The sequence below is a fragment of the Methylocystis sp. B8 genome, assembly GCF_005771425.1.
Classification (GTDB): Bacteria; Pseudomonadota; Alphaproteobacteria; order Rhizobiales; family Beijerinckiaceae; genus Methylocystis.
In genome coordinates this window covers 56,468-170,047 of sequence record NZ_VBTZ01000004.1, presented here as the reverse complement: position 1 = coordinate 170,047, position 113,580 = coordinate 56,468, and the positions used below count along the sequence as shown (strand labels likewise).

The following is a 113,580-nucleotide window of genomic DNA, read 5'->3' as shown; positions in this document are numbered from 1 at the left end:
TTCGGAGTCGAGGTGGATCCGGCGCTACTGCGCCCGGAAAGCGACGTCGCCAGCGTCGCCTGCGACGCGACGAAGCTGACCGAAGCGACTGGCTGGCGCCCGCGCCACGATATCGACGGCATGCTGCAGGCGCTTCTCGACGACGCCCGAGCGACCGAAACGCACGCCGCAGAGGAATCTGCTTAGGCGAGCGGACGTGAGCAAGCGGCCATGAGCGAAGGATTATGAGCGAGCGGCAAAATCGAGAGCGCGAAGAGGACCGCGAACGTATCCGACTGCTCGAATTCCAGCTCGATCATTTGCGCGCCGAACTCCTGCATCTGACCAATGAACGCTATCGGCTGATCTACTCCGTCGCCGGCCATATCTACCGCTTTCTTCGCCCGATCGAGGCGTTCATCGCCGACGCCGCTAATGCCTTCGCCGCGCGCTTTCGCCAGCCGCCGCCCGCGCCACCGAAGCAAGTGGCCGCCGAGGGCGCCGCTCCAAGGATTCGAGGCGCGCCGCTGCCCGGTCGCCGGCTGCTGGTCGACGTGACGGGAACGATCAAGCGCGACGCCGGCACCGGCATACAGCGCGTCGTCAAGGAAGTGACGCGCGGCCTCTATAGCGGCGAAAGCTTCGATATGCCGGCCATGGCCGTTCGCTGCGAGAACGGCCGACTGTTGACAGCTAATGGCTTCGTCGCCGAGCTCGTCGGCGGCGACGCGACGCCGGATTCAGAGATCTCGATCGCTGGCGGCGACCGTTTTCTGATGCTTTCAGACAGCTGGAACGCTTTCGAAGAGCTCGCGCCGATTTTTGCAAAGATTCGTGACGAGGGCGGCGAAATCGTCACCTGCATCTTCGATCTCATTCCCGAACTGTATCCGCACGCCTGCCATGAAGTGACCGTGCCGCGCTATCGCGCCTGGCTGCGCAAGGCGCTACTCGAGAGCGACAGCTTTTTGGCGATTTCGCGAACAGTCGCCGACGAGCTCGCCGACTATGTCGCTGCGCAAGCGCTTCCGCATCGTCCCGGCCTCAAGATCGGCTGGTTTCATTGCGGCTCCGACCTTGCGCTACGCACCGGCGCCGCGCCGCGAGAAAAGGTGCGAGCGGCAGTCGCAGGCGATGCGCCGGCGTTCCTCGCCGTCGGCACGATCGAACCGCGCAAGGGGCAACGGGTCGCGATCCGCGCTTTTGAAGAACTCTGGGCGAAGGGGCGTGACGTCCGGCTGATTGTCGTCGGCCGGCGCGGCTGGTTTGAAGAAGCGGTGGTGAGCGAAATTCTCATGCACAGCGAATTCGGCCGGCGGCTCTTTTGGTTCGACGACGCCGACGACGACGAGCTTTCCTTCCTTTATGACCATGCGGCGGCTTTGATCTTCCCGTCCTATGCGGAGGGCTTCGGGCTTCCGATCGTTGAAGCTGCGCGGCGCGGCCGCCCAGCAATCTGCAGCGATATACCCGTCTTTCGCGAAGTTGGCGGCGCCGGCGCGCTCTATTTTCGGGTCAATGACGCAAAGGCGCTGGCGGAGACGATCGCCGATTTTCTCGACGGTCGCCGCTTCGCCGACCCGGCCCAGGTCTTGTGCATCGCCTGGCGCGACTCGGCGCGGCGCATCGTCGAAGTCATCGCGCGCGAAGACTGGAGCCGAAGTCTCCCATAATCGGCCGGGTTGCATCGCAACATCACGATCGCCGCATTCCGTGCTCCGCCAAAGCATGGTAGAGAGGCGCCGACTGGTCGTGCGGCCCGGCCCGCGCCTTTGCGGCGCGCTGAGCCGCACGGCTTTTCGCTTCTACTGCGGGCAGGGCTTTCGCCTTCTCCACGCGACAACGGAAACGCTCTCCATGCCGATCAATATTCCGCTTCTCAATGAGCAGACGCCGCAGACGGTGCTCAAGATGATCAAGCTTGAAGCGTCGCAACTGTCCCTGCCGGACTCACGCGAACTGATGTGGGGCGCCTTCGGCGCCTATGCTGTGCTGCAGGCGATTGCCCAGGCGTTCAATCATTCTGTGCTCGGCAGCCTGCTCTACGGAGCGCTGAGCGCTGGCATTCTTTACGGCGCGACTTACGGCCTGTTGCGCGTTTTGAAGGAGGACGCGAAGTTTCAGCGCACGGCGACGGCGCTCGCCATCATGGGGGCCCTTGCGGCCCTCGCCTATATCATTCTGCACCTCGTCTTCGGCATTGCGCTGCCGCCGCCGCTGCCGACCGAAAAGCTGCTGCGCTTTCTGCTCTTTCCTATTCTGATCTGGATGGTGTTTATGTACGCCTTCCTTTTCCGGCATGTCTCGCTGCGCCCGGTGCCGGCTTTCGTGGCGGCGTCGTTCTACGTCATCGTCATCGAAGTGATTCTGTCACCGATTTGCCGATAGAAGCGAATGCGTTCGTTTCGCTCGCTTATTCGCGAATGCCGATGCTTCGCGTGTGATCGACTGGCCCGCGCCGCAATGTTAAACACCACGCCGGCGCCGCAGAGGCGCACAATCTTTCCTCAACGGATTATCGACTCGCATGACCTCATCCATTGACGTGCTCGGCATCGGCAACGCCATCGTCGACACGATCGCGCGCGCCGAAGACAACGATCTGCTTCAGGCCGGCCTGCGCAAGGGATCGATGACGCTTGTCGATGCGGCGCGCGCCACCGAGCTATACGCCGGTATGGGCCCGACAATGGTGATCTCCGGCGGCTCGGCCGCCAACACCATGGCGGGCCTCGCGAGCCTTGGGCGCGCCGCCGGATTCGTCGGCAAGGTGAAGGAAGATGACGCAGGACGCGAGTTCGCGCATGACATTCGAAAAGCCGGCGTCGCCTTCGATACGCCCGCCGCCGTGGACGGCGCCGCGACCGCGCGCTGCCTGATTTTCGTGACGCCAGACGGCCAGCGCACGATGAACACTTATCTCGGCGCCTGTCAGGCGCTTGCGCCAAACGACATCGACGAGGAGACGGTCGCGCGCGCGAGGGTTCTCTATATGGAGGGCTATCTTTGGGATCCGCCGGGCGCCAAGGAGGCTTTTCTCAAGGCGGCGAAGATCTCACGCGCCAACGGCCGCAAAGTGGCGCTGACACTTTCCGATAGTTTCTGCGTCGATCGCTATCGCGGCGAATTCCTCTCGCTCATTCGCGATCGCGTCGTCGACATCGTTTTCGCCAATGAAAGCGAATTGCACGCGCTCTATGAAACTGGCGATTTCGACACGGCGCTGGCGGCGCTCCGCGCCGAAGACGGACTTCTCGGCGTCGTCACGCGATCGGAAAAGGGCTGTGTCGTGGCGAATGGCGCGAGCGCCGTCGCGGCGCCCGCCTTTCCTGTCGAAGAGGTGGTCGACACGACCGGCGCCGGCGATCTTTTCGCCGCTGGTTTTCTCGCGGGCTATACGCAGGACATGCCGCATGAACGTAGCGCCATGCTTGGCGCGCTCGCCGCCGCTGAGATCATCTCCCATGTCGGCGCCCGGCCGCAGAAGGATTTGCTGCAGCTCGCCCGCGACAATGGCGTGCTGAATTAACGCGGCCTTCCTCGACCCAAGAGGATCGGGCAGGGAACTTGAAAGCTGGAGGAAACAAAAGATGCGCCTTGTCTCCAAAACACTTCTTGCCGCCTTCGCCGCAGTCGCGAGCCTCGCGATCACTGTCAATGCGCGCGCCGAAGAGCAGATGACAAAGAGCCTGACGGGCCTTCAGTACAAGGACACGAAGGTCGGAACCGGCGCGCCCGCCAAAGTCGGTCAGACCGCCGTCGTGCATTACACCGGCTGGCTCTACAACAATGGCGAGAAGGGCAAGAAATTCGACTCGTCGCGCGATCGCGGCCAGCCGTTCGAATTCCCGCTCGGCCAGGGTCAGGTGATCAAGGGCTGGGACGAGGGCGTCGAAGGCATGAAGGTCGGCGGCAAGCGCACGCTGGTCATCCCGCCGGATCTCGGTTACGGCGCGCGCGGCGCGGGCGGAGTCATTCCGCCGAACGCCTGGCTGATCTTCGACGTGGAGCTGGTCGGGGTGAAGTAGGAGATAGCCGAAGCCTTAGCCCAAAGGCTCGAACGGAAAAATCGCGCGCGCCATGAACAATGAGGCGCGCGCGTCTTCAATCATTCATAGCCGCATAATTTATCGCCTCCCTATTTGAAGGAGGATTCTCACGTGAATTCCAAGGAAAACGCCTTCGAGCATCCGGATAAAGTCTGCGACATCGTCATGAAGGGCGGGATCACCAGCGGCGTCGTCTATCCGCTGGCGCTCGTCACGCTCGCGAAGCAATATAGATTCGCCAATATCGGCGGCACATCGGCCGGGGCGATGGCGGCTTCGGCGGCCGCCGCTGCAGAATATGGCCGCTTCAGCGAAACGGGCGGCTTCGCGCGGCTCGAAGAAGTGCCGAACGAGATCGGTCCGAATTTGCGGCGCTTGTTTCAGCCGACGCCCGCCTTGCGGCCGTTGTTTGATATTTTCGTCGCTGCGCTGGAGGCGAAATCCAAGCGCCAACGAATCACAGGTGCCATGCGCGCCGCCGTAACCGGCTATCCCAACGCGGTCGCGATCGGCGCGGTTCCGGGAATCGCCGCAATTGTCCTCATGTCGTCGAGCGGCTGCGGGCCATTGGCCGCGTTCCTCGCCGGCGGCGTCATCGGCCTCGTCGGCGTCGCCGTCGCGATCCTGTGGCGGATATATCGCGCGCTCGCCATCGAGCTTCCCGCCAATGATTACGGCCTTTGCCCCGGCATAACCCAGCCGGGTGGCGAGGGCGAAGGCTTCACGGATTGGCTCGCGCGCCTTATCGAAGAGACGGCGGGCCGCAAGGAAAACGCGCCGCTCACTTTCGGCGATCTCGAAAAGCCCGACGGCCGCCGTCATGAAATCAGGCTTCTGATGATGACGACGAGCCTGATGGAAATGCGTCCCTATACGCTGCCGCTCGACAGCGACTCGGGCTCAGGCGACGGCGAAACCTATGGATTCGTCTTCGAACTCGGCGAATGGCGAAAGCTCTTTCCAGCGCCCGTTATCGACTATCTTGCGCGCGTCTGCCGACCGTTCGAGACGACGCAGGGGGAAAAGGGCGAATTCTTCCGCTTCCCCGACAGGGACAAATTGCCGGTTGTCGTCGCCGCGCGCATGAGCTTGAGCTTTCCCGGCCTCATCAGCGCCGTGCCGCTCTGGCGGCGGGATTTTCTCTACCGAGAAAAAGGCGACCAGCAGCGGCTGCGGCGCTGCCTGTTCAGCGACGGCGGGCTCTCCAGCAATTTCCCGATCCATTTCTTCGATCGGCTCTTGCCCAATCATCCGACCTTCGCCATATCGCTCGACGTCTACGACGAGAAGCGCAGCAGCGGCGGCCCCGACGACCGCGTCTGGCTGAATAAAAAAGCGCGGGAAGGAATCAATCGTCCCGTCATCGCATTCGAAGGCCTCGTCCCATTCTTTCTGCGGCTCGTCGATTCGGCGAAGGATTGGCAGGATAATCTGCAGAGCGTTCTGCCCGGCTATCGCGAGCGCATCGCGCATATCGGCCTTAAAGGCGAGGAAGGCGGCCTCAATATCGCGATGGACGCGACGACGATTGGCCGCCTTGCCGATCTCGGCCGGCAAGCCGGCGAACGCCTCGAAGAATTCAATCTCGACGAGCATCGCTGGCGGCGTTTTCTCGTCGCCATGGCGCGCGTCGAGCAAACGCTCGATGAAGTGGCCCAGTCTTATGACGGTGTGAAAGGCGCCGAGCCGTTTCGCGATTTTCTCGCCCGCTATCCAGATCTGGCGTCCGAATATAAGCAAACGCCCCAGGAAATCGCCGAAATGCTGAAGCGCGGCGAGGAACTCGCAAAGCTCGGGAAAGAGTGGCGCAACGAACCGCGAATTCGCGACGGCAAGATTCCCCGGCCTCGAACAGCGCTGCGCATCACGCCGATCCCTTAGAGCGCGGCTCGCGAAAAAGTGGAATCCGGTTTTTCGCGCAGAGCGCGCTCTAACTTTTGTGATCTAAGGCGGAAGGAAGTTCAGCCGCGCAGCAGCCAAACGGCGAGAAGGAATAGCGCGACGAGCGCGAGCAGGAACCAGCGGTCCGAGCGTCGGCGGGCCTCAGCGAGCGCCTCAATCGAATGCGGCGAAAGATCGACGCCGCGCTCAGACATTTCGCTCACGCGCTGAATCGCGGTTTCGGCTTCTTGCAATGTCTGCGGAAGGCGCGTCGCGAGCTTCGCGAGCTCCGTGACGCTTCTGCTCGCGTCTTCGATCTTCGCCTTGACGCCGAGGTTCTCTTCGATCCAGGAGCGCACGACGGGATCGCACGTCTTCCAGATGTCGAGCGTCGGATCATAGGTGCGGGCGACGCCTTCGGCGACGACCATGGTTTTTTGCAAGAGCACCAGTTCGGTGCGTGTGCGCATGTCGAAGAGCGCTGTCACTTCGAAGAGCAAGGTCAACAGCCGCGCCATCGAAATATCGGCGGCGCTGATCGTATGCATCGGCTCGCCGATCGCGCGCAGCGCCTGCGCGAACTCTTCGGTCGAATGGCTCGCGGGGACATAGCCCGCCTCGAAGTGAACCTCAGCGACGCGCTTATAGTCGCGAACGATGAAGCCGTAGAGGATCTCGGCGAGGAAACGGCGCTCCTTCAAACCGAGGCGGCCCATAATGCCGAAGTCGATGGCGACGAGCCTTCCCTTCTTGTCGACGAAGAGATTGCCCTGATGCATGTCGGCATGGAAGAAACCGTCGCGCATGGCGTGGCGCAGAAAGGACTGCAGCACGTTGCGGCCGATCGCCTTCAGGTCATGGCCCTCGGCTGCGACACGCTCGATGTCCGACAAAGGGATGCCATCGATCCATTCGAGCGTCAGCACTTCACGATCGGTGCGGCTCCAGTCGACGCGGGGAACATGAATCTCGGGATCGCCGGCGACATTGTCGGCGAATTCGGATGCCGCCGCCGCCTCGAGACGGAAGTCGGTTTCGAGCCTCACCGTGCGCGCCAGCGTATCAACGACCTCGATCATGCGCAGTCGTCGCGCTTCCGAGGAATAGCGCTCGGCAAGCCGCGCGATCCGATACATGTCGCGCAGATCCACTGCGAATTGATGTTCTATTCCCGGCCGCAGCACTTTCACTGCGACCTTACGCACGCCCTCCCTAGACTGCGCCTCTGCGACATGCACCTGCGCGACGGACGCCGCGGCGACAGGCTCGCCAAAGGAGACAAAGAGCTCGTCTATGCTTCGGCCAAGCGCTTTTTCGACGATGGCGACGGCCTTGTCGTAACCGAAGGGCTCCATCCGATCTTGCAGCGCGGTGAGCGCGTCGGCGATCTCGCCGCCGACGATGTCTGGACGCGTCGCCAGGAACTGCCCGAGCTTCACATAGGAGGGGCCGATCTGCGCCAAAGCACGCACGAGCGCCTTGCCCGCGCCGTCGCGCTTGCCGCCGGCGAAGAGATTGGCGAAGCGCACGAGCGGCGCCGCCGCCGGCGGCAGGAGCGCGGGATCAAGAAGCGCAAAGACGCCTTCGCGCGCCATGATGTAGCCGGCGCGCGCCAGACGATAGAAGTGACCGACGCCTAAAATCACGAATGCCGCCGCTCTTTAGATCACGCTGCATTTGAGCAGAAGCGCCCAAATGCAGACGTGATCAATTCCAAAAAATTAGAGCGCGCTTTGCGCGAAAAACCGGGTTCCACTTTTCGCGAGCCGCGCTCTTTAAAGATCAGCTCTTCCAGCCGGAATGAATCGCCACCACGCCGCCGGTCAGCCGCTCATAGCCCGTGCGGCGAAAGCCCGCCCTGCGGATCATGCGTTCGAATTCTTCCGCGCTCGGGAATTTGCGGATCGATTCGACAAGATAGCGGTAAGGCTCCGAGTCTCCAGCGACGAATTTGCCGATCGTCGGAATGACATTGAACGAATAGGCTTCATAAAGCTTGTCCAATCCCGGGACGGCGACTTGCGAAAACTCAAGGCAGAGGAAGCGGCCGCCGGGTTTCAGAACGCGATAGGCTTCCGCAAGCGCGACGTCGATGCGCGGCACGTTGCGAATGCCGAAAGCGACCGTGTAGCTGTCGAAATGCGCATCAGGAAATGGCAGCGATTCGGCGTTGGCCTGCACGAACTCGACGCCGGAAAGCCCGCGCTCGCGCGCGCGGTCGCGGCCGACTTCGAGCATGTCGCCATTGATGTCGAGCACGACGATTTCCGCGTCATGCGCCGCGCTGGCCGCGATCCGGAAGGCGACGTCGCCCGTGCCGCCGGCAACGTCGAGATGACGAAAACCACTGCGCCCGCGCGCATTGACCTTGGCGGCGAAAGTGTCCTTCCACAGCCGGTGCATGCCGCCCGACATGAGGTCGTTCATGATGTCATAGCGCCGCGCGACCTTATGAAAGACGTCGTCGACGAGGCCCTGCTTCTCGCTTAAGGGAACCTCGGAATAGCCGAAATGGGTCGAGCCCTCTCGGTCGGAACTTCGATCAATCATCAGGCGCTCGGGTGACGAGGAAGGAAGGGGACGGTATAGCCTGTCGCCGAGCCGGTGGCTACGCCCGCGCCGCCGTGGGGCGCGCAGGCTCCTGACGGGATTAACCTAGATTTATGCCTGAACTGCCCGAAGTCGAAACGGTGCGGCGGGGATTGGCCCCGGCGCTCGTCGGCGCGACGATCGAGCGCGTCGAGCTCCGCCGCCATAATCTGCGCTTTCCTTTTCCCGAGCGCTTCGCATCTCGTCTTCAGGGCAGACGCGTTCTCGATCTTCGCCGTCGCGCAAAATATCTCATGGCCGATCTTGATGACAGCGATTCGCTCATCATGCATCTCGGCATGAGCGGCTCATTCCGCATCGATGAAGAGACGCCAGGCGCAACCCACCACAAGCGCGACAAGAACGCCGCGCATGATCACGTCATCTTCCATCTCTCTCACGGGAAGCGCGTCATCTACAACGATCCGCGCCGCTTCGGTTACATGCTGCTCATTCCCACGCATGGGATCGATGGGGACAAGCTTTTTCGCGACCTCGGCGTCGAACCTTTAAGCGATGCGCTCGACGGAGCGTTCCTTGCGCGCGCCTTTCGCGGGCGCGCTGCGCCGGTCAAGGCGCTTCTGCTCGACCAGCGTCTCATCGCCGGCCTCGGCAATATCTATGTCTGCGAGGCGCTTTATCGCGCGCGCATATCGCCGCTGCGCGCCGCAAGGTCCCTTGTTACGGAAAGCGGCAAGCCTTCCGCCGCTTTGGCGCGGCTGCCTCGGGCGATCAAGGATGTTTTGAAGGATGCGCTGAAAGCGGGCGGCTCGTCGCTGCGCGATCATCGCCAGATTGACGGCTCGCTCGGCTATTTCCAGCATAGTTTCCGCGTCTATGATCGCGAAGGCGCAGCCTGCCCGACTCCCGGCTGCAAGGGAACAATTACCCGAGTCGTCCAATCCGGCCGATCCACCTTTTATTGTCCGCGCTGCCAGAAGTGACGCCCTTGCGAGGCCGGCCGCGGGGGGCTTAATAACGCCCATGTCCCAAACCGCAGTCGCGCCAGCGCCGACGCTTTCCGTCTCCGGCCTTTCGAAAAGTTACGATAATCGCAGAGTGGTCGGCCCGCTCGATTTCTCGCTCGACCCCGGCTCCGTCACGGGCCTCCTCGGCGGCAATGGCGCCGGCAAGACGACCACCATCGGCATGGTGATGGGGCTGATCGAGCCGACGGAAGGTTTGATCCGCGCCTTCGGCTACGACATGTCGCGCGAGCGCTACGGCGCGCTCGGCCGCATGAATTTCGAAAGCCCCTATGTCGACATGCCGCATCGCCTCACCGTGCGGCAGAACCTGCGCGTCTTCGGGATGCTTTACGACGTCAAAGATCTTGACGAAAAGATCAAGCGGCTTTCGAAAGATCTCGCGCTTGACGACTTCCTCGACCGGCAGACGGGCCGTTTGTCCGCAGGCCAGAAGACTCGCGTCGCCATCGCCAAATCGCTGATCAACGACCCGCAGCTGTTGCTGCTCGACGAACCTACGGCCTCGCTCGATCCGGACACGGCGGACTGGGTGCGCGCGCGACTGGAAACGCATCGGCGCACGCATAATTGCGCCATCCTGCTTGCCTCGCACAATATGGGCGAGGTCGAGCGTCTGTGCGACCGCGTGTTGATGCTGAAAGACGGAACGCTCGTCGACGACGATTCGCCCGTAAATCTCCTCTCGCGCTACGGCCGGGACACGCTCGAAGAAGTGTTTCTCGACGTCGCCCGCGGCCGCCTCAACGGAACGGCCGCATGAATTTCTCCTTCAAGCGCGTCGGCGCGATGGTGCTACGTTACGCCTATCTTCTGCGCGCCTCTCGCACGCGCGTGCTCGACATCATCTATTGGCCCGCAATCCAGCTGCTCACCTGGGGATTCTTGCAGACCTATCTCGTGCGCGCCGGCGCGCTCGCTGCGCCGGGCGGCGCGGCGCAGGCCGCCGGCACGCTCATCGGCGCCATTCTTCTGTGGGACATTCTGCTGCGCGGCCAACAAGGCTTCTGCTTCTCCTTCATCGAGGAAATGTGGTCGCGCAATCTGCCGAATATTTTGATGAGTCCGCTTCGGCCTGTTGAATTCGTCGGCGCGCTTGTCACGATGAGCCTTATTCGGCTCGCCGTCGGCGTTCTTCCCGTGACGATCATGGCGATTCTGTTCTTCGGCTTCAATCTCTGGGCGCTCGGGATCGCTTTCGCCGCCTTCTTCGTCGTGCTGATGTTTTTCGCCTGGAGCGTTGGCCTATTCGTCTCCGGCATTCTGCTCCGTTTTGGACTTGGCGCGGAAAATCTCGTCTGGTCGCTGATGTTCTTCGTGCAGCCGCTCGGCGCCGTCTATTATCCGGTGACGACGCTGCCGAATTGGCTGCAGCCGTTCTCCTGGATGCTGCCGCCGACCTATGTGTTCGAAGGTTTGCGCGGCGTATTGATCGACCACGTCATCCGCTGGGATTTGCTCGCGCAAGGCCTCGCCATCGACGTGTTTCTGTTCGCCGCCGCATCGGGCGCGTTCGGCTTGTTGCTGCAAAGCGCGCGGCGCGCCGGCACTTTGCTGCAGACGGGAGAATGACGATGGCGGCGACCCGCGCCGATACGACGCTGCACGCACGAGGGCTTTTCGAGAGCCGCGCCAAGGCGCGCGAGGCGATCGAAGCCGGCCTTGTGAGCGTCGACGGCCGCATCGTTAGAAAGCCCTCGGAGCCGATCGATGCCGACGCAAATATCGTCGCACGCGCGGCATATCTTTGGGTCTCGCGCGGCGGCGTGAAGCTTGCGCATGCGCTCGATCGTTTCGGCGTCGCTCCTGAAGGACGCTACTGCCTGGACGTTGGCGCCTCGACAGGCGGCTTCACCGATGTTCTGCTGACACGCGGTGTGCGCCATGTCGTCGCCGTCGACGTCGGTCACGGACAATTGCATGAAAGACTGCTGGCAGATCGACGCGTGACATTGCTTGAAGGGCAGGATGCGCGCGCGCTCACTGCCGCGCATCTTACTGAGCCGCCGAGCCTGATCGTGATCGATGCGAGCTTCATTTCGCTTAGCGTCCTGCTGCCGCGGGTGCTTTCGCTCGCCGGGCCGCGCGCCGATCTCATCGCGCTGATCAAGCCGCAGTTCGAAGCCGGCCGCCGGGCGGTGAAGAAAGGCATCGTGCGCGACGAGAAGATTCACGCGCAGGTCTGCGCCCGCGTAAGAGAGGAAGTCGAAGCTCTCGGCTGGCGCGTTCGCGGCGTCATACCCTCGCCGATCGAAGGCGGCGACGGCAATCGCGAATTCCTGATTCACGCCGCGCGATCATGAGCGTTGAGCGCTTGCATATCGAACGGCTCGGCAATCGCGGCGAAGGTGTCGCGGTGCTTGGCGGGAAGCGCCTCTTCATTCCATACGCGCTTCCCGGCGAAACCGTCATCGCGCAGATCGATGGCGACCATGCGCAAGTCGTCGATATCGTCGAAGCGTCGCCGCAGCGCATTGCGCCAATTTGTCCGCACTTTGAGGACTGCGGCGGCTGCGCCGTGCAGGCGCTTCGCACCGACGCCTATGCGGCATGCAAGCGCGGCCTCGTCGAAACGGCCCTCTTGAATGCGGGACTTCAGTGTGACGTGGCGCCGCTTGTCGACGCGCATGGCGGCGGCCGGCGCCGTGTCACCTTCCACGCGCGATTTGAGTCGGGAAAGACGCGCGTCGGCTTCATGGCAGCGCGCTCGCATCGAATTGTTGAGATTGACGCCTGTCCCTTGCTGGCGCCGGAACTTGCCCGCGCGCTCCCCGCTGCGCGCGCCATTGCCGCCGCTCTCGCAACGCGCGGCAAGCCGCTCGATATCGCCGTCACGGCGACGCTCAGCGGCCTGGACGTAGAGCTGGGCGGCGCCGGGCCGCTCGATGAACCCGAAATCGCCGCGCTGATCGCCGCGGCTGACGCGCATGATCTCGCGCGCTTGACCAATCATGGCAGGCTCGTCGCGCTGCGCCGCGCCACGCAGATCAAAATCGGCGAGGCGACGGTCACGCTTCCGCCCGGCGCCTTTCTGCAGGCGACGCAGGCCGGCGAAGATGAAATCGCGGCGCGCGTCCTGAAAGCGACCGAGAAGGCGCAAAGCGTCGCCGATCTTTTCTGCGGCGTTGGGGCCTTCGCCCTTCGGCTGGCGCAGCGCGCCAAGATCAAGGCCTATGATTCGGACGCCGCCGCCGTCGAGGCGCTGAGCGCCGCCACGCAGGCGACTCAAGGTCTGCGCACGCTCGAAGGGAGCGAACGCGATCTCTTCGCACGACCCTTGAGCGCCAGCGAACTCAACAGCTTCGACGCAGTCGTCTTCGATCCGCCGCGCGCCGGCGCCGCCGCTCAGACGGGTGAAATCACGCGGTCAGAGGTCCCGATCGTCGTCGCCGTTTCCTGCCATGCACAAAGTTTCGCCCGCGACGCCGCAATTTTGCTCAAAGGCGGGTACGTCATCCGCGAGATTACGCCTCTCGACCAATTCCGCTACGCGGCCCACGTCGAGATCGTGGCGGTTTTTGAGAAGGAGAGCGGACGCAAATCCGCAAAACGGCGTCTGCTCGGATGAAATTATTGGCGCCTGCGTAATGATTCTGTGCCGAGAATGTCACAGGAGGGTCAAGAAACGACGGCTCCCCGCTCAATGGAGTTGCCGGATCGCCCAAATCAGGCATAGGATTTGCGAGTGGTCCAGCGTAGCCGGAAGTCGAATGATTTCCGTGATCTGGAAGGAGAACGTCATGATGAATGCGCTTATCGCCGCAACATTGTGCAGTGTCGTCCTCGCGAGCGCGCCAGTCGCCATGCGCGCTCATGTCTACGCCCGCTGCAAAGATAATCGCCGCCGTCGTTATCGCTGAGGACAGCGCGATAAAAAGGGCGCATCTTACTGACTGTGACAGCCAATCGGTCTGACGCGCCTCTTCTGCTTTCTCGTCTCGCGGCCATTGTCGGCGAGACGGCCGTCGTAACCGATGCGACGGCGATGTCCCCCTATCTGGGGGAGCCCCGCGACCTCTACCATGGCCGCGCGCTCTGCGTTCTAAAGCCAAGAAGCGCGCGCGACGTCGCAGAAGTTCTCGCCATTTGCAATGAAACCGGGACGCCCGTCATCCCTCAAGGCGGCAACACCGGACTTGTCGGCGGGCAGACCCCCGATCCCAGCGGTTCGTCGATCATCCTTTCGCTGGAAAGGCTCAATCAAATTCGCGCCGTCGACGCGACCGCCGACGCGATGACCGTCGAGGCCGGCGTGACGCTGGCGCAGGCGCAGGAAGCGGCGCTGAGCGCTGACCGCTATTTCCCGCTTTCGCTGGCGTCGGAAGGGACCTGCACCATCGGGGGCAATCTCGCGACGAACGCCGGCGGCGTCCATGTCCTCGCCTATGGGTCGATGCGCGACCTTGTGCTGGGCGTCGAAGTCGCGCTCGCCGATGGGCGGCTGCTCTCGGCGCTCGGCGCGCTGCGCAAGGACAATACCGGCTACGATCTGACGCGGCTCTTCGTTGGCTCCGAGGGGACGCTCGGCGTCATCACCGCCGCGACGCTGAAGCTTTTTCCGCGCCCGAGGTCGCACGCTGTCGCTTTTCTCGGCCTGCGCGATCCGGCCCAGGCGCTGAGACTGCTCAACTTCGTCAAGGGACGCGCGGGCCCGATGCTCAACGCCTTCGAGGTCGCGTCTCGAGTGGGGCTGGAGCTCGTCCTGCGTCACATTTCCGGAACGCGCGACCCTTTGGCGCAGCCCCACGACTGGTATGCGCTTATCGAACTGGCTGGCTTCGCGGATGGCGAAGCCGAGCGCGTGGCGGCCGAAACTCTGGCCGTCGCTCTCGACGCCGGCCTGGCGCAAGACGCGACGCTCGCCCAATCGCTGGACCAGGCGCAGGCGTTGTGGAAGCTGCGCGAGAGCATGTCGGAGGCGCAAAAGCGCGAGGGCGGCTCGATCAAACACGACGTCGCCGTGCCGGTGAACGAAATTCCGCATTTCATCGAGGAAGCGGGACGACGGCTCGCCGCCGCTTTCCCTCAGGCGCGGCCTGTCCCCTTCGGCCATATGGGCGACGGCAACATCCATTATAACGTCTCGCAGCCCATTGGCGCAGATAAGGCGGAGTTCCTCGCGCATTGGGCCGAGGTCAACGCCATCGTGCATGGCGTCGTGCGCGAATTGGACGGCTCGATTTCCGCGGAACATGGAATCGGCCGGTTGAAACGTGACCTCTTGCGCCAGACGAAAGATCCCGTCGCGCTCGACGCCATGCGGGCCATCAAGTCGGCGCTCGACCCGAACGGCATCCTCAACCCGGGCGTGTTGCTTTAGTTTCGTCCTCGCGGACAGACGACCTTCACCGTCATGCCTTCTCGATAGAGGAAATATTCGTTGCAGGATTGGCCGTTGACGTCGACCGGCCGCTTGCCGACGTCGACGGAGCGCAGGAAATCCGTAAGAGACGTATAGCCCTTGTCGTCCCAATCCATTTCCGCCCAGGCGTAGCCCTGCCGCCAAGCCGTGATCGCGCGCATGGCGATAAAGAACGCCGGAACGGCAAGGATCACAGCGATCGTCGTTACGACGAGTCGTCTGCCGAAGGGCGCTGACATCTCACCCCTTCTTTATCGGCTTCACGTCGGTGAGCGCCCATTCGGCGGTTTTTTCGCGGCAGGCTGCGCCCTGAAGACTTTCCTGAGTTTCGTTCACGGCGATGTCGGCATGGAAGGCGCGGCAGATTCTGCCCTCCAGCGGATAGGGCGCGCCGACCGGCGTGAAGGACCCCTTGGCCCCCGTCTGCGGATTGTCCCAATTGACGCTCGCGCCGCTGCCTTGCGGATCAAGCGCGGTGCTCATGGCGGCGATCGCGCGGCGAATGTCTTCCGCATCGAGCGCGCGCGACAGTTTCGGCGGAGATTTCGGAATCGCCCCCGTAACATCGGACGCTGTGCGCTCGCTATTCCACATCCGGGACGGCTCAGACGCCATGGGGACGGCGATCGAACATCCGGCAAGGCAGCCGGCGGCCGCCATCGAGACGATTAAGTTCACGCCGCGCGGAATTTGAGCAAAGACGCAAGCGGCGTTATGTCTGACGCACTGGGATCGCAACAGGCCACCTTTGAGGCGCCGACCTTTGACTCGGCTTGAGAAAGGATATTCGCTTGAACGCGTTAACGCCGAGTGACTTTGTCGAAGCCGCGGAGCCTTTCGCGCTGTTCGGGCAATGGTTCGAGGAAGCGAAACTCAAGGAGCCGAACGACCCCGAGGCGATGGTCCTGGCGACGGCCGACGCCAATTGCCTGCCTGACGCGCGTATGGTGCTCCTGAAAGGTTGGACGCCCGAGGGCTTCGTCTTTTACACCAACGCCGAGAGCGCCAAGGGACGTCAACTCGAGGCCAATATGCAGGCGGCGGGACTCTTTCACTGGAAGTCGCTTCGTCGTCAAGTGCGTCTGCGCGGGCCCGTGGCCGCAGTCAGCGACGTCGAAGCCGATGAGTATTTCGCCAGCCGGCCGCGTGATTCCCGCATCGGCGCCTGGGCGAGCCAGCAATCTCGTCCGCTGGAGAGCCGCTTCGCGCTCGAAAAATCGGTCGCCGTCTTTGCAGCCAAATATGCCGTGGGCGCCATTCCCCGGCCGCCCTATTGGCGCGGCTTTCGAATTGAGCCGATCGCAATGGAATTCTGGTCGGATCGTCCGTTCCGGCTTCACGACCGCGTCCGCTTTTACCGGGGGAGGCCCGGCGAAGATTGGCGAAAGGAGCGGCTCTACCCATGATGGCGCAATCAAAGCGCGCGACAGCGGCGCTCGCAGCGGCTACAGCCTTGGCGCTCTTTTCGGCCGACGCCGCCGCGCAGGACCCCTTCGATTTTCTCTTCGGCGGCGGAGGATACTACCCGCACCGTGCGCGGCGCGCGCCCGAGTGGCAGCGTGCGCCGGCTCGAAAAAAGCAGAGCGCTCAGCCGGAAAAGCCGGCGAATCAGGCTTCGCCCGGCTCTGGGGGTCCTTCCGCGCCCGGCGCGCCCGAAGGGCCGCCGCCCCCCTACGAGCCGCAAATCACGCGGCTTTCGGAGGTTCTGGGGGCGCTCTCCTTTTTGCGCGACCTCTGCGGCGCGGGGGATGGCGACGAATGGCGCGGCAAAATGGCCGCGCTGCTCGACGCCGACGCGCCTCGCGGCTCGCGTCGCGAAAAGCTCATGGCCTCATTCAACCGGGGTTTTCGCGGCTATGAGCTGACCTATCGCTCCTGTACGCCGAACGCACAGACCGCGATCACCCGCTATCTGGCGGAGGCCTCAAGGCTGACCCGCGACATCACCTATCGTTACGGAAATCCTTAAAAGACGAGGTTCGAATTAACCTTCCGGCGAGCGTCGCCTCGCGCAGCGCGGGCGGCTTCTTTAAAGTGGCCCCATGAACCAATTTGACGTCGCCGCGCTTTGCGACTCGGGCGCAGAACAACAGCGTGCCGCCCTCGCCTATGTCACCGAGGCCTTCGCTGAGGCCATTCTCGCCGGGATCGAAGGCGATTCCTTTGCGCATGCCGCGCTTTCGGCGGCCTTGCGCGAATTGGTGGCGACCTATGGCGAGGAGGCCGTCGCCGCCTTCGCGGAAGGCTTGCCTGCGAGACTGCGGAGCGGCGAGTTCACCACCGGCCTAAGACATTAGCGCGGCGCCCGCGGTTATTCGCCGCGGGGCCACGAAAGCAGGACTGACTTTTGCACGTCGACGCCTTAGAACGCCCGGCGCCGCTCACGTAGGCGAGAGGCGGTTTGCACAGCGGCCCCTGCGCCTTAAATCCGAAACGATATGTCCCGCACGCTTCTGTGTCTCGTACGCCATGGCGAAACCAACTGGAATATCGAAAGGCGCTTTCAGGGCCAATTCGACATTGCGCTGAATGCGCGCGGCCGCGCCCAGGCGGCCGCCTTAGCAAAAGAGCTCGCCGGCGCGCATTTCGACCGGGTCTATTCAAGCGATCTCCGCCGTGCGCTCGCCACTGCGACGCCGATCGCCAGCGCGCGGGCGATCGATGTCGCCAAGACGCCGGCCTTGCGCGAGAAGGACGACGGCGTCTGGCAAGGACACACGCACGCCGAAGTGCAGGCGACCCATGCCGACATTTATCCGAATTATCTGACGCGCAAACCGGATTTCGCCGCGCCGCAAGGCGAGACGCTCGAACATTTCGCCGAGCGGGTGCGCAAGGCCTTGACCCAGATCGCCAAGGAGAGCGTGGGCAAGACCGTGCTCGTCGTCGCGCATGCCGGCGTGCTCGATATCGCCTGGCGCCTCGCGGCCGGCAAGAAGCTCGACGAAAGGCGCGAACATCCGGTCATGAACGCCACGCCGAATTGGATCGCCTATGAGGACGGGAAATGGTCGCTCGTCGATTGGGCGACGCCGGAAGGGCGCGCCGAAGTCGCCGCGCCATGGGACGGCCGCACGCTCCCTCGGCGCGAAGCCGCCCGCGCGCTGATCGTCGATCAGGACAATGACGTCCTGCTGATGCGCTACGCCGGCGGTCTGACGCCGCACTTTCTTGCGCTCGGACATCATCACTTTTGGGCCACGCCCGGCGGCGCGGTCATGGAAGGCGAAAGCTTCGAATCGGCGCTGCGCCGAGAGGTTTATGAGGAGACGGGGCTTACCGTTCTCGATCCAGGTCCGGTCGTCGCGACGCGCGAATTTCCGATGGAAATGGGCGACGACTGGCATCAGGCCGTCGAGCGCTACTATCTCATTCGAACCGAACGCTTCGCGCCCGAGCCTCGCGACCTGACTCGGGAGGAAAAGATTCACGTGCTCGGCTGGCGCTGGTGGAGCGCCGACGAGATCGCCTTCTCCCACGATCTCATTTTCCCCGAAGGGCTCGAGGCGCTGCTGCGCAAAGTCAGCGTGTAGAGAGGCTCGCCGGCGAGCCTCTCTCGCTACTTCGTCATGAAGACGTCACTGCGCGGGAATTTCTCGAACACCGACGGGTCCTGGCCGAAATTCGTCGCGAGAATGTCGGTCGGATTGCCGGCGATCCATTGCGAGAGATCGATCGTCTGATAATGCGCGTTGTTGAAGACGATAAGCACGCGCACGGTGTCGGTTCCCACATTTTCGAGCGAATGGCCGAAGCCCTGCGGAATATAGCCGACGTCGCCCTTCGACAGAGTCTCCTGGCGCCAGCGCCCCTTTGACCCAAAGAGCGTGACGCTCAGCTGGCCGCTCAATACATACTGCCATTCCGAAGCGTTCGGATGCCAATGCAGCTCGCGAAGCGCGCCCGGCTCCATTTCGAGAACGACGCCCGTCATCGTTGTCGAAATCGGGAACTGAGACCCATCGACCCGCCATTCGATTCCGCCGGGGAATGTCTCGAAGGGTTTCTGCGACAGAAGGCTGTATTTATGAGTGAGCGGCGGCGGCTTCCAACCCTGCAACGGGCGCGCCGGAACTTCGGGCGGAATATTGCCTCTCGCGAAATAGACCTCCTGCTTGGGGAAACTATCGAAGGTCGACGCCGGCACGCCGAAATTCTTCGCGAGCAGCTCTTTGGGCGCGTGGCCGATCCAGTCGCTGATGCTGAACGTGCCGAATTCGGAGAAGTAGCCATTATCGAAGACGAGAACGAAATGGCACATGTCCGTTCCCAACGTCTCGATGACATGGCCGTGGCCGCGCGGGAAATACCAAAGATCGCCAGGCTCGAAATCATTGGTCTCCGAGCGCCCCGCAGGGTCGATGACGGTCGTGCGCACGCGGCCTTCGGTGACGAAGCCCCATTCCGCCGCCGTCGCATGCCAATGAAGCTCGCGCATGACGCCCTGCTCCATGCGCATCGAGACGCCCGCGATATCCTTCGAGATTGGGAGCTGCGCGACGGTCGCTTCCTTGCCATAGCTCGCGCCGTCGACGCGTCCTTGAGATTTTTCGAGTTCGAATTTGAACGTCGGGAGTTCTTTGCCCGAGGTCACAGGATCTGGAACGTTATTGAAGAAGCTCGGATGTCCGCCTTCCGAGCTGATCGGGATCGTCAATTGGAACATCGCAAGCTCCGTTGTTTAACTTTGGATCAAAAAAAGATCGCGCGCCTATGCGACAAAGCAATTGGCGCGATTGCATAGCGACGGCCGAGCTTGGACAATATTGCCGCGTGCGGCAAGCTGTCTTGGGCGCCATCCATCTCTGGCCGCGCATGAAATTTTAACTGCGCGATTTACATGCGTGACAAAGGAACGCCGTAAGGCGAAAACTTCTTCTCGAGCAATCCATGTCCGGCCGTCGCCGGCGACGCCATGGAGACAAATGTGACGCCAGCGACGACCGCCGAAACTCCTGTTCCGCAGCGCGGCGACATGCGCCGATCGGTGCATGTTCCTGAAGGCGGCGCGTTTCTTCGGCGTCTTTTCGTTTTTCTGGGTCCCGGCTATCTCGTCGCCACCGGCTATATGGACCCCGGCAATTGGGCGACGGCACTCGCTGGAGGCTCTAAGTTCGGCACGGCCCTGCTGTTCGTCGCCGTGCTGTCGAGCCTGATGGCGATCGTGCTGCAATCGCTTGCGGCGCGGCTCGGCGTCGGCGCGGAACTGGACCTCGCTCAGGCCTGCCGGAAGCACTATTCCTTTCCGGCCGCCGTCGGGCTCTGGCTCCTTGCAGAAGTCGGCATCTTCGCGACAGACCTCGCCGAAGTGATCGGCACCGCCATCGGCCTGCAATTGCTGTTTGGCCTGCCGCTCGCGATCGGCATTCTCATTACGGTGCTCGACACTTTTCTGGTGCTCGCGCTGGAGCGCGTCGGCTTCCGTAAGATCGAGCTCTTCGTCATCGCGATGCTCGGGCTCATCACCTTCTCCTTCACTGCGCAACTCATCATGGCGCGCCCCGATTTCGCTGAGGTCGCGGCAGGACTCATTCCAACGCGCCGTTTTTTCACCGATCCCGAGATGCTTTACATCGGTCTGGGCATTCTCGGCGCGACGGTGATGCCGCATAATCTTTTTCTGCACTCTTTCGTCGTCCAGACGCGCGCCGTCGCCGAACCTCTCGAAAAGAAGCGCGAGGCGATTCGCTTCGCAGTGATCGACAGCACGCTGGCGCTGCTTCTCGCTCTGCTCGTCAACGGCGCCATACTCGTTCTCGCGGCGGCGGTCTTTCACGCAACCGGCCATACGGAAGTCGCGGAGCTTGGCGAGGCCTACAGGCTGATCGCGCCGCTGCTCGGACAGCCCATAGCCGCGACGCTTTTCGCCGTGGCGCTGATCGCCTGCGGCCTCAATTCCACGGTGACCGCCACCCTCACCGGCCAGATCGTGATGGAAGGGTTCGTGCGGCTGCGGATGAAGCCCGCGACGCGACGCCTCATTACCCGTTGCATCGCCATCGCGCCGGCGATCGGCGTAACGCTTTACGCCGGCGAATCCGCGACGGCGCAGCTGCTTGTTCTGAGCCAGGTGGCGCTGAGCGTGACTCTGCCTTTCGCCGTTGTGCCGCTCGTCGCCTTCACGGCGCAGCGCAGCGTCATGGGCGAGCTTGTCGCGCCCCGCCGAACGACCGCGCTCGCCGCGATCATCGCGACCGCGATCATCGTGCTCAACGTGAAGCTTCTCTGGGACGCGGTCGCCGGCTGAACGCCTCTAGGCCGTGACAGATCGCGCCATTGCCAAGCCAACGCATCTGGCTTAACTCGACGCAGCTTTCGCCGGAGTTGCGACCGAATGAAACTTCCCAATCAATTCTACCGTCCGCTCGCCATCGGCGCTCCCACGCCTCTGCGCGAACCGCCCGTCAAGGTCGAGCGGATGATTCATTTCGTGCCGCCGCATCTCGAAAAATTTCGCGCCAAGGTTCCTGAGATCGTCAAACAACTCGACGTCGTACTCGGCAATCTCGAAGACGCGATTCCGGCCGACGCCAAGGAAGCGGCCCGCGCCGGCTTCATCGAAATGGCTAAATCGACTGACTTCGGCTCGACGGGCCTGTGGACGCGCATGAATGCGCTCAACAGCCCCTGGGCGCTCGACGATATGATCGAAATCGTCGGCGCGGTCGGAAACAAGCTCGACGTCGTCATGCTGCCCAAGGTCGAGGGTCCCTGGGACATCGCCTATCTCGACCAACTCCTGGCGCAGCTCGAAGCGCGGCACGGCGTCAAGAAGCCGATCCTCATTCACGCAATTCTGGAGACGGCGGAAGGCGTGAAGAATGTCGACGCCATCGCTTCCGCTTCGCCGCGCATGCATGGCATTTCGCTCGGGCCGGCCGATCTCGCCGCCTCTCGCGCGATGAAGACCACAAGAGTCGGCGGCGGCCATCCGGACTATAAAGTGATCGCCGACGCCGAGCCCGGCCAGGGCCTGCGCGCCTCCTATCAGCAAGACCTCTGGCATTATACGATCGCCAAGATGGTCGACGCTTGCGCCTCCGCCGGCATCAAGGCCTTCTACGGTCCCTTCGGCGACTTCTCCGACGCGCCCGCTTGCGAGGCGCAGTTTCGCAACGCCTTTCTGCTCGGCTGCGCTGGCGCTTGGTCGCTGCACCCTTCTCAGATCGCCATCGCGAAGAAAGTCTTCTCGCCCGATCCGCAGGAAGTGGCCTTCGCCAAGCGGGTGCTCGAAGCGATGCCGGACGGCACCGGCGCCGTCATGATCGACGGCCGGATGCAGGACGACGCCACATGGAAACAATGTAAGGTCGTCGTCGACCTCGCCAAACAGGTCGCCGCCAAAGACGCCGACTTTGCCAGAATCTACGGCTTCTAAGCCTGCTTGCGGCGGCGCGCCGCAATTGACGGCCGCGCGGCGCCTGCGCTAGTAAAAGACAAGTAAACAGCGTGTTAGGGGCGCTTTCGAATGGCGCGGGAGAACATCGCCAAATTCGCTATCGGCCAAGTGGTCAAGCATCGCCGCTATCCGTTTCGCGGCGTGATCTACGACGTTGATCCCGTCTTCGCCAACACCGAGGAATGGTGGCTTTCGATTCCGGAAGAACTGCGTCCGCGTAAGGACCAGCCTTTCTATCATCTCTTCGCCGAGAACGCCGAAACCGAATATGTCGCCTATGTGTCGGAGCAAAACCTGCTGCCCGACGACAGCAACAGGCCGGTTCGTCATCCGCAGGTCGACGAGACCTTCGAGCGAGATGACGACGGCGTCTATCGCATGCGGGCGCCTAAGCGCCATTGAGCGCGCGTTGCAAACGGACTAAGCGCTACAGGCCAGTTGCGAGAAAAACGCGCAACCCTTGGGATTGACGATTGCGCGAATCGCCCACATTTTGATGGCAGGTCGAACTTCATCGCGGGAGAGACCGGCGCTTGCGCCGGCGCCGAAGGCGAAACCGCCCCGGAAACGCTCAGGCCAAAGGACCGCGACGAGGCACTAACTCTGGAAAGCGGCGAAGCGCGTAAGCGTTTCGCCCACCGAAGGGCGTAACCTGACGCTTCGGCGCAGGGAAATCTCTCAGGTCACCGGACAGAGGGGGCGCGCTGCAAAGTTCGGCTTTGCTGCGCCTTCCATGTCTACCGGAGTTGATAGTTGACCCAACTCGACGTCGCAACCGCTGCGCCTCACGCGCTCGCCAAACTTCCGCTCGATGCTCTGCATCGACGGCTTGGCGCGCGCATGGCGTCTTTCGCCGGCTACGACATGCCGCTGCAATACGAGGCGGGCATTGTCGCCGAGACGCTGCATACGCGGCGTTGTGCAAGCCTGTTCGACGTTTCGCATATGGGTCAGGCGATCCTCGCCGGCGCCGGCGTGGCGCGGGCGCTCGAAAGCCTCGCGCCGGCGGACTTGATCTCGCTCCCACGGGAACGCACGCGATATACGCAGCTCCTCAACGAGAACGGCGGCATTCTCGACGATCTTCTCGTGACGCGACTGCCGGGCGTTGAAGAGCGGCTGCTGCTCGTCGTCAACGCCGCGCGCAAGCAAACCGATTTCGCGCTCATCCGGGAGACTTTGCGGCCATTCGATTTCAATCCTTTAGACCGCGCGCTGCTCGCCCTCCAGGGCCCTCGCGCGGCTGCGGTCCTCGGCGCCCTCCTCCCCGGCGCCGAGGACCTTGCTTTCATGAGCTGGCGCGCCTTCGACTTTGGCGGCGCGCCGCTTTTCGTGTCCCGCAGCGGCTATACTGGCGAAGACGGGTTCGAGCTGTCGCTGCGCGCCGAACATGCGGAAGACCTTGCGCGCCTCCTGCTGTCGCATGAGGACGTCGCCCCGGCGGGCCTTGGCGCGCGCGACGCCCTGCGTCTCGAGGCGGGCCTGCCGCTCTATGGCCACGACCTCGATGAAACGATCGATCCTGTCGAAGCGGGACTCGGCTGGTCGATCGGCAAGCGCCGCCGACTCGAAGGCGGATTTCCCGGCTTCGAGCGCATTCGGCTGGCATTCGAACAGGGTCCTTCGCGCATGCGTGTTGGGCTTCTTCCGCAGACGAAGGCGCCGCTGCGCGAAGGCGCGCAGCTCTATGCACCCGACAATGAAACTGTGGGTCATGTGACGTCAGGCGGCTTTTCCCCGACACTGCAGCGTCCGATCGCAATGGGCTATGTCGCCAGCAATCACGCCAACGTCGGCGCGACTCTATCGGCGACGCTACGCGACAAACCCATCGAGGTCGACGTCGCGGCCCTGCCCTTCGTCACGCATCGCTACTTCAAAACGCCGGTTGGAAAGGACGCGAGATGAGCGATCTCCGCTACTCCAAGGATCATGAATATGTCGCCCTCGATGGCGACGTCGCGACGCTGGGCATATCGGATTTTGCGCAGTCGCAGCTCGGCGACATCGTCTTCATCGAATTGCCCGAAGTTGGCAAGCAAGTCGCGAAGGGCAAGGAAATCGCCGTGATCGAAAGCGTGAAGGCCGCGAGCGAAGTCTATTCGCCGGTCAGCGGCGAAGTCGTCGAAGTCAATCCGGAGCTCGGCGAAACGCCGGCGCTCGTCAACGACGATCCGCTCGGACGCGGTTGGCTGGTCAAACTGCGGGTCAGCGATCCTGGCGAATGCGCTTCGCTGATGGACGACGCCGCCTATTCAAGCTTCCTGAAGACGCTTTAAGCGCAAGGAAAAGAATGATGCGCTATCATCCGCTGTCAGAGGCCGACCGAAGCGCGATGCTCGCGACGATCGGCGTTCCCTCGGTCGAAGCGCTCTACGCCGACGCGCCGGCCGAGACGCTGTTAAAGGCGCCGCTCGATCTGCCGAAAGGCAAGTCTGAGCTCGACGTCGAGCGTTTCTTCGCGAAGCTTGCCGAACGTAATGTTCCCGCGTCGCGCGCGCCCTTCTTCGTCGGCGCCGGCGCCTATAAGCACCACATTCCCGCAAGCGTCGATCATCTCATTCAACGCTCGGAGTTCTTGACGAGCTACACGCCCTATCAGCCTGAAATCTCGCAAGGCACGCTGCAATATCTCTTCGAGTTCCAGACCCAGGTCGCTCTGCTGACAGGCATGGAAGTCGCCAACGCCTCCATGTATGACGGGTCGACCGCGACTGCCGAAGCCGTGCTCATGGCGCATCGGATCACGAAGCGACGCAAGGCGCTGCTCTCGGGCGGGCTGCATCCGCATTACGCCGAAATCATCCGAACCATCTCGCGCCTCGCCGAAGACGAAGTCGAGACGATGGCGCCTGACATTCGCGCCGTCGAAGATCTCATCGCGCGAATTGACGACACCCTCTCTTGCGTCGTCGTGCAGACGCCAGACGTCTTCGGCAATTTGCGCGATCTAACGAAGATTGCTGAAACCTGCCACAGGAACGGCGCGCTTCTTGTCGCCGTCTTCACTGAAGCCGTGTCGCTCGGTCTCCTCAAATCGCCGGGCGCGATGGGCGCCGACATCGTCGTCGGCGAAGGCCAGTCGATCGGCAATGCGCTCAATTTCGGCGGGCCTTATGTGGGGCTCTTCGCTACGCGGCATGAATTCCTGCGGCAGACGCCAGGCCGACTCGCCGGCGAAAGCGTCGACGCCGATGGCAGACGCTCTTATGTGCTGACGCTTTCGACGCGCGAACAGCATATAAGGCGCGACAAGGCGACTTCGAATATCTGCACCAATTCCGGCCTATGCGCGCTCGCCTTCACCATTCACCTGACCTTGCTTGGCGAAGCAGGATTGACGCGGCTCGCGCGCGTCAATCATGCCAATGCGGTTTTGCTCGCGCAGATGCTTGCTGACGTTCCAAAAGTCGAGGTTCTCAACGAGACCTTCTTCAACGAGTTTACGCTTCGCTTCGCGGGCGACGCCGCCGTGCTCGTCGAAAAAATGGCGGCGCGCGGGGTTCTTGCCGGCGTTCCCGTCTCCCGGCTTTTGCCGCGCGCCGGCCTCGACGATCTCCTCATCGTCGCCAGCACCGAAGTCAACACGGATGAAGATCGCGACGCGTTTGTCTCGGTGCTGAAGGAGTCGCTTTGATGCTCGACAGACCCGCAGCCGTCGAACCGCTCGACGCCGACAGAACGCCCGCGACCTTCACCGGCAATCGCGGACTCGATCAGGAAGAACCGCTGATCTTCGAGATCGGCCGGACTGACGCGACCGGCGTCGACATCGAAGATCCGGCGCCGTTCGCGACGCGGCTCGGCGCGCTCGAGCGCACTGCCTCGATCGGTCTTCCAGGACTCACCGAACCGGAGACGATGCGCCATTATGTGCGGCTGTCGCGCAAGAATTATTCGATCGACGCCGGGCTCTATCCGCTCGGCTCCTGCACGATGAAGCATAATCCGCGCAGCAATGAGAAGATCGCGCGCTATGAAGGCTTCGCCGATCTTCATCCGCTGCAGCCGCAATCGACCGCTCATGGCGCGCTGGAGCTGATGCAGGCTCTCGCCGACTGGCTGATGACGCTCACCAATATGCAGGCGGTGGCGCTGTCGCCAAAGGCGGGAGCGCATGGCGAGCTCTGCGGCATGATGGCGATCAAATCCGCGATCGCGGCCAAGGGCGAAAGCGCAACGCGCAATGTCGTGCTCATTCCGCAGTCCGCGCATGGCACCAATCCAGCGACGGCGGCGCTGCTTGGATTTTCGGTGCGCGTCGTACCCGCGGCGCCCGATGGAACGGTGCGCGCGCAGGCCGTGAGGGACGCGCTCGGCCCCGACGTCGCGGCGATCATGCTGACGAACCCCAACACCTGCGGGCTGTTCGAACGCGAGATCGTCGACATCGCCGACGCGATCCACGAGGCGGGCGGCTATTTCTATTGCGACGGCGCCAATTTCAACGCCATCGCCGGCGTCGCGCGGCCGGGCGATTTCGGCATCGACGCCATGCACATAAATTTGCACAAGACGTTCTCGACGCCGCATGGCGGCGGCGGTCCAGGCGCCGGACCGGTCGTCCTGTCAGAACGCCTCGCGCCCTTCGCGCCCGTGCCGTTCATTCGACGTAATGGCGACTCGTTGGAGCTTGTTGAGAACGCTGAGGGGACGGAGAGCTTCGGCCGACTGACCGCCTTCCATGGTCAGATGGGCATGTTCGTAAGGGCGCTCGCCTATATGCTCGCGCATGGCGCCGACGGGCTTGCGCAGGCCTCGAAAGACGCTGTGCTCGCGGCGAATTATGTCCGCGCGTCTTTGCGCGATGTGATGACTCAGCCTTTCAGCGACCGCATCTGCATGCATGAAGTGCTGTTCGACGACGCCTGGCTGCGCGGAACCGGCGTGACGACGCTCGACTTCGCCAAGGCGATGATCGACGAGGGCTATCACCCGATGACGATTTATTTCCCGCTGGTCGCGCATGGCGCCATGCTCATTGAGCCGACGGAATCGGAATCGAAGGCTTCCCTCGATCTCTTCATCGCGACGCTGCGCGATCTTGCGCAAAGCGCCAAAGCCGGCGAAGTCGCGCGCTTTACCCCGGCGCCGCGTCTTGCGCCGCGCAGACGCGTCGATGAAGCGCTCGCGGCGAGAAAGCCGGTGCTGCGTTGGACCGCGAGCGCCGCCGCCTGACCGTCAACGCGCGTTCGCTTAAGGAGCGGTGCGCGGCGGCAGAATCGGCAGGACCACTTGCGGCTGGCGCCCGGTCAGCGAATCCAGGAAGGCGACGATCTTTTCGGTCTCGTCCGCGCTGAGTTCGGCGCCGAGTTGGCTTTCGCCCATCACCGCCACGGCCTTCTTCAGATCGAAGGTCGCGCCGGTGTGGAAATAGGGCGCCGTCAGTTCGACGTTGCGAAGCGAGGGAACCTTGAAGGCGTATTTGTCGGCGATCGCCTTGGTGACCGCGAACCGGCCCAAATCGTCCGGCGGCAGATAGTCGGGCGCTGGCTGTTTGACGACGCCGAAACGCGCATACATGCCGCCGCCGACATTGACGCCGTTGTGGCAGGTCGCGCAGCCCTTATCGATGAAGAGTTTCAGCCCCTCCTTCTGCGATTCCGACAGCGCCTTCTCGTCCCCTTTGAGCCAGCGATCGAAAGGCGCGTCGGGCGTGATCAGCGTCGCCTCGAAGAGCGCGATGGCGCGGCCGATATTGTCATAAGCGACGGGATCGCTCTGCTCGGGAAAGGCCTGCTTAAAGGCTGCGACGTAATCGGGGATTCTCTTAAATTGCTCCACGGCGCGTTGCTTTGCAGCGGCGTGTTCCGTCGGATTGATCGGCATGGGGCCGCCGCGCGTTTTCAACATCGCCTTTGGATTGGCCATCACCGAATTGACCACCTGGTCGGCAAGATCGGCGGCGCGGCCATCCCAATATTGGGATTTGTTGAAAATGGCGTTCATCACCGTGAGCACCTCACGGCCGGCGAGCTGCGCGTTGTGGCCGCCCGAGAGCTTGCCGCCGTCGACGCCGCCCATGCTCAGATTGTGACAGTCCGCGCAGCTGACATCATGCGTTTCGGAAAGACGCGGCTCGAAGTAGAGCATTTTGCCGAGCGCGAGTTTTTCCGGCGTCGCCGTCTCGCCAGGAATCGCCGGCGGCGCTGTAGGAATCGGCTGGAACAGCTCTTTCGCCTTATCCCTGAGGCTGGCGTCGGCGAACGCCGGGCCGCCAATAAGCAACGCGACAAGAGAAGCGATCAAAGAAAGACGCATGGCGGCATTCACCTGGATGGAAGCGGGCGTAAGAGGTTGGGCGTTATAGCACGGCTGCATCCACGCGAGGGTAAATGGATCGGAAGCGACTAAGCGTCACACGTTACTGGCTCGCCCAGAGGATGCGGGCCATCCAACTGATCTCGTCGCGAGGAATCGTGCGGTCGGGATAGGCTGGATTGACTGAACGCAGCTCGATGGTTCGCGCCGTCTCACGCTTCAGCTCCTTGGCCATGATCTCGCCCGAGGTGGTTTTCACGACCACGCGGTCGCCGCGACGCACCGGCGCTGAGGGCGAAACGATCACCACATCGCCATCGCGATAGAGCGGCGCCATGGAGTCGCCGGATATCTCCAGCGCGTAGGAATGTTCGTCGGCTTCGGCCAGCACGTCGATCTCGTCCCAGCCGGCGCCGGTGGCGAAGCCCGCATCGTCGAAAAAGCCGCCGACGCCGGCCTGCGCCAGGCCGATCAGCGGCCGCGTATGACGCAGCCGGCCCGCGGCGCTGTTCGCCGTCACCAGCGACATGAATTCATCGAGTCCGGCGCCCGTCGCCTGCAGCACCTTGGCGATCGATTCGGTCGAGGGCCAGCGCTGGCGCCCGCTCGACGTTTCGCGCTTCGAGCGATTGAAGGTCGTCGGATCGAGGCCGGCCTTTCGCGCCAGGCCCGACGGCGTCATGCCATAACGCTCGCCAAGCGCGTCGATCGCCGCCCAGATCTGGGCGTGGGTGAGAATGTCGGACATGGGCTGGCCGCGACTCGGAAGAATTTCCTATTGGATAGGAATATATCTATTAACCACGCCGCACAATGGAAATCGGCGCGTGGGCTTGGCGGGAGGGGGCCGCGCGCGATAAGCGGCTGTGATTACGCTGCTTCCTCAGACAGCGGCGGCTTATGCCGCGCACATCCGTCTGGCTATCTTAGGAGCACTTTGCTCCCGCATTGCTACGCCTCCTCCTCGCTTTCTTCCGCGGCGCGGCCGGATATGCGTTGGCGCGCATGTTCGCGTCTGATCTTTCGGTTGCGCTCCGCCTGCCGCACACGCGCCGCCTCATTTGAAGGCTGCAGCAGCTTGCGAAACTCGTCCCGCTTCTCGTGGATCGAGGCGATCACATAGCCCATCGGCACGCCGATATCGACGAGCACGGTTTCGGCGAGCTGCAGGCTCGCCTCGATCGTTTCGGGAATCGCGTCGGTTGCGCCGAGCTTATAGAGCTCGGTGGCGTGACGGGCGTCGCGGGCCCGCGCGACGATTGTGAGATCGCCGCGAATGTCATGCGCGAGACGGACGATCTCTTCGGTCGCGGCGACGTTTTCGACCGTGACGACGAGCGCGCGCGCCTGCGCCAAGCCGCAACGCATCAGGAATTCGCGGCGCGTCGCGTTGCCCCAATAGATTTCGACGCCTTCTTCGCGCGCGTCAGTCACGATCGACACGACGCTTTCAACCGCGATGAACGGAATGTCGTGGCGCTTCAGCATTTCGCCGACGAGCCCGCCAATCCTTCCGAAGCCGACGATGACGACGCGGCCCTCTGCGACCTCCGCCGGCGCGAGATCGGCGTAACGCTCTTCTTCCTCCGCCTCGGTCGCGGGCGGCGCGAGCGCCGCGCCGAGGCGGCCGAGCAAGGGAATGACGAAGATGGTGATCGTCACGATGATCATGGCGTCGGCGCCATTGTGGCCCGGCAGCACGCCGACCGCCATCGCCGAGGTCAGCAGCGCGAAGGCGAATTCGCCGCCCGGCGCAAGCAGCAGCGCCGCCTCCGTCGCGGGCCGCCATCCGATATCGAAGAGACGCGCCAGTCCGTAAATGATCACGCCCTTAACGGCGATCAGTCCTGCAGCGTAAACGAAGATGGGCAATGGATCGGCGGCGACGGCGCCAATGTCGAGACCGGCGCCGACCGAAACGAAGAAGAGCCCGAGCAGCAGCCCTTTGAACGGCTCGATCGTCACCTCGACCTCGCGGCGAAATTCCGTTTCCGCGAGCAGCAGTCCCGCGATGAAGGCGCCGAGGCCCATGGAGAATCCGGCGGCGGCCGAAAGCGCCGCCTCGCCGATGACGACGAGAAGGCAGGCGGCCATGAAGAGTTCGGTGAGTTGCACCGCGGCGACGAGCCGAAACAGCGGACGCAGCAGCAGCCTTCCGATGAAGATCAGCGCGCCCATGGCGAGAAAGGCGCGTGCAAACGCCCATGCCGCCTGTTCGGCGGTGAAGCCGCCGTTCTTGGCCTCGGCGAGCGCTGAAACGAGAAACAGCGCCGGCGCCACGGCGAGGTCCTGAAGCAGCAGCACCGAGAAGGCGACGCGCCCGGAGGTCTTGTTCAAACGCCGCGCCTCGGCGAGCACCGGCAGGACCACAGCCGTCGATGACATGGCGAGCGCGAGGCCCATGAGCAACGACGGCCCCAGTTGGACGCGAAAATAATAATAGCCCACAGCCGCGAGCACGCTTGCGCAGACGACAACCTGCGCGAGCCCTAGTCCGAAGACGAGCCGTCGCATGCGCGCAAGACGCTCCCAGGACAATTCGAGGCCGATCATGAACAACAGGAACACGAGCCCGAATTCGGCGAGATTGGAGACGCCCTCGACATTTGTGATGCTGAAATTGGCCGCCCATTCATGGTCGCGGGCGAATCGGCCGAGACCAAACGGGCCTAGCGCCGCGCCGGCGACGAGAAAGCCCAGCACGGGCGAAACTTTGATTCGATGAAAAAGCGGGACGATGACGCCCGCGGTGGCGAGAAAGACCAGCGCCTCGCGATATGATTCAAGATGAAAGGAACTCGTCATGCCGCCTCGTCGCCGCGCCTGTTACTGCGGAGGATAAATGGGTCAGGCGGCGATTGGCGACGAAGACAGCAAGAGTCGCGCCGCCGGACGCGCTTAGGGGCAGCCCGACTGGCGCGACGATGGCGCTGCGCGCGAAATCAGTCCGATTGACGGTCGAACTCTAGCCGATTCGACGGCTGTGTCGCTTGATAATAGTTATTGGCCTATGACATCTTCCTCAGAGGAGGGTCTGTCATGGCCATCAGCGCAGACTTGGGAAGCCAGCTTGAGGCCTTTGTCGCCAAGCTGGTGGCGTCGGGTCGCTACAACTCAAAGAGCGAAGTGTTGCGCGAGGGGGTTCGGCTCATTCAGGAGCGCGAGGCCCGTCTTGCGGCCCTGGACGCCTCGATCGCGAGGGGCATTGCCGACGCTGACGCCGGACGCGCCAAGCCCGCGAAGGCGGTCTTCGATCGCCTTGAGGCTAAATTCAAGGCCAAGGCGCAAGCCAGGCGCCGATGATTGTTGTCATTGCCCACGAGGCCGAAGCCGATCTTGAATCGATCGGAGATCATATTGCGCAAGAAAGCCCCGAGAGGGCTGTGACGTTCGTGCGAGAGCTCCGGGAGGCGTGCGAGGGACTGGGCGACATGTCAAAACGATTTCCGCTCGTCGCGCGCTATGAGCACGCTGGCATCCGCCGCCGCGTCCATGGCAACTATCTCATTTTCTATCGGGTCGGGATTGCAACGGTTGATGTGATCCATGTGCTGCACGGAGCCATGAACTACGAACCGTTGCTGTTCCCCGAGGGATGATTGCGGCGCCTTATTCGTCGGCGCCCGAATCTTGCGCCTTGTCCGGCGCTCTGGCTCCCGTCGCCGAAGCCGTCGCCCGACGCCAGGTCTCGCCCTTGCAGAGCACGCCCCAAAGACAGCCCTTCAGAGTCAGCTCATTGGCGGACTTGAGCGTGATGACTCCGTCATAAACATTGCCGTCTTTGGCGTTGTAGAGTTTCCCCCGCCATTCCTTCGCGCCGCTCTTCGTCGCGCCGCGCAGGATGACCGTGCCAATCTCGCGCTGTTCCTCGGCGTTCTTGACGGAAACAAGTTTCGCGCAAAGCAGTCCGCCGCAGTCGTAAAAGCTGAACTGCTGGCCCGCCTCTGGCCGCAGCCAGACTCCATAAGGCTCGTTTCCAGCCTGCGCGGCGGGCGCGACGAAGAGCGCAAGAAGCGCTGCGGCCGCGAAACGTCCAAGCCAGGAAGGGTTACATACTCGGCTACTCTTCATTCGATCGCTCCCTTGTTGAGGCGACGATGCTTGAGGCTGGCGCGGCTTATTGGCGATAGTTCGGCTTCTCGCGGGCGCCAAGGCGTCAGCATGAACGGGGCTGAGCCGCGCTAAAGCCCCAACAGACGCTCATAGACTTGCAGCGTCGCGCGCTGCATCTCCTCGACCGAGAAGCGCTCCTGAACATATGCGCGCGCCCGCAGCGCGAGTTCGTCTCGCGCAGAAGCCTTCATGCTCAGCGCCTCGGCGATGGCGTCCGCCAATGCGACGGGATCGCCGGGCGGCGTGCGCCATCCCGTCGCCAGATGGCGCGGCGTCTGGGGCGGCGCCTGAACGATTTCCGGCGCTGCGCCGATGTCGGAGATGATGACCGGCGCGCCCATCGCCTGCGCTTCAACGGCGATCCGGCCGAAAGCCTCCGGCTCCGTCGCCGGCGCGACGATCACGGCCGCGGCAAGATAGGCCGCAGGCATATCTTCGCAGTAGCCGGCGTTGCGAACGACCTCCCGAAGTCCGGCGCGCTCGATCTGCGTTTCGATGGCGCGGCGAAACGACTCGCTATGCGGATCGCCGACGAAAACGACCCTGAGGTCCGAGAAGCCTTCTTTGACCAGTCGCTTGGCCGCCTCGATCAGGACCGAATGGCCCTTTCGCGCCGAAAGCCGCGACGGCAGCAGCACCACCCGGTCATGCGGCGCGACGCCCCATTGCGCGCGTAAACGCTCGACGCGTCGCTGCTCGACGGCGGCGGGGGAGAAGGCGCGCAGATCGGCGCCGCGCGGAATGACCACGACGCGCGACGCGCTTTCCGGATGCAGTTCTCGAATGCGCTGCGCGGCATATTCCGAGATGGCGATCACCGTGTCGCCCGCGGCCATGATGGCGTTGTAGCGCTGCTTGATTGGAGAGACCCCGCCATAGGCGCTGTGATAGGTCGTCACAAGCTTCGCGCCGGCCTGCCGCGCGGCGTAATACGCGACCCAAGCTGGCGCGCGCGAACGGGCGTGCACGATGTCGACGCCTTCGTCGCGAATGATGCGCGCAAGCTGCACCGAATTCAGCGCCATCGCGAAGGGGTTTTTGGTGGCCGCAGGAAACGGCGCCCAAACGCCGCCTTTGGATTGCAGCTCGCTGACCATGCGTCCGCCGCGTGAGGCGACAAGGCAACGCGCGCCGACCCGACTTAAAGCTTCTGCGACGTCCACCGTCGCGCGCTCCGCCCCGCCCGACTGAAGATCCGGCACAATTTGCAAAATCGTTCGTCCGGCCAGTCGCTGGTCGGCGGCGACGATCGGTGCGAGCTGTTGCGACATCGCTAGGCTAATGCGAGCCCCCGATAGATTCGTCCGGCGGCCGCATTCTGTTACGAGATCCTTTACCAACTATGAGCAGACCGCTTATTTTCAATAAGAACGCCCCTTTAGAGCTTAGCTGATACGCTTGTCGGATACTCTCGATTTTCTCGACGTTCCCGGTCCTCAGGGGGAAGTCTGGCGCATCGCGCGGCGATTGCGCGTGGCCACGGCCGAGGCTGAAAAAGCGCCCGGACTCGTCTGGCTTGGCGGCTTCGGCTCCGATATGGACGGAACCAAGGCGAGCTTTCTCGACGAATGGGCAAAAGCGCGCGGACGCGCCTTTTTGCGCTTCGACTATTCAGGCCATGGCCGCTCGGACGGGCGCTTCGAAGACGGCTGTATCGGCGACTGGCTGGAGCAAAGTCTCGCTGTTTTCGAGCGCTCGACGAACGGGCCGCAAATCGTCATCGGCAGTTCGATGGGCGCCTGGATTGCGCTGCTTCTCACGCGGCGGCTCGCCGCCAAGGGCGAGAGCGCGCGGCTCGCCGGGCTCATTCTCCTTGCGCCCGCGGTCGACTTCACCGAGGCGCTGATGTGGGAATCCTTCAAAAAGAAAACGCGCAGCGAGATCATGAAAACAGGCGTCTTGCGCCGGCAGGATCAGCCGCCGGTCACATGGCGGCTGATTGAAGAGGGGCGCAATCATTTGCTGCTCGGCGGCCTCATTCGCGCGCATGCGCGCGTGCACATTCTGCAGGGCATGCGCGACGCGGACGTGCCCTGGCGGCATGCGCTGACGATCGTCGAACATCTAAACGCCGACCCCGTCACGCTGACCTTCATCGCCGACGGCGATCATCGGCTTTCGCGCCCAGAAGACCTCGCGCAGCTCGCGGCCGCGGTCGAGATGATGAGCGCGCCGCCTCCGGGCGAACCGCCGCCTACTCTTTTTGATTTCGGCGGACCCGGATAATCTTAGGTCCTGGCGCACCGAGGGCTAAGCCGCGCGGCGCTTGACACCTCAGCCCACCCCACCGATGTTGCCGAACGAATTGTTCGGCATATCGAACGCTAGGAAGATCGCTTGTCCATAGTATCAGAAGCGCGGCCGGCCTGCGGCGAGGGCCTCGCGCCGAAAACCGTCGTTTTCGAGTCCGACCGGCCGCTCTTGACTGACGGCGGCGGCCGCATCGCGCCGCTCGCCATCGCCTATGAGACCTATGGCGCGCTCAACGCCGCGCGGACGAACGCCATCCTGCTCTGTCATGCGCTGACCGGCGACCAATATGCCGCTGGCGTTCATCCCGTCACCGGCAAACCCGGCTGGTGGGAGGCCATGGTTGGGCCGGGCAAGCCTTTCGACACCGACCGTTATTTCCTCATCTGTTCGAATGTCGTCGGCGGCTGCATGGGCACGACAGGCCCGTCGTCGATCAATCCGGCGACCGGCAAGGCCTATGGGCTTGATTTCCCCGTCGTCACCATCCGCGACATGGTGCGCGCGCAGGCGATGCTCATCGATCACTTCGGAATCGAAACGCTGTTTTGTGTCGCCGGCGGCTCGATGGGCGGCATGCAGGTGCTGCAATGGGCGGCAAGCTATCCCGAGCGTGTCTTCTCCGCCATGCCGATCGCGACCGCCGCCAAACATACCGCGCAGAACATCGCCTTTCACGAAGTCGGCCGACAGGCGGTGATGGCCGATCCCGATTGGCGCTCGGGTCGCTACCAGGAACAGGGCGTGCGGCCCGAAAAGGGCCTCGCGGTCGCGCGCATGTCCGCGCATATCACCTATCTCTCGGAAGCGGCGCTGCAGCGCAAATTCGGCCGCAAGCTGCAGGACCGCAGCGCGCCGACTTTTTCCTTCGACGCGGATTTTCAGGTCGAGAATTATCTGCGCTACCAGGGCCTCGCCTTCGTCGAGCGCTTCGACGCCAATTCCTATCTCTTCGTCACCCGCGCCTGCGATTATTTCGATCTCGCCGCCGACTATGGCGGTTCGCTGGCTATGGCCTTCAAAGACACGAAGACGCGCTTCTGCGTCGTCTCCTTCACTTCCGACTGGCTCTATCCGACGTCGGATTCGCGCGCCATCGTTCATGCGCTCAACGCCGGCGGCGCGTCTGTGTCTTTCGTCGAAATCGAATCCGACAAGGGCCACGACGCTTTCCTGCTGCACGAACCGATGTTCATTGCAACGACGCGCGGCTTTCTCGACTCGGCCGCAGCGGCGCGCGGCCTCGCGCCCAACGGAAATTCAAAATGAACTTTACGCCTGCGCGCGAGGCGCCTGAACAGTCAGCGCAGCCGCTCGATCAGCCGCGTCTCGATCTCGCGGTCATCGCCGACATGGTCGCGCCCGGGGCCCGCGTCCTCGATGTCGGCTGCGGCGACGGCGCCTTGCTGCAGCTCCTCGCGCAGAAGAAAGGCGTGGACGGCCGCGGCGTCGAACTCTCGCAGCGCGGCGTCAATGAATGCGTCGCCAAGGGGCTTTCCGTCATCCAGGGAGACGCCGACACCGACCTCGCCGATTACCCGGACGACGGTTTCGATTATGTGATTCTCTCTCAGACGCTGCAGGCGACGCGGCGCCCGCGCGCGGCGCTCGCCAATATGTTGCGCATCGGCCGGCGCGCCATCGTCTCATTTCCGAATTTCGGCTATTGGCGCGTGCGTGCGCAACTCGCCTTTACCGGCCGCATGCCGGTGACCGGCCATCTTGTCTACCACTGGCACGATACGCCGAACATTCATCTTTGCACCATTCGCGATTTCGTCGAACTCGTCGACCAACTCGGCGCGCGCATCGAGCGCGGCGTTGCGTTAGATCGCTCCGGCGCGCCGATCCGCTTCAACGCGCCCTGGTGGGTCTGGAATCTCTTCGGCGAACAGGCCGTATTTCTGCTGGAGCGCGGCGGCGGACAACGCTGACCCATGCGACGGTTTGTCCCGCATCCCTTGCCTTTCGCCGCGTGACAGATCGCGATAGCCTTTCCAGTTGGCGGTATTAAGCGAACCATGCGCGGGAGGAAGCGGCGGCGCCTCCGCTTCATGTGTCACGTCATTCGTTTAATGACGCGCACGGTCTGCTGCGCTTCAAAAGGATGCGCGCGCTTGACGATCGAGACCGGCCATGCTGCGCATAGCTGTGGCGCTGTCCAGCGAAAGGGACGGGCCAGTCGGCGCGCGCCTCAGCCGGCGGGTCCGGCAGAGCTGCGTAAGATCCTGTTGTTCTCGAATGTTGACGAGTCGACCTTGTCGCGCCTTTCGGCCGACGCCAAGATCGAGTCGTTCCACGACGGCGATCAGCTTTTTCGTCAAGGCTCTCCCGTCACAGACCTCCCATTCGTTGTGAGCGGCTATGTAAAGCTGCTGCGCATCGCGCCTTCGGGACGCCAAACGCTCATCGCCATTCGCTCGGGCGGCGAAATGATCGGCGAGGCGCCTACAGGACCTGATGAAATCCACACAGTCTCCGCCGAAGCGGTAGGCGCGACAAAAGTGCTCAAGCTCCCGGCGACGCGCTTCATCCGGCTGCTTAAGGAGTCGCCCTCGCTTTGCGCCGCAGTGATGCGGGAGTCCAAAGACAGCATTGGGCGGCTCATGGGCGAGGTCGAATCTCTCAAGAGCCAGAACGCCGATCAGCGCCTCGCTCGCTTCATACTTTTGCTTTGCCCGCCGGGCGAGGATCGGTGCCGCTTCCGTTTGCCTTACGACAAACGCCTGATCGCCGCGCGTCTTGGCGTGAAGCAGGAAACGCTGTCGCGCGCCTTCGCTAAACTGCGGGCCCATGGCGTGCGCACGGAGACACGCAACGTCCATGTCGAAAGCGTCTCGCATCTTGCGGACCAATGCGACCGGCTCGGTCAACGCGCCCGTTCAGCCTTTGGGCGTCGCAACGCCGAGAAGCGGCACGACGCCGCTTAGCGGGCACCGCGAAAAAGTTGACCCCGGCTTTTCTTGCGTGAGGCGCGCTCTAAACCGTAAGGGAACCCTCGCCATCGGACGCGAAGAAGGCGTCGGAAAGTGTGGCGTTCGGCGAAATATTGGCGGCGCGCAATGGCTTCTCACGGCATCGAGAATGAAAGGATAGTGCGGCTGCAAAAGATCGGCTTGCTCCTCGCGGGGTTCGAGTTGCTTTTCTCTGCCATCGCCGCTCGTGGTCAGGCGATTTCGCCCGACGCGCTCATCCGCGCCTATCCCGACCAAATCGCCGGTCGCGACGACACCGGGATCATATTCCGCGACGGAACGAGACAAATTCTCTCTGACGGCAAGACCGATAAGAGCTTCGACGAGAAACTGAAAAACGCCTCTCTCATCGATCAGTTGAGCCTTCCCTATCCCAAGGGCGCGCTGACGAAGCCTCCTGGACCGCAGGACGATCCGGGGCGCTTCCGCAACATCGCCTTCTTCGACAAAGTGTATGGGGATTGCGACAAGGGCGAAACGCAGAAGCGGTTGACCGATATTCCCTGGTTCACTGGCAAGGTGCGGGTCACCACGGTCAATGGCGTCGCCGAAAGGTTGCGCGCGGTAGCCATGGAAATCGATCGTCTGCCGCAGGATATTAAGCGTCACGCTTATCCAAGCGCCGGCGCTTTCAATTGCCGCGTTGTGAAGGACACTGGCAAACGCAGCATGCACGCCTACGGCGCGGCGATTGATCTTAACACCGCCTTCTCTGATTATTGGCTCTGGCGTAAAGCCGGTTACCGCAACCGGATTCCGTACGAGATCGTGGAGATTTTCGAACGCCATGGGTTCATCTGGGGCGGCAAATGGGGGCATTTCGACACGATGCATTTCGAATACCGGCCCGAATTTTTCGACCCAGGCAGCGACGAGAAAGAACAACACAGCGATTGAAAAGAATGGCGCGGATCGTACCTAACGCTAATTACGGGAGGGAATTCCGATGAAAACGCAGAAGATTTTCTCGGCGCTTAGCCTTATCGGCGCGATAGGCGCGGGATTGACCGTCGCTACGCCGACCCCGGCGGCGGCGCAGGATCCGGCTTACATGTCTTGCGAGGATCTCTGGTACGCACGCAACCGGATTTACGCGCGTAACGGCTATTGCTTCAATACCGACCGCGCGCGGGCCGTGTTCGGAGCCGGCTGTTTTCCGCCTTACGGGCGGCTGAGCGGTTGGGAGAAAAGCCGCGTCAATCAGCTTCAAATGTGGGAGCGCCGTAAGGGGTGCTGACCCGCCGCGCGGACCATAATTTCGCGGTTCAACAAGTGCTGCCCGATGCAATCGAGCGGTTTTAGGCGGTCCGCCCTCGCCTCTTATTTTCGGACGCGCATTCACTGTCGCACAAAGGGCGGATATGTTCATCGCCGTCGACTAAACGCGCCTGCGCCGCAAATTCGGCGAAAGGCGCATGGTCAATTGCGCAGATGCATTTATCGGGGATTCGCCATGATCGCTTACAAAACAGTTGGCTTGCTCTTCTTATCAGCTCTCGCGCCCGCCGCCGCTCAGGCGGGAGCGAGCAACGGCTCAAACGCGTTGGCGCTTTCGGCGATCGTCGGCGAATTGGCGCCTCAGACGAGCGCCCCCAACAAAAAACTTCTCGCCGCCTTCTTGAGCGGCAATGCGGAAGCGCCGCACGCCAAGGGTTTGCGCGTCGCGGTCAAGGCTGACGCGATCGACTGCCGCGCCGGCAATGTCGACATCACCTCGCGCGCCTGTGAGCTGACGTTCGGCGCAAAGAAGATTGAATTGCACGGACGCAAGGCGCATGAGCTCTACGCGACCTTGATCGAGAATGGCGTCGTGCTGGAAGGCGCGGCCGGCACAACCCATGCGTCGATCACGGCGCTCGACTGCATCGTCGACGCCGACGAGGTCGCCGAAAAGGCCGGCGGCGGCGCGCGCTGCGCATATAATCCCTAAAGGCCGCCGGTCTTGTCTTTAGCGCGACTTTGGTCGAGAAGGCGCGTTCAGGGACAGGAGCGAAGATGGCTGCGAGAAGCGTCACGGTTTTTGTTTGCGTCTCATGCCGCGACGACGGCGACGCCGACGCGCGTCCGGGCGCGCTGCTGTTGGATGCGCTGCGCGCCCGCCTTGACGAGCGCAACATCGATATGGCCGTTGAACCTGTCGAATGTCTGGCAGTCTGCAAGCGTCCGGCGACGGTCGCTTTCGCCGGCGCCGGCAAATGGACCTATGTGATCGGCGATCTCGACCGCGGCGCTCATATCGATGAGTTGATCGACTCTGCGCAAAGCTTCGCTGCGACCGACAATGGCATTGTCGCGTGGAAGGACAGGCCTGAATGTTTCAAGAAGGGCGTGGTGTCGCGCACCCCGCCGCTGCCATAAGCGCTACTTCGCCGTGCGCGCCCGTTCGATGGCCTCGGCGATGAGCGCACGCGCGTCGGCGGCGTCGCCCCAGCCCGCGACCTTGGCCCATTTGCCGGGCTCGAGATCCTTGTAGTGGATGAAGAAATGTTCAATCCGGCGCCAGGTCATCTCCTGGAGGTCGGTGTAATTTTTCACGTCGACATAGCGCTGCGTGAGCCGCGTGGACGGCACCGCAATGATCTTTTCGTCGCCGCCAGCCTCATCCGTCATGCGCAGCACGCCGATGGGCCGGACCGAAATGACGGCGCCAGGCGCGACGGGTCGCGTATTGGCGACGAGCACGTCACAGGGATCGCCATCGTCTGAAAGCGTATGCGGAATGAAGCCGTAATTGCCGGGATAGCGCATCGCCGTATAGAGGAATCGATCGACGAAGAGCGTGCCTGAAGCTTTGTCGAGCTCATATTTGATCGGCTCGCCGCCGAGCGGCACTTCAACGACGACATTGACTTCATGAGGCGGATTGGCGCCGATCGGTATGGCGTCGAGACGCATTCAAGGCTCCGATGAGTTGTGTCGTCCGGCGACGACGGATCGCCGGCCTATCCGTTCGATTGTTGTTAAGACGGAAGCGCTGTGTACGGGAAGCGCGTCGGGGTTCTTACCGCAAAATCAGCTCGCGCGCTTATTTCGCCAGAGCGCTTACCGCACCGGCGCGGAGACGAAGCCGAAGGCGACGCGCGTCAGCATGTCCGAGCCGAACCGCTCCTCGGCGCGACGAACCGTCTGCCCGCCGAGGCTGCGATAGAAGGCGAGGGCCTTCTCATTGTCGGCAAGCGCCCAAACGATGGTGGAGAGATAGCCATGCTCGGCGAGTTCGCGCCGTGTAGCGCTGAACAGGCGTCGTCCGAAGCCCAAGCCTTGCTGCTCGGGCGCCAAATAGATCTCGAAGATCTCGCCCGAATAAGGCATCGAAGGCACGCGGTTCCGGCCATAGGTCGAATAGCCGACGATATCGTCGTCAAAGTCGAGCACAAGAAGACCGGTGCCGCGCACAATCGCCGAATGCCACCAATTGGGGCCGCGGCGGGCGATCATCCGTTCGAGCTCCGCGCCGGGGATGATGCCCCGATAGGAGGAGCGCCACGACGCGTCATGAACGCGTGTGATCTGCTCCGCGTCTCCGGGACGCGCGTGACGGATGGAAACTGCGGTTTTGACCATAGTTTGAATGTTAGGTCCCATACATTCGTTTCGGCAAGAGCCATAAGCGTTTCCGGCGCAAAAATTATCGGCGCGCCGGAGAAGCTCATGCGTTTGGCTGAGCCGCCGTTTTTTACGGCGACGCGGCGCTTGCGGTTCGGGTCGCTCTTGCGTTATCCTTCCAAGCGATTGCGGCCAACCGCCGCCGGATGGGGAAAGAGATCGTTGCCTTACGCAACCGCCTCTGCGAATGACGCCGCGACGCCTTCGCGCGCGCGCGGATTCGCTTGCCCGCATTCTCTGCCGCTTTTCGGCCTGCTGCTTCTTAGTCGCCCCTGAGCGCCCGATGGGCTCGCGCCCAGGCTTTCAGGGGATGTCATTGCAGTCACGACAAGAGCCCCCGAGCGGGGCGCGGCACAGCAGGATTTCACACCGATGAGCAATATGTCACAGCCCGGCGCCGTCGCAGATAATGACGGACGCGTCCTGATTTTCGACACCACCTTGCGTGACGGCGAGCAATCGCCCGGCGCCTCCATGACGCTCGAGGAAAAGCTCGAGGTCGCAGATCTCTTGGACCAATTAGGCGTCGACATCATCGAGGCCGGCTTCCCGATCGCCAGTCCCGGCGATTTCGAGAGCGTCAGCGAAGTGGCGCGGCGCGTGAAGAACGCCTGCGTCGCCGGACTTGCGCGCGCTTCTGAAAAGGACATCGACCGCTGCGCCGAAGCGCTGCGGGAGGCGAAGCGTCCGCGCATCCACACCTTCATCTCCACCTCGCCCGTGCATATGAAATACAAGCTCCAGATGGAGCCTGAGCGCGTGTTGGAGATGGTCTCCGCCTCGGTGACGCGCGCGCGCAATCACGTCGCTGACGTCGAGTGGTCGGCGGAAGACGGCACGCGCACCGAACTCGATTTTCTCTGCCGCTGCGTCGAAGTCGCGATCAAGGCCGGCGCGACGACGATCAACATTCCCGACACCGTCGGTTACATCACGCCGGCCGAATATGAAGAACTGTTCCGCACGGTGCGCGAGCGCGTGCCGAATTCCGACAAGGCGATCTTCTCGGTGCATTGTCACGACGATTTGGGACTGGCCGTCGCCAATTCGCTCGCGGGCGTGCGCGGCGGCGCGCGGCAGGTGGAATGCACCATCAACGGCATTGGCGAGCGCGCGGGCAACGCCTCGCTCGAAGAAGTCGTGATGGCGATGAAGACGCGCGCCGATGCGTTGCCCTTCTACACCAACATCGACGCGAAGCTCTTGACGCGCGCGTCGAAGCTGGTGTCGGCGGTGACGTCTTTTCCGGTGCAATACAACAAGGCGATCGTCGGGCGGAACGCTTTCGCGCATGAAAGCGGCATCCATCAGGACGGCATGCTCAAGAATGCGCACACTTATGAGATCATGACGCCGGAGAGCGTCGGCGTCTCCAAGACGTCGCTCGTCATGGGCAAGCATTCGGGCCGCCACGCCTTCCGCGAGAAGCTGAAAGAGCTCGGCTATGATCTCGGCGAGAACGCGTTGCAGGACGCCTTCAATCGCTTCAAGGATTTGGCCGACCGCAAGAAATTCGTCTACGACGAAGATCTGGCCGCGCTCGTCGACGACGAGATCGTCAACGCTCATGATCACATCAAGGTCGAAGCCTTGATGGTGATGGCCGGCACGCACGGTCCGCAGTCGGCGGCCTTGACGCTCGACATCGACGGACAGAAGCTGACGCATCAGGCGACCGGCAACGGCCCTGTCGACGCGATCTTTAACGCCATCAAAGCGCTCGCGCCGCATGAGGCGACGCTGGAACTGTTTCAGGTCCACGCCGTCACCGAAGGCACAGACGCGCAGGCGGAAGTCTCCGTGCGCTTGAGCGAGAACGGCAAGTCAGTGACCGGCCGCGGCGCCGATCCCGACACGCTCGTCGCTTCGGCGCGCGCCTATGTCTCCGCGCTCAATCGGCTGATCGCGAAGCGCGCGCGGGGCAAGCCCGAAGCGATACAGGCGATGTAGAGCCGAACGACTGCCCGCCGGTTTTCGACCCGGCGGGCGGCTTTTGGCTCCGTGCGCCGAGTTCTAAGAGAGCTTGAATTTCGGAGAAGGAATGATGGGGGACGCCGACACTCGCGCCGCTGCGTCGCCCCTCTTCGTGGACGAGCGCACTGACGGACCGGGAGTCGTCCGCTTCTCTGAAAGCGATCCGGCCGCGCCCTTCTATCGCGTGCTGACGAAGCTGCGCGCGCCGGTCGCGATGCGAGACATGATGATCGCGCCCGTGCGCGCCTGCTACCGGGGCGAGGGCGTAATGATCGATCCGGCCGAACTTCCGCCGAGCGCCGCGGCGCTTTACCCGCAAGTCTCGGTTTCGGCGCTCGCGGTTCCCTCAGACGCGGGGCCGATCCGCTGCGAATGTTTCACGCCGCCGGGCAAAGCGCCGAAGCCGATGATGCTTTATGCGCATGGCGGCGGCTTCATCGTCGGGCGATCCGAGGATACGGCATACGTCACCAGCCGGATCGCCGCCGAAAACGACGTGATCGTCGTCAGCGTCAATTATCGCTGGGCGCCTGAATGGCCCTTTCCCGCCGGCCTTGACGATTGCATGGCGGTTCTGCGCTGGATGCGCGACAAGGGCGGCGACATCGGCGGCGACCCATCGCGCATAATGGTCAGCGGAGATTCCGCAGGCGGCAATCTCGCAGCCGCCTTGCCGCTAAGAGTTCGCCAGGAGCGAATTTCGATTCTCGCCGCCGTGCTTTTCTGTCCGCTGACCGATTTTCACTTCGAGAAATTTCAATCGTTCGAACGACTGGCGCCGACGGGCGTCGTGATCGACGCAGCCTTCATGGGATTTGTTCGCGCCGCCTATCTCACGAAGTTTGAAAACTGGCGACATCCCTGGGCAAGTCCGGCGCTCGCTGATTTGAACGGCTATCCGCGCACCTTGATCGTCAGCGGAACGGGCGATCCGCTTATCGACGAGAATCGCGCTTTTGCGGTGAAATTGAAGGCGGCGGGCGTCAGCGTCGAGCATTTTATCGGGGACGCCATGCCGCACGGCTTCTGCTTCTTTCCGGGCCTGTTGAACGAGACGGACGCCGCTTTCGCTGCCGTCGCGGGAGTTGTCGCCAATGCATTACAAAGCTAGAACTTTTCCGATTGTTCAGTAAAGTTCAAGCTTAGCCCTTGAATTTCCATGGCCTCGCATTAGCCACTTATTATGGTTTGAATAAGAAATGAGCCTTAAACTGAAGGCGCACAACCGCAGTTTGGAGCGGGCCATGAAATTGCAACGGCGCTCTCGCGCCAAAATTTTTTCATCGGCGCTAGCAGCCTCCGCCGCTCTAGCGGCCTTTGCCCTGGGGCCAGCGCCGGCCTCAGCGCAGGGTTTCTCTTTCTGGGAATTATTCAGCGCGCCTCGTCGCGAGCCAGCGCGCGACTGGAGACGCCATTCTGAACCTCACCATCCAGCGGCGCGAATAAAATCCCGTGGCGAAGGCGCGGAAACGGTCGGCGCAAAATCTCCGCTCGAAGCCAAGCCTGAAGCGGCTACGCTTGATCGGCCGCTCTTCATGGTTGCGTCGATCGCCGACCAGCACGTATCCGTTTACAACCACCGCGGCCTCGTCGCGCGTTCGGCGATTTCCACGGGCATTGCCGGACATCCGACGCCCAAGGGCATTTTCACCATCATCGGCCGCGAACGGTACCATCGATCGAACATTTATTCTGGCGCGCCGATGCCCTTCATGCAGCGCGTTACATGGTCGGGCATCGCGATGCATCTTGGAGTCGTGCCCGGACATCCGGCCTCGCACGGCTGCATACGGCTGCCCGCGGCATTCGCCGCAAAGCTGTGGGGCATGACCAGGATCGGCGAGCGCGTCGTCATCTCGCCGCATGAAGTGAGTCCGGTTGAATTCGAGCACCCACAGCTGCCCAAGCCAATAATGCACGCTTCGGCCGAGTCGGAGAAAACCGATCCGCCAGCCGCAAACCAGATTCCCGTCGCCCCGCAACAGCAACAGCAAGCGAAGGCCGAAACCGGCGGCGAAGCATCTAACGCCGCCAAAGCGGCGCCGGCTGCAGATTCTGTTCCGACGTCCGACATTGCGGCTGACGAGCGCGCCGCGGATCCCAAAGAACAAGCGTCCAAAGCCGGCGCTGGCGACGAGGCGCCCGACACTAATAAAGCTGTATCCGATGACGATCCGTTGCGGATCGCAACGGCCGACGCCACCGCCGTCAGTCCGCAAGAACAAGCGGAGCGGCCAAAAGCTGAAACCATCGTCGAAGCGGCCGGGGTCGCCAAACAAGAGACCGAGCAGCCGAAAGTTGACGCCGCTGGAGCCAAAGTCGATACAGCGGCCGTCGACTCGAAGACCATCGCCCCAAATCGACCAGGCGTAAATCCGCTCCAATACGCTCAGCAACTCAGGGCTAGAGCTGCGGCCGAGGCGGCTGCGACGAGCAAGGCGGTTAAGACTTTGACCGCCGAAGTCGCGATCAAGCAACAAGAAGCCAAGCGCTCCGTGGCGGAGCTTAGCGCCGCCGAAGCCGCCCAAACGTCCGCGTGGCGGAAGGCATATACGGCCGATGAGTCATACGAGGCTGCGGCGGCGTCAGCCGCCAGGCAACGTGAACCCGCCGAGGTTGCGGAGCGCGAAGCGCCGGCAGGCGCTGGGCAGGCCAAAGCCAAAGCCGACCGCCTGACGATAGCCTATGGAAAAGCGCTTCTCGCCGAGGACGCAGCCCTGTTGGCGAAGACGAACGCTCACTCGGCGTTCGACGAGGCCACAGCGAGGCTCAAAGAAGCAAGAACCGTTTTTGCTCCCAAGAGCGCCGAGCTGAAGGACGCCGAGCAGCGTTTGGATGAGGCGAGAGCCGCCTCCGCGCTCGCCACAACCGCGCAGAGAGAAGCCGAGCGGCGCGTGATGCCGATCTCAATTCTCATCAGCAAGAAGGAGCGGCGAATCTATGTTCGCCAGGGACTGTCGCCGCTTTTTGACGCGCCGATTGAAATCCGCGATCCGGACACGCCGCTTGGATCGCATCTTTTCATTGCGACGGCGCCGAAGGAGGATGGATCCTCTCTCAAATGGTCGGTCATTTCGATGCCGGTTCGTTTCGGCGACGAACCGAGCGAACGCAGAAAGACCGCCTCGGCGGAGACCGGCGCGTCGTGGGACTTGCGGAATTCTGGCGCGAGCGCCACTGAGGCTTTGGAGCGCGTCAATATTCCCAAGGACGTCCGAGACAAGATCGCAGAGCGGCTATGGACCGGCGGTTCGCTCATCATCTCGGACCAGCCAGTGAGCGGCGAGACCGGAAACGTCGGCACGGATCTGACGATAAAAGTGCATTAGCCGTCATTCGCCTCATTGCCGTGACGAGAGGCAAGCCGCCCTCGCAGCGCTTAGGGCGCTGGAGGCCGCTCGATCGTGGCTTCGCCGCCTTGCGGCGCCTGGTCGATCACCAGCAGTTTAACCACAGCGTCGCCGACCGTCGCGCCGTAATGCCAATGTTCGACGCTTTCGATGATGAATTCGCCGGCGCGGTAGATGCGTGACGAGGAATCCGCCTGCTGGACCCTCAGCGCGCCCTCAAGAACATAGGCGTATCGCTGAAACGGATGCTTGTGTTCGGGTAGTCTCGCCCCAGGCGTGAGAGTGTAAATCGACGCCACAACCTCCAAAGGCCCTTGTGGAAGGTTGATCGGCTGTCCCGCGGCGGTTTTCGTCGCTCGCGCGATTTCCGCCACGACTTCGGCAGGCGCGCGTTCCTCCGCAACGGCCGCGCTGCTTGCGATGAACATCAGACAAATGATTGCGGCAACCGCCAAGCGAGTCATGTTTTGCTCCAGTGAAAAGCCAAACGCGCGCTTCAGACGGCCATGCCGAAAATCTTGCCGACGCCTGCCGTCAGCGCGAGCGCCAACGCGCCCCAAAATGTCACGCGGACCGTCGCGCGCAAAACAGCGGCGCCGCCGGTTCTCGCGCCGATTGCGCCAAGCAGCGCGAGGCACCCTAAGGACGCGACCGAAACGAGAGGGATGATGGCGTCGCGCGGCGCGATCCATACGATAAGGAGCGGCAACGCGGCGCCCGCCGCGAAAGTGACGGCCGACGTCACCGCCGCCTGCACTGGCCTTGCAGCGACAATCTCGGACATTCCCAATTCGTCGCGCGCATGCGCGGTCAGCGCGTCTTTCTCCATCAACTGCTGAGCGACTTGCCGCGCGAGTTCAAGGTCGACGCCGCGCTCGACGTAAATCTGCGCAAGCTCCTCCCGTTCGAGTTCGATCTGCTCGCTCAACTCCTTACGTTCGCGCGCGAGGTCAGCCTTTTCGGTATCGGATTGGGAGCTCACCGAAACATATTCGCCCGCAGCCATCGACATGGCGCCGGCGACCAAACCGGCCGCGCCGGCGAGAAGCACGTCATTGCGCGTCGCCTGCGCGGCGGCGACGCCGACGATCAGGCTTGCGGTCGAGACGATGCCGTCATTGGCGCCGAGCACCGCAGCGCGCAGCCAGCCGATGCGTTGAACGAGGTGGCTCTCTCGGTGCAAACGAAGCCGGGTCATGTTGCCTCATGGACAGTGCGTTCGTGACCCCGCGCCTGGCAAACGAAGGGCGTGGCGCGCACGCTAGGGCAGAGGCTTATATTGATATGAGAAATTTGTCTCTCTACGAGCACAACCTCGCAACCTTGTGGAGACGTTGGATGCCGCTGACTCCGCAGCAGATGGACCAGAAAATGGACGAGCACTTCGCCTTCGAAAGTTCCGACGACGTCGAAGGCGTGCTGGCGACGCTCACAGACGACGTCGAGCATGACATCGTCGGTTGGCCGCTCGGGCCATCACGTGGCCGCGACGAAGCGCGCAAATTCTACGAGGCCACGTTCCGCGATCTCGCCGACGGCAGCGTTCGGCGCGTAAGGCGGCTCTACGGCCAGAACTTCATGGTCGACGAGTCGATCTGGGCCGGCAGGGCGCCCGGCAGGCCGTTCGGACTGGAGGGCCGCAACCGTACCCTTGAATTCCGATTGCTTCACGTCGTTGAGTTCACTGACGCTGAGAATATCAGCCGAGAGAACGTGTGGATCGATCTCGCTTCGATCATGCGCCAACTCCCGCCGGACTGATGTGTCGGGCGCCCCCGATCAGCAGCCGGCTACTCCGCCGCCTGTCGCGGCTCCTCGACGGACGTTTGTTGCGCGGCTTCTGCGCCCACCGTTTCGAGACTGAGGCCGGCCGTCTCAATGCGGAACAGCCAGGTGACGAGGGCGCCCAGGAGCGACGTCCCGACCAGGATGTAGAGAAGCCTCGACGCGCCAAGATCAGCGAGCAGGATGGGGAACAGGAACGCTGTCAAACAGGCGCCGATCTTCGCGAAGGACGCGGCGAAGCCCGCGCCCTTGCCGCGAATGGCGGTCGGAAATACCTCGCCGGCAATCAAATAGGTCTGCGCGTTGGGACCGAGATTGATCATGAAATTGAACAGCATGAAGCCGACGAAGATGAGCGTCATGCGCGCGGCGCCGTCAAAGTTGACGGATTGAGCCGCAATGAACAGGCCGATCGCGCAGCCAATGAAGCCCGTGATCTGCAGCCGAATGCGGCCGAGACGGTCGGCGAGCAGCACGGCCGCCAGGACGCCGACGAGCAACAGGATGTCGATGAACGCCGCGCCCTTGGCGGCGATGAGATCGTTGGAAACGAGATCGGCCACGCTTTGCGCATGTTCGCGCTTGTGGCCGACGGCGGCGGCGAGAATGGTCGGCGTGAAAATGCCGATGCCATAGGTTCCAAGGTCCTGCAGGAACCAGGGAACGGAGGCGAGCACGGTCGCGCGCAGATTTTTGCCGCGAAAGAGATCGGCGTAGCCGCCGCTCGAACGCTTGGCCTTAGTGATGTCGGCGGCGGCGGAGAGCCGCACGTCGTTCGGATAGCGCGGCTTGCGCTGCAACAGCCGGCCGAGCGTCGTTTCGGCGTCGCGCAGACGTCCGCGAACGGCGAGCCAATGCGGGCTTTCGGTGATGAACAACCGTCCCAGGATGACCAGCGCCGCCGGGACGATGGCGGTGGCGTACATCCAACGCCAGGATTCCAGATCAGGATCAGCGGACAGGATGAGGTAGCCAACGGCGGTGCCGATCAGCGCGCCTGCCGCCTGGAATCCGAACGCCGCAAGCACCAAAGCGCCGCGGCTGTGCGTCGGCGTGCTTTCGGAGATAACGAGGTGGGCGGTCGGATAGTCGCATCCGAGCGCCAGTCCCATGCCGAACAAGCACATGATCAGCCATGGGAAGTTGGGCGTGAAGACAATCAACGCCAGAAAAACGGCGAACAATATCATTTCGAAAATGAAGAGCGGCTTGCGGCCGAAATGATCGGACAGTCCCCCTAAGGCGCTTGCGCCGATCAGAATGCCGAACAATGTCGCCGCGCCGACCATGCCGTGTTCTGCGGCGCCGAGGCCGAACTCCTTGACGATCAGAGGCAGGGCGACGCCGGTCATGAACACGACCAGCCCTTCGAAAAACTTGCCGGCGACCGACAACCACCAGATGCGCAGCTGCATCCCCGTCAAAGGCGAAGGGGGAGCGCCGGTCCCGTCGGCCCACAGCGGCTGCTCGTCGATATAACCCTGGACTGTTGTTTTACGCGCGAGTCTTTCAGCGCCGGAATTCGAGACGCTCTGTTCCACGTGCGTCGCTCCTCATGGCTGCGCGGCACTATGGACGTTAGCACATCTCGCTATTGTGACTGCGCGGCGCGCTCGCGCTATTCGCCCGTTGGCGTGTCGATCGCTAAGTCAAGAGCCGCTACGCGTCGCGCCGAAGCCGACCAGTTCGCTATGCTGAGGGCGTTGTCGGCGAGCCAATTGAGGGAAAGCTGCACCTGCAAAAAGGCGGCCGCGGCCTGCATCAGATCGCCGAGCGTTAAATCACCTGCAAGATATTTCGGGGCGCCCAGCAATAGGGGGACCGCAGGAGCCAAAAGATTGTTCGCATGCGTTAAAAAAACAATTTTTGTCTGCCCCTGGATAACGAGTCCCCAAGTCTTTGCGAGCAAAAGAAGAAATCTATCGAAGGGATTCCCGCCCTTGGCGTCGATCTCGGGGAGTCGATTTGGAATTATCGAAACCTGCTTAACGACAGGGTGACGCAGGTAATCGCCGACATCCCGATCTGTGTCTTCGTCGACTTCCCCTGTCGCTTTGGATTCGAACTCGTGACGCGCGCGGGTTAGCGCATAGCGGAAGTTCCCCTCCGCCGCAGCCTTTTCTTCGACGCTTGCCACGAGTGGCCGTCCCAGCGCCCACATGCCGAGCGAGGTGATAACAGAATAGATAAAGACCGCGAGCACCAGATAACCGGGTATGACGACGCCCATAAGCTTATATGATCCCCCGACTTGCCACAGAACGATGATGAAGGCGGCCGATACCAAAAAGATATTGATGACGCCTCCCGCAAGATCGACAAAAAGCTCGATGGCCAGCCGACCGTCGTCGGCAATGCGCGCTTCAGGATTATCTATCGCTGGGGATATGGCGCATGCTTGGCGAGACTCGTTCGCCAGCCATTTCTCGATGAGGGATGCTGCAAGCCATAGTCGCCACCCGACCTGAAGTCTCATCCGAAACTGAGTTGTAGCTATTGAAGCAAGACCGACGCCGACGGCCAAGATTGCGAGTCGTAGAATCCCCTGAATCACTTCATCGACTTCATGAGTTTGAAGCGCGTCGAAAAAGCCCTTGCTCCAACGGGTCACTGCCAGAGCCATGTAAGTGTTGACGACGAGGCATATTAGAAATCCAACCGACAGAAACCACGCGGTGCGTCGCGTTTGGCCTTTCCAATAGCCAACAGCAAGCCATATGAACCGCTGAATCACGCCATTCCCTTTGAACTAGATTTTGGAGATCGACCTAACTGGCGATTATTCGCGGGCCGCATTCGCGCGACAAAAGACGCCTTCATGCTTCACTTTGTAGCCACTCTCGGCGCAGTAGGAAATGTGCGCGGCGGGCCGCGCCCGGCGCTGTGGTCTCAGACGAGCTAACCAGATTGGCGCGAGGTCGAAGCAGTCGGTCCCGCGGCTGGCGAACAAACGTTGTTTCGCCCATCCGGCGAATCGGCGATTACGTCGCAGAATAGCGCGGAATCGGCGGCCCTGGCGGAGGGGGCGGGATTCGAACCCGCGATACGGTTTCCCGTATACACACTTTCCAGGCGTGCGCCTTCAACCACTCGGCCACCCCTCCGGCGAAGCGCGCAATATATTCACGCGCGCCTCAAACGCAACGCCGCGCATGGACAGGCGCGTCTGCGGCGCCTATTCTCCTCACGTTTTCCGACGATCGCCACCTTCGACCATCCGACGAAGAGACCATGCTGCGACTCCTCACAAGACTGATCGGCCTTCTCTTGCTCGCGGGCGGCTTCATCGCCCTCATCGTCGACGGCACGCGCTCAATCGCCGCCGGACGCGTGATGGTGACGAGCCTCAACAGGGGAACGGCGTCGGTCTTTCCTAACCTCTACCAGTCGATGCAGTCGAGCGTCGAACATGTCTCGGGCTTTCTGTGGGACCCCGTCCTGACCACCCTGATGCTGGCCCCGGTCAGCGTCGCTTTTGGGGCCGTCGGCGCTCTCTTGATCCTGCTCAGCCACCGGCGCCAGGCGCCGCTCTATTACGCCCGCCGCTAGTTTCCTTTCACGCCGAGCACTATATCGGCGCCATGACGATCTTCGACGAACTCGGTCTCTCCAAGCTGCTCGGGCCCATTCCCGACCACGCCACGCCTGTCGCGCATGGTAAGCGCCATTTCGTCAACGGCCATCCGCTTGACCCGCCGTTCCCGCTGGGGTCGGAACAGGTCCTCTTCGGCATGGGCTGTTTCTGGGGCGCAGAGCGCAAATTCTGGCAGGCCGGCGAAGGCGTCTATGTGACGGCGGTCGGCTATGCCGGCGGCGTGACGAAAAATCCGACCTATGACGACGTCTGCAGCGGCCGCACCGGCCATGCGGAGGTCGTCCTCGTCGTCTACCAGCCGCCGGCCATCGCCTTCGACGACCTCTTGCGCATCTTCTGGGAGGGCCATGATCCGACCCAGGGCATGCGCCAGGGCAATGACTTCGGCACGCAATATCGCTCGGCGATTTATGTTTCGACGCCCGAGCAGCTCGCCGCCGCGAATGAGTCGCGCGCCATGTATCAACGCGTATTGACCGGCGCTCATCTGGGCGACATCACCACCGAGATCACCGAGGGCCGGCCGTTCTATTACGCCGAGGAATATCACCAGCAATATCTCGCCAAGAACCCCGGCGGCTACTGCGGCCTCGGCGGAACGGGCATCGCTTGCCCGCTCGGCTCTTGCGACTAGAGCGCTTCCCGATCACATGGAATCAGGTTTGGCGCAGGTTCTCATCGAGAAAGTCTGTCAACTTTTTCGAAAACCTGCTCTGAAGGCCTACTCCGCGCGCAAAACCTCGCGGCAGGCGGCCGGCAGGCCCGCCATGGTCATCGGCGGCCAGCTCTTGCCGCCCGGCGTTCTCGGGCGAAGCGCCTCTTGCGAAAACCACCAGGCAAGCGAGGCGTCGCAGCCATCGCCAGCCGGCGTCGGGTCCTGGTCGCGGCAATTCGAGCCGTCGGGACAGTAGAGCCGGACATGGAAGTGGTAATTATGCCCCCACATCGGCCGCACCTTGCGCATCCAGCTTTCGCCCTGCGCCACGCGGCATAGGGCGCGTTTGATCGCGGCGTTCACGAAGATGCGCTGCACGGCGGGGTCCATCGCCGCCGTGCGGATCAGAGCGATGTGGCCCTGGCTCCAGACGTCGGAACGAACGTCGAGACCATCGTCGCGCACGACGTCCGTCGCCATGAGGTCTTCGCGCTCTTCTCGCGTCAGTTCGCGATTGGGCATCGGCGTAAGCCATATGTCGGCGTCGAGGCCGATCTGATGCGACGCGTGACCGGTCAGCATCGGCCCGCCGCGCGGCTGCGACAGATCGCCGATGAGCAGGCCCGGCCAGCCTGACTCGCGCGACGCTTTCGACGAGAACTGCTTCAAAAAGGCGATCAGATTGGGATGGCCCCAATTGCGGTTGCGCGACAGGCGCATCACCTGCCAATTGGGACCGTTGATCGGCAGCGGCTCGCCGCCAGCGAGACAGCCGCGCGAATAGAACCCGATCGGATTTGGACGCAGCGGCGCCGCCTCCTGCGCCCTGCCGAACAATTCCCGCGCCGGCGTCGCAGGACTGGAAGGATTTGCGAGCGGCGGCAAGGGCTTTGGATCGAGCGTGCCCTTGTCCTGAGCCAGCGCGCCGTTAACCATCGCCGGCGCGGCGAAGGCGAATAGCGCTGCGCGAAGCATACGCGATATCGAATCTCTCGTCATGGGCGTCTCGCCACCGGTCTCCAAGCGCGTTTGCGCAAAGTGTCGCGATTGAGCCTTGCCGGCAAAGCTTACCGCTTCATTTAGTTTGAAGCAGCGCCAAGCCAGCGCATGAACGCCGGCCAAGTCGCTAGCGCGTCGAGTGAGGAGTCCGTCATGCGTTTTCCGGTCATCGCTCCAGCAATCCTTGTTCTTGCCTCTGTGGGCGCGGCGAACGCCACCACCCACATTCACATCAACCTTTCTACGCAGACCATGCATGTCCAGTCTTCGTCGGGCAGCTATTCATGGCCGGTGTCGACGGCCCGTTCTGGCTATTCCACGCCACGCGGCTCCTTCGCGCCGACAGGCATGCAGGCCATGCATTATTCGCGAAAATATCATATGTCGCCAATGCCCCACTCGATTTTCTTCCGTGGCGGCTATGCGATCCACGGGTCCTATGAGACGGGAATGCTGGGCCGGCCAGCGTCGCACGGCTGCGTGCGCCTGTCGCCCGGCCATGCCGCGATGCTCTATCAGATGGTGCAGAGCGAAGGCGGCAGCATTTCCATCACCGGCGCGCCGCCACGCGGCCATTACTACGCCAGCGCTCGGCATGAAGGCGGCGGCGCCTATGCGGCGTCGCGCGGGCGCTCGACTTATGGCCGCGGCTACGCAGTAGCTAATCCCTTCGCGCTCCTCTTTGGCGGAGGCCCGTTCTAAAGGCTACAGCAGAGGCTTGGCTTAGCGCGCCGAGCCGGCCTTCCTTGTTTTCGCCTTTTGCGGTCCGTCCAATCACGCGACGCTTGCCGCGCGTGCGCTGTGCGGGATAGGACCTCAAAAGCAACAAGGAATCTTCCGCTTGACGACGCCATTTGATCGCCGCCGCTTTCTCCTCGGAGCAGGGGGCTTGGCCTTCGCCAGCTCAGGCTTGGCGCAGCCTTCCGAGGCGCCCGACGAGCTGCAAGTGCGCGTCGAGAACAATTCGGCGCCGGAGCTCTGCGCCGAGAAGGACAATATCGAGCTCGACTTCATCTCCCCGCGCGTGCGCAGCCTGCAAATCCAGGCGGTGCATCCCTCTTACATCAACACGATCGCCTCCGACCGCTGGGCGCCGGACTGGTCGAGCTGCGATCTCACCGTGGACCCCAAGGCCTTTTCGCAGGCGCGCCGCAAGACCTTTTGGGAGACGCCGGAATTCTGGCTGACAGGCTACACCTTCCCCTCCTTCTGGCGGCCAAACGACGTGCCGATCCGAGTCGGCGATTCGGTGGAGAGGGGCTTCCATCTCATCCAGCTCTGGATGTGGTATCGCGAGCGGGCCGAAGAGATCATGGTGCTTTACCCGCCAGACGGCTATTGGCGGGCGCGGCCGCTGCCCTTCGAAGACATGCGTTGGACGGCTTACGGTTCGTCCTTTCTTGTTGGGCCGGTCGAAAAACAGGAGCGGCCCATCGTCGATCTCGAGGAAATCGTCTTCGAACCGGAAACTCGCGCCTTCGTCCTCAAATTCCAGCGCGGCGGCGAAGGCCGCGTCACGCTCAAAAACGTCGACCAGGATCGCCTGACGCTCGACGTGTCTTTCAGCCAGGCCATGCCGAACGGACTGCCCTTCGCGGCGCTGCGGTCGATGTACGCGATGGAGACGATGAGCGACGCCGCCATCGTCGCCTGGCGCAACAAGCGCGGCAAAGGCTGGGAGGAAGCGCCGGTCATTCGCTTTCCTGGCGCCAGCGCGACGGAAGTATGGGTCGGCCGCCATCTGCCGTCGCGCCATAATCTCTCGGCGCCGGACATGGCGTTCAGCAAGTTTCAGGGCGCTCCCGCCGCCGCGCGCCGATGACGCAAAACCGTTGGCTGGCGCTCGACGCCGCGCGCGGCGTCGCCGTTCTGGCGATGATCGTCTTCCATTCGATCTGGGATCTTTCCCATTTCGGCTACGCGCCGGCGAATCTTCCCTGGTCGGCGCCTGTGAAAATATTCGGGCACTCGATCGCTTTCGCCTTCCTCTTCATCGCCGGCGTCGCTCTGGTGCTCGCGCATCGAAGCGCTATCCGCTGGCCGGCGTTTTGGCGCCGTTTCGCGATCATCGTCGCGGCGGCCGCGCTGGTGACGGCGGGCACCTATGTCCTCTTTCCCAGCGCCTATGTGTTCTTCGGCATTCTGCATTGCATCGCCGTCGCAAGCCTCATCGCAATCCCGTTTCTGCTTGCGCCCTGGCCCATCGCGCTCGTTGGCGGCGTCTTCTTTCTCGCCGGCGCGGAGTTTCTCGCGTCTCCTTCCTTCAACGCCGATTGGCTGCAATGGCTCGGCCTTTCGACGAGCGAGCCCTTGACCCAGGACTGGCGGCCGCTCTTTCCATGGGCGGGCCCGCTGCTGCTTGGGGTGGCCGTGGGGCGCGGAACCCTTTCCCAGAAAGAGAAAGTGGATGTGAAGCGTCCGGTTGAGGGGCGCGCCCTTCCTTTTGGGAAGAACCTTGGCTTTCTCGGCCGCCACAGCCTTCTCATCTATCTTGCGCATCAGCCGGCGCTTTTCGCGCTGCTGCTCGGACTCGCCTATCTCGCGCCGCCAGCCGTCGACACGACGGAATTCGTCGCCTCATGTGAAGCGCGCTGTTTTGAAGAGGGCGGAGAAGGCAAGATCTGCCACGACGCCTGCCAGTGCACGGCGCAAGAGGCGGTGAGCAGCAAGGCGCTCGTCGGCGTCACCGACGAAGCTGAACGCGGCCGTCGGCTCAACGAGATCGCGCAAAGATGCGTGGGGAAGGGCAAACTTTAGCGATTTCGCTGCTGTACGCAGCGACGGGAGACGCCATTTTCCTCATCCCGAGGAGCGATCGAAACTCGCGTCTCGAAGGGCAAGGAAAATGGGCACGCGCCCTCTTCCTTCGAGACGGCGGCTCTGCCGCCTCCTCAGGATGAGGGCGCTTGAGTCACATTCCGCCGAGATGCTCGGCGACCGTGAAAATGTCCTTGTCGCCGCGGCCGCACATATTCATCACCATCAGATGATCGCGCGGCTTCTGCGCCGCGAGTTCGAACACTTTGGCGAGCGCATGCGAGGGCTCGAGCGCCGGGATAATGCCTTCGAGCTTCGAGCAGAGTTGAAAGGCGTTGAGCGCTTCCTTGTCGGTCGCGTTCAGATATTTTACGCGGCCGATCTCATGCAGCCACGAATGTTCAGGCCCGATGCCAGGGTAATCCAATCCCGCCGAAATCGAATGGCCCTCGAGAATCTGGCCGTCGTCGTCCATCAAAAGATAAGTGCGGTTGCCGTGAAGAACGCCCGGACGCCCGCCGGTGAGCGAGGCGGCATGGCCGTTCGGCACGTCGATCCCATGGCCGCCCGCCTCCACTCCGTAAATCTCGACGCTGGCGTCGTCGAGGAAAGGATGAAACAGGCCCATGGCGTTGGAGCCGCCGCCGATGCAGGCGACGAGTGAATCCGGCAGGCGCCCTTCCGCTTCCTGTATCTGGACGCGCGTCTCGTTGCCGATGATCGACTGAAAGTCGCGCACCATCGCCGGATAGGGATGCGGTCCCGCTACCGTGCCGATGCAATAGAAAGTGTTGGCGACATTGGTCACCCAGTCGCGCAGCGCTTCGTTCATCGCGTCCTTCAGCGTGCGCGCGCCCGACTGAACGGGAATGACTTCAGCGCCGAGCATCTTCATGCGGAAGACATTCGGCTTCTGCCGCTCGACGTCGACCGCGCCCATGTAGACGACGCAGTCGAGTCCGAAACGCGCGCAGGCGGTGGCGGTCGCGACGCCATGCTGGCCGGCGCCCGTCTCGGCGATGATGCGCTTCTTGCCCATGCGCCGCGCGAGCAGAATCTGCCCAAGCACATTGTTGATCTTATGCGCGCCGGTGTGATTGAGCTCGTCGCGCTTGAAATAGACCTTGGCGCCTTTGCCCTCTTCCGCCTTCTCGCGAACATGTTCGGTGATGCGCTCGGCGAAATAGAGCGGCGACGGGCGCCCGACATAATGTTTATGGAGCCCTTGCAGCTCTTCATGAAAGGCCGGATCGTTCTTGGCCTTCTCGTAGGCCGTTTCGAGGTCGAGCACGAGCGGCATGAGCGTCTCGGCGACGAAACGCCCGCCGAAAATGCCGAAGCGGCCGTTTTCATCGGGACCGGCGCGGAAGGAATTGGGAAGCGGCTTGTTCACGGGTGTCCTCGGTCTGCGTCGGCGCAGTCTTAAACCGTCATGCGCCCCTATGAAAGCCGAGCGGCCTTCACAAAAGCCCTGATCTTCCCCGCGTCCTTCACGCCACGTTCGCGCTCGACGCCGGAGGAGACGTCGACGGCGCGCGCGCCGCTGATGCGCATCGCCTCAGCGATATTGTCGGGATCGAGCCCGCCCGACAGCATCCAGCGCTTCGCCGTAACGTCGCTCAGCAGGTCCCAGTCGAAAGCGACGCCGGCGCCGCCGGGCACGGCTGCATTCGGCGCAGGCTTGGCGTCGAATAGGATGACGTCCGCGACGCCTTCGTAGGCGCGCGCCGCCTCGACGTCAGGGGCCGTCGCCACGCCTGCCGCCTTGATCACAGGCAGACCAAAATGCGCCTTCACCTCAGCGACGCGCGCTGGCGTTTCCTTGCCATGAAGCTGCAGATAGTCGGGCGCGAGCGCGTTGATGATTTCTTGAAGCGCCGCGTCGTCGGCATCGACGGTCAGCGCCACTTTGCCGATGCGCCCTTGCGCGAGAAGACCGAGCGTGCGGGCGGTCTCAAGATCGATGTGGCGCGGGCTTTTCTCGAAAAAAACGAAGCCGGCCATATCGGCCCCAGCGTCGATCGACGCGAGAAGCGTCTCCGGCGAGGAAAGACCACAGATTTTTACGATCGTTTGCCGCGTCATGGCCGCGCTTGTCGCGGCCACCCACGCCGAGCCGCTGCTGCAATTTGCAGAATTAGCGCACCCCAAACGTGGATGGCCGGCTCAAAGCCGGCCATGACGCGGCTAAACTGCAAAAAACTTAACCCCGATTATAGGCGTCCTCGAAGCGGACGATGTCGTCTTCGCCAAGATAGGAGCCAGTCTGCACTTCGATAAGCTCCAAATCGATCTTGCCGGGGTTGATCAGACGATGCCGGCAACCGATCGGCAGATAGATCGACTCATTCTCGTGAACGAGATGGGTCTCCTCGTCGCGGCCCACTTCCGCCGTGCCGCGCACCACGATCCAATGTTCGGCGCGGTGGAAATGCTTTTGCAGCGACAGGCGCTGGCCCGGCTTCACCACGATGCGCTTCACCTGATAGCGCTGGCCTTCGTCAATGCCTTGATAATAGCCCCAGGGCCGGAAGATGCGCTTATGTTCGCCGGCCTCGCGCCGGTTCTTGCTGCGCAGCTCGTCGACAAGCTGTTTGACCTGATCGCCGTGCTCATGGCTGAGCACCAGCACCGCGTCCTGCGTCGTCACGACGATGATGTCATCGACGCCGACGACCGTGGTCAGCGTGTCCTCCGAGCGCACATGGACGTTGCGCGCATCCATGACGACGCCGTGCCCGCGCACCGAATTGCCGAATTCATCGCGCTCCGACAATTCCCATACCGCGCGCCAGGTGCCGACGTCGGACCAGCCGATGTCGGCGGGAATAAGCGCCGCCTTTTCGGTCTTCTCCATCACGGCGTAATCGATGGATTTCTTCGGCGCATGCGCGAAGGCTTCGGCGTTCAGAATCATGAAGCCGAGGTCCTGGCGCGCCGTTTCGATCGCGGCTTCGGCGGCGGCGAAAATGCCCGGCTCGAATTGCGCGATTTCCGACTGCATCACGTCGGCGCGGAAGATGAAGTTGCCGCTGTTCCAGTAATAGCCGGCGTCGATATAGTCCTGCGCGGTTTCGCGATCCGGCTTTTCGACAAAGGCGTCGAGCTTGTAGACGTCGCAACAAGACTCGAGCGGCGCGCCGGGGCGCAGATAGCCATATCCCGTCGCCGGGCCGTCAGGCTTGACGCCAAGCGTCACGATATAGCCCTCGGCCGCCGCGGCGCTTGCGCGTTTGCAGAGATCGACGAGGCCCTCGGGATCGCGCACCACATGATCTGCGGCGAGCACGACGACCACGGTGTCGGGCGACCGGCGTGCGGCAAGGCCCGCCGCCACAGCCACTGCGGGCCCCGAGTCCCGGCGCGACGGCTCGAGCACGACGTCGGCTTGCGCGCCAATCTCGCGCAGCTGGTCGGCGACAAGAAAGCGATAGTCGAAGTTGGAGATGACGACCGGTCGTTCGAAGGCAGGGTCGTCGAGCATGGCGAGAGTCGTCTGGAAGGTCGAGCGTTCGCCCACGAGTGGGATGAATTGCTTCGGCAGGGTCTCGCGCGACTCGGGCCAAACCCGCGTCCCAGATCCTCCGCACATGATCACGGGCAAAATTTTTGTCATAAGCCCCTCTAACAACTTGGCCTTGGCCACGCCCGCCCCCGGGCTGCGATAGTTGTCCACGCGACTATTGGCAATACAATGGCGAAGCTGGCGCCACATGCGTAGGCGCCGCTATTTGCCCTTTTTTTCAAGCTCGGCCTTGAGCGCGGCAAGCTTGGCGAAAGGCGAATCCGGATCTGGCTGACGCTCGCGCCGCTCCGACGGGCCGAAGCCTCCAGGTCTCCGGGCTCGAGCATCCTCGCGCGGCGGACGGCCCTCGGGGCGCGGCTTTCCGGCGGGGCGCGCCTCTTTGCTCGGCGCTTCAGTCCGCGGACGATAGTCGCGGCGCGGCGGACGTTTCTCATCGGCGCCCTGGCCTCGCGTGTGAGGCGCGCCGGCTTCGCGACTCCGGGGGCCGGAATGGGCGTGGCGCTGAGGACGCCAGACCTCAATCATTTCGGGCGCGGTCGGCGCGGTCTCTCCCTGCGCTTCAGCCGGCGCGGCGGATTCCTGTGGGTCGTCTGCCGCAACCGCTGCTTCTTCAAGGAAGAGCGACGTTGGCGCTTCCGTTATTGGCGCTTCGGCGGTCGCAGACGTCTCAACCGGGGCTTCTTCAGTTGACGCCGCCGGCTCCTCCTCGACCTCGGGCTCCGCTTCAGCGGGCGCAGGCGCCTGCGCCGCGCTTTCCGCCTGGATTTGCTCGCTTGGCGCTTCCTGCTCGCAAGTTCCAGTTTTTGGCGTCACCGGCTCCATCGGAGCCGCCGGCACAAGAGCCACGGTGATCGCGGGTCCGGGACGTTGCATCGACGCATAGCCCAGAGATTTGAGGATCGAGGAGAAAGCCTCGCCGGAGCAGCCGGTCAGCGAGGTCATCGCGACGGTGACGACGAAGCCGTCGGCGTCGGCCGCGCCGGGCGGCGGCGCCCCCGCCGTGAGCCCAGGACGGTAGGCGACCGCCGGCCGAATGAGATCGGCGAGGCGCTCCAGAATATCGACTCGCACGACGCGCTCGCCGCACGCCCGAAAGCCAGCCGCGCGATAGAATCCTTTGGGGATAGACGCGTCGGCGGCGAAAGACGTGCGTCCGGAGGCGGCAAGATGCGGCACCTCTTCAAGACCCTTCACATTTTCGAGCCCGCCGTGATGCAACGCCCACAGCAACGCAGAAAGCGCTCGCGGCGCCGGCTTAAGAAGCGCTGGCAGGTAAATGTGATAGGCCCCGAAACGCACGCCGAGCTTGCGCAACGCGCCGCGGTCCTCCTGTGAGAAGCCCTTCACTTCCTTTGCGACGCGTGCGCGGTCCAGCACGCCCAGTTCTTCCGCAAGCTGAAAGGCGACGCCGCGCGTCACCCCTTCCAGACCCCCGCCTTTTTCGAGCTGTTCGAGAGGGCCGAGCAGTTTCTTGACGTGTTGCGCGAGCCAGAGATCGAGGCGCTGCTTGACCTTCTCCAGAGCCGGCCCGGTGACCTGTTCGTCGGCGAGAATGCGCGTCGTCGGCGACAGCGCGCCGGCGCCGGCGGCGATCTTCGCCACGGGCTCCCCGAGCCAGCGAATGAGCCCGTCATTGCCGAGCGCAAATGCGTCGTCGACCGCGTCGAACACGCGCGTCGCTCGAGCCTCGAATTCTCCAGCGAGCGCCTTCTGCGCCGCGGCGTTCAGCGTCTTCGCCGCTTCGCCGACCGCGCCAGGATCGGGCGTGAAGCGAAATCCCTGAAGGCTTCCGACGTGCTGGCCTTCGACCATGACGTCGCCGGCGGCGTTGATTTCGGCTTCAAGCATCGCGTTCTCTCTTAAGCGGCGCACCAGCACGCTGGTGCGGCGATCGACGAAACGCTGCGTCAGTCGATCGTGCAACGCGTCGGATATGCTGTCCTCTACCCGACGCGCGACGCTCTGCCAATGCTCGGAGTCGTCAAGCCAGCCAGAACGGTTGGCGATGAAACTTGTGGTGCGCACTTGCGCGAGGCGGTTTGAAAGAGTCGCAATGTCGCCGTCGATGCGGTCGACCGCCTCGATCTGCCGCGCCATCCAGTCTTCCGGAATCTTTCCACGCCGCGCGATGAAAGCGAAGACGGCAAGCGCCAGCTCGGCGTGAGCGGCGGGCGAAGTCTTTCGGTAGTCGGGGATCTGGCAGGCCTCCCAAAGCCGCGCGACATCAGCTGCCGTCTTTGCGTTGCGGCGTGCGATCTCATCGCGGCTCACAGCTTCCAGCGCCCTTTGATCGTCCGCGACGCGCGCGCGAATGAGATCGGGATGCGATGGCGCCTTGTCGAGCGAATGGACCAGCGCGTCAATTGACGAAAAATCGAGAACGCTGTTGCGCCATTGCAATGTCTTTACCGGATCGAAGCGGTGATCCTCCAAAGCCTCGACCAAATCCTCTTCGAAAGGCGGGCAGCGGCCCGTCGCGCCGAAAAAGCCGTCGCTCATATGGCGACCCGCTCTGCCGGCAATCTGTCCGAATTCCGCCGGCGTCAGCCGCCTGTGGCGAAGTCCGTCGAATTTGCGATCGGACGCGAAGGCGACATGATCGACATCGAGGTTGAGGCCCATGCCGATGGCGTCGGTCGCGACAATATAGTCGATGTCGCCGCTTTGATAGAGCTCGACCTGCGCATTGCGCGTGCGCGGCGACAGCGCGCCGAGCACGACCGCCGCCCCGCCGCGCTGACGCTTGATCAGCTCCGCGACCGCATAGACCTCTTCAGCCGAAAAGGCGACGATGGCCGTGCGCGGCGGCAGTCTTGAGATTTTCTTGACGCCGGCGAAGGAAAGCTCCGAAAGCCTGGGGCGCGTGAAGATCGGCGCGCCAGGAAAGAGGTCTGTAATAAGCGGGGCCATCGTGGCGGCGCCAATGAGGAGAGTTTCCTGGCGTCCACGCCAGTTCAGCAGCCGGTCGGTGAAAATGTGGCCGCGATCGAGATCTGCGGCGAGCTGAATTTCGTCGATGGCGAGGAAATCCGGCTCGACGTCGCGCGGCATCGCTTCGACGGTCGCCACCCAATAGGCTGGCGCGCGCGGTTTGATTTTTTCCTCGCCAGTGACGAGCGCGACATTGTCGGCGCCAATGCGCTCGGCCACACGATTATAAACTTCGCGCGCCAGCAGGCGGAGAGGCAGGCCGATCACGCCGGAAGAAAAGGACAGCATCCGCTCGATGGCGTGATGCGTCTTTCCCGTGTTGGTTGGGCCGAGAACCGCTGCGACGCCCCTGTCGAACGGCCTCGCGCGAGGGGCGGCGCGGGTCGCCGGGTAAGACGGCGCGACGGTCATATTCTTCTTTGCTGCCTGCCGCGCGCTGCGGCGCGCCCTCGTTTCATATCGAAACTCAGAGCAAGGCGCGACTTTACCTTCTGAACAGCCTGCGAACGAATCGCGCCCGAATCGCTGACTCTCGGCGAGTCACGCTCTGTTCCAACAATATATGGACGCTGGGCAAAACCGAAACACCACAAATTGCAGATTGGCCTCGCCATGGTCGCGGCGGAAGCGCGTCTCGGGAAGGTCGCCCTCGGACTCTTTTCGCCGGTTCTGTCAACGGCGAAGATTGGCCCTTTTGCGGGTGCTGCTGTTAAGCTTTGGGATCAACCGGGAACGCAGCAGGCACGAATCAGCTATTCATTCGAGTTGATATTGCGTTCCGGCGCGGTTTCCGCGCTGTGGAAGATTTGCGCCTTGGCGTTGACGTGACCCGTGCGGTGCGAAACCCGCCCTTCAGATTAACGCGCCGTCCTTCTCTGGGACGATTACGGGATCGCGCCGCAAGGACGCAGACGCGACCGGCTGCCGTATCGATTAGTCGTCCCCCTGCCGAAGCGCGTAAGACTGGTTAACGGCGAGCGCCGATTCGCTAGCGTGCGGCGGAAGTATTTGGGGACTTCGTCCAGAACCGTCGCGGTAGGCGGCCACCCGCCGCCATTCGACAGACTGATCTCGCTGGTCGAAGAAACGCTCAGAAACAGGCTGGAGCGGGTGAAGGGAATCGAACCCTCGTATTCAGCTTGGAAGGCTGCTGCTCTACCATTGAGCTACACCCGCATAGGCTCGATTCTATGCCAATCCGCGCCCCGATTGGCAATGGGCGCGAAGACATTGCATTTCCCATTTGACAGCGACGCAGGACGCCACTAACCGGAGCGCCCACACAGTCTCTCACTGTAGGCGGGGCGTTCCCACGCTGTTTCTCGAGGACCAATCGACCGTGGCAAAACCGGAACTCGGCGCCAAACGCCAATGTCAGTCCTGCGGGACGAAATTTTACGACTTGAACAAGGACCCGATCGCCTGTCCCAAATGCGGCGCGATCTACCAAGTCGCAGCGCTGACGCGCTCGACGGCGCGCGTCGTGGAAGAAGAAGAAGGCGAAGTCGAAAAAGAGAACGCTGAAACCGTGTCGCTTGAAGAAGTCGAGGAAACGGAGACCGCAGCGGAAACGATCGATGTCGAGGACGATGTCGAGATTGAGGCCGGCGAGTCCGAAGACGACACTTTCCTCGAAGAGGAAGAAGGCGACGACGACGTTTCCGGATTGATCGACGGCGACATCGAGAGCGACGAGGAGAGCTGATCTCGCTTCTCGCGTGCAGCACGCCGCCGTCGGGCGAACGGCGCCGATTTTAGGTCAATTAGAAAAAAGGCGGCCAATTGGCCGCCTTTTTTACTTCCCGCGCCGCCGGCGCTGCTGGCCGAGTCCCATTTGCTTGGCGAGGTTAGACCGCGCTTTTGCGTAATTGGGCGCAACCATCGGATAGTCCGCGGGAAGGCCCCACTTTTCACGATAGTCTTCAGGCGAGAGACTATATTGCGTGCGCAGATGGCGCTTGAGCGACTTGAACTTCTTTCCGTCCTCAAGGCAGATGATGTAATCGTTGCTCACCGACCGCTTGACGGGAACGGCGGGCTTTGGCGGCTCGGTCGGCGTAACCGCGGAGCCGACGCCAACGCGCAGCAATGCGTTGTAAACCTCGTTGATAAGTCCGGGCAAATCTCCGGCGGGGACTGAGTTGTTGCTCACATAGGCGGAGACGATGTCGGCTGCGAGCTCAATGTTGTTGGTCTGATTCATCGGATTGCTCACCACTTCCTTTTGAGATGGGCGCTGCCCCCAACGCCCACGATCAATGCTTCGCTGCATAGAATCGCGCCCCCACCGTTACTTGCGATGTGCCTAACAGACTGGCACCATTTCATCAAGGAATATTGTGCACTATTGAGTCAGCATTATTCTGCATAGTTGATCCGAGGCCATTTTCGCCTTTACGGCCGTGACCGCGCAATGTTTTCTTTTTTTAACTTTATTCGATGGAGGCGCTGTTTGGCGCTTCTCGAGGAGGCGGCAAACGACGTGACCGAATTCCGGGCCATTCGCATCGACAAGAACAATGACGGCCAACACGCCGAATACGTCGTCATGCATCAGCGCGACCTGATGGATGGCGACGTCGACGTGGATGTCGCTTTCTCGGCGATCAACTATAAGGACGGTCTCGCCGTGACCGGCAATGGACCGGTCGTGCGCCGCTTCCCCATGATCCCCGGCGTCGACTTTGCTGGCCGCGTGTCGCGCTCCGCCCATCCTGAATTTGCGAGGGGAGACATCGTGGTTGCGACGGGATGCGGCCTCGGCGAAGCCCATTACGGAGGCTTTGCTCAGAAGGCGCGCCTTTCGGGAGATTGGCTTGCGAAACTTCCCCCGCCGCTGACGCCCGCGCGCGCGATGGCGGTCGGCACCGCGGGATTGACAGCGATGTTCTGCGCGCTTGCTCTAGAGCGTCATGGGGCCCGCCCGCAGGACGGACTTGCCGTTGTAACGGGCGCGGCGGGCGGCGTCGGCTCTTTCGCCGTCGCCCTGCTCGCCAAGGCCGGCTGGCGCGTCGCCGCGGTCACCGGACGCGCCAGCGAAGGCGATTATTTGAAACGCCTCGGGGCAGCCGAAATCATCGCCCGCGAAGAACTTGCCGCGCCGGGAAAACCGCTGCAGACGCAGCGCTTCGCGGTTGGAATTGACACCGTTGGCGGCGTCACGCTCGCCAATCTTCTGGCGCAGACGCGCTTCGACGGCGCAATCGCCGCCTGCGGCAACGTCGGCGGCATGGAGCTGCCAGCGAATCTCGCGCCTTTCATTCTGCGCGGCGTTTCGCTGCTCGGCGTCGAGAGCGTTCGCCCGCGCATTGCCTTGCGACGAGCGGCCTGGGCGCGAATCGCGGAGGATCTCGATCCAGCCGTGATCGACGCCATGAGCGAGACCATCCCTTTCGACGAGGCGTTGGCGCGCGCCCGCTCGATCGTGAATGGCAAGATTCGCGGCCGCGTCGTGATCGACATGGGCCTGAACCTTCAGGCGCAGAACGCAGGTTGATAGGATTTCGTCCCAAGGAGGACCACTCCCATGTCGCGACCGCCGCTGCCGATTATCCGGGTCTTTCCGAGCTTGGCCTGTGAGGGGACGAAGCTAAGCTCCTTCAAAAGAGCGCAAATCGTCGCATCGTGACGTCGATTTCTCGACAAGCGCGCCCGTCTCGGCTCTAATGCCGGCGAACGGCCCACTTGGGCCGATTTATTTTTGTTGAGGATGCTCGCCCGCGTCGGCGCGGCGAACCAAGGGTTAGATACGCATGAGTTCGGCTTTCACCAAGGAACAGGACGACGACAATCCGCGCGAGGATCTGCCAGACCGGCCGATCAGCCCGCATCGCAACCTTGTGACGCCCGAGGGCCTTGAACAGATTGAAGGCGAACTTGCGCGCCTGCAAAAGGAGATCGAACGCGCGACCGCGAGCGAAGACAATCATGCGCTGGCGCTCGCGCAGCGCGATCTGCGCTATTGGACGGCGCGCCGGGCGAGCGCCGAGGTCATCCGCCCGATCGCCGATCATTCGGCGGTCCGATTCGGCCACCACGTCATCGTCGAACTCGAGGGCGGCGAGCGCCGCAGCTTCCGCCTCGTCGGCGAAGATGAAGCCGATCCGACAAAAGGACTGATTCCCTACGTCGCGCCACTCGCCAAGGCGCTGATGGGCAAGTCCGTCGGCGATAAGGCGGAGGTGATCCACCACAGCGCGCGGATCGTCGAGATCAGCTAGCCTGCATTAGCGGCTGCGCCTCAGCGTTGCCGGGATGGTCGTCGACTCCTAAATCTTTTCCAACCGTCACGGCCGGGCTTGACCCGGCCATCCACCGCGCGCATTTGGCGCCGTTGGCGGCGCGCCATAAGACGTCATAACCGCGACAAGCGCGGGCATGACCTGGAAAAGAATCCGCTACGCCGATTAAGAATTCGGTTGCCGCGCGAGATCGCGCTTTTCCGAGATTCTCACAAGCGAGCCGCGTCGCTATGTTAATCAGTGGCGATGTCTGACCTGTTCCAAGCCGCAAAGCTCGAAGACGACGCGCCGCGTCCGCTTGCGGATCGATTGCGGCCGACGCGTCTCGAGGAGGTCGCAGGCCAGGATCACCTGCTTGGACCCGATGGCGCGCTGACGCGGCTCATTCGCTCGGGCTCACTTGGTTCGCTCATTTTCTGGGGGCCGCCAGGCACCGGCAAGACCACGGTCGCGCGGCTGCTCGCGCACGACACCAAACTCGCCTTCGTGCAGATTTCGGCGATCTTCTCCGGCGTCGCGGATTTGAAAAAAACCTTTGAGACGGCGCGCGCCCGACGCGCCGCCGGCCAGGGGACTCTGCTCTTCGTCGACGAGATTCACCGTTTCAATCGCGCGCAACAGGATTCCTTTCTGCCGGTGATGGAGGACGGCACGATCACGCTCGTCGGCGCGACGACGGAAAACCCCTCCTTCGAACTCAACGCGGCGCTGCTTTCCCGCGCGCGCGTGATGACCTTCAAGGCGCTTGACGAGGCTGCGATCGAACAACTTCTCAAACGCGCGGAACACGCCGAAGGCAAACCCTTGCCGCTCGACTCCGACGCGCGCGCAGCGCTCGTCGGCATGGCGGATGGCGACGGCCGCGCTGCGTTGACGCTCGCCGAGGAGATCTGGCGCGCGGCGAAGCCCAGCGAAATCTTCGATCGAACGGGACTCGTCGAAATCGTCCAGCGCCGCGCGCCAATCTACGACAAGGCGCAGGAAGGCCACTACAATCTTATCAGCGCGCTGCATAAATGCGTCCGCGGCTCGGACCCAGACGCCGCGCTGTACTATCTCGCGCGCATGCTCGCCGCCGGCGAAGATCCGCTGTTTCTCGCAAGGCGCGTCGTGCGCATGGCCGTCGAAGACATTGGTCTTGCCGATCCGCAAGCGCTCGTCGTCGCCAACGCCGCCAAGGAGGCTTACGATTTTCTCGGCAGTCCCGAGGGCGAACTCGCGCTGGCGCAGGCGGTCATCTATGTGGCGACCGCTCCCAAATCCAACGCCACCTATGTCGCCTTCAAGCGCGCGCAACGCGTCGCGGAGGAAAAGGGCTCGCTCATGCCACCCAAAATCATCCTCAACGCGCCGACGAACCTGATGCGCGAAGAGGGCTATGGCGCGGGCTACGAATATGATCACGATTCGCCCGACGCCTTCTCGGGACAAAACTACTGGCCCGATGCGCTTTCGCCACAAAAGTTCTACAGGCCGGTCGAGCGCGGATTCGAGCGTGAGATCGCCAAGCGCCTCGAATATTGGGAGCGACTGCGCAAAGAGCGCGGCGATTCATGATCTCGATCGCTCATCCGTCGCCGCAAAATTCAACTGATGCGGAATTGCCACGCTGACCACAAAATCCTCTCGAGCATGATGGAACGAGCGCGTTTTCGTTGCAAACCACTGTTTGCAGATTTTATCACCGCACAAGCGGCGGCGACTGTCAGGAAACTGTTTTGAAAGAGTCACCATGATCAAATTGCCTCTCGGCATAGGCCTCTCCTTGGCGATCGCAGGATCATGCTTCGGCGCCGACCTCCCAAGCTATAAGGCGCCTGCGCCGACGCCTCCGCTGGCTTTCACCTGGACAGGTTTTTATGGGGGCGTGAACATCGGCTATGGCTTTGGCGCCGGCGGCGCCGAGACGGGCGCACTTTTGGACCCATTCATCGGCGATCCCCCGAGCGCCGCGTTTTGGAGTTTCGGTCAAAATCTGAACGGCGTCCTTGGCGGCGGCCAAATCGGCTTTAACTGGCAAGTTTCGCCTTGGCTTGTGCTCGGCGGAGAGGCCGACATACAAGGGACGGACCTCCATGCGCAGCGCAATGTTCCGGTCAAAGGACTGTTCCTGGGAGACTTTTCCTCCATCAACTCCGTGAACGCCGTCGACTGGTTCGGCTCTATTCGCGGCCGCGCCGGTTTGGTTTTGCCGTCATGGCCGAACGTGCTGGTCTATGGCGCCGGCGGCTTCGCCTATGGCGGAGTCAACAACGCCGTCAGCGTCGCCAATTCGCCTCTTCCTCCTGGCGGCGTGCAGTTTGGCCGCTCGCTGTTAAACGAGGTCAGGACCGGCTGGACGGCCGGCGGCGGCGTCGAGTGGTCCCCACTCTCCTTTCCGTCATGGTCGCTTAAAGTCGAATACCTCTACACTGACCTTGGCTCCGCCACGCAGAACTTAGCGAGCTTCACGCCCTCCTTAGCCGACACTGTCTTCGTCGCGAGCCATGTCTCGCCGGTTCGCTGGCAAACAGTGCGCGCCGGCGTGAACTGGCGTTTCAATCCCTTCTCTGTTGGGCCAGTGCTCGCCAAATACTGAGTCCTGACGCTCAGAAAGGCGCTCGCGAACGAAGCTCGGTCCCTCGGCCGGGCTTTCCTTTTTTTAAACCAAAGCATATGCGAAAAAGGGCCGCGTCGGCGCGCATGGACCGGCGCGACCAACTCCTTTAAGGGAAAAAGAGAATCACGCCGACGTTCGATATCCCCACTTTCACGGCGGCGGACAATGGCTCGAGCGGCGCGCCAATGCTACGCCTTCCAGACCGCTCGTGACGGAGCCGACTTAGCAACCATGATCCGGAAAAGGTCCGTTCTCGTTCTCGCTCTCCTCGCGAGCGTTGCGATCGGCGCCGCGCTGCCGTCGCTCTTAAGCGCCGTGCGTAACCGCGTCGCGCCCGACCGCCAAAGCGAAGCGACCGCGCCCGAACGCCCCGACGGCGAAATCCGGCTTTCGGCCGCTCAGATCGAGACATCGAAAATCTCTCTAAAAGCGGTTGGTCCTGGCGTTATCGCGCGTCAGCTCACCGCCCCCGGCGCCGTCAAGCCCGATCCTGACCGAGTCGCGCGGGTCGCCGCCAAAGTCGCAGGCGTCGTCGAAGAACTTCGTAAGCGCCTCGGCGACAGCGTCGCGCGCGGCGAAACCATCGCGATCATCGATTCGCGGGAAGTCGCCGAGGCGAAAAGCGAATATCTCGCGGCGATGGCGAACTTCGATCTGCAGAATATCCTTTATCAGCGCGAGAAGGGCCTCTTTGAAAAGAAGATCACCGCAGAGCAACTCTTTCTGAAGGCTAAGGCGGCCTTTACGGAATCCAAAGTGAAGCTCGATCTGGCGCGGCAAAAGCTCGCGGCGCTGGACATGAGCGAGCAGGAAATCGCCGCTCTGCCGACTCAGCCGATCGCCGATCTTCGCCGCAAGGAGATTCGTTCGCCAATCGCGGGCCGCGTTATCGAGCGTCTGGTCAGCGTCGGACAGCCGGTCGGCGGCGAAGGCCAGGCGAAGGAACTCTACGTCGTCTCCGACCTCTCCGTCGTCGAAGTTGAACTGGCGGTCCCGGCCGCAGATCTCGGGCTGTTGCGCGAGGGGCAGGACGTTCGCGTCCAAAACGCCGAAGGAAAAACCTTCGAGGGCAAAATTACCTACGTGAACGCGATGATCACGCGCGAGACGCGCTCCGGAAATGTTCTCGCGCGCTTTCCCAATCCAGACTTCTCGCTGCGCCCTGGCAGCCTGCTTGAAGCCGAGGTCTCCCTTAAGGAAGTGCGGGTGAAGCTGAAAATTCCACGCGCGGCGCTGATGATGATTGACGGGAATCCCAATGTCTTCGTGCGCACGCCTGATGGATTTATAAAGCGCGAAGTTGAACTTGGACGGGGCGACGATGATTCGGTTGAGGTCGTCTCCGGCCTGAAGCAAGGCGAGGAGATCGCCGTCTCCAATGTCTTTCTGTTAAAGGCGGAGCTCGGCAAGCAGAACATTCCGGCGGAATGATGCGGATCGAAAGCCATCCTTCCTCGACTCTCTGGACGGCGCTTCAACAGGCCGCCAGGAACAGTCTTGTCGCTGGCGGCGGCTGATGCTCAAGAATCTCATCGCCTTCTCGGTCCGAAGCCGTTGGCTTATCGTTTTGTTGACGGCGCTCGCCGCACCGCTTGGCGTATGGTCGCTTATGCGATTGCCGATCGACGCCGTGCCGGACATCACCAACAATCAGGTGCAGATCAACGCCTTTGCGCCGGCGCTTTCCGCCTTTGAGATCGAAAAGCAAGTCACCTATCCGATCGAGAACGCGATCGCGGGGATACCCGGGCTCGAATACACCCGCTCGCTTTCGCGCAACGGCTTCGGTCAGGTCACTGCGGTGTTCGCCGACGGCGTGGACATCTATTTCGCGCGCCAACAGGTCGGCGAACGCCTCGCAGTTGCCAAGGAGAATTTCCCTCCCGGCGTCGAGTCGCGTATGGGTCCGGTCGCGACTGGCCTTTCTGAAATTTACATGTGGTCGGTTGACTATGCGCCGCACGCCAACGAGAAGCCGGCGCGCGACGGGGAGCCGGGCTGGCAGCGCAATGGCGATTATCTGACGCCGGAAGGGCAAAGGCTGCGGACCCTGCTTGAAAGGACTGCCTATCTGCGAACCGTGCAGGATTGGATCATCAGGCCGCAACTGCGCACTGTTCCGGGAGTCGCCGGCGTCGACTCGCTTGGCGGCTATATCAAGGAATATCACGTTCAGCCCGACCCCGCGAAAATCTTCGCTCTCGGACTCTCTTTCGCCGATCTCGCCGGCATTATCGAGCGCAACAACATCAGCCGCGGCGCCGGCTATGTCGAACGCAATGGCGAGGGTCTCGTCGTGCGCAGCCCTGGTCGCCTCGAGTCGATGGATGACATCGCTAAAGTCGTCGTCTCGACGCGCGGCGGCACGCCAGTCCGAGTCGAGGACATCGCACAGGTGGGCGTCGGACGCGAATTGCGCATGGGCAGCGCCAGCATGAATGGCGAAGAGGTCGTGATCGGCACTGCGCTGATGCTGATCGGCGCCAACAGCCGCGAAGTGTCGAGCGCGGTCGACGCCAAAATGAACGAGATTCGGCGATTGCTGCCGCCCGGCATTGAAGTGCGCACGATTCTGAACCGCACGCTTCTCGTCAACGCCACGATCAAGACGGTCGCTTTGAATCTCGTCGAGGGCGCGGCGCTCGTCATCCTCGTGCTCTTCGTGATGCTCGACAATTTCCGAGCGGCGCTCGTGACGGCGATGGTCATTCCGCTGACGATGCTGCTGCTTGGCGTTGGCATGTACGCCGGAAAGATCAGCGCCAATCTGATGAGCCTTGGCGCGCTCGATTTCGGATTGATCGCGGACGGCGCGATTATCGTCACCGAGAACTGCTTGCGTCGTCTGACGCAGCGCCAGAACGCCTTAGGCCGCGCCCTCACGCTCGAGGAACGGCTGACGACGGTCATCGACTCGGCGGTCGAGATGCGGCGTCCAACCGTCTACGGACAGGCGATCATCATTCTCGTTTATGTGCCGATCCTGACCTTTTCGGGCGTCGAAGGAAAGATGTTCCATCCGATGGCGATGACCGTCATCATGGCGCTCGCTTCCGAATTCATTCTGTCGCTGACGTTCTTTCCGGCGATGATCGCCATTGCGCTTTCAGGACGCGTGCGCGAATCTGAAAATTTCGTCGTCAGCGCGCTCAAACGCGCCTATGAGCCGATCTTGCAATGGGCAATGGCGGCGCCTTTCAAGCCCATCGCTATCGGCGCCGGCGCCTTCGTTCTCGCGGCGCTTCTCTATCTGACGCTGGGTGAAGAGTTCGTTCCAACGCTCGACGAAAAGAATCTCGCCATGCAGGCGAATCGAATCCCGAGCGCGTCGCTCACTCAGGCGCAGACGATGCAGTTCGAGATTGAACGCGCGTTGCGCAGTTTCCCTGAGGTCGACTATGTCTTCTCGAAGACCGGCACGGCGGAGATCGCAACCGATCCGATGCCGCCGAACCTGACCGACACTTTCATTATGCTGAAGCCGCATGAGAAGTGGCCTGACCCCAGCCTCGATAAAACGGCGCTTATTGAGAAGATGCAGAAGCGGCTCGCGCAACTGCCAGGCAATGCTTATGAGTTCACGCAGCCCATTCAACTGCGCTTCAATGAATTGCTCGCCGGCGTGCGCGGCGACATCGCCGTGAAAGTGTTCGGCGATAATTTCGACGTCATGCTGAAAGCCGCCAATCAGATCGCCGGCATTCTCAATACAGTCAAGGGCGCGACCGACGTGAAAGTCGAACAGGTGGTCGGATTGCCGATCCTCGACGTCGCAGTCGACAAGGCCGCGATCGCGCGCCTCGGCCTCAGCGTCGCTGCGGTGCAGGACGTGATCGGCGCAGCGATTGGCGGACAGAGAGCAGGCGTAGTGTTCGAAGGCGACCGCCGCTTTCCCATTGTTGTTCGTCTGCAGGATAATTTGCGCGAAGACGCGCAGGCGCTAGAATCCATTCCCGTCGCGCTTCCTTCGGCGGCCGGCGCCGCGCCTGTCGTGCTGCTCAAGCAAGTGGCGAAATTTTCGATCGTCGACGGACAGAACCAGATTTCGCGCGAGAACGGCCATCGCCGGGTTGTGGTCACCGCCAATGTGCGCGGACGCGACATCGCCTCAGTCGTCGACGAGGCGCGAGCGAAAATCGAATCGAAGGTGACTCTGCCGCCTGGTTATTGGATCGCCTGGGGCGGCCAGTTCGAAAATCTCGCCGCTGCGCGCGCACGCTTGATGATCGTCGTGCCGATCTGTTTTTTCCTGATTTTCATATTGCTCTATTCGGCCCTCGGCTCAGTGCGCGACGCGCTGCTGGTGTTCACCGCGGTGCCGCTGGCGCTTTCCGGCGGCGTCGCCGCATTATTCCTGCGCGGCATGCCGATGTCCGTCTCGGCGGCCGTGGGCTTCATTGCGCTATCAGGCGTCGCGGTGCTGAATGGCCTTGTCATGCGCACCTATATTTCGCAATTGATCGCCGGCGGCATGCCCGAGCGCCCAGCGATCTTCAAAGGCGCAATGACGCGACTGCGTCCCGTCGCCATGACGGCGCTGGTCGCGTCGCTCGGCTTTCTGCCAATGGCGCTCGCGACCGGCACGGGCGCCGAAGTGCAAAAACCCATTGCGACAGTTGTTATCGGCGGCCTGATCAGCGCGACGCTCCTCACGCTGGTTGTGTTGCCGGCCCTATACGCGTTCTTTTGTCGTTCGCCGGAGTCGACTTCCTCGCAATCCAGCGGGGGCTGACCGGTGAGCATGCGCGGCGTCGCCTCGATCGTGATCTGCCTCTTGGCGACCGGCGGCGCGGCGCAGGCCGAAACCCTGACGGGCGCGATGTGCCGCGCCTATAACGCCAATCCGCAGCTCAACGCCAGCAGAGCGGAGTTGCGCGCGATCGACGAAAGAGTGCCGCAGGCGCAGGCGGGCATGAGGCCACGCGTTACGGGCGACGCCTATCTCGGCGTGCAACGCAATCGCCTGGTCACGAAGCAGCGCGACGTCGACGTAAACGATCCAACCAATACTTCGATCACGAAGAACATTCAGAACGGCGCCAGCGTTCCCCGGTCCGCGCATTTGACCGTCGAACAACCGATATTCGACGGCTTCAAGGCGCAAAACGAAACGCGCGCGGCGGAATCTGGCGTCTTCGCCGGGCGCGAGCGTCTGCGGTTGACCGAGCAGCGCGTTTTATTCGACGCCGTCACCGCCTATATGAACGTTTTGCGCGACACGGCGGCGCTCAAACTTCAGGAAAGCAATGTCGCGGTCCTGAAGGAACAATTGCGCCAGACGCGCGAACGCTATGAATATGGGCAGATCACGCCGACCGACGTCGCCCAGGCCGAAGCGCGGCTCGCGGCGGGAAAATCCCTGGCAAGCGCGGCGCGCGCGACGCTGGACGCCAGCATAGGCGTCTATCGCAAGACCGTCGGAGTCGAACCGACGAAGCTTGCGCCGGGCGCGCCGATCGACCGATTGCTGCCGAAGTCTCGCGAAGAAGCCGAGCACATCGCGCAGACCGAACATCCCTTCATACTCGCAGCTCTTCACGACGCCGATGTCGCCGAGCTCGACATTAAGGCGCTCGAATCGGAATTCATGCCGAAATTTTCGATTGTCGGCGATGTCTTTTCGCAGACAGACCTCAGCGGTATCGGCAATCGTAACGTGGGCGCCAAAATCCTCGGACATCTCAACGTGCCGATTTACGAGGGCGGCCTGACGTCCTCTCGCGTGCGGCAGGCCAAGGAGACCGCCGGCCAGCGCCGCTTCGACGTCGACGTTGCGCGCGCTGAAGTAGTCTCGCTGGTGCGCGCCTATTGGGGCGCGCTGCAGGCCGCCAAGACGCAAATCGCCGCGGCGCAAACGCAGATTGCCGCCGCCGAGCGCGCGCTCTATGGCGTTAGAGAAGAAGCCAAGGCCGGTCAGCGCACGACGCTGGAAATCTTGAACGCGCAGCAGGAATTGCTCTATGCGCGCATTGCCCTTGTCGCGGCGCAACGCGACCGCGTCGTCGCGTCCTACGCCGTGCTCTCCTCCTTGGGGCGCCTCTCTTCGGCATGGCTCGGCCTGACGCCCGATGGCTACGATCCTGCAATTCACTTCGATCAGGTGAAGGATCTCTGGGGCGATCCGACGACGCCCAACCGTTAAGTGAAGACGCGCAGCGGCGACGCGATAAGATGCTATAAGCTTAAGAACGACGCGGCGCATTCACGCGACGAACAATAAAACGAAGGGGAAGGAAAATCATGCGAGGCGCTTTAATCACGCTCATTGTCGCGGTGGCGCTAACGTCGCTATCCGTAAATTCCGCCAACGCTTTCTGCATGTTCGGCAACTGCGATCCGACCGAGGCGCATGCGCGGCAGATCTTCGAAAACCTGCTTAAGGAGCGATTCGACAAGCCGGGCAAGATCATCGAATTCAAGCAGACGATGAGCGAGGCTCTCGAAATGCATGCGACGGGCGAAAAGGGCTTTGAGATTTTCTTCAATGCGCGGGTCGAATTTCCCGAAGGCGCCAATCTCGAATGCAAGCCCAATGACGCGGGAGAGTATTCGGAAGGCTGCTCGGCCGGAAAACATTATGTGACGGCGCCGCGCAGCGTCGATCCCAAGGGGAAGCAATATGTGCCGCCGGGCGCGACGGTGAGCTTTGACGAGGAATATCGCTTCTACGCGGACCCTAAAGGGTGGAAGGGTCCGGACGGCAACGTCTACTCGCAGTAAGACGCGTCCTTAAAAAATTGTGGGCGCGCAATGAATGCGCGCCCAATGGTTTATATCGTTTTCCAGTCCGAAAACTTCGGCTCAGAGACCCTTGGAGTTCTGCGGGCAGCCGCACTTCTCGTCGCAAGCCTTCTTATTGGCGGCGACCTCAGCTTGATTGGCGCCATAATTCATCTTGCGCGAGATGAACTCATCGTCGCACTTCTGCGCGCATTTGGCCTGCTTGTCCTCGTCCGCGTTGCGGACGTCGCAATCCGCGAAAGCCGGGCTGATCATGCCGACGACGAGAGCCGCCGCCGTCACAATGGCGTATTTGTTCATTTGGTCGGTTCCTTCACTTGCCCTTTGGGCGTCCAGCCTGCGCTTGCGCTTGACCCCTCCCGCCTGAACAGCAACGGCCTCACCTCACGCAATAAGCGGCGGGACGATGTCGTATGTGGCCGTTCATGTCAATTGCGCGTCACTTCCACGACGGTTCGCGCCGCCGCATGTTACAGTGGACGCTGGGTAACGAAATAACATTATGATTCTAACGACTTGATTGGCGCATCACAAAAAAGGGCGCGCGAATGTTCGCGCGCCCGCTTGGGCTCAAACTGAAGAGACTTTTAGAGGTTCTTCGAGTTCTGCGGGCAGCCGCACTTATCGTCGCAAGCCTTTTTAGCCGACTTGATCTTGCTCATGTCCGCCGTCCAGCCCTGCTGGTCCTTAAGGTAGGCGTCCTCGCACTTGCTGGCGCAAACCGCCTGGTCGTCTTCGCCATGCGTATCGCAGCTGATGCGGGTCGCCTGGCTCGGCGCGCGCTGACCGACGGCGGCGTCGAAAGCGAACGACGGCGCAGTCATCGTCAGAAACAAGGCGGCGGCCGCCGCCAAGGCGTATTTGGTCATATGTTGATTTCCTCTTCTTCGCGTCGTGACTTTTTCTTTTTTTAGAGCGTTGCGTTGAACGCATTCCAACCGCAACGGCCCGAATTCAACGCAAAGCGCGTCAACGCTGTCGGATGACCTTAAGCGAGTCAATCGTTTTTTGCGAGTTTTAAGGGGCGAGTTGTCGCAACACGTATGGAAGAATGCCGCCGTTCTTGAAGTATTCTAATTCGTCGAGCGTATCGATGCGCGCGAGTAGCGGCGCGGTTTTGGTGGACCCATCCGGGAAGGAGATCGAAGCGACCAATGTCTTGCGTGGCGTAAGTCCCTCGCGCAAGCCATGAATCGTGACGGTCTCATCGCCCTTTAAGGCGAGCGTGTCCCAGCCTGTCCCTTCGGCAAAGGTGAGCGGCAACACGCCCATGCCTACAAGATTGGAGCGGTGGATGCGCTCGAAACTCTTCGCGATCACGGCGCGAACGCCAAGCAGCATGGCGCCCTTCGCCGCCCAGTCGCGAGACGAGCCATTGCCATATTCGGCGCCGGCGAAAACGACGAGCGGCGCGCCCTCGGCTCCGTAACGCATGGCGGCGTCATAGATCGACATGATCTCGCCGCCCGGATAATGGCGGGTCAATCCGCCTTCCGGCGTGAGGCCATTCTCGTCGCGCATGATGTGGTTCTTGATGCGGATGTTGGCGAACGTGCCCCGCATCATCACTTCGTGATTGCCGCGGCGCGTGCCGTACTGATTGAAGTCGGCGGGCGCGACGCCATGCTCGATGAGCCATTTGCCGGCGGGAGAAGCCGCCTTTATCGAACCTGCGGGCGAGATGTGATCGGTGGTGATCTTATCGCCAAAGAGCGCGAGGATACGCGCGCCGACAATGTCTTCGATGGGCTTGGGTTCGCGCTTCAAGCCAACGAAATAAGGCGGGTTGCGCACATAGGTGGACTGATCGTCCCACCCATAAGTCTCGCTGCTTGGCGCTTCGACCCCGCGCCAATGCTCATCGCCCGAAAAGACATTCGCGTAAGTTTCGCGAAACAGATTGCGCGTCACCTGATCGCGGACAAAGGTCGCGATCTCCGTATTCGCCGGCCAGATGTCGCTCAGATAGACGGGCGCGCCGGCGCTGTCATGTCCGAGCGGCTCTTTCGTCAAATCGATGGCGATGGTTCCGGCGAGCGCATAAGCGACGACGAGCGGCGGCGAGGCGAGGTAATTCGCCTGGACGTCAGGATTGACGCGACCTTCAAAATTGCGATTGCCCGATAGCACCGACGCCGCGACGAGGTCATGCGCATTGATGGTTTTTGAGATCGCCGGCGGCAGCGGTCCTGAATTGCCGATACAGGTCGTGCAGCCGAAGCCGACGAGATTGAAGCCGAGATCGTCGAGATATTTCTGCAGTCCTGACTTGGCGAGATATTGCGCCACGACCTGACTGCCCGGCGCGAGCGACGTCTTCACCCAAGGCTTCGTCTTTAATCCGCGCGCGATCGCGTTGCGCGCCAGCAGTCCGGCGCCGATGAGCACGCTCGGGTTGGAAGTGTTGGTGCAGGAGGTGATGGCGGCGATGACCACGTCGCCATGGCCGAGGTCGAAGCTTTCATCTTCGACGCCGTAGCGCTGCCCGAGCCCATCCTCCTTTTTATATTCAGTTGCAAGGGCGCTGACGAACGCCGACCCGACTTCAGCGAGCGATGCGCGGCTCTCAGGACGTTTCGGACCGGCGAGCGAGGGAGTCACTTCCGCAAGGTCCAGGGTCAGCGTATCGGTGAATACCGGATCCTCCGCGCCGGCTTCGCGCATCATTCCTTGCGCGCGCGCATAGGCTTCGATCAATGCGATCCGATCGTCAGCCCGACCCGACATGCGCAAGTAAGCAAGCGTCTCCTGATCGATCGGAAAGAAGCCGCAGGTCGCGCCATATTCAGGCGCCATATTGGCGATCGTCGCGCGATCGGCGAGGCTCATATGATCGAGGCCGTCGCCGAAGAACTCCACGAATTTTCCAACCACGCCTTTTTTGCGCAGCATCTGCGTGACGGTCAGAACGAGGTCCGTCGCCGTCACCCCTTCCTTGGGCGCGCCGGTCAGCTTAAAGCCGATCACTTCCGGCGCGAGCATTGACAGCGGTTGGCCGAGCATGGCGGCTTCCGCTTCGATGCCGCCGACGCCCCAGCCGAGAACGGCAAGGCCGTTGATCATGGTGGTGTGCGAATCGGTGCCGACCAGCGTGTCGGGATAAGCGAGTTCGACCGTCTTGCCGTCGATCCGCTCGGTGCGCGTCCAAACGGTCTGCCCGAGATATTCAAGATTGACCTGATGGCAGATGCCGGTGCCGGGCGGCACGACGCGGAAATTGTCGAAAGCCGACTGGCCCCATTTTAGAAAGCGGTAGCGCTCGCCATTGCGCTCATATTCGAGCTCGACGTTACGGGCGAAAGCCTGCGGCGTTCCGAAGCTGTCGACGATCACCGAATGATCGATGACGAGATCGACCGGCACGAGGGGATTGATCTTCTGCGCGGTCCCGCCGAGCGCGACGACCGCGTCGCGCATCGCCGCGAGGTCGACGACCGCCGGCACGCCGGTGAAATCCTGCATCAGCACGCGCGCAGGCCGAAAGGCGATTTCGCGTTCAGTCTTGCCCTTTTCCTCAAGCCATTTGGCGAGGGTTTCGATCGACTCCTTGGTGACCGAACGGCCGTCTTCGTTGCGCAGCAAATTTTCGAGGACGACCTTGAGCGAATAGGGCAGGCGGGAGACGCCTCGAAGCCCGTCTTCCTCCGCCGCTTTCAACGAGAAATATTGATAGGACCGGTCTCCGACGACGAGCGTCTGGCATGCCTTGAAACTATTGAGAGAAGCCATGGAAGGGTCCTTACGGCGTGGAAAGGCGCGACCTTTCTAGAAAATTCCATGCCGTGGGGGCAAATAGAAAAGCCGCGCCGAAAATCGAGCTAAGCGCGTCGTTCGCCGCGCAACGGCCGTTCCTCCATTCGCGCCAGGAAGATAAAGGAAAGACCGAGGCAAACGGCAAGCGCGAGGAAAACGAGACGGAAGCTCGAAAACAAAGCGGCGCCGTCGGCATCCGTCTTCAGCTGTTCGAGCAGTTGCGCTCGGCCGCCGCCAATCGCCAGCGCAGCGAAAAGCGCGACGATCGCGCCGGCCGCAAGCTGCCGGAAGAATTGCATCGACGCGGTCGCCGTGCCGAGATCGCGCGTATCGACCACGTTCTGCACCGAGACTGTCGCAACCGGCAGCATCGCCCCAATCCCGAAAGTCGTGACGGTGAGCAAAGCGTTGAGCAAAAGAAGCGAGCGACCCGTACCCATCATCGCCGCCGCGCCGAGCGCGGCGAGGAAGCCCGCGCCAAGCCCCAGGAGCGGCGGCGCCTTATAATGCGTCACATGCGCCATCAACCATCCGGACAGTGTGGCGCCGGCGACTGTGCCGACCATTAGCGGGATAAGCGTCAGCCCCGAATCGCTCGCATTCATGCCGCTGCAGATTTCGAAATAGATCGGCATCACGACTGAAAGTCCGACGAAGGCGCCAATCCCAAACGCGCTCGAGAAAATGGCGTCGCGCACAATTGCAAGTCCGAGAATGCGCAAGGGAATGAGCGGCTCCTCGGCGCGCGCGGTGCGCCAGGCGAAGAGGGCCCAGGCCAGGGTCGAGACGGCGAGCAGGCCGACAATCGGCGCCGAGCGCCAAGGATAGCGAACGCCGCCCCAGCCAAGCGCCAGGACAAGAACGCCGGAGGCCGCGATCAGCAAAATTGCGCCGAGATAGTCGACGCTGTGCGGATGGCGCTGCTCGGGCAGGCGCTTCAAGCGCGCATTGACGATGATGAAGGCCGCGAGTCCAAGCGGCAGATTGATCCAGAAGATCAGCGACCAATGCCAATATTGCGCAAAAAAACCGCCGAGCGCCGGGCCGGCGATGCTCGAGGTGATAAACACGGCGGCGAAATAGGATTGGTAGCGGCCGCGCTCTCGGGGCGAGACAAGATCGGCGACGATCGTCTGGCCGAGCGAGATCAGGCCGCCGCCGCCAAGCCCCTGAATGACCCTCGCGCCCGCGAGCGCCGCCATGCTCGGCGCCAAAGCGCAGGCGACTGACCCGATCATGAAGGTGGCGACGCCGACAAGGATGACGATGCGCCGCCCATAGACGTCGGCGAATTTTCCGTAGAGCGGCGTCACCACCGTCGCGGCGATGAGGTAGGCCGTCACGATCCAAGGCAGGTCCTGGGGGTCGCCGAGATCCACTGCGATGGTCGGCATGGCGGTGACCACAATCGTCTGGTCGAGGGCCGAGAGCAGCATGGCGAGGCCGAGCCCGAACATGACTTGTCGCAGTTCGGCGGCATTTGGCGGCGGATGAGCGGACATGACCTCGGGCGGGAACAAGACGCCGAGCCTATACAATGTTGCGGCGCGAAACGATACCCTGGCCGAGCTCAGCGCGCTTGGTCGATCACGCGCAGCAGCGCCGCCGCATCGGCGATCTCGTGCAGCAGCGGATCGCCGGCGCTTTTGGGCCTCTCGCGCGCGATGGCGCGCAGCGCTTGTTCGGAAGCGACGGCGCGTGGCGCCACGCCGCGCCTTTTTGCAATGGCGAGGCGCTCGGCTTCGAGCGCGCGCAGGAGGCGCGCCTCGTCAACGGTGAGCGGGGGTTCCTCTCGTCGTTCTATCGGTGCCTCAGCCGGCACGGGCACAACTTGGGGAATATCTTGCTCGACTTCCGGAATGTCGCCTCGCGTCGCGACGCCGCTCGTGAGCGCCGAGCGCCAGCCGAGCGCCAATGATGAAAGCCGGCGCGGCCAGGCGAGCGGTCCGCCACGGCAGTGGTCGCATTTACCGCAAGGTCCGCTCTCTTCGCCGAATTCGGCGAGGAGCCGCATGAAGCGACAACCGGGCGTGGCCGCGAGGCGCGCCATCGCGTGGCGTCTAAAGTAATCGCCGGCGGCCGCTTCATTTTCCTGCGCCTCTTCTGGGGTTCGCCAGCGCAATGCCAAGTCCGCAGGCGAGAACAGCGTCAGCGCGCGGGCGGGGGCGCCATCGCGGCCGGCGCGGCCGATCTCCTGATAATAGCCCTCGACCGAGGTCGGCAGATCGGCGTGAAGGATGAAGCGCACATCCGGCTTGTCGACGCCCATGCCGAAGGCGATGGTCGCGACCATCACCGCGCTTTTGCGCGTGAAGAAGGCGTCCTGACTTTCTGATCGCGTATGGGCGTCGAGCCCCGCGTGATAGGGGAGCGCGTCGAAACCGAGCCGCGAAAGCTCGCGCGCGAGCGCGTCGGTCTTGTTGCGCGAGTTGCAATAGATGATTCCGCTTTCCTTCTCGCAGCCCTTACGCGGAAAATCGGTGATCTGCCGCAGGCCGGCGCGCTTCCGGGCAAAATCGAGCGACAAGTTCGGCCGCGCGAAGGAGCGCTGAAAGATCTCGGGCGGGCGCGAAAACAGCGTGCTGGCGATATCGTCGCGCGTGCGCGGGCTGGCCGTCGCGGTGACCGCGAGCATCGGCGGCGCGCCGAGCTTTCGCGCAATCTCGCCGAGCGCGCGATAGTCGGGGCGAAATTCATGGCCCCAATGCGAGACGCAGTGGGCCTCATCGACGGCGAACAGTTTGATGCGAATGCTGCGCAATAAATGCTGCGTTCCCTCCTGGGCGAGACGCTCCGGCGCCGCATAGAGGAGCTTTGCCCGGCCCGACGCGACCGCGTCGATCGACGCCGCCGCTTCCTCATCCGCCTGCATCGAATGCAGCGCCACGGCGCTGAGGCCCTTATCGGCGAGGGTTCGAAGCTGGTCGCGCATCAGCGCGATGAGCGGCGAGCAGACGAGGACGAGCCCGGGCCCCGGGGCGGCGGCCGGCAATTGGTAGAGGAGGGATTTGCCGGAGCCCGTCGGCATGATGGCGATGGCGTCTCGGCCGGCGAGCACGGCCTCGACGACCTCCGCCTGCCCCGGCAGAAAGTCCGCAAAGCCGAAATTGCTGCGCAGCAACTCCCGCGCTTCGGCCAGGGACGACGAGGTCACTCCACCCAGCCCGCCATCCAGAACGCCTGACGGGCGGTGAGGTCCATCATGCACCACGCCTGCATCGGGCCGGCCATTGTTCCTTTGAACACGACTTCCGGCTGCCGGCAGGTGGCGTCGCGCCAGGCGATCCAGGCGCGCTGAGTCTTGCGCAGATTATCGGCCGCGTCCTTGTCCATTTTGGCGAGCGCCGCGCGGTAGGAGGCGTTGAGACGGAAGTCCCAGACTACTGCCTCGCGGCTGTAGCACTCGTTCAGCGCGGCGTTGGACGTATTGCCTTCCTTCTGGATGCAGGTCTTGGCGAGCGCGCCTATGCAGCTCGACCGATCATGCCCCGCTTTTTCCACGGCAGCCGCGAGACGGGCTTCGGCGCCGGGCGCTTCTTCCAGTTCGTCTTTTGGCGGCGGCGCCTTCTTGGCTTTGTCAGCGGCGAGCGCGAGACAGGCGTCGATCTCGGCGCGGTCCTCCTTGGAGGGCTCCTCCGCGAACGCCGGGACGGCGACGAGACAGGCGAGAACCAGAAGCGCGGCGCGGATCATCTTCTCTCCTTACGGCGTTCCAAGCAGCGCTTCGACGATCTCGCGCCATTCTTCCTCGAGCGCGCCTTTGTGGGGCTCTCGCTGGGCACGGCCATACCAATAGCCCGCATTCGAAAGATCGCCTTCCTTGCGATGAAGGTAGGCGTGGACCCACATGCTGTCTGGATCGGATTTGTCGTCGACGCATTTATGCGCCGCGTTCCAATCGCCCTTGGCGTCGAACCAGAGCGCGCGCAGCGGCGGCGATAGCGTTGGACAGTCGGGTGCGGAAAGCGATTGGAGAAAAGCGTCGAGGATCATAACGTTCAGCCGACGAGTCTAGAGCAGCCATGTTAGCGCCAAAGCGGCCGGACGTTGACTCCGGCGCCCGCCGCGCATAAAAACCCCGCACATCTCGAAAGAGAACCCTAAATCCGCCGAGCCGCCCGAGAGGCGGCAGGCCAACGCCCGGCAGCGCGATGCGCCCCCGGGCGCGTTTTGCTTTGGAGCGCCGTCCGCTCCCTCAGGAGAAAACCATGTTCGAGAGCCTTTCCGACAAGCTCTCCGGCATTTTCGACAAGCTCACAAAGCGCGGCGCGCTCTCCGAAGCCGACGTCAACGAGGCGCTGCGGGAAATCCGCCGCGCGCTGCTCGAGGCCGATGTCGCGCTCGATGTCGTGCGCTCCTTCACCGACAAGGTCCGCGATAGGGCTATCGGCGCCGGCGTCATCAAATCGGTCACGCCCGGCCAGATGGTCGTCAAGATCGTCAATGACGTGCTGATCGAGACGCTGGGCCAGGAGGCGCAGCCGATCGATCTCGCCGCCGCGCCGCCGGTCGCGATCATGATGGTCGGCCTGCAAGGCGCGGGCAAAACCACGACCACCGCCAAGATCGCCAAGCGCTTGAAGGAGCGTCACGGCAAGCGCACGCTGATGGCCTCGCTCGACGTCAAGCGCCCAGCGGCCCAAGAGCAACTCGCCGTGCTTGGCCGGCAGGTCGAGGTCGACACGCTGCCGATCGTCGCCGGCCAGACGCCGGTGCAGATCGCCAAGCGGGCGATGGAGGCCGCGCGGCTGCAAGGCTTCGACGTTGTGCTGCTCGACACCGCCGGCCGCACGCATATCGACGAGCCGCTGATGGCCGAGATGGCGGAGATCAAGACCTCCGCCAAGCCGCATGAAATCCTGCTCGTCGCCGATGCGCTGACCGGACAGGACGCGGTCAATCTCGCCAGCAATTTCGACGAGCAGGTCGGGCTGACCGGCATTGTATTGACGCGTATGGACGGCGATGGCCGCGGCGGCGCGGCGCTCTCCATGCGCTATGTCACCGGCAAGCCGATCAAGCTTATCGGCGTCGGCGAAAAGATGGACGCGCTCGACGAATTCTCGCCGACGCGCATCGCCAATCGCATTCTCGGCATGGGCGACATCGTCGCGCTGGTCGAAAAGGCCGCCGCGGCGATCGACGCCGAACAGGCCCGCAAGGCCGCCGAGCGGATGGCCAAGGGCAAGTTCGATCTGCAGGACCTCTGCGATCAGCTCGCCCAGGTCGAGAAGATCGGCGGCTTAGGCGGCATCATGGGCCTGCTGCCCGGCGTCGGCAAAATGAAGGATCAGATCGCCGCGTCCGGTTTCGACGACAGGATGGTGAAGCGCCAGCGCGCCATTATTCTCTCGATGACGCCCAAGGAACGGCGCAATCCCGACCTGCTGAAAGCCTCGCGCAAGAAGCGCATCGCCGCGGGCTCCGGCGCCAAGGTCGAAGAGGTCAATAAGCTTTTGAAGCAGCATCGGCAGATGGCCGATCTGATGAAATCCTTCGGCACGGGAAAACGCGGCGGGATGATGGGCAAGGCCGCCCAGATGATGGGCCTCGGCCCCGGCATGCAGATGCCGTCGCAAGAAGAGCTGCAGAAGCTTCAGGAAAAGCTCGGCGTGCAACAGCCCAAGGGGCCTCCCGGCATTCCGGCGGCGCCGCCGCCGGATCTCTTAAGCAAACCGAGTCTGCCAGGGCTCGGTGGGGGACTGCTGAGCGGATTGAACCCCTTCGGAAAGAAAAAATAGCCCGTCGGCTATCGCCGGCTCTCACTCACCTTAACAAAGCAGGAAAGAAAACATGTCGCTTAAAATTCGTCTCGCCCGCGGCGGCGCCAAGAAGCGTCCCTTCTATCGCGTCGTCATCGCCGACTCCCGGTCGCCGCGCGATGGCCGCTACATCGAGAAGATCGGCTATTTCGATCCCTTGAAGGAAAAGGACGCCGCGGACCGACTGGTGCTCGACGTCGAAAAAGCGAAAGCCTGGCTCTCGAAGGGCGCTCAGCCGACCGATCGCGTCTCGCGTCTGCTCGACGGCCTCGGCCTGATGAAGCGCGAAGCGCGCAACAATCCGCAGAAGGCGCGGCCGAAGAAGAAGGCGCAGGAGCGCGCCGCCGCGGCGGCGGAAGCCGCTGGAGCGGGCGCTGCGGAAGCGCCGGCGGCGTAAGTCTTCTGTGCGCGACGTTTCATTCGCCCTCATGCTGAGGTGGCTCCGCAGGAGCCGTCTCGAAGCGCGAGGGCGGACAGCGTGCGCGGCGATTTCCTCGTCCTTCGAGACGCGAGCTCCTCAGGATGAGGAAATCGAATGATGGACTACGCTAAGGAGAAGAGCCTCGTCCTGCTCGGCCGCTTCGGCGCGCCGCATGGGGTGCGCGGCGACATCCGTCTGCAGAGCTTCACGAGCGATCCTCTGGCGATCGCAACCTACGACGGCCTTGTCGACAAGAGCGGCGCGCGCAATTTCAAGCTGCGCTCCGTACGCCACCAGGGCAAGGACATGCTCGTCGCTAAGATCGAGGGCGTGGACGACCGCAACGACGCCGAGGCCTTAAACGGCGTCGAGCTCTACCTGCCCCGCGAACTGCTCCCGGCGACGGAAGAGGACGAGTTCTATATCGCCGATCTCGTCGGGCTCCGCGCTGAAACGTCGGATGGCGAGACAATCGGAGTCATCGTCGCCGTGCGCAATTTCGGCGCAGGCGACATGCTGGAGATTGCGCCAGCCGGCAATGGCGAAACGCTGCTTGTCCCTTTCACCAAGGCGGCGACGCCGCTCGTCGATGTCAAAGCGTCGCGGGTTGTCGTCGTTCCGCCTGCGGAGGTTGAAGGGGAGCAGGAATAGAGGCTCCCTTAACGCCGATCCCGCACTTCGATGAGCGCCATCATTCCTCGATCCTCGTGTTCGAGTATATGGCAGTGGTAGGGGAAAGTTCCGATCTGTTGATGCCGATTGAAGCGGACGCGCACCGTCACGCGGCCGGGCATGCAACCCTCTTTCTTGTCTTTCGTGGCGTTCTCGATTTCCTGCTTCGTCCAAACATGCCCGTCGCAGGCCGTCGTTCCTCGCGGCACCGGCACGCTGTCATGTGCGGCGTCGCGCGCGCCGGGCGCATCATAGCCGGTGGAGAGGTGGCCTTTGTAGAATTGAGAAATAAGCTCGTCGCCGAAATTAACTTGGGGCGCGGTATCCTTCGCATCCAACAAACAGGGCTTGTCCCGACTGTAGTCGTCTTTTCTCGCTGGGTCAGCGACATATGCAGCCTTGCGACAAGGAAAGTCGAAATAGCGACTATCGCTTTTCTCTATTGGCGCGACGGTGAAGCGCGTCTGGTGCATGTGAAAGTTATGTATTTCGTTCGTCCAGTTTTCGAGCACCCAATCCTCGTAATGCCCGTTGTTCGGGTCAAAGTTGACGCAAACGTCGGCGAGAACAGGATTGCCGCTAAATGCGGGAACGAAATTGTCGCTTGCGTTTTTGTCATATTTCTTGCGAGAGAGCGCTCTCATATCATCAAAGCTAATGGTATCCATCGCGTCGATCGGCTTGCTGCGATCTCCGCGTTTGAAATAGTGCGCGAGTTTAGCGTCAGTCTCGCCAGGAGCTCGAATAGCGGCAATCAATCCAAGCAGATCGCCCCGCCCCCATTCGTGGCTATCCGTATAAGATGGATTTTTTACAAAAAGGATGAGCCTCTCGCGACCTGCAAGCCTGTCGCATGGACGTGCGCTTTCGAGGGGAGCCGCCGCTTCCATTTTGGAGGTCATAGAACTCGGAGCCGCCTGCGTGAGCGCGTTGATATCCGGCCCACTCGAAGCATAGGGCGCGGCGCCGATTTCCTCACCGGCCACGCTCGACTCAGCGCCGGCGCCCTTACCGCGGATCGTGGCGAGGATCACGCGCGGCCAAGCGTCTCCGCCAGTTTCTAATCCTTCTGAGACGAACGCAAATTCCTGGCCTGCGGGCAACGGCGGAATCAGAATCTCAAAACGCGCGCCGGGCATCAGCAGCACTTCCTTCTCCAACGCGCCCGCATCCTTCACGCCTGCGCCATCCTTGGCCAGAACGTAGAATTTGCGACGATGCAGCGGCGTGGCGGCCGGCCCCGAGGCCTGCGCTTCGCTCAGCGGAATGATCGACAGATGGTAACTTACGGTCGGCGAGGCGTTGGCCATGCGCCAAAGCTCCCAGTCGCCTGCTTTCAGATCATCGTCGATTCGTGGGTTCTGGACGCCGTTGATCGTAAAAGCCCAAACGGTGCTTCCGTCTGCGTTCTTGCATTCGCCTCCGGCCCAAAAGCTCTTGCCGTCAGCGGGCGTCTTCTCACACAGACCCGCGTCGGGAGAGGCGACGAAGATCTCGCCGCCGTCGGCGCTCTTTTTGATCTGCGCGTCCTTGATCATCAGAAAGCGCATGTTGGGACCTGCGGCCCCGCGATAAGCGCCAAGTCCTCGGACATAGTCACCGATCGATCCGACCGTGATGAGCCTCGTTGTGCCGCCCGTAAGCTGACTTGCGCTGTATCCATGGATATGCGGGTGAAGCCAGAAGAGGCCTGAAGGATGTTTTCCGTCCTCCAGCGCGTCGTGTTGGTCGGGCGCGGGTTTGGACGGAATCTTTATGTCGTATTGAAGCTTCGTGCGCACGTCGCCGTGCGCCACGTCATGTCCTGACAACGGATCGCATTTGTCCGTTTCACCCATTTTGCCCGCGAGCGGCAAAACATTGTCGCCAAGCGTCGTCGCCGTCTTGTACGGCGAGACGAGCAAGCCGTGGGTATGCGAATTGGTCATTTGGCAGGGCGAACCGAAGAAAGCTGCAGGGTCGGGCGTTGAAGGGCCGCCGCCATCATTTGCTGGCTTCGCGTAATCGAGCGCAGTCGACTGCGTCATCGCCAGCCTATCCTTTTGTTGGACCTCGAGTCGAAAACCTCCGTAGCCCCATGCAGTTTGGAAAGCTTCGGACTGAAAGTCTGAGGGTCGTATCCGGCACTGTTTCCCGCCAGGATCGAAGAGATACGCGCTTGCGCCGCGCCCAAGAGTCGGCTCGTTAAATGGGACCTCCGAAACCTTATGATTGCCGATTCGAAGCGTCGCGCGCTTCATTTCCAACCCAAGTGAAAGCGGCCCCGGCGCGCCGGGGCGGCTAGCGCCTATGCGTTCATCGCGTTCGATTGTCGGAAGAGGTCGATACGGGCTGGGATTTTCCGAAAAGAATTGCGCAGGATTCAGGCACCAAGGGACTGCGGGTTTTGCAAGCGCGGCCGAGTGGAAAAGATAAGCGCACGACGCAAGCATAAGGGGAACAGGTTTCAGCATCGCAATGACCCTTGGGTAAAATGGCTCGCCGCAACGCCGCCGAGGTTACGCCGATACAACGGAGGCGCAACGTCAAATTCGCGCCCGTCGCCGCGGCGCCATATAACCCCTCTCATGTTCCGCGCGACGGTTCTCACCCTCTTCCCCGAAATGTTCCCGGGTCCCTTGGGCTTATCGCTCTCGGGCGATGCGCTTTCACGCGGCGTCTGGGCGCTGGAGACGAAACAGATTCGCGAGCACGGGCTCGGACGCCATCGCGCCGTCGACGACACGCCCGCCGGCGGCGGCCCCGGCATGGTGATGCGGGTCGACGTGCTGGCGGCGGTCATTGACGCGGCGGCGCCAGCCGACGATCCGCGCCCGCGCCTCTTCATGACGCCGCGCGGCAGGCCGCTGACGCAGGCGCGCGCGCGCGAACTCGCGCAGGGTCCTGGCGTGATCATCCTTTGCGCGCGTTTTGAAGGAGTCGACGAGCGCATCATCGAAGCCCGCGCGCTCGAAGAAATTTCAATTGGCGACTTTGTGCTCTCGGGCGGCGAGATCGCGGCGCTGGCGGTGATCGACGCTTGCGTTCGGCTGATCCCCGGCGTGATGGGCGAAGAAGCGTCGGGCGTTGAAGAAAGTTTTGAAGCAGGACTGCTCGAATATCCGCACTATACGCGCCCGCGCGACTTCGAGGGCCGCGACATCCCGGACGTACTGCTTTCCGGCGATCACGCGAAAATCGCCAAATGGCGCCATGAGCAGTCCCTAGCGCTCACCCGCGCGCGCCGTCCAGACCTCTTGGCGCAGCCGAGCAGCGCTTCCCGCCGACGCTGAATCTCTCCCGCTCTGCTCTATTTTTCATCTGGTCCGCCAAAGAGCGCGATCTAGCTAATGAGCAGCTCACCCGAGCTTGAGCCTGGAGCCAGGGCGCAAGGAGGCCCGCACATGCAGAAAGCAAAGACGCAGATGCACCCCGACACAGAACGTTCGGCGCTGAATACGCCGACCGATCTTGAGAAGCAGTCGACAATGAAGGTCGCCGCGGAAGTCAACAAGCTCGTCGCCGACGCCTTGGCGCTTTATCTCAAGACGAAGAATTTCCATTGGCACATGAGCGGCCCGCATTTCCGCGATTACCATCTGCTGCTGGATGAGCAGGCGACGCAGATTTACGCCACGGTCGACCCGCTGGCGGAGCGGGTGCGTAAGCTCGGTCAACCGACTCTGCGTTCGATTGGACAGGTCTCAAAGCTGTCGCGCATCAAGGATAATAACGAAGACTTCGTTTCGCCCTACGACATGCTTTGCGAATTGCTCGAAGACAACAAGACGATGGCCGAGTCCATGCGCAACGCACACAAGCTGTGCGACGACAATGACGACATCGCAACGGCCAGTCTGCTCGAAGTCTATGTCGACGAAACCGAGAAGCGGACCTGGTTTCTGTTCGAGGCGGCGCGCGGCGCCGGTCAAGGCGGCCACTAAGTGAGGATGGCCGATTGAAGCGCTAGCGCGTCGGCACGGGCGTGCCGCTGCGATAATCGTAGAAGCCGCGCTGCGTCTTTTTGCCAAGCCAGCCGGCTTCGACATATTTCACGAGCAGCGGACAGGGGCGGTATTTCGAATCCGCCAAGCCCTCATGCAGCACCTGCATGACCGAAAGACAGGTGTCGAGCCCGATGAAATCGGCGAGCTGCAGCGGCCCCATCGGATGGTTGGCGCCAAGCTTCATCGCCGTGTCGATCGCCTCGACGGAACCCACGCCTTCGTAGAGCGTATAGACCGCCTCGTTGATCATCGGCAGCAGAATGCGGTTGACAATGAAGGCGGGAAAATCCTCCGAAACGGAGACCGTCTTGCCGAGATGGGCGATGAACGCCTTGGCGTCTTCGAATGTCGCGTCATCCGTAGCGATGCCGCGAATGAGTTCGACGAGCTGCATGCGCGGCACCGGATTCATGAAATGAATGCCGATGAAGCGCTCGGGTCGGCCGGTCACCGACGCGAGACGCGTGATCGAGATCGACGAGGTATTGGAGCTGATGATCGCGTCCGCTTTGGTGACCTTGGCGAGATCGGCGAGGATCTTTCGCTTGACGTCTTCGACTTCGGTCGCCGCCTCGATGACGAGGTCGGAATCGGCGAAATCGGCGATTTTCGGCGCACCGGATATGCGCGCGAGCGCCGGCTCGATCTTAGCGGCGTCGAGCTGGCCGCGCTCGGCGGCGCGACGCATCTGGGCGGCGACGTCCGCCATGCTCGCGTCTATGCGCTCCTGCGAAATATCGTTAAGGGCGACGTCATAGCCGGCGAGCGCGCACACATGCGCGATCCCCTTACCCATCTGGCCCGCGCCGATGACGCCGATCTTGCGAATCTCGAAGCCCATGTTTTGACCACCGTCAGCCAAGCCAGCGCCGGGACAGCAACGGCCCGCCGCGCTGAGGCGTGCCGCAGTGCAATATAACTTGCGATCCTCTGCAAGGAAAACAAAGAAAAAGCAACTGCGGACCGCTTAGAAGCGAGCGCTCGGCCAATTTCGCAGCCGTCGCGCCCGCCGTGACCGGAGGGGCGGCTGTTTGTCTCATCAGCGGCCGATCTTGGCCAACTCCGCGTCGAGCTCCGGCAAAGCGGTGAAGAGGTCGGCGACAAGGCCATAGTCGGCGACCTGAAAAATTGGCGCCTCCTCGTCCTTGTTGATCGCGACGATCACCTTCGAATCCTTCATGCCCGCGAGATGCTGAATCGCGCCTGAAATTCCGGCGGCGATGTAGAGGTCCGGCGCCACCGCTTTTCCGGTCTGGCCGACCTGCAAGTCATTGGGGGCGTAGCCGGCGTCGACCGCGGCGCGGGACGCGCCGATCGCGGCGTTGAGCCGCGTCGCGACGGGGTCGAGCACTTTCTGGAAATTTTCCGCCGAGCCAAGCGCACGCCCGCCGGAGAGAATGACCCGCGCCGAGGTGAGCTCGGGACGCTCGGACTTCGCCAGCTCTTCACTCTTGAAGGCGGAAACGCCTGGGTTGGCCGGCGCGGCGATCGCCTCGATGGGCGCCGATCCGCCCTCGGGCGCAGCCGCAAAGGCGGTCGTGCGCACGGTGATCACTTTCTTTGCATCCTTCGCCCGAACAGTCTGGATCGCGTTGCCGGCGTAAATCGGCCGCTCGAATGTGTCGGCAGACACGACTTTGATGATGTCAGATACCTGCATGACGTCGAGCAGCGCAGCGACGCGCGGCATCACGTTTTTCGTCGCCGAGGTCGACGGCGCGATAATCACGTCATAGGCGCCGGCGAGCGAGACGATCAGCGCAGCGACGGTCTCGGCCAGAACATGATCGAGCGAAGCGTCTTCGGCATAGAGAACCTTGTCGACGCCGGCGAGTTTCGCCGCCTGCTCTGCGGCGCTCTTCAATCCGGGCCCGACGACGAGAACATGGATGGGGCCGCCGATCTCCTTGGCGGCGGCGAGCGCCTTTGCGGTCGCTGGCGCAAGCGCATTACCGCTAGTTTCGGCGAGAAGCAGAATCGTCATCTCAAAGCACTCCCGCTTCCTTGAGCTTGCCAACCAGTTCGACGACCGAGCCGACCTTGACGCCCGCCTTGCGCTTCGCAGGCTCGGCGGTCTTTAAAACTTCAAGGCGGGGCGAGACGTCGACGCCGTAGTCAGCGGGCGATTTTACGGCAACTTCTTTCTTCTTCGCCTTGATGATGTTGGGGAGCGAGGCGTAACGCGGCTCGTTCAAACGCAAATCCGTAGTGACGACTGCCGGCAGTTTCAGGCTGACGGTTTGCAGGCCGCCGTCAATCTCGCGCGTCACATCGACGGCGCCGGCGGCCATTTCGACCTTCGAGGCGAAGGTGCCCTGACCCCAGCCGAGCAGCGCGGCAAGCATCTGGCCCGTCTGATTGCAGTCGTCGTCAATCGCCTGTTTGCCCATGATGACGAGCTGAGGCTTTTCTTCCGCGACGACTTTGGCGAGAATCTTGGCGACGGCGAGCGGCTCGACGGTCTCGTCGGTCTTCACCAGAATGCCCCGGTCGGCGCCCATGGCGAGGCCGGTGCGCAAGGTCTCTTCCGCCTTGGCGGGGCCGATCGTGACCAGCACCACTTCCGTCGCCTTGCCGGCTTCCTTTAAGCGCAGCGCCTCTTCGACGGCGATTTCGTCGAAGGGATTCATCGACATTTTTACGTTGGCGAGATCGACGCCCGAACCATCCGCCTTGACTCTGATTTTGACGTTATAATCGACGACCCGTTTGACGGGCACGAGAATCTTCATCGCGCGACCCCTTGGTCTCCCTTGACCCTTTGGCGAGACGGTTGGGAGCGCCGCCTGCGCGCGCTCCACGTCGGCTAAAGCCGTTGCGCGGTCTGGTAGCGGGGGCGCGCCCGCGAGTCAAACCAAGCGATCGTGGCCAAACCGCGCAATCAGGGCGAATCCTCGCCCGCGTCTTGCGCGCTTGGCGCGGGCGTGAGCGGGCCGCCACGGTCAAAAAGCCTGTGACGGCGGCGCTTGAAGATCGGCGTCAGCACGAGACCCGCGGCAATGCCGCCGACATGCGCCATCCAGGCAATCGCGCCGCCCTCGCCCATAGAGGCGTTGATGAGCTGCATCAAAATCCAGGCCCCGACGAAAACCCAGCCCGAGGCGACAAAAGAGAACAGCGGCGCGCGCAGCCCAAGGACCGATTTGAGGCGCGTCCCGGAAAGCCAGGCGCCGAGCCAGATCGGCGCGAGCGCCAGCGAAAGCGGCGGAAAAATTCCGGCGACCGTTACGCGCGGATAGAGCAGCAGAAAGGCCGCGCAGACTCCGGAGATCGCGCCGGACGCGCCGACAAGCGGCATGATCGAATGCGGCGTGGCGTAAATATAGAACACGCCGGAAGCAATGCCGCAGGAAAGATAAAACAACAGAAAGTGAAGCGAACCCATCGCGTCTTCGACATTGTCGCCGAAGACGTAAAGGAACAGCATGTTCGAGCCGAGGTGGAGCAGAGAGGAGTGAAAGAAAAGCGCGGTGACGAGCGTCAGCGCCGGCGGCGGTCCGACGATCCAGTCGGCGAGCTCTGCTTCGCCAAAGAGCACGCGGGGAATAATCGCGAAGCCTCGGATGATCGTCAGCGGATCGCCGAAAAGCTCGCTCTGCACGAGGAGGAATACGACCACGTTAATGGCGATCAGCGTCCAGGTTACGATCGGCCGGCGCAAATAACGCAGCGGCGCGTCGTCATAGATCGGCATCACCATCGGCGCGCTCCTTTCGACCGTTAGAGCGCGCTGCGAAAAAGTGGGAACCGGTTTTTCGCGTGGAGCGCGCTCTCAACTTTTGGAATCGATCACGTTATCTGCATTTGGGCGATTCCGCACAAATGCAGCGTGATCTAGCCTAACATATGGCGACGCCGACGGGTTACGTCACGGGCGGACGAACCGACGGCCGACCAAGGACGCGACGAGATCGCCGAGCCCTGCGATGTTGAAAGCGACGGTCAGGAGCCCATAAACGGCGACGCCGACAAGGATTTGCGCGATCAGCGTGAGAAGGCCCGGCGTCATCTCGCGAAGCGGGGTAAGGGCAAGCGACATCGCGCCCGTCGCGACAAGCGCCGCGAAGATGTCCCAAAACGACGGCCAAACGGGCTGCGTGCGCAACGCGAAATAGACGGTCGCGACAAGCGCCGCAATATAGGCGCCGCCCTGCGCGATGGCGAGATTGGAGGCGTCCTCGCCCCAGGGCAAAATGAAGAGCAACGCCAATCCGAAGGCGACCGCCGCAAGGGCCGCGACAATGAGCGGCGTCGTCTTCTTTTCGATCTGAAACACCGGATTGACGCCAAAGAGAATGACGCCCATTGCGAAGAGGCCGGGCAAGAGCAGGCCGAGGTAATGGCCGAACGGACCACGATATTGCGCCGGAACGATCAAGGCTTCGATCGACGGCATGACAAACCAGAGTCCGGCGCAGGCTGGCAACAGAAAGGCGACGACGATGCCCATGTTGCGCGCGATCTGCTCCTTGGCGCGATCGACGCCGTGAAGTTCATGCGCCGCGACGGCGATCTGAAAGAGAAGAACATCGAGGGCCGAACCGAGCGCCTGCACCGCGCGCACGCCAAGATCATAGGCGAGCGCGAACTGGCCGGTCTCGGCGAAACCGAAGACGCTCGCGACGATCGAACGCGCCGCTAGCGGCATGGCCTGATAGAGAAGATGAGCCGCCACAATCGGCGCGCTGTATGCTGCGAGCGCGCGCGCATTCTGACTCGAAGCTGCGTAAATATCGGCGCCGGGGTCGAGAAGCGCGCGACGGCCAAGAACGACCGTGCCGAACAGGCTTGCAATTCCACCCGCGAGGGCCACGGCAGCCGAATGAAAGATAAAGGCGCCGCCGCCGATAAGCACGAGCGCCAGCGCATTTTTGGCGAGCATCAGGCGCACATAGGCGCGGTCATGAAAGCGCGCGCGCACCAGAGCCGTGCAATAGTCAAACAGTCCGTTAGCGACCGCTGTGAGTAGCGCCAGCAGTATGAGGTTGGTTTCGAAGTCGAGCGGCGGGCCGATCAGCGCATAAATTCCCGTCGCCGTTCCGAGAAAAAGCGTGACCGCGATGAAGGACGCATCGAGAGTAGAGCGTACGACTGGCTCCTTGTCGCGCGTGCGCTTCGAATAAAAACGCGTCGCCGAAAGACGCAGCCAGTCATAGAGCGCCGTCTGCACGACGACGGCGATGGAGAAGGCGAGCGCGAAGCGGCCGTATTCCTCGGGGCCGAGAAATTTCGCCACCGTCAGGCCGATGATGAAATTGACGATCGTATTGGCGAGAAAAGCGAGAAGAACGTTCACTTAAGAGCCTACCCCGCTCCAGCGGCCAAGCGCGACAAGTTCGCGCAACGCCTGCGCGTCGCGCGGCGTCACGTCGGGAAAATCTCGATCCGCCGTCGCGGGGTCGAAATATTTCCACGAGCGCGCGCATTTGACCCCGGCGGCGCGTTGCGGAACCACGGCGACGCCGGGCGCTTCCGGCAGTCGGAACGCCTCCGGCGGGCCTTCCCCCGGGAGAACGCGGATGTCCGAGGCGATGCAGATTTCGGCGAAATCGACGCCATCGAGCGCTGCGCGCAATGAATCGTCCGAGATGTAGACGATCGGCGCCGCCTCTAACGAAGAGCCGATGCGTTTTTGCGCGCGTTCGATTTCGAGCGCGCCGGTGACGACGGAGCGGATCTTACGGATCTTCTCCCATTTGGCCGCAAGCGCGTCGTCGCGCCATGCGTCGGGAACGGTCGGAAAATGTTCGAGATGCACCGACTGCCCATTCGGATAACGCGACAGCCACGCCTCCTCGGCCGTGAAGACGAGAATTGGCGCAAGCCATGTCGTGACGCCGCGGAAGATCCTATCGATGGTCGCGAGCGCCGCCTTGCGTTTGACGCTTGATGGCGGATCACAATAGAGCGCGTCTTTGCGCACGTCGAAATAGAAGGCCGAAAGATCGCTCGTCATGAAATGGGTGAGCAGCGCGACGACGCGCTTATAGTCGTATGTCGCATATGACGCACGGATCGACTCGTCGAGCTGATGCACACGATGGAGCATGAGGCGTTCGAGTTCTCCCGCCTCGCTGATCGCCGCATCATCGTTTGGCTGATAATGCGCAAGCGCGCCGATCATCCAGCGCAGCGTGTTGCGCAGCTTGCGATAAAGCTCGACGAAGGTCTTGAGAATTTCGGGACCGACGCGCAGATCGTCGGCATAGTCCGACGCCGCGACCCAGAGACGCATGATGTCGGCGCCGGAATCGGCGATGATTTTTTGCGGCGCGACGACATTGCCGAGCGACTTCGACATTTTGCGTCCCTTCTCGTCGAGCACGAAGCCATGCGTCAGCACGGCGTCGTAAGGCGCGCGGCCGCGCGTGCCGCAGCTTTCGAGAAGAGAGGAATGAAACCAGCCACGATGCTGATCGGAGCCTTCGAGATACATGATCTCGTCCTCGCCGCCGTCGCGCTTGCGGCGGATGCCGGCGAGCATCGGGAAATGAATGGGGTCTTCGAGCGTGAACGCGTGCGTCGAGCCTGAATCGAACCAGACGTCGAGAACGTCGGCGATCTTCTCGTAATCTTCGGGTCTATATTCGGGCGAGAGAAAACGTTCGGCGGCGTTCGCTTCATACCAGGCGTCGGCGCCTTCCTTCTCGAAAGCCTCGATGATGCGTGCGTTGACGTGCGCGTCGACGAGCGGCGCATGGGTATTCTTCTTGACGAAGACCGCGATCGGCACGCCCCAGGCGCGCTGGCGGGACACGACCCAGTCGGGGCGATTTTGAATCATCCCGCGGATGCGGTTCTCTCCCGCCGCCGGCGTCCATGTCGTGCGCGCAATTTCTTCAAGCGCGATCTCGCGCAGAGTCGGTAGATTCCCAGGAACCTCATCCTGAGGAGCGTGCGAAGCGCGCGTCTCGAAGGATGCTTTCTCCCTCCCCTTGACGGGGAGGGTCGCATCGCGAAGCGATGTGGGGTGGGGTGATACATCTTGGCCCCCCACCCGACCGCCTTCGGCGGCCGACCTCCCCGCAAGGGGGAGGTAGGGCGGCGCGCCGAACGGCTTATCCATTGCGATGAACCATTGCGGCGTGTTGCGAAAGATCACCGGCTTCTTCGAGCGCCATGAATGCGGATATTGGTGCTTTAATTTTCCGCGCGCGATGAGATTGCCGGATTGAATCAGCGCGGCGATCACCGCCTCATTGGCGTCGCCCTTGTCGCCCTTCTCGGTGATGACGCGCTTTCCTTCAAAGCCCGGCGCGTCCTTCGTATAGAAGCCGTCCTCGTCGACCGCATAGGGAATCCGAGAATCGATGCCGCGCGACTGCAGCGCGCGCGCATGCGCCATCCAGATGTCGAAGTCCTCACGGCCATGGCCCGGCGCCGTATGCACGAAGCCCGTGCCCGTATCGTCAGTGACATGTTCGCCATCGAAAAGCGGCACGTCGAAGTCATAGCCAAGATGCGCGAGCGGATGCGCGCAGATCAATTCGGCGAGCATCGCGGCGGGCACGTCGTGCAAACGCTCATAACCGTCGACCTTGGCCGCCTTGAACACATCGCTCGCCAGCTTGTCAGCGATGACGAAACTCGCTCCAGGCAGCGCCCAATTGCCATCCGGCGCATGAGTGACTCGATAAAGTCCGTAATCGATTTTCGACGAGAAGGAGATCGCGCGGTTGCCGGGCAGCGTCCAGGGCGTCGTCGTCCAGATGATGATGCGCGCGTCGCTCAGCTCCCCTTCGGCGCCGCGCGGGATTGGAAACGCCACCCATACCTGATCGCTCGTATAATCCTCATATTCGACTTCAGCTTCAGCCAATGCCGTTTTTTCGACGACGCTCCACATCACCGGCTTCGAGCCGCGATAGAGCAAGCCGTTCGCCGCGAATTTCATGATCTCGCGCGCGATCGTCGCTTCCGCCGGATAGGCCATCGTCGAATAGGGATGATCCCATTCGCCGGCTACTCCTAAGCGCTTGAATTCCTCGCGCTGAACGTCGAGCCAATGTTGCGCATAGGCGCGACATTCGCGACGGAAGGCGATCATCGCGTCGGGATGGGAGAAGTCCGGCTTCTGCTTGCCCTTGGCGCGGTAATTCTCTTCCTCGATCTTCCATTCGATCGGCAGGCCGTGGCAATCCCAGCCCGGCACATAGACGCAGTCCTTGCCCGTCATGCGCTGGCTGCGCGTCACGAGATCCTTGAGGATCTTATTGAGCGCATGGCCGATATGAATATTGCCATTCGCGTAAGGCGGCCCGTCGTGAAGCGTGAATTTTGGTCGGCCTGCGCCGGCTTCGCGCATCTTCTTTTCTAGGCCGATCGTCTCCCAGCGCTTGAGGATTTCCGGCTCGCGCTGCGGCAGGCCGGCGCGCATCGGAAAATCCGTGACCGGCAGATAGAGGCTCTTCGAATAGTCCGGCCCTTTCGGGCTGTCGTCGTTCATTGTCGTGAAAACCGCTCGGGCGACGTGACGCGCCATAACCGCCGCTGTCATCGCGCTGATTAGAGGAATTGTGGAAAGAGCGCCAACCGCGCCGTACCCGGACTTGCGCGAGCGATCAGCTCAAGGAGCGCGCCGCGAAAAAGTGGAACCCGGTTTTTCGCATAGGGCGCGCGCCAAATTACTGGATCGATCACGTCATCTGCATTTGGGCTATCGCCCAAATGCAGCGTGATCTCGCGCAGCCCGGGACGGTAATTCGAATGGCGATCAGGAAAGGCATCTGGTCCTCAATATCAGCGCAAACCAAACTGTAAAGGGGAACCAAGCTAGCGCGGCCGTCTCAGGCCCAGCAGGCCGGCCAGATAGGCGAAACCGCCAACGACCACAGCGATGAGCAGCAACACCAGAAACGCGCCGGAAAGCAGCGTAAAGCCTATGAACAGAAACAGCAGCAGCGCCGCGGTGACGATCAGGCTCTGCCACGGCGATAGCTTGACGACCTTGATCCGCCCGGCGCCGGTCGCGACCCAGAGCCGAGAGGCCTCGGTCTCCTCGCCTGGCAAGATGATTTCGACCCGTCCCTTGGGCTCTTCGTCCATGGCGCTTTCCTCCTGTCCCCAAGCTAGATCGCGCGCAGATTATGGCAACAGATTATGCGCTCTGGCCCGCCACGCCGCCATCGGCCATTATTCTTCGCGCTTCTTTGGCGTCGAGGCGCATCCTTTCGACCAACGCCTCGACGCTGTCGAATTTCGCTTCTGATCGGATGAAACCATAGAAGGCGACTTCGACCTCTTTGCCGTAAAGATCGCCGTCGAAATCGAAGACGAAGACTTCAAGGAGCGGCGCGCCATTGTCGAAGGTGGGCCGACGACCGAAGCTCGCGACGCCGTGATGAATTTTGCCATCGACTTCGATCGTCACGGCGTAAATCCCGTGCTTAAGCCGATTGGCCGGATCAAGTGCGATATTGGCGGTGGGAAAGCCCAATTCACGCCCACGCTTGTCGCCGTGACACACGGTCCCGCGGACGAAATAGGGGTGGCCAAGAAGCCGCCGCGCAAGCGCCACGTCGCCGCGTTCGAGCGCTTCGCGAGTCGCCGTCGAGGACACCGCTTCGAGGCTGCCCTCTTCGTCCTGAGTGATGCGGTCGACGATCTCGACGATCATCCCGAGTCTTTCCCCTTCTGCGCGCAAAAACTCCGGTCCGCCCTCGCGGCCCGCGCCGAAACGAAAATCATAGCCGGCGACAACGGCCGAAAGCCGTAACCGCTTGTGCAGGATCTCTTCGGTGAAGACGCGGGCCGGGCTTTGCGCAAAGTCCTTGTCAAAGGTGAGAACGATCACGCCGTCGAGTCCGAGGCGCGCCGCTTGCGCCGCCTTCGCGTCAGGGGGCGTGAGGCGAAAAATTACCGTTTGTCCGGCGAAGAAATCCGCCGGATGAGGCTCGAAGGTCAAGAGAATGCAAGGGCGCGAAAGTTTTGCGGCGAGCGCCTGGGCCCGGGCGATGACGCCGCGGTGGCCCCTGTGCAGCCCGTCGAAATTGCCGATTGCGGCGACGGCGCCTTCGAGACCGAGCGGCGGCGCGTCAGGGTCGCGCGTGACGATGAAGGACGCGGACAAGGCGGGCCCGAAAATTAAGCTGAGGCCGGCTTCGCCTCCACCGGCGCTGGCGCTGGGGCGCGGATCGCCTGCTCGCGGCTCGGCACCATGACGAAGGCCTCGCCGTCAAGCACAACCTTGCCGTCGACGAGACATTCGCATTTGAGCTTGGCGCGCCGGCCTTTTTCAATGAGCTCCACCACCTCGACAATGACGGTGATAACGTCGCCGATCTTCACCGGCGCGCGGAAATTCAAGGTCTGCGATAGATAGACGGCGCCGGGACCTGGCAGATACATGCCGATGACCGTCGAGATGAGAGAGGCCGTATAGAGGCCGTGCACGATGCGCTCGCCGAAGCGGGTCTTCGAGGCGAAGTGATCGGAGAGATGAATCGGATTGCGATCGCCGGAAAGATCGGCGAAGGCGATCACGTCGTCGTCCATCACCGCCTTCATCAGCGTCTCGCGCATGCCGACGCTCAGATCTTCGAAATAGTAGATTTTGAACGGCGTCGACATGGAGGCACCGGAGAGTTGCGTCGCGGACGTGACCGCAGGAGAGGCCTGCGCAGCCCCTTTTACCAGAAAAGCTCGCGAGCCAAAGCCTTGGGACGAGCGCCAGCGCGCGTAAAGAGCGATTCAAGCGCCGTTTCATCGAGCGCGCCCCCTTCGGGATGCAGTTCCTCACGATGCACGCCATGGATGATGAAAAGGCAATCGAGCCCGGCGCGGCCCGCTCCGGCGAGGTCCGTGAAGGCGCCGTCGCCGATCGCCAGCGTGCGCGATTTGTCGATTTCGCCGCCATGCAGATTTTTGAGCCGCTCCAAGGCGGCGGCGTAGATCGGCGCGTGCGGCTTGCCGAAGGTCAGGACGCGGCCGCCGATCGCCGCATAGCGCTCCGCCAAGGCGCCGGCGCAGTAAACGAGATCATTGCCGATCGCGACAACGATGTCGGGATTGGCGCAGAGCATCGTCAGATCGCGCGCTTTCAGCGTCGCCAGCTGTTCGTCATAGTCCGCAGGCGTTTCGTTGCGCTCATCGAAGAGTCCGGTGCAAACGACGTAATCGGCGGCTTCCGGCCCGACGCGCATGATCGGCGCGCCGACGCGGCGCGCCGCCTCGCGGAAGAGACCATCGTCGCGCGCCGGGCCAAGGTGATAGACCGCTTGTCCATTGCGCGCCACGATCTCGCGCAGCGCGAGCTCGCCCGCGGAAACGAGATCGTCGAAACAGTCTTGCGGGACGCCAAGGCCAAGGAGCTGTCGGCGCACCTCTTCATCCGGCCGCGAGGCGTTGGTGATCAGCACGACCGTCCCGCCTTTCGCGCGGAAACGCTTCAGCGCCTCGGCGGCTTCGGGGAAATGGCGGCGCCCGTCGATCAGCACCCCCCAGCCGTCGCAGAGAATCGCGTGATAGCCGCCGGCGATCTCGCGCAGACCGGCGATGAACGGAATGTGGCTTGAGTCAGACGAGCCGCCCGGCGTCAAAAGCGCGCCTCGGCGAAAGCGGCGGCGTAGGCCTTCTCGCAAACGGGGTTGAAAGCCCCGGTCGATTCGTCGAGCACGAACAGCCGGCCGTCCGTGATCCGGAACAAGGCCCCGTGCAGCCGCAGATGCCTATGATGTTCGAGCACCTGGATCATGGGAAAGGAGCGCAGATTGCGCAGCGTCTGCTTTACCGCTTCGAATTCGAGTCGCTCGACGTAGAGACTGTCCCTGGGATTGGGCGGAACCCCAAGGCGATCCGCCGCAGGGCCAAGCATCTTGATCCAGTCGCCGATGAAGTCGCTGTGGCTCAGCCGAGGCGCGTCGGGCTCCGCGGCGATTTCCGCGTAGGCGCGAACGCCGCCGCATTGGCCATGGCCGAGCACGACGACGTCGGAAACTTTCAGGGCCATGACGGCGTATTCGAGCGCCGCCGAAGCGCCGTGATAATGATCGTCGGGCTCAAAAGGCGGGACCAGCGCCGCGACATTGCGCAAGACGAAAAGCTCGCCCGGACCGGCGTTGAAGATCGCTTCGGGCGCGACGCGCGAGTCGCAGCAGCTGATGACCATGGTTCTGGGCGTCTGGCCCTTGACCGCCAATTCTTCGAACCGGTCATGCTCGGCAAGAAAACGCCCGCTGAGGAAGGACTCATACCCCTCAACGAGCGCTTGCGGCAGACCGGTCGCGCCGGGCGACGCCTCGTCATCTGCCATTTAACGCTCCCTTCGTGCGCCTTATGCCAGGCGGATGGCGAACCTTGCGGTTATTGTGTAGATCACGCGGCGGGGTCAAGAGATGGCCGGACCGTTTCGACACTGGGGCTTTGAATGATTTCGCGACTGAAGCGCAGCGTGCTGGCCATGCCGGGCTCGAACGCCCGCGCGCTGGAGAAAGGCAAGACGCTTTCCGCCGATGTCCTGATGTTCGAACTCGAAGATGGGGTCGCCGAATCCGCCAAGGCGACGGCGCGCGAGCAGGTCGCGGCGGCGGTGGCGGGCGGCGGCTACGGAGCGCGCCAACTTGTGGTGCGCGTCAACGCCCGCGGCTCGGAGTGGTATCGGCCGGACGTCGCGGCAATCGCGCCACTAGGCCCAGACGCCATCGTCATTCCGAAGGTCAATTCGCGTGATGAGGTCCTGAAGGCGGCGGCTGATCTCGTCGCCGCAGGCGCGCCGCACAAGACGCGACTTTGGGCGATGATCGAAACGCCGCGCGCCGTCTTCGACATCGAAAAGATCGCAAGCGCGGCCGACGATCACGCGGCGCGCCTCGAAGTTCTGGTGCTTGGCCCCAACGACATCGCCAAATCGACCCGCGCGCGATTGACGCCGGGACGCCAAGCGCTGCTCTCTTGGCTTTCGGCCGGCGTGCTTGCGGCGCGGGTCCATAACATCGAGATCATCGACGGCATCTACAACGACTTCAACGACCTCGACGGTCTGCGTCGCGAGGCGGAGCAGGGACGCGATTTCGGATTTGATGGCAAGATGCTCATTCATCCAAGCCAGATCGGCCCAGTGAACGAAATTTTCGCCCCAAGTCATGAAGAGGTCGATTTTGCGCGCCGGATCATCGCGGTGTTCGACGAACCGGAAAACGCCGACAAGGGCGTGGTGCAGATCGACGGCAAAATGGTCGAACGTCTGCATCTCGACATTGCCAGGCGCACGTTGCAGCTTGTCGAAGCGGCGAGTTGACGCAGCCCATTTTGCGGGCGCCGGATGCTTCAACTATAAAGGTGCGGGACAGCAAGGATTCGCCAATGGTCTCGCCGGACGACGAAGAACCGAACCGCGTCGAATATTCGGAAGCGCCGCTCGAACCGGCGGAAATCCCTCCTGAACCGCCGCCAGCGCCCGTCATACGCAAGCGCCGCCGCTCCGTTCTCCTCCCGCTGCTGTCGACGTTACTGCTGCTCATCCTCCTTGCAGGGGCTGCTCTTTATGCGGCGATCGCCTTCAAGGACAAGGACGAGCGGTTAAAGGCGGTCGCCGATTATGCGGAGCCTTACGTCGATCAGGCGAGCAGCGCCTTCGGCGACCTGCAAGAAAGGGCCCGCTCGCTCTTCGGCGAGGCCGGTCCCACTCGCACGACGGAAATAGCGCCCGAGGCTCAGCCGAGCGCGCCGCCTGCGGCTCAGCAAGTCGCGCCCCAGAAACCCGCCGACAGGGCGGTTGAACCCCTGCCGCAAGAGACGCGCTCCGAGCCCACGACGAACGCTGCGGTAGAATCGCAGAAGGCGGCAGTCGTCGCGTTGCAAGGCCGCGTCGATTCAACCGAAGACACGGCGCAACGCGCGCTGCGCGCCGCGGAAGCGGCGGAGGCGGCCGCCAATGCCGCTCGCGTGGCGGCCGAAGCGGCGACGAAAACGAGCCTGGCGACCACTCCCGCAGAAAGCGGCCAAGAAGGCGCGCTGACCGTCAGCGAGCAGGTGACGGCGCTTGAGGGTCGCATCGACGAACTCGGCGACGAAATTAAAGCGCTGCGCGAGCGGCTCGAGGCTCCCAAAAGCGAAACCCGCGCGGCGCCGGAAGCCTCCGCGGCCAAGACGGCGGAAGGGCCGGCGTCGGTCGTCGTCATCGCCTATGCGCTGCAGCGCGAGCTTGAGGCAGGGCGCCCCTACGCCGTGGAAATCAAGGCGCTAACGCGGCTCGGCGGGGACCAGGCGGCGTTGGCCGCGCTTACGCCCTTCGCCGAGAAAGGCGCGCCGACCGCTACGCAACTAAAGGCTGACTTCGCGCCGGCCGCCAAACGCATTCGCGCGTTGGAAAGCGGCGATTCCGGCGATCTCGCGCAACACCTCATGAAGGGCGCGAGCAAACTCGTGCGCGTGCGGCCCTCCGGCCAGGCGCCGACGACGGAGGCGCAGACCGTCGAAGAAAAGGTCGCTCACATCGAAGCGGCGCTCGACCACGGCGACTTGGCGCAGGCCAACGCGCTCTTCTCGGCGCTCCCCGAAGCGGCCCAGAACGAGGCCAAGGACTTCGGCGCGACGCTGCGCGCCCGCATAGACGCGGGGAAGGCGGCCGACGATCTGCTGCATGGCGCGATCGCCGCGCTCGGCGCAACGAAGGAATAAGCAGGACCAATCGCCATGCTGTTTCTCCTCTTTTTCATCATTGCGCTTGCGGCCGTCGCTTACGGGCTCGAATGGCTGATCGAGCAGCCGGGTTCGCTGACGCTCGATTTCGCGGGCTATCAATTCGAGGCGTCGATACCGGTCGCGGTCGCGGGCCTGCTGCTGATCATCGCCGCGACGATCCTGCTCTGGGCGATCGCCACCGCAGTGGTGCGTCTGCCGGGCCGCTGGACCGGCGGTTCGCGGATGAAGCGCCGCGATAAAGGCTTTGACGCCCTTTCGCAGGGCCTCATCGCGGTCGGCTCCGGGGACGCGGCCCGCGCCCGCAAGGCCGCTTACGTCGCCGAACGCCTACTGCCGAACGAGCCGCTTACGCAGTTTCTGAAGGCGCAGGCCGCACAGCTCGCTGGCGACCGGCGCGTCGCGGAAGAAACCTTCCACAAGATGACCTTGAAGCCCGAGACGAAACTTCTCGGGCTGCGCGGGCTGCATATCGAAGCACGCCGGCGCGAGGACACTGAAGCCGCGCATCATTTCGCCAAGGAGGCGCATGACATCGCGCCGCTGCCCTGGGCGGGATCCGCGATGCTCGAGCATCTCGCCGCGCAGGGCGATTGGGAAAAGGCGCGCGAAGCGATCGAGGCAAGCCTCGTGGCCAAGGCCATCGACGCGCAAACGGCGCAAAATATGCACGCGGTTGTCGAAACCGCCATGGCGATGGAGAAGGAGCGCGACCATCCGCACGACGCGCTGCATCTCGCGCGCCAGGCCTTGAAGCGGCGGCCCGGCTTTGCGCCCGCCGCTGTGGCCGCGGCGCGGGTGCTTGTTCGCCATGGCGACCGAAAGAGCGCATTGAAGCTCATCGAAACGGTGTGGGCCACGAAGCCGCATCCCGATCTCGCGGCGGCCTATCTTGAGGCGCTGTCGGGCGAGTCGAACGCGGCAAAACTCGCCCGAGTGGAAAAGCTGGCGCGGGCCGCGCCCAATGCGCCCGAGAGCCGGCATATTGTCGCCGAGGTCGCCCTGTCGGCCCGCAATTTCGCCAAAGCGCGAGATTCGCTCGCGCCGCTTGTCGCCGACGGACGACATCCGACTGCGCATACCTGCCTGTTGATGGCCGAGATCGAAGACGCCGAGCAAGGGCCGTCGGGTCCGGTGCGCGAATGGCTCGCCCGCGGCTCGCGCGCGCCGCGCGATCCGGTCTGGATCGCCGACGGAGTCGTTTCGAAAAGCTGGCTGCCGATTTCACCCGTCACCGGCCGGCTCGACGCCTTCGAATGGAAGCCGCCGCCGGACTCCGCACAACATTTGACCGAAGAAGGCAAGCCTAATATTCCGGCCGCCTTTTTGACGCGCCCCGCCGAACCTGTCGCTTTGCCTTCGTCCGATGTCTCAGGGGAAGCGACGGCGGGCTAGCGCGCTCTATCGCGCGCGATCGGCGCGGCGGATGCGCACATAAAGCGCGCCTTCGCCGCCATGATGGCGCGCGGCTTCGCCAAAGCCCACGACCACGTCGCGCAAATTCGGGGCTTCGAGCCACATCGGCACCACGCGGCGCAGCACGCCGCCCTCTTCCCGCGTCAGCCCCTTCCCCGTCACGACAATAGCGATGCGCGCGCCATTCCCTTGGCACCTGCGCAGGAACGCCGTTAAGGCGCGCTGCGCCTCGGACTGTCGCATGCCGTGAAGATCGAGCTTGGCGTCGACTTCGAGTCGGCCGCGCTTGATCTTCGTGAAGGTGCGCGAGTCGATGTCGACCGGCCCTGGCGGAGGCTTTGGCGCTGGCGGCCGATCGTGAGCGATAGAGGCCGCCGGAGGCGGCGCGCCCGTCTCGAGGGAAGGCGAGGATGGCGCCGGCTTTTTCGGACGCGCGCGCGAAGGCCGGACGTCGGCCGTCACCGTCGTCCAGAGCTCCGCTTCGGCCTGCGAAAGCCGGCGCGCATAGCGGCGAGTATTTTCCTCCCTCACGGACCGTCCCCAACGTCCTTCGGCAGCAGCACGATCATATGGGCGGCGTGACGCACGTCGCCAGCGCGACGACCCGCCGCTTCGCCCGCGCCGAAGAAAAGATCGGCGCGCGCAGGCCCAATTATGGCAGATCCGGTGTCCTGCGCGATCATCAAGCGGCGAAATTGCGTTTCCGTTTCTTCCTGCCAGGGAATTCGCGCATCAATCCAGAAAGGGAGGCCGTAGCACCAGATCGAACGGTCCACGGCGATCGATCGAAGCGGCGTCAACGGCGCGCCCTGACCCCCGATTGGGCCAATCCTTCGTCGTTCCGATTTGTCGATCTGAAAGAACACGTAGGAGCGATTTTCCTGCATCAGCCGCCGACCCGGTTCGCCAGGAGCGGTTCCGAGCCTTCGCAACGTCTCCTTCATCACATCGAGCGACATCTCGGCTTGCGCCACCAGCCCGCGCTCGATCATCAGCCGACCAATGGAAGTGTAGGGCCATCCGTTGCGCCCGTCATAGGTGAGCGCCAGGGCGGGGCCGCCCGGTAGACGCAATCGCGCCGAACCTTGCACCTGAATGAGAAACAATTCGACGGGATCACGGACATAGGCGAGAGGATGCGCGCTCGGCGCCGCGCCTTCCTCTTCGATCGCGCGCCGGTCTGGATAGGGCGCCAGCGCGCCATCAGCCCGACGTCGCGCGCTTGTCAGCTTCTCGCCGGAAGACAATACAAGAGGCGCGTCGTTCAGCGTTACGAGATCGAGAGGACGCGACAGAACCGGCGTTACGAAGCCCGACTCCGGCGACAGTCTCGCGTCGACCTCAACTTCATAATAGGCGGTGACGAAGCCTGGCGTCTTGATGACGTGAAGACGAAACCAGTCCCGAAAGAAAGAGGCGGGATCATTGGCGCCGTCGAGCGCCACGCGCGCGGCTGCAAGGAGCGATTGCGGCGGCGGAACCGCGCTGCGCTGCTCTTTCGCGCCGGCGACGATGATTTCGGCGGAACGCCGGAAAGCTTGGAAAGCCGCGGAAAGATCGTCGGCCGAAAAGCCGTCGATCTCTTCGAACTCTATTCTTTGCAACAGATCGGAAGCGGAAAACTGCGGCGCATTTTCCGTCGACATTCTCAGTCTTCGGCTTGCGTCGCGACGAGCTTCCAGTTCGGATCGCTGGCCTTAGAATCGCGCGCGAAGGTCCAGCGTTCGACGACCTTGCGCGTCTGCCCGCCATCGATGGTTTCGCCGGCCTTGTCCCGACGCACGCTCATCAGCCGGACGACGAAACGCACCGTCACCTCATTGCGGCCGGCGACTGCCTGGGCGGCGTCGACCGTCGCCGAGTCGATCGCGACCACCGCGGTCTCCATCGTTTCGCCCTGCTGCTCGCGCCGCGCGATTTCCGAGGAGAACCCATCGAAAACGTCCTGCGACAGGAGCGGCTTCAAGGTCTCCCGGTCGCCCTTGGCGAAAGCGGTGACAATGAGGTCGTATGCGCGGCGCGCGCCGCTGAGGAAAGCTTTGCCGTCGAAGCTGGGATCGGAGGCCGCCACGGCGTCGAGGCCGCTCCAGGCGGAAGCGACGCCTTTCTCAGCCACGCCCTCCCAACGCTCGGCGCCGCTTGGCCGCGAAGGCGTTTCTGCGACGGGCGCAGCGCCCGGCATGGGCGCCAGCGTGGCGGGCGCGGGCCGCCGCGGCGCAAAGCGGGCGGGCGGCGGGGTTTCGCGATCCACCCGCATTCCGAGCACCGAGCGCAGCTTCCAGATGACGAAAACCGCGAGCGCCGCGAAAACGATAAGGGTCGGATCAAAGAGATCGCCGGAGCCCGGCATTAGCAACTCCCGAATAAATCTGTGGTCGGCTATCATGTCGCTTCGCACATGTCACGAATCAAGGGGCGGGCGTATTGCCGCGGACGGAGCGCGCGTAGAAGGCAAGACACGGATGAATTCGGTGAATTCGAAGCTTATCGGCGCAGCGCTTGCAGCATGGATCGTGCTGGAGATTCTCTCCTTCGCGCTCGTCGTGCGCGCCGTGGGGCTTCTCGTGGCGATTGCGCTCGCCATTGGCGCTTCGCTTCTCGGCCTTTCCGACGTCAAGCGCCTTCTCGACTTCCTTCGCGCGCGGGTCGCCGCCAAGGCGAAAGGCGACAGCGGCGTCATGGTTGACGGCGCGATGCTGGACGGCGCGATGCAGGCGCTCGCCTCGATCCTTCTCATTCTGCCAGGTTTCGCCTCCGATTTCGTCGGACTGGCGCTGAAATCCCCTTCAGTGCGGGAAAACGTCGCGCGGCGATTACGCGCTCGATCGGGCGTCGCCGACCCTCGCCTGATCGATCTCGACCCTCGCGAATGGCGCCGCGAAGCGCGCAGCGCGGGGGGCAGGCCGCGGCGCGGCGCGGCGAAACAGGAGCGATGAGGACGCGCCTTGTTCGCATCTAATAGACGTGTTAGGCGGGCGCGAATTCTCGTTGCAACGGCTCTGCTGGAGACCCTTACATGACCGATACGAATGGCAACGGCGCGCAAGAAGCGCCGGGCGGCGCTCCGGCTCTCAATTCGCTCGCTCAATATTTGAAGGATTTCTCCTTCGAGAATCCCAATGCGCCGCGTTCGCTCGGTCCGCAGGAGAAGGCGCCCAACATTTCGATCCAGGTCAACGTCAACGCCAAGCAACTGGCGCCGACGGACTTTGAAGTAGGGCTGACCCTCGACTGCAAGGCCGGCGAGGGAGATGGGCTGCTCTTCAAGCTCGACCTCGAATATGGCGGCGTGTTCCGGCTCGTGAACATTCCCGAAGAGCAAATTCATCCGATCGTGATGATCGAATGTCCGCGCATGCTGTTTCCCTTCGTAAGACAGATCGTGGCGGACGCGACCAGCAAAGGCGGCTATCCGCCGCTCTATATCGACCCGATCGACTTCGTCGCGCTCTATCAGCAAAAGACGGCCGAAGCCGCGGGCCAGGCGACAACTCAGCCGAATTAGCCAGCGACGCTCGCCTCAGCTTCGTCGGTGGCGAGATAGCGATCCCAGATCGGCGATTTCATCGTCGCGACGAAAATAACGTGGGCCGCCTCCTCGGCCGCGCTCAACCGCGGCGGGAGAGGTTTGGCGCGACGCGTCAGCAAATCGCCTGACGCGGCGATACGCACGGCATGGACCGTCCGAAGCGACAGCGCCGCCTGCCGCCCGCCGCAAAGCTCGGCATAGACCTCAGCCAGTAGATTGGCGTCGAGTAGAGCGCCGTGTTTGTCGCGACGAGAAAGATCGATCGCGTAGCGCTGGCACAGAGCGTCGAGAGAGTTGGGGCCGCCGGGGTGGCGGCGGCGCGCCATGGCGAGCGTGTCGACAATGCGCGCGCCGCCCAATGGCGGCAAATTCATAAGCGCGAATTCGGCGTTGAGAAAGCGCGTGTCGAATTCGGCGTTATGAATGACAAGCGGCGCATCCTCGATAAAATCGAGAAATGCGCCCGCGATCTCCTTAAAGACTTTGTGCTGCGCGAGGAATTCGCGAGAGAGCCCATGCACGCGAAACGCCTCTTCCGGCATGTCGCGCTCTGGATCGACATAGCAATGAAAATAGCGGCCGGTCGGGATGAGATTGGAGATCTCGACCGCCCCGATCTCGACGACGCGATGGCCGCTCGATGGATCGAGCCCCGTCGTTTCAGTATCGAGAACGATCTCGCGCATTCTTCATCCAAGCCGCGCTTCAAGCGCCTTTATGATGTTTCGCACCTCTTCGCGCGCTGCGTCCAGACCCTTGTCGGTATGCACCACGAAATCGGCGCGGGCGCGCTTTTCTGAATCAGGCGTCTGCTTCGATAGAATGGACGCAAATTTCTCCGCCGTCATGCGTCCACGCGCAAGAACCCGCGCCTTTTGCACATCTTCCGGCGCGGTGACGACGACGATGGCGTCAAACTCATTTTCGGCGCCGGTTTCGAAGAGCAGCGGAATATCGAAGACGATGATGCGGTCGCCGATCTTTCGGCGCTCTTCGATCAAGGCGTCGCGCGCCTTCCACACCATTGGATGCACGATGTCTTCGAGACGTTTGAGCGCCACAGGATCGTTCAGAACGCGGTCGGCGAGCCGCTGCCGGTCCACAACGCCATCGGTGACGACGCCAGGGAAGGCGCGGTCAATCTCAGCTGCGGCGGGGCCTTTGTAGAGATCGTGCACGAGCCGATCCGAATCGAGCACCTCTATGCCTTCAGCGCGGAACATATCGGTCGTCGTCGACTTGCCCATGCCGATCGAGCCGGTAAGACCGACGCGGAGCATCTTTTGCCCGCTCACGAGAGAAGCGCTCCCTCGCGTCGAAGCGCCTCGAGAACCGCCAGAAGGGGTAGGCCCATGATTGTCCAATGATCGCCTTCGACCTTCGAGAAGAGTTGCGCGCCTAAGCCTTCGATCTGATAGGCGCCCGCTGAGGTCAACGTATCTTTTCCAACCGCCGCGAGATAGGCGGCGATGAATTCATCAGTGAGCTTGCGCATCGTCAGGTCAGCGACTCCGACGGTCTCGAAAATGATCGCGCCGTCGCGGACGAGCGCAATCGCCGAATGCAGCCGGTGTCGCCGCCCGGAAAGAAACCGCAGGAGTGCTTCGGCCTCCTGCATATTTGCGGGTTTGCCGAAAATCCTGCCTTCGCAGCTTGCGACCTGATCGGCGCCAAGAACGAGCCGCCCTGGAGCGGAAATCGCGAGCGCCTTGGCGCGCGCCAAAGCTAGAGCAATCGCGTCGGCGTCAGCGCCTCCAAGACTAGATTCGATTGCGCGTTCGTCAACGTCCGCCGGAATCGATTCGAACGGCACGCCCGAATGCAGCAGCGCCTGACGGCGGCCAGCGCTTTTCGAGGCGAGAATCAGCGGCGCCGATTCGCGCCAGAAGGGAAAGGTCTGCTGGTCGATCACATCCACAGCCCCTGCGCATAAGCCGAAGAGCGGGGATAAAGCGCCGCTGAAATTTGCGGCGCTTCGGTCAGCGGGAAAAGCTCGGCCAAGCGCTCAACAGGCAAAGTCCTGTCGAACGGAATTTGGAAGGAGCCGGCATTCCAGGGATTCACAGGCGGTCCACAATCATCTGCGCCGAGAATTTCCGATATACCGATGATTCCATTTGCCGTCCGGATTTTTCCCGCGCTTCTCGAGGCCGCTGGGCGTTCGCCGATCGCCTGTGGGCGACTGGTTAATGAAAATTAACCTTCGTGCCTTCCGAGATACAAATAAAGAATCAATTCCTTTTAAAATGAATTTTCTTTTAACGCCGATTCACGCTACGCCGACTCCAATGAACGATACGGAGGGATTAAACGGGATGGCGGAGGAAAAGGCGCTTCTTTCGGTTCTGCGTGGAGAAGCGCGAAAAATTCCGCCCTTGTGGCTGATGCGTCAGGCCGGTCGATACCTTCCCGAATATCGCGAGGTGCGGGCGACCGCGGAAAGTTTCCTCGATTTCTGCTACTCGCCAAAAAAGGCTGCGGAAGTGACGCTGCAGCCGATCCGGCGCTTTCACTTCGACGCCGCTATCCTCTTTTCCGACATTCTAGTCGTGCCCGACGCCATGGGTCAGCTTGTGTCGTTCGAGACCGGCGCCGGGCCGCGACTCGAGCCGATCGAAACGCCGGCGCAGGCTGCGCGACTCGGCGAGTTCAAGATTGAACATCTTTCGCCCGTCTTCGAGACGATCGATCTGGTGAAAGCGGCGCTTCCGTCCGACGTCGCCTTCATCGGTTTTTGCGGCGCGCCCTTCACCGTGGCGAGTTACATGATCGCCGGACAAGGAACGCCGGATCAGGGGCCG

Annotated in this window: 110 protein-coding genes, 2 tRNA genes and 1 riboswitch (2 of these 113 only partly in view); of the genes, 63 read left to right on the top strand and 49 right to left on the bottom strand. The window is 62.6% G+C overall.

The window, feature by feature from the left end; genetic code table 11:
• From FEV16_RS09490 to FEV16_RS09465, 6 genes are all read left to right on the top strand, one after another.
• Positions 1-186, top strand: the 3' portion of a protein-coding gene (locus tag FEV16_RS09490) for a GDP-mannose 4,6-dehydratase (protein ID WP_138167380.1). The gene continues 804 nt to the left of window position 1, outside the view; the window shows 186 of its 990 coding nt (coding positions 805-990); its start codon lies beyond the left edge, outside the window; it ends in the stop codon at positions 184-186.
• A 38-nt stretch (positions 187-224) separates the two neighbouring features.
• Positions 225-1,652, top strand: a complete 1,428-nt coding sequence (locus tag FEV16_RS09485) for a glycosyltransferase family 1 protein (RefSeq protein WP_138167379.1) — start codon at positions 225-227, stop codon at positions 1,650-1,652.
• Between the two features lie 184 nt (positions 1,653-1,836).
• Positions 1,837-2,367, top strand: a complete 531-nt coding sequence (locus FEV16_RS09480; protein WP_138167378.1) for a hypothetical protein — start codon at positions 1,837-1,839, stop codon at positions 2,365-2,367.
• A gap of 139 nt (positions 2,368-2,506) precedes the next feature.
• On the top strand, positions 2,507-3,508 hold the full coding sequence (locus tag FEV16_RS09475; protein WP_138167377.1) for an adenosine kinase: 1,002 nt from the start codon (positions 2,507-2,509) through the stop codon (positions 3,506-3,508).
• Between the two features lie 61 nt (positions 3,509-3,569).
• Positions 3,570-4,007 (top strand): FKBP-type peptidyl-prolyl cis-trans isomerase, encoded by a 438-nt coding sequence (locus FEV16_RS09470; RefSeq protein WP_138167376.1) that lies wholly within the window; start codon positions 3,570-3,572, stop codon positions 4,005-4,007.
• Between the two features lie 132 nt (positions 4,008-4,139).
• Complete coding sequence (locus FEV16_RS09465) at positions 4,140-5,909, top strand: patatin-like phospholipase family protein (protein ID WP_138167375.1); 1,770 nt, start codon at positions 4,140-4,142, stop codon at positions 5,907-5,909.
• A gap of 80 nt (positions 5,910-5,989) precedes the next feature.
• Here the strand turns inward: FEV16_RS09465 and ubiB are convergent, their stop codons facing one another.
• Positions 5,990-7,555, bottom strand: coding sequence for a 2-polyprenylphenol 6-hydroxylase (gene ubiB / locus FEV16_RS09460; protein ID WP_138167374.1), 1,566 nt, complete (start codon positions 7,553-7,555; stop codon positions 5,990-5,992).
• A gap of 136 nt (positions 7,556-7,691) precedes the next feature.
• Positions 7,692-8,462: a bifunctional demethylmenaquinone methyltransferase/2-methoxy-6-polyprenyl-1,4-benzoquinol methylase UbiE gene (gene ubiE / locus FEV16_RS09455; RefSeq protein ID WP_171015186.1), complete on the bottom strand. Its 771-nt coding sequence runs from the start codon at positions 8,460-8,462 to the stop codon at positions 7,692-7,694.
• 110 nt (positions 8,463-8,572) lie between these two features.
• On the opposite strand from ubiE, the gene mutM reads away from it, so the two are divergent.
• The 7 genes from mutM (at position 8,573) to FEV16_RS09425 (ending at position 14,804) form a co-directional block, all read left to right on the top strand.
• Positions 8,573-9,442, top strand: a complete 870-nt coding sequence (gene mutM / locus FEV16_RS09450; protein ID WP_138167372.1) for a bifunctional DNA-formamidopyrimidine glycosylase/DNA-(apurinic or apyrimidinic site) lyase — start codon at positions 8,573-8,575, stop codon at positions 9,440-9,442.
• A 40-nt stretch (positions 9,443-9,482) separates the two neighbouring features.
• On the top strand, positions 9,483-10,247 hold the full coding sequence (locus FEV16_RS09445) for an ABC transporter ATP-binding protein (RefSeq protein WP_138167371.1): 765 nt from the start codon (positions 9,483-9,485) through the stop codon (positions 10,245-10,247).
• The gene (locus FEV16_RS09440) at positions 10,244-11,056 is read left to right on the top strand and encodes an ABC transporter permease (RefSeq protein ID WP_138167370.1); all 813 of its coding nucleotides are present in this window, start codon (positions 10,244-10,246) and stop codon (positions 11,054-11,056) included. The genes FEV16_RS09445 and FEV16_RS09440 overlap by 4 nt, the downstream gene beginning before the upstream one ends.
• Positions 11,057-11,058: 2 nt before the next feature.
• Positions 11,059-11,787 carry a TlyA family RNA methyltransferase gene (locus FEV16_RS09435; RefSeq protein WP_210234873.1) on the top strand — a complete coding sequence of 243 codons (729 nt, stop codon included), beginning with the start codon at positions 11,059-11,061 and terminating at the stop codon, positions 11,785-11,787.
• Positions 11,784-13,052 (top strand): methyltransferase, encoded by a 1,269-nt coding sequence (locus FEV16_RS09430; RefSeq protein WP_138167368.1) that lies wholly within the window; start codon positions 11,784-11,786, stop codon positions 13,050-13,052. The genes FEV16_RS09435 and FEV16_RS09430 overlap by 4 nt, the downstream gene beginning before the upstream one ends.
• Positions 13,053-13,194: 142 nt before the next feature.
• Positions 13,195-13,344 (top strand): hypothetical protein, encoded by a 150-nt coding sequence (locus FEV16_RS16900; protein ID WP_171015181.1) that lies wholly within the window; start codon positions 13,195-13,197, stop codon positions 13,342-13,344.
• A 35-nt stretch (positions 13,345-13,379) separates the two neighbouring features.
• Entirely contained in the window at positions 13,380-14,804 is a 1,425-nt protein-coding gene (locus FEV16_RS09425) for an FAD-binding oxidoreductase (RefSeq protein ID WP_138167367.1), read from the top strand.
• Here FEV16_RS09425 and FEV16_RS09420 read toward each other — a convergent pair.
• Both FEV16_RS09420 and FEV16_RS09415 read right to left on the bottom strand, forming a co-directional pair.
• Positions 14,801-15,085 carry a hypothetical protein gene (locus FEV16_RS09420; RefSeq protein WP_138167366.1) on the bottom strand — a complete coding sequence of 95 codons (285 nt, stop codon included), beginning with the start codon at positions 15,083-15,085 and terminating at the stop codon, positions 14,801-14,803. The genes FEV16_RS09425 and FEV16_RS09420 overlap by 4 nt on opposite strands.
• Position 15,086: 1 nt before the next feature.
• Entirely contained in the window at positions 15,087-15,524 is a 438-nt protein-coding gene (locus FEV16_RS09415) for an RT0821/Lpp0805 family surface protein (protein WP_246657251.1), read from the bottom strand.
• Positions 15,525-15,637: 113 nt separating this feature from the next.
• Here FEV16_RS09415 and pdxH point away from each other — a divergent pair, with 113 nt between their 5' ends.
• From pdxH to FEV16_RS09395, 4 genes are all read left to right on the top strand, one after another.
• Entirely contained in the window at positions 15,638-16,252 is a 615-nt protein-coding gene (pdxH, locus tag FEV16_RS09410) for a pyridoxamine 5'-phosphate oxidase (RefSeq protein WP_138167365.1), read from the top strand.
• A complete protein-coding gene (locus FEV16_RS09405; RefSeq protein ID WP_138167364.1) occupies positions 16,249-16,815 on the top strand; it encodes a TIGR02301 family protein in 567 nt (188 codons plus the stop codon). Before pdxH ends, FEV16_RS09405 begins: the two co-directional genes overlap by 4 nt.
• 73 nt (positions 16,816-16,888) lie before the next feature.
• Positions 16,889-17,143, top strand: coding sequence for a hypothetical protein (locus tag FEV16_RS09400; RefSeq protein ID WP_138167363.1), 255 nt, complete (start codon positions 16,889-16,891; stop codon positions 17,141-17,143).
• A 141-nt stretch (positions 17,144-17,284) separates the two neighbouring features.
• Positions 17,285-18,379: a histidine phosphatase family protein gene (locus FEV16_RS09395; RefSeq protein WP_138167362.1), complete on the top strand. Its 1,095-nt coding sequence runs from the start codon at positions 17,285-17,287 to the stop codon at positions 18,377-18,379.
• Between the two features lie 26 nt (positions 18,380-18,405).
• Here the strand turns inward: FEV16_RS09395 and FEV16_RS09390 are convergent, their stop codons facing one another.
• A complete protein-coding gene (locus tag FEV16_RS09390; RefSeq protein ID WP_138167361.1) occupies positions 18,406-19,512 on the bottom strand; it encodes a cupin domain-containing protein in 1,107 nt (368 codons plus the stop codon).
• A gap of 249 nt (positions 19,513-19,761) precedes the next feature.
• Between FEV16_RS09390 and FEV16_RS09385 the strand changes: the two genes are divergently transcribed.
• From FEV16_RS09385 to gcvPB, 7 genes are all read left to right on the top strand, one after another.
• Complete coding sequence (locus tag FEV16_RS09385) at positions 19,762-21,093, top strand: Nramp family divalent metal transporter (protein ID WP_138167360.1); 1,332 nt, start codon at positions 19,762-19,764, stop codon at positions 21,091-21,093.
• 87 nt (positions 21,094-21,180) lie between these two features.
• On the top strand, positions 21,181-22,224 hold the full coding sequence (locus FEV16_RS09380; protein WP_138167359.1) for a CoA ester lyase: 1,044 nt from the start codon (positions 21,181-21,183) through the stop codon (positions 22,222-22,224).
• 90 nt (positions 22,225-22,314) lie between these two features.
• Complete coding sequence (gene hspQ, locus FEV16_RS09375) at positions 22,315-22,647, top strand: heat shock protein HspQ (protein WP_138167358.1); 333 nt, start codon at positions 22,315-22,317, stop codon at positions 22,645-22,647.
• A 105-nt stretch (positions 22,648-22,752) separates the two neighbouring features.
• Positions 22,753-22,842: riboswitch (glycine riboswitch) on the top strand.
• A 156-nt stretch (positions 22,843-22,998) separates the two neighbouring features.
• Entirely contained in the window at positions 22,999-24,153 is a 1,155-nt protein-coding gene (gcvT, locus tag FEV16_RS09370; protein ID WP_138167357.1) for a glycine cleavage system aminomethyltransferase GcvT, read from the top strand.
• Positions 24,150-24,524, top strand: coding sequence for a glycine cleavage system protein GcvH (gcvH, locus tag FEV16_RS09365; RefSeq protein ID WP_138167356.1), 375 nt, complete (start codon positions 24,150-24,152; stop codon positions 24,522-24,524). Before gcvT ends, gcvH begins: the two co-directional genes overlap by 4 nt.
• A gap of 17 nt (positions 24,525-24,541) precedes the next feature.
• Positions 24,542-25,882 (top strand): aminomethyl-transferring glycine dehydrogenase subunit GcvPA, encoded by a 1,341-nt coding sequence (gene gcvPA, locus FEV16_RS09360; protein WP_138167468.1) that lies wholly within the window; start codon positions 24,542-24,544, stop codon positions 25,880-25,882.
• On the top strand, positions 25,882-27,423 hold the full coding sequence (gcvPB, locus tag FEV16_RS09355; RefSeq protein ID WP_138167355.1) for an aminomethyl-transferring glycine dehydrogenase subunit GcvPB: 1,542 nt from the start codon (positions 25,882-25,884) through the stop codon (positions 27,421-27,423). Before gcvPA ends, gcvPB begins: the two co-directional genes overlap by 1 nt.
• Before the next feature lie 18 nt (positions 27,424-27,441).
• Here the strand turns inward: gcvPB and FEV16_RS09350 are convergent, their stop codons facing one another.
• From FEV16_RS09350 to FEV16_RS09340, 3 genes are all read right to left on the bottom strand, one after another.
• Positions 27,442-28,506: a cytochrome-c peroxidase gene (locus FEV16_RS09350; RefSeq protein WP_138167354.1), complete on the bottom strand. Its 1,065-nt coding sequence runs from the start codon at positions 28,504-28,506 to the stop codon at positions 27,442-27,444.
• A 103-nt stretch (positions 28,507-28,609) separates the two neighbouring features.
• Entirely contained in the window at positions 28,610-29,254 is a 645-nt protein-coding gene (locus FEV16_RS09345; RefSeq protein WP_138167353.1) for a helix-turn-helix transcriptional regulator, read from the bottom strand.
• Positions 29,255-29,457: 203 nt separating this feature from the next.
• Entirely contained in the window at positions 29,458-31,311 is a 1,854-nt protein-coding gene (locus FEV16_RS09340; RefSeq protein WP_138167352.1) for a cation:proton antiporter, read from the bottom strand.
• A gap of 234 nt (positions 31,312-31,545) precedes the next feature.
• Between FEV16_RS09340 and FEV16_RS09335 the strand changes: the two genes are divergently transcribed.
• Positions 31,546-31,809 (top strand): type II toxin-antitoxin system ParD family antitoxin, encoded by a 264-nt coding sequence (locus FEV16_RS09335; protein ID WP_123174377.1) that lies wholly within the window; start codon positions 31,546-31,548, stop codon positions 31,807-31,809.
• Entirely contained in the window at positions 31,806-32,105 is a 300-nt protein-coding gene (locus FEV16_RS09330) for a type II toxin-antitoxin system RelE/ParE family toxin (protein WP_138167351.1), read from the top strand. The genes FEV16_RS09335 and FEV16_RS09330 overlap by 4 nt, the downstream gene beginning before the upstream one ends.
• Positions 32,106-32,115: 10 nt before the next feature.
• On the opposite strand, the gene FEV16_RS09325 is transcribed toward FEV16_RS09330, so the two are convergent.
• Both FEV16_RS09325 and FEV16_RS09320 read right to left on the bottom strand, forming a co-directional pair.
• A complete protein-coding gene (locus FEV16_RS09325; RefSeq protein ID WP_138167350.1) occupies positions 32,116-32,577 on the bottom strand; it encodes a DUF2147 domain-containing protein in 462 nt (153 codons plus the stop codon).
• 110 nt (positions 32,578-32,687) lie between these two features.
• Positions 32,688-33,890 carry a glycosyltransferase family 4 protein gene (locus FEV16_RS09320; RefSeq protein WP_138167349.1) on the bottom strand — a complete coding sequence of 401 codons (1,203 nt, stop codon included), beginning with the start codon at positions 33,888-33,890 and terminating at the stop codon, positions 32,688-32,690.
• A gap of 127 nt (positions 33,891-34,017) precedes the next feature.
• Here FEV16_RS09320 and FEV16_RS09315 point away from each other — a divergent pair, with 127 nt between their 5' ends.
• The 8 genes from FEV16_RS09315 (at position 34,018) to FEV16_RS09280 (ending at position 40,202) form a co-directional block, all read left to right on the top strand.
• A complete protein-coding gene (locus FEV16_RS09315) occupies positions 34,018-34,845 on the top strand; it encodes an alpha/beta hydrolase (protein ID WP_138167348.1) in 828 nt (275 codons plus the stop codon).
• A 111-nt stretch (positions 34,846-34,956) separates the two neighbouring features.
• Complete coding sequence (locus tag FEV16_RS09310) at positions 34,957-36,138, top strand: homoserine O-acetyltransferase (RefSeq protein WP_138167347.1); 1,182 nt, start codon at positions 34,957-34,959, stop codon at positions 36,136-36,138.
• Positions 36,135-36,803 carry a methionine biosynthesis protein MetW gene (gene metW, locus FEV16_RS09305; RefSeq protein ID WP_138167346.1) on the top strand — a complete coding sequence of 223 codons (669 nt, stop codon included), beginning with the start codon at positions 36,135-36,137 and terminating at the stop codon, positions 36,801-36,803. The genes FEV16_RS09310 and metW overlap by 4 nt, the downstream gene beginning before the upstream one ends.
• 183 nt (positions 36,804-36,986) lie before the next feature.
• The gene (locus FEV16_RS09300) at positions 36,987-37,799 is read left to right on the top strand and encodes a Crp/Fnr family transcriptional regulator (protein ID WP_246657250.1); all 813 of its coding nucleotides are present in this window, start codon (positions 36,987-36,989) and stop codon (positions 37,797-37,799) included.
• A gap of 132 nt (positions 37,800-37,931) precedes the next feature.
• Positions 37,932-38,741 (top strand): M15 family metallopeptidase, encoded by an 810-nt coding sequence (locus FEV16_RS09295; protein ID WP_246657249.1) that lies wholly within the window; start codon positions 37,932-37,934, stop codon positions 38,739-38,741.
• A 49-nt stretch (positions 38,742-38,790) separates the two neighbouring features.
• A complete protein-coding gene (locus FEV16_RS09290) occupies positions 38,791-39,081 on the top strand; it encodes a YARHG domain-containing protein (protein WP_138167345.1) in 291 nt (96 codons plus the stop codon).
• A gap of 216 nt (positions 39,082-39,297) precedes the next feature.
• Positions 39,298-39,774, top strand: a complete 477-nt coding sequence (locus FEV16_RS09285) for a hypothetical protein (protein WP_138167344.1) — start codon at positions 39,298-39,300, stop codon at positions 39,772-39,774.
• Between the two features lie 65 nt (positions 39,775-39,839).
• A complete protein-coding gene (locus FEV16_RS09280) occupies positions 39,840-40,202 on the top strand; it encodes a DUF1636 domain-containing protein (RefSeq protein WP_138167343.1) in 363 nt (120 codons plus the stop codon).
• A gap of 3 nt (positions 40,203-40,205) precedes the next feature.
• Here FEV16_RS09280 and ppa read toward each other — a convergent pair whose 3' ends face one another.
• Positions 40,206-40,739, bottom strand: a complete 534-nt coding sequence (ppa, locus tag FEV16_RS09275; protein WP_138167342.1) for an inorganic diphosphatase — start codon at positions 40,737-40,739, stop codon at positions 40,206-40,208.
• A 147-nt stretch (positions 40,740-40,886) separates the two neighbouring features.
• Positions 40,887-41,408 carry a GNAT family N-acetyltransferase gene (locus tag FEV16_RS09270; protein ID WP_138167341.1) on the bottom strand — a complete coding sequence of 174 codons (522 nt, stop codon included), beginning with the start codon at positions 41,406-41,408 and terminating at the stop codon, positions 40,887-40,889.
• Between the two features lie 414 nt (positions 41,409-41,822).
• On the opposite strand from FEV16_RS09270, the gene FEV16_RS09265 reads away from it, so the two are divergent.
• From FEV16_RS09265 to FEV16_RS09255, 3 genes are all read left to right on the top strand, one after another.
• Entirely contained in the window at positions 41,823-43,400 is a 1,578-nt protein-coding gene (locus FEV16_RS09265) for a 2-isopropylmalate synthase (RefSeq protein ID WP_138167340.1), read from the top strand.
• A 91-nt stretch (positions 43,401-43,491) separates the two neighbouring features.
• Complete coding sequence (locus FEV16_RS09260; RefSeq protein ID WP_246657248.1) at positions 43,492-44,535, top strand: alpha/beta hydrolase; 1,044 nt, start codon at positions 43,492-43,494, stop codon at positions 44,533-44,535.
• 133 nt (positions 44,536-44,668) lie between these two features.
• Entirely contained in the window at positions 44,669-46,753 is a 2,085-nt protein-coding gene (locus FEV16_RS09255; RefSeq protein WP_138167339.1) for a L,D-transpeptidase family protein, read from the top strand.
• Positions 46,754-46,803: 50 nt separating this feature from the next.
• On the opposite strand, the gene FEV16_RS09250 is transcribed toward FEV16_RS09255, so the two are convergent.
• Both FEV16_RS09250 and FEV16_RS09245 read right to left on the bottom strand, forming a co-directional pair.
• Positions 46,804-47,238 carry a cupin domain-containing protein gene (locus FEV16_RS09250; protein WP_246657247.1) on the bottom strand — a complete coding sequence of 145 codons (435 nt, stop codon included), beginning with the start codon at positions 47,236-47,238 and terminating at the stop codon, positions 46,804-46,806.
• 32 nt (positions 47,239-47,270) lie between these two features.
• Entirely contained in the window at positions 47,271-47,972 is a 702-nt protein-coding gene (locus FEV16_RS09245) for a VIT family protein (protein ID WP_138167338.1), read from the bottom strand.
• Between the two features lie 140 nt (positions 47,973-48,112).
• Between FEV16_RS09245 and FEV16_RS09240 the strand changes: the two genes are divergently transcribed.
• Complete coding sequence (locus tag FEV16_RS09240; RefSeq protein WP_138167337.1) at positions 48,113-48,535, top strand: ester cyclase; 423 nt, start codon at positions 48,113-48,115, stop codon at positions 48,533-48,535.
• A gap of 29 nt (positions 48,536-48,564) precedes the next feature.
• Here the strand turns inward: FEV16_RS09240 and FEV16_RS09235 are convergent, their stop codons facing one another.
• The 3 genes from FEV16_RS09235 to FEV16_RS09225 all read right to left on the bottom strand — a co-directional run bounded on the left by FEV16_RS09235 (position 48,565) and on the right by FEV16_RS09225 (position 51,663).
• A complete protein-coding gene (locus FEV16_RS09235; RefSeq protein WP_138167336.1) occupies positions 48,565-50,100 on the bottom strand; it encodes an MFS transporter in 1,536 nt (511 codons plus the stop codon).
• A gap of 77 nt (positions 50,101-50,177) precedes the next feature.
• Entirely contained in the window at positions 50,178-51,293 is a 1,116-nt protein-coding gene (locus FEV16_RS09230; RefSeq protein ID WP_138167335.1) for an SbmA/BacA-like family transporter, read from the bottom strand.
• A 280-nt stretch (positions 51,294-51,573) separates the two neighbouring features.
• A tRNA-Ser gene (locus tag FEV16_RS09225) sits at positions 51,574-51,663 on the bottom strand.
• Between the two features lie 127 nt (positions 51,664-51,790).
• Between FEV16_RS09225 and FEV16_RS09220 the strand changes: the two genes are divergently transcribed.
• Positions 51,791-52,108, top strand: coding sequence for a hypothetical protein (locus FEV16_RS09220; protein ID WP_138167334.1), 318 nt, complete (start codon positions 51,791-51,793; stop codon positions 52,106-52,108).
• A gap of 32 nt (positions 52,109-52,140) precedes the next feature.
• Positions 52,141-52,788: a peptide-methionine (S)-S-oxide reductase MsrA gene (msrA, locus tag FEV16_RS09215; protein WP_138167333.1), complete on the top strand. Its 648-nt coding sequence runs from the start codon at positions 52,141-52,143 to the stop codon at positions 52,786-52,788.
• A gap of 87 nt (positions 52,789-52,875) precedes the next feature.
• Here msrA and mepA read toward each other — a convergent pair whose 3' ends face one another.
• Positions 52,876-53,808, bottom strand: coding sequence for a penicillin-insensitive murein endopeptidase (gene mepA, locus FEV16_RS09210; protein WP_138167332.1), 933 nt, complete (start codon positions 53,806-53,808; stop codon positions 52,876-52,878).
• A 153-nt stretch (positions 53,809-53,961) separates the two neighbouring features.
• On the opposite strand from mepA, the gene FEV16_RS09205 reads away from it, so the two are divergent.
• The 3 genes from FEV16_RS09205 to FEV16_RS09195 all read left to right on the top strand — a co-directional run bounded on the left by FEV16_RS09205 (position 53,962) and on the right by FEV16_RS09195 (position 56,565).
• The gene (locus tag FEV16_RS09205; RefSeq protein ID WP_138167331.1) at positions 53,962-54,510 is read left to right on the top strand and encodes a L,D-transpeptidase; all 549 of its coding nucleotides are present in this window, start codon (positions 53,962-53,964) and stop codon (positions 54,508-54,510) included.
• Between the two features lie 139 nt (positions 54,511-54,649).
• Positions 54,650-55,630 carry a hypothetical protein gene (locus FEV16_RS09200; protein ID WP_138167330.1) on the top strand — a complete coding sequence of 327 codons (981 nt, stop codon included), beginning with the start codon at positions 54,650-54,652 and terminating at the stop codon, positions 55,628-55,630.
• Positions 55,627-56,565: a heparan-alpha-glucosaminide N-acetyltransferase gene (locus tag FEV16_RS09195; protein ID WP_138167329.1), complete on the top strand. Its 939-nt coding sequence runs from the start codon at positions 55,627-55,629 to the stop codon at positions 56,563-56,565. The genes FEV16_RS09200 and FEV16_RS09195 overlap by 4 nt, the downstream gene beginning before the upstream one ends.
• 154 nt (positions 56,566-56,719) lie before the next feature.
• Here FEV16_RS09195 and trpB read toward each other — a convergent pair whose 3' ends face one another.
• The 5 genes from trpB to FEV16_RS09170 all read right to left on the bottom strand — a co-directional run bounded on the left by trpB (position 56,720) and on the right by FEV16_RS09170 (position 64,198).
• Positions 56,720-57,958, bottom strand: coding sequence for a tryptophan synthase subunit beta (gene trpB / locus FEV16_RS09190; RefSeq protein WP_138167328.1), 1,239 nt, complete (start codon positions 57,956-57,958; stop codon positions 56,720-56,722).
• A 47-nt stretch (positions 57,959-58,005) separates the two neighbouring features.
• Entirely contained in the window at positions 58,006-58,650 is a 645-nt protein-coding gene (locus tag FEV16_RS09185) for a phosphoribosylanthranilate isomerase (RefSeq protein ID WP_138167327.1), read from the bottom strand.
• Positions 58,651-58,768: 118 nt separating this feature from the next.
• Positions 58,769-60,181: a mannose-1-phosphate guanylyltransferase/mannose-6-phosphate isomerase gene (locus FEV16_RS09180; RefSeq protein WP_138167326.1), complete on the bottom strand. Its 1,413-nt coding sequence runs from the start codon at positions 60,179-60,181 to the stop codon at positions 58,769-58,771.
• A 111-nt stretch (positions 60,182-60,292) separates the two neighbouring features.
• Positions 60,293-63,433 (bottom strand): helicase-related protein, encoded by a 3,141-nt coding sequence (locus FEV16_RS09175; protein ID WP_138167325.1) that lies wholly within the window; start codon positions 63,431-63,433, stop codon positions 60,293-60,295.
• 691 nt (positions 63,434-64,124) lie between these two features.
• Positions 64,125-64,198: transfer RNA gene (locus FEV16_RS09170), tRNA-Gly, on the bottom strand.
• Positions 64,199-64,361: 163 nt separating this feature from the next.
• On the opposite strand from FEV16_RS09170, the gene FEV16_RS09165 reads away from it, so the two are divergent.
• Positions 64,362-64,727: a TIGR02300 family protein gene (locus FEV16_RS09165; protein ID WP_138167324.1), complete on the top strand. Its 366-nt coding sequence runs from the start codon at positions 64,362-64,364 to the stop codon at positions 64,725-64,727.
• 90 nt (positions 64,728-64,817) lie between these two features.
• On the opposite strand, the gene FEV16_RS09160 is transcribed toward FEV16_RS09165, so the two are convergent.
• On the bottom strand, positions 64,818-65,225 hold the full coding sequence (locus FEV16_RS09160; RefSeq protein ID WP_138167463.1) for a MucR family transcriptional regulator: 408 nt from the start codon (positions 65,223-65,225) through the stop codon (positions 64,818-64,820).
• A gap of 279 nt (positions 65,226-65,504) precedes the next feature.
• On the opposite strand from FEV16_RS09160, the gene FEV16_RS09155 reads away from it, so the two are divergent.
• The 8 genes from FEV16_RS09155 (at position 65,505) to FEV16_RS09120 (ending at position 76,582) form a co-directional block, all read left to right on the top strand.
• A complete protein-coding gene (locus FEV16_RS09155; RefSeq protein WP_138167462.1) occupies positions 65,505-66,518 on the top strand; it encodes an MDR family oxidoreductase in 1,014 nt (337 codons plus the stop codon).
• 256 nt (positions 66,519-66,774) lie between these two features.
• Complete coding sequence (greA, locus tag FEV16_RS09150) at positions 66,775-67,242, top strand: transcription elongation factor GreA (protein ID WP_138167323.1); 468 nt, start codon at positions 66,775-66,777, stop codon at positions 67,240-67,242.
• Between the two features lie 267 nt (positions 67,243-67,509).
• Positions 67,510-68,820, top strand: coding sequence for a replication-associated recombination protein A (locus tag FEV16_RS09145; protein WP_138167322.1), 1,311 nt, complete (start codon positions 67,510-67,512; stop codon positions 68,818-68,820).
• 175 nt (positions 68,821-68,995) lie between these two features.
• Positions 68,996-69,841 (top strand): outer membrane beta-barrel protein, encoded by an 846-nt coding sequence (locus FEV16_RS09140; protein ID WP_138167321.1) that lies wholly within the window; start codon positions 68,996-68,998, stop codon positions 69,839-69,841.
• A 252-nt stretch (positions 69,842-70,093) separates the two neighbouring features.
• A complete protein-coding gene (locus FEV16_RS09135) occupies positions 70,094-71,293 on the top strand; it encodes an efflux RND transporter periplasmic adaptor subunit (protein WP_138167320.1) in 1,200 nt (399 codons plus the stop codon).
• An 85-nt stretch (positions 71,294-71,378) separates the two neighbouring features.
• Positions 71,379-74,594 (top strand): CusA/CzcA family heavy metal efflux RND transporter, encoded by a 3,216-nt coding sequence (locus tag FEV16_RS09130; protein WP_138167319.1) that lies wholly within the window; start codon positions 71,379-71,381, stop codon positions 74,592-74,594.
• Positions 74,595-74,603: 9 nt separating this feature from the next.
• Positions 74,604-76,004 (top strand): TolC family outer membrane protein, encoded by a 1,401-nt coding sequence (locus FEV16_RS09125; RefSeq protein WP_171015185.1) that lies wholly within the window; start codon positions 74,604-74,606, stop codon positions 76,002-76,004.
• A 98-nt stretch (positions 76,005-76,102) separates the two neighbouring features.
• Positions 76,103-76,582 (top strand): hypothetical protein, encoded by a 480-nt coding sequence (locus FEV16_RS09120; RefSeq protein WP_138167317.1) that lies wholly within the window; start codon positions 76,103-76,105, stop codon positions 76,580-76,582.
• Positions 76,583-76,663: 81 nt separating this feature from the next.
• Here FEV16_RS09120 and FEV16_RS09115 read toward each other — a convergent pair whose 3' ends face one another.
• The 7 genes from FEV16_RS09115 to FEV16_RS09085 form a co-directional block, all read right to left on the bottom strand.
• Entirely contained in the window at positions 76,664-76,903 is a 240-nt protein-coding gene (locus FEV16_RS09115; RefSeq protein ID WP_138167316.1) for a hypothetical protein, read from the bottom strand.
• Between the two features lie 287 nt (positions 76,904-77,190).
• Positions 77,191-77,472, bottom strand: coding sequence for a hypothetical protein (locus FEV16_RS09110; protein WP_138167315.1), 282 nt, complete (start codon positions 77,470-77,472; stop codon positions 77,191-77,193).
• Between the two features lie 148 nt (positions 77,473-77,620).
• A complete protein-coding gene (gene acnA / locus FEV16_RS09105; RefSeq protein WP_138167314.1) occupies positions 77,621-80,332 on the bottom strand; it encodes an aconitate hydratase AcnA in 2,712 nt (903 codons plus the stop codon).
• 89 nt (positions 80,333-80,421) lie between these two features.
• Positions 80,422-81,858, bottom strand: a complete 1,437-nt coding sequence (locus FEV16_RS09100) for an MFS transporter (protein WP_138167313.1) — start codon at positions 81,856-81,858, stop codon at positions 80,422-80,424.
• Between the two features lie 68 nt (positions 81,859-81,926).
• A complete protein-coding gene (locus FEV16_RS09095) occupies positions 81,927-83,510 on the bottom strand; it encodes an ATP-dependent DNA helicase RecQ (RefSeq protein WP_246657246.1) in 1,584 nt (527 codons plus the stop codon).
• Entirely contained in the window at positions 83,507-84,049 is a 543-nt protein-coding gene (locus FEV16_RS09090; protein WP_138167312.1) for a lysozyme inhibitor LprI family protein, read from the bottom strand. The genes FEV16_RS09095 and FEV16_RS09090 overlap by 4 nt, the downstream gene beginning before the upstream one ends.
• Before the next feature lie 9 nt (positions 84,050-84,058).
• Positions 84,059-84,349, bottom strand: a complete 291-nt coding sequence (locus FEV16_RS09085; RefSeq protein WP_138167311.1) for a hypothetical protein — start codon at positions 84,347-84,349, stop codon at positions 84,059-84,061.
• 215 nt (positions 84,350-84,564) lie between these two features.
• Between FEV16_RS09085 and ffh the strand changes: the two genes are divergently transcribed.
• The 3 genes from ffh (at position 84,565) to rimM (ending at position 87,190) form a co-directional block, all read left to right on the top strand.
• Positions 84,565-86,097: a signal recognition particle protein gene (gene ffh, locus FEV16_RS09080; protein WP_138167310.1), complete on the top strand. Its 1,533-nt coding sequence runs from the start codon at positions 84,565-84,567 to the stop codon at positions 86,095-86,097.
• Positions 86,098-86,149: 52 nt separating this feature from the next.
• On the top strand, positions 86,150-86,515 hold the full coding sequence (rpsP, locus tag FEV16_RS09075; RefSeq protein WP_138167309.1) for a 30S ribosomal protein S16: 366 nt from the start codon (positions 86,150-86,152) through the stop codon (positions 86,513-86,515).
• A 141-nt stretch (positions 86,516-86,656) separates the two neighbouring features.
• Positions 86,657-87,190, top strand: a complete 534-nt coding sequence (gene rimM / locus FEV16_RS09070; protein ID WP_138167460.1) for a ribosome maturation factor RimM — start codon at positions 86,657-86,659, stop codon at positions 87,188-87,190.
• Positions 87,191-87,198: 8 nt separating this feature from the next.
• Here rimM and FEV16_RS09065 read toward each other — a convergent pair whose 3' ends face one another.
• Positions 87,199-89,238, bottom strand: coding sequence for a multicopper oxidase domain-containing protein (locus tag FEV16_RS09065; RefSeq protein ID WP_171015180.1), 2,040 nt, complete (start codon positions 89,236-89,238; stop codon positions 87,199-87,201).
• Positions 89,239-89,778: 540 nt separating this feature from the next.
• Between FEV16_RS09065 and trmD the strand changes: the two genes are divergently transcribed.
• Positions 89,779-90,483: a tRNA (guanosine(37)-N1)-methyltransferase TrmD gene (gene trmD / locus FEV16_RS09060; RefSeq protein WP_138167307.1), complete on the top strand. Its 705-nt coding sequence runs from the start codon at positions 89,779-89,781 to the stop codon at positions 90,481-90,483.
• Positions 90,484-90,594: 111 nt separating this feature from the next.
• Entirely contained in the window at positions 90,595-91,134 is a 540-nt protein-coding gene (locus FEV16_RS09055) for a DNA starvation/stationary phase protection protein (protein ID WP_138167306.1), read from the top strand.
• A 22-nt stretch (positions 91,135-91,156) separates the two neighbouring features.
• Here the strand turns inward: FEV16_RS09055 and FEV16_RS09050 are convergent, their stop codons facing one another.
• From FEV16_RS09050 to FEV16_RS09000, 11 genes are all read right to left on the bottom strand, one after another.
• The gene (locus tag FEV16_RS09050; protein WP_138167305.1) at positions 91,157-92,038 is read right to left on the bottom strand and encodes a 3-hydroxybutyryl-CoA dehydrogenase; all 882 of its coding nucleotides are present in this window, start codon (positions 92,036-92,038) and stop codon (positions 91,157-91,159) included.
• Positions 92,039-92,236: 198 nt separating this feature from the next.
• Positions 92,237-93,181, bottom strand: coding sequence for an FAD-binding protein (locus FEV16_RS09045; protein ID WP_138167304.1), 945 nt, complete (start codon positions 93,179-93,181; stop codon positions 92,237-92,239).
• A gap of 1 nt (position 93,182) precedes the next feature.
• Positions 93,183-93,929 (bottom strand): electron transfer flavoprotein subunit beta/FixA family protein, encoded by a 747-nt coding sequence (locus FEV16_RS09040; protein ID WP_138167303.1) that lies wholly within the window; start codon positions 93,927-93,929, stop codon positions 93,183-93,185.
• 149 nt (positions 93,930-94,078) lie between these two features.
• A complete protein-coding gene (locus FEV16_RS09035) occupies positions 94,079-94,897 on the bottom strand; it encodes a rhomboid family intramembrane serine protease (protein ID WP_138167302.1) in 819 nt (272 codons plus the stop codon).
• A 168-nt stretch (positions 94,898-95,065) separates the two neighbouring features.
• Complete coding sequence (locus FEV16_RS09030) at positions 95,066-96,493, bottom strand: lipopolysaccharide biosynthesis protein (RefSeq protein WP_138167301.1); 1,428 nt, start codon at positions 96,491-96,493, stop codon at positions 95,066-95,068.
• On the bottom strand, positions 96,494-99,643 hold the full coding sequence (locus FEV16_RS09025) for an isoleucine--tRNA ligase (protein ID WP_138167300.1): 3,150 nt from the start codon (positions 99,641-99,643) through the stop codon (positions 96,494-96,496).
• A gap of 326 nt (positions 99,644-99,969) precedes the next feature.
• On the bottom strand, positions 99,970-100,242 hold the full coding sequence (locus FEV16_RS09020) for a hypothetical protein (RefSeq protein WP_138167299.1): 273 nt from the start codon (positions 100,240-100,242) through the stop codon (positions 99,970-99,972).
• 52 nt (positions 100,243-100,294) lie between these two features.
• A complete protein-coding gene (locus FEV16_RS09015; RefSeq protein ID WP_138167298.1) occupies positions 100,295-101,266 on the bottom strand; it encodes a bifunctional riboflavin kinase/FAD synthetase in 972 nt (323 codons plus the stop codon).
• Between the two features lie 14 nt (positions 101,267-101,280).
• Complete coding sequence (locus FEV16_RS09010) at positions 101,281-101,766, bottom strand: MaoC family dehydratase (protein ID WP_138167297.1); 486 nt, start codon at positions 101,764-101,766, stop codon at positions 101,281-101,283.
• Positions 101,767-101,825: 59 nt separating this feature from the next.
• Complete coding sequence (locus FEV16_RS09005; protein ID WP_138167296.1) at positions 101,826-102,734, bottom strand: TIGR01459 family HAD-type hydrolase; 909 nt, start codon at positions 102,732-102,734, stop codon at positions 101,826-101,828.
• The gene (locus FEV16_RS09000) at positions 102,731-103,447 is read right to left on the bottom strand and encodes a carbonic anhydrase (RefSeq protein ID WP_138167295.1); all 717 of its coding nucleotides are present in this window, start codon (positions 103,445-103,447) and stop codon (positions 102,731-102,733) included. The genes FEV16_RS09005 and FEV16_RS09000 overlap by 4 nt, the downstream gene beginning before the upstream one ends.
• Positions 103,448-103,561: 114 nt before the next feature.
• On the opposite strand from FEV16_RS09000, the gene FEV16_RS08995 reads away from it, so the two are divergent.
• From FEV16_RS08995 to FEV16_RS08985, 3 genes are all read left to right on the top strand, one after another.
• Positions 103,562-104,431, top strand: a complete 870-nt coding sequence (locus FEV16_RS08995) for a CoA ester lyase (protein ID WP_138167294.1) — start codon at positions 103,562-103,564, stop codon at positions 104,429-104,431.
• A gap of 65 nt (positions 104,432-104,496) precedes the next feature.
• Positions 104,497-105,813: a hypothetical protein gene (locus FEV16_RS08990; protein ID WP_138167293.1), complete on the top strand. Its 1,317-nt coding sequence runs from the start codon at positions 104,497-104,499 to the stop codon at positions 105,811-105,813.
• Between the two features lie 15 nt (positions 105,814-105,828).
• Positions 105,829-107,229 carry a heme biosynthesis HemY N-terminal domain-containing protein gene (locus FEV16_RS08985; protein WP_138167292.1) on the top strand — a complete coding sequence of 467 codons (1,401 nt, stop codon included), beginning with the start codon at positions 105,829-105,831 and terminating at the stop codon, positions 107,227-107,229.
• Between the two features lie 6 nt (positions 107,230-107,235).
• Here the strand turns inward: FEV16_RS08985 and FEV16_RS08980 are convergent, their stop codons facing one another.
• From FEV16_RS08980 to FEV16_RS08970, 3 genes are read right to left on the bottom strand one after another with little or no spacing between them, the layout of a single operon-like run.
• Positions 107,236-107,781 (bottom strand): Smr/MutS family protein, encoded by a 546-nt coding sequence (locus FEV16_RS08980; protein WP_138167291.1) that lies wholly within the window; start codon positions 107,779-107,781, stop codon positions 107,236-107,238.
• Positions 107,778-108,896 (bottom strand): MltA domain-containing protein, encoded by a 1,119-nt coding sequence (locus FEV16_RS08975; RefSeq protein ID WP_138167290.1) that lies wholly within the window; start codon positions 108,894-108,896, stop codon positions 107,778-107,780. Before FEV16_RS08975 ends, FEV16_RS08980 begins: the two co-directional genes overlap by 4 nt.
• Positions 108,897-108,898: 2 nt before the next feature.
• Positions 108,899-109,600: a Tim44/TimA family putative adaptor protein gene (locus FEV16_RS08970; protein WP_138167289.1), complete on the bottom strand. Its 702-nt coding sequence runs from the start codon at positions 109,598-109,600 to the stop codon at positions 108,899-108,901.
• A 112-nt stretch (positions 109,601-109,712) separates the two neighbouring features.
• Here FEV16_RS08970 and FEV16_RS08965 point away from each other — a divergent pair, with 112 nt between their 5' ends.
• Complete coding sequence (locus tag FEV16_RS08965) at positions 109,713-110,186, top strand: FxsA family protein (protein ID WP_246657245.1); 474 nt, start codon at positions 109,713-109,715, stop codon at positions 110,184-110,186.
• A gap of 80 nt (positions 110,187-110,266) precedes the next feature.
• Positions 110,267-110,755, top strand: coding sequence for a protein-export chaperone SecB (gene secB / locus FEV16_RS08960; RefSeq protein ID WP_138167287.1), 489 nt, complete (start codon positions 110,267-110,269; stop codon positions 110,753-110,755).
• Here the strand turns inward: secB and dnaQ are convergent.
• From dnaQ to FEV16_RS08945, 3 genes are read right to left on the bottom strand one after another with little or no spacing between them, the layout of a single operon-like run.
• A complete protein-coding gene (dnaQ, locus tag FEV16_RS08955; RefSeq protein WP_138167286.1) occupies positions 110,752-111,465 on the bottom strand; it encodes a DNA polymerase III subunit epsilon in 714 nt (237 codons plus the stop codon). The two genes, secB and dnaQ, sit on opposite strands and share 4 nt — an antisense overlap.
• Before the next feature lie 3 nt (positions 111,466-111,468).
• Entirely contained in the window at positions 111,469-112,059 is a 591-nt protein-coding gene (gene coaE, locus FEV16_RS08950) for a dephospho-CoA kinase (protein ID WP_138167459.1), read from the bottom strand.
• Positions 112,060-112,070: 11 nt separating this feature from the next.
• Entirely contained in the window at positions 112,071-112,691 is a 621-nt protein-coding gene (locus FEV16_RS08945; RefSeq protein WP_246657244.1) for a Maf family protein, read from the bottom strand.
• A 403-nt stretch (positions 112,692-113,094) separates the two neighbouring features.
• Here FEV16_RS08945 and hemE point away from each other — a divergent pair, with 403 nt between their 5' ends.
• Positions 113,095-113,580 carry the start of a uroporphyrinogen decarboxylase gene (gene hemE / locus FEV16_RS08940; RefSeq protein WP_138167458.1) on the top strand. It continues 546 nt past the right edge of the window, so 486 of the gene's 1,032 nt are visible here — the first part of the coding sequence; it begins with the start codon at positions 113,095-113,097; the stop codon falls past the right edge of the window.

Bases quoted from the DNA above. Each gene is read 5' to 3' on its own strand.
- FEV16_RS09485 (WP_138167379.1), top strand. From the start codon at position 225: ATGAGCGAGCGGCAAAATCGAGAGCGCGAAGAGGACCGCGAACGTATC.
- FEV16_RS09480 (WP_138167378.1), top strand. From the start codon at position 1,837: ATGCCGATCAATATTCCGCTTCTCAATGAGCAGACGCCGCAGACGGTG.
- FEV16_RS09475 (WP_138167377.1), top strand. From the start codon at position 2,507: ATGACCTCATCCATTGACGTGCTCGGCATCGGCAACGCCATCGTCGAC.
- FEV16_RS09470 (WP_138167376.1), top strand. From the start codon at position 3,570: ATGCGCCTTGTCTCCAAAACACTTCTTGCCGCCTTCGCCGCAGTCGCG.
- mutM (WP_138167372.1), top strand. From the start codon at position 8,573: ATGCCTGAACTGCCCGAAGTCGAAACGGTGCGGCGGGGATTGGCCCCG.
- FEV16_RS09445 (WP_138167371.1), top strand. From the start codon at position 9,483: ATGTCCCAAACCGCAGTCGCGCCAGCGCCGACGCTTTCCGTCTCCGGC.
- FEV16_RS09440 (WP_138167370.1), top strand. From the start codon at position 10,244: ATGAATTTCTCCTTCAAGCGCGTCGGCGCGATGGTGCTACGTTACGCC.
- FEV16_RS09435 (WP_210234873.1), top strand. From the start codon at position 11,059: ATGGCGGCGACCCGCGCCGATACGACGCTGCACGCACGAGGGCTTTTC.
- FEV16_RS09430 (WP_138167368.1), top strand. From the start codon at position 11,784: ATGAGCGTTGAGCGCTTGCATATCGAACGGCTCGGCAATCGCGGCGAA.
- FEV16_RS16900 (WP_171015181.1), top strand. From the start codon at position 13,195: ATGATTTCCGTGATCTGGAAGGAGAACGTCATGATGAATGCGCTTATC.
- FEV16_RS09420 (WP_138167366.1), bottom strand. From the start codon at position 15,085: ATGTCAGCGCCCTTCGGCAGACGACTCGTCGTAACGACGATCGCTGTG.
- FEV16_RS09405 (WP_138167364.1), top strand. From the start codon at position 16,249: ATGATGGCGCAATCAAAGCGCGCGACAGCGGCGCTCGCAGCGGCTACA.
- FEV16_RS09400 (WP_138167363.1), top strand. From the start codon at position 16,889: ATGAACCAATTTGACGTCGCCGCGCTTTGCGACTCGGGCGCAGAACAA.
- FEV16_RS09395 (WP_138167362.1), top strand. From the start codon at position 17,285: ATGTCCCGCACGCTTCTGTGTCTCGTACGCCATGGCGAAACCAACTGG.
- FEV16_RS09390 (WP_138167361.1), bottom strand. From the start codon at position 19,512: ATGTTCCAATTGACGATCCCGATCAGCTCGGAAGGCGGACATCCGAGC.
- FEV16_RS09385 (WP_138167360.1), top strand. From the start codon at position 19,762: ATGGAGACAAATGTGACGCCAGCGACGACCGCCGAAACTCCTGTTCCG.
- FEV16_RS09380 (WP_138167359.1), top strand. From the start codon at position 21,181: ATGAAACTTCCCAATCAATTCTACCGTCCGCTCGCCATCGGCGCTCCC.
- hspQ (WP_138167358.1), top strand. From the start codon at position 22,315: ATGGCGCGGGAGAACATCGCCAAATTCGCTATCGGCCAAGTGGTCAAG.
- gcvH (WP_138167356.1), top strand. From the start codon at position 24,150: ATGAGCGATCTCCGCTACTCCAAGGATCATGAATATGTCGCCCTCGAT.
- gcvPA (WP_138167468.1), top strand. From the start codon at position 24,542: ATGCGCTATCATCCGCTGTCAGAGGCCGACCGAAGCGCGATGCTCGCG.
- gcvPB (WP_138167355.1), top strand. From the start codon at position 25,882: ATGCTCGACAGACCCGCAGCCGTCGAACCGCTCGACGCCGACAGAACG.
- FEV16_RS09350 (WP_138167354.1), bottom strand. From the start codon at position 28,506: ATGCGTCTTTCTTTGATCGCTTCTCTTGTCGCGTTGCTTATTGGCGGC.
- FEV16_RS09345 (WP_138167353.1), bottom strand. From the start codon at position 29,254: ATGTCCGACATTCTCACCCACGCCCAGATCTGGGCGGCGATCGACGCG.
- FEV16_RS09340 (WP_138167352.1), bottom strand. From the start codon at position 31,311: ATGACGAGTTCCTTTCATCTTGAATCATATCGCGAGGCGCTGGTCTTT.
- FEV16_RS09335 (WP_123174377.1), top strand. From the start codon at position 31,546: ATGGCCATCAGCGCAGACTTGGGAAGCCAGCTTGAGGCCTTTGTCGCC.
- FEV16_RS09330 (WP_138167351.1), top strand. From the start codon at position 31,806: ATGATTGTTGTCATTGCCCACGAGGCCGAAGCCGATCTTGAATCGATC.
- FEV16_RS09325 (WP_138167350.1), bottom strand. From the start codon at position 32,577: ATGAAGAGTAGCCGAGTATGTAACCCTTCCTGGCTTGGACGTTTCGCG.
- FEV16_RS09320 (WP_138167349.1), bottom strand. From the start codon at position 33,890: ATGTCGCAACAGCTCGCACCGATCGTCGCCGCCGACCAGCGACTGGCC.
- metW (WP_138167346.1), top strand. From the start codon at position 36,135: ATGAACTTTACGCCTGCGCGCGAGGCGCCTGAACAGTCAGCGCAGCCG.
- FEV16_RS09295 (WP_246657249.1), top strand. From the start codon at position 37,932: ATGGCTTCTCACGGCATCGAGAATGAAAGGATAGTGCGGCTGCAAAAG.
- FEV16_RS09290 (WP_138167345.1), top strand. From the start codon at position 38,791: ATGAAAACGCAGAAGATTTTCTCGGCGCTTAGCCTTATCGGCGCGATA.
- FEV16_RS09285 (WP_138167344.1), top strand. From the start codon at position 39,298: ATGATCGCTTACAAAACAGTTGGCTTGCTCTTCTTATCAGCTCTCGCG.
- FEV16_RS09280 (WP_138167343.1), top strand. From the start codon at position 39,840: ATGGCTGCGAGAAGCGTCACGGTTTTTGTTTGCGTCTCATGCCGCGAC.
- ppa (WP_138167342.1), bottom strand. From the start codon at position 40,739: ATGCGTCTCGACGCCATACCGATCGGCGCCAATCCGCCTCATGAAGTC.
- FEV16_RS09270 (WP_138167341.1), bottom strand. From the start codon at position 41,408: ATGGTCAAAACCGCAGTTTCCATCCGTCACGCGCGTCCCGGAGACGCG.
- FEV16_RS09265 (WP_138167340.1), top strand. From the start codon at position 41,823: ATGAGCAATATGTCACAGCCCGGCGCCGTCGCAGATAATGACGGACGC.
- FEV16_RS09260 (WP_246657248.1), top strand. From the start codon at position 43,492: ATGATGGGGGACGCCGACACTCGCGCCGCTGCGTCGCCCCTCTTCGTG.
- FEV16_RS09255 (WP_138167339.1), top strand. From the start codon at position 44,669: ATGAAATTGCAACGGCGCTCTCGCGCCAAAATTTTTTCATCGGCGCTA.
- FEV16_RS09250 (WP_246657247.1), bottom strand. From the start codon at position 47,238: ATGACTCGCTTGGCGGTTGCCGCAATCATTTGTCTGATGTTCATCGCA.
- FEV16_RS09245 (WP_138167338.1), bottom strand. From the start codon at position 47,972: ATGACCCGGCTTCGTTTGCACCGAGAGAGCCACCTCGTTCAACGCATC.
- FEV16_RS09240 (WP_138167337.1), top strand. From the start codon at position 48,113: ATGCCGCTGACTCCGCAGCAGATGGACCAGAAAATGGACGAGCACTTC.
- FEV16_RS09220 (WP_138167334.1), top strand. From the start codon at position 51,791: ATGCTGCGACTCCTCACAAGACTGATCGGCCTTCTCTTGCTCGCGGGC.
- msrA (WP_138167333.1), top strand. From the start codon at position 52,141: ATGACGATCTTCGACGAACTCGGTCTCTCCAAGCTGCTCGGGCCCATT.
- mepA (WP_138167332.1), bottom strand. From the start codon at position 53,808: ATGACGAGAGATTCGATATCGCGTATGCTTCGCGCAGCGCTATTCGCC.
- FEV16_RS09205 (WP_138167331.1), top strand. From the start codon at position 53,962: ATGCGTTTTCCGGTCATCGCTCCAGCAATCCTTGTTCTTGCCTCTGTG.
- FEV16_RS09195 (WP_138167329.1), top strand. From the start codon at position 55,627: ATGACGCAAAACCGTTGGCTGGCGCTCGACGCCGCGCGCGGCGTCGCC.
- FEV16_RS09185 (WP_138167327.1), bottom strand. From the start codon at position 58,650: ATGACGCGGCAAACGATCGTAAAAATCTGTGGTCTTTCCTCGCCGGAG.
- FEV16_RS09180 (WP_138167326.1), bottom strand. From the start codon at position 60,181: ATGACAAAAATTTTGCCCGTGATCATGTGCGGAGGATCTGGGACGCGG.
- FEV16_RS09175 (WP_138167325.1), bottom strand. From the start codon at position 63,433: ATGACCGTCGCGCCGTCTTACCCGGCGACCCGCGCCGCCCCTCGCGCG.
- FEV16_RS09160 (WP_138167463.1), bottom strand. From the start codon at position 65,225: ATGAATCAGACCAACAACATTGAGCTCGCAGCCGACATCGTCTCCGCC.
- greA (WP_138167323.1), top strand. From the start codon at position 66,775: ATGAGTTCGGCTTTCACCAAGGAACAGGACGACGACAATCCGCGCGAG.
- FEV16_RS09145 (WP_138167322.1), top strand. From the start codon at position 67,510: ATGTCTGACCTGTTCCAAGCCGCAAAGCTCGAAGACGACGCGCCGCGT.
- FEV16_RS09140 (WP_138167321.1), top strand. From the start codon at position 68,996: ATGATCAAATTGCCTCTCGGCATAGGCCTCTCCTTGGCGATCGCAGGA.
- FEV16_RS09135 (WP_138167320.1), top strand. From the start codon at position 70,094: ATGATCCGGAAAAGGTCCGTTCTCGTTCTCGCTCTCCTCGCGAGCGTT.
- FEV16_RS09130 (WP_138167319.1), top strand. From the start codon at position 71,379: ATGCTCAAGAATCTCATCGCCTTCTCGGTCCGAAGCCGTTGGCTTATC.
- FEV16_RS09125 (WP_171015185.1), top strand. From the start codon at position 74,604: ATGCGCGGCGTCGCCTCGATCGTGATCTGCCTCTTGGCGACCGGCGGC.
- FEV16_RS09120 (WP_138167317.1), top strand. From the start codon at position 76,103: ATGCGAGGCGCTTTAATCACGCTCATTGTCGCGGTGGCGCTAACGTCG.
- FEV16_RS09115 (WP_138167316.1), bottom strand. From the start codon at position 76,903: ATGAACAAATACGCCATTGTGACGGCGGCGGCTCTCGTCGTCGGCATG.
- FEV16_RS09110 (WP_138167315.1), bottom strand. From the start codon at position 77,472: ATGACCAAATACGCCTTGGCGGCGGCCGCCGCCTTGTTTCTGACGATG.
- acnA (WP_138167314.1), bottom strand. From the start codon at position 80,332: ATGGCTTCTCTCAATAGTTTCAAGGCATGCCAGACGCTCGTCGTCGGA.
- FEV16_RS09100 (WP_138167313.1), bottom strand. From the start codon at position 81,858: ATGTCCGCTCATCCGCCGCCAAATGCCGCCGAACTGCGACAAGTCATG.
- FEV16_RS09090 (WP_138167312.1), bottom strand. From the start codon at position 84,049: ATGATCCGCGCCGCGCTTCTGGTTCTCGCCTGTCTCGTCGCCGTCCCG.
- FEV16_RS09085 (WP_138167311.1), bottom strand. From the start codon at position 84,349: ATGATCCTCGACGCTTTTCTCCAATCGCTTTCCGCACCCGACTGTCCA.
- ffh (WP_138167310.1), top strand. From the start codon at position 84,565: ATGTTCGAGAGCCTTTCCGACAAGCTCTCCGGCATTTTCGACAAGCTC.
- rpsP (WP_138167309.1), top strand. From the start codon at position 86,150: ATGTCGCTTAAAATTCGTCTCGCCCGCGGCGGCGCCAAGAAGCGTCCC.
- rimM (WP_138167460.1), top strand. From the start codon at position 86,657: ATGGACTACGCTAAGGAGAAGAGCCTCGTCCTGCTCGGCCGCTTCGGC.
- FEV16_RS09065 (WP_171015180.1), bottom strand. From the start codon at position 89,238: ATGACGCAGTCGACTGCGCTCGATTACGCGAAGCCAGCAAATGATGGC.
- trmD (WP_138167307.1), top strand. From the start codon at position 89,779: ATGTTCCGCGCGACGGTTCTCACCCTCTTCCCCGAAATGTTCCCGGGT.
- FEV16_RS09055 (WP_138167306.1), top strand. From the start codon at position 90,595: ATGCAGAAAGCAAAGACGCAGATGCACCCCGACACAGAACGTTCGGCG.
- FEV16_RS09050 (WP_138167305.1), bottom strand. From the start codon at position 92,038: ATGGGCTTCGAGATTCGCAAGATCGGCGTCATCGGCGCGGGCCAGATG.
- FEV16_RS09045 (WP_138167304.1), bottom strand. From the start codon at position 93,181: ATGACGATTCTGCTTCTCGCCGAAACTAGCGGTAATGCGCTTGCGCCA.
- FEV16_RS09040 (WP_138167303.1), bottom strand. From the start codon at position 93,929: ATGAAGATTCTCGTGCCCGTCAAACGGGTCGTCGATTATAACGTCAAA.
- FEV16_RS09035 (WP_138167302.1), bottom strand. From the start codon at position 94,897: ATGGTGATGCCGATCTATGACGACGCGCCGCTGCGTTATTTGCGCCGG.
- FEV16_RS09025 (WP_138167300.1), bottom strand. From the start codon at position 99,643: ATGAACGACGACAGCCCGAAAGGGCCGGACTATTCGAAGAGCCTCTAT.
- FEV16_RS09020 (WP_138167299.1), bottom strand. From the start codon at position 100,242: ATGGACGAAGAGCCCAAGGGACGGGTCGAAATCATCTTGCCAGGCGAG.
- FEV16_RS09010 (WP_138167297.1), bottom strand. From the start codon at position 101,766: ATGTCGACGCCGTTCAAAATCTACTATTTCGAAGATCTGAGCGTCGGC.
- FEV16_RS09000 (WP_138167295.1), bottom strand. From the start codon at position 103,447: ATGGCAGATGACGAGGCGTCGCCCGGCGCGACCGGTCTGCCGCAAGCG.
- FEV16_RS08995 (WP_138167294.1), top strand. From the start codon at position 103,562: ATGATTTCGCGACTGAAGCGCAGCGTGCTGGCCATGCCGGGCTCGAAC.
- FEV16_RS08990 (WP_138167293.1), top strand. From the start codon at position 104,497: ATGGTCTCGCCGGACGACGAAGAACCGAACCGCGTCGAATATTCGGAA.
- FEV16_RS08985 (WP_138167292.1), top strand. From the start codon at position 105,829: ATGCTGTTTCTCCTCTTTTTCATCATTGCGCTTGCGGCCGTCGCTTAC.
- FEV16_RS08975 (WP_138167290.1), bottom strand. From the start codon at position 108,896: ATGTCGACGGAAAATGCGCCGCAGTTTTCCGCTTCCGATCTGTTGCAA.
- FEV16_RS08970 (WP_138167289.1), bottom strand. From the start codon at position 109,600: ATGCCGGGCTCCGGCGATCTCTTTGATCCGACCCTTATCGTTTTCGCG.
- FEV16_RS08965 (WP_246657245.1), top strand. From the start codon at position 109,713: ATGAATTCGGTGAATTCGAAGCTTATCGGCGCAGCGCTTGCAGCATGG.
- secB (WP_138167287.1), top strand. From the start codon at position 110,267: ATGACCGATACGAATGGCAACGGCGCGCAAGAAGCGCCGGGCGGCGCT.
- dnaQ (WP_138167286.1), bottom strand. From the start codon at position 111,465: ATGCGCGAGATCGTTCTCGATACTGAAACGACGGGGCTCGATCCATCG.
- coaE (WP_138167459.1), bottom strand. From the start codon at position 112,059: ATGCTCCGCGTCGGTCTTACCGGCTCGATCGGCATGGGCAAGTCGACG.